Origin of the sequence: Caulobacter ginsengisoli (assembly GCF_030814835.1) — a bacterium.
GTDB lineage: Bacteria > Pseudomonadota > Alphaproteobacteria > Caulobacterales > Caulobacteraceae > Caulobacter > Caulobacter ginsengisoli.
In genome coordinates, this window is record NZ_JAUSVS010000009.1 from 1 (window position 1) to 105,589 (window position 105,589).

A 105,589-nucleotide genomic window follows, 5' to 3' on the forward strand; every position below is an offset into this window, starting at 1 on the left:
AGCTCGCCAAGCGCCTGCCGCCCCCGCTCGGCAAAGGCTAAGCCACCCTCTTACCAACCTTCCGCGGCCATCGGCGGCCTTATGCAAAGGTCTCCTCTGGGGGAAGTGGCCTGAAAGGCCGAAGGGGGCTGCATCCACGGGCGCCCGTGGATGCAGCCCCCTCGCCCCTCCGGGGCTGTTCCCCCAGAGGGGGAACAATGGTGAAGAACAGGTCACGAACCGTGGCGGCGATGCATCACTTTGCGCAAACCGCTCTCGGTTCTGTGAAGTCTTGGTCATAAAGGCCCCCGGCGCCTTTACGCCTGAAATGGGAAGCCCATATCAGGACTGAAGCGACGCGCTCAGCCGGATTCCAACGGGGACGGGGGGGGACGACGCACCGTTCCAACCCCTTGAGCCCACCGTCTTGACCTTCGCCATGTCCAGCCTCCGCCACCCGGTCGCCGATCTGCGCGCCAGCTATGCGCTGGCGCGGGCGGTGCGCTGGCTGCTGATCGGCCTGGGTCTGGTGCTGATCGTCGCCGGCTTCGTCATCGCCCCTCTGCCGGGGCCGCTGGGCGTGCCGCTGACGGTGGCCGGGCTGATGCTGGTGCTGCGCAACAGCTTCCGGGCCAAGCGGCAGTTCATCCGCTTCCAGCGCGCCCACCCCAAGATCATCTTCCCGCTGCGCCGCCTGCTGCGCCGCGATCCGGAGGTGATGGCCGTGGCCTGGCAGTCGATGCTGCGCACGGAAAAGCTGTTCCTCCGCAGGCCCGGCTCGCGGGTGCTCAAGCGCTGGCGCCGTTCGATCCGCAAGCGCTCGCCGCTTTAGGGCCGGCTTGACGCAGGTCAAGGCCGGCTGGCGGCGCCGGCGACAGTCTCGATCCGTAGGATGGAGACGGTCATGGACGAGGCCCTGCGGCGGAAGATTCTGTCGATCCTGGACGAGCACAAGATCATGTCGCTCGCCACGCTCAGGCCGGACGGCTGGCCGCAGGCCACGACCGTGGGCTATGCCAGCGAGGGCCTGACCCTCTATTTCCTCTGCGGTCCGGAAAGCCAGAAGGCCGCCAATCTGGCGCGGGACGACCGGGTGTCCCTGACCATCGATCATGACAGTCCCCAGGTGATGGAGATCACCGGCCTGTCGATGGCGGCCCGCGCCGAGGCGGTTTCCGATCCGGCCGAGGCCCGGCGGATAATGGGCCTGATCATGTCGCGCTATCCGCCCCAGCCGGGGCTGGACCTGCCGATGCCGGATCCCTCGCAGGTGCGCCTGTTTCGCCTGACCCCGAAGGTGATCTCGGTGCTCGACTATACCAAGGGCTTCGCTCACACCGATCTGGTGACGGTCTAGTCCCCTTACTGCCCGGCTTCCCGCGCCTCGCGCAGGGCGCGGCCCAGGCTGTAGGCGACCAACTGGGTGATGGCCTCGGGGCTCTGGATATTGAGGCTGTCGCGCATGGCGGCCACCCCGTCGTTGATCGGATTGTCGGCCACTTTGCGGCCGGCCATGATCTGCACGGCATAGAGCCGCATGCGGCCGCGGGTGTTGTCGGAAAGGCCGTTCCAGCTGCGGTCCAGGGCCCCGACGGGCAGGCCGAACCGCTCGGTCATCACCGCGCTGGCGCCCATTTCCAGCATGTAGGCGCCGATCATCTGGCTGGCCAGGTCGCTGTTGCCTTCGTCCAGGCCACAGGCCTTGGGCAGCATCGCCATGTCGGCTTCGGAGACGCTGACCGTGTTGAGGGCGTTGATGCCCTTGTCGCGATAGGCGGTCAGCATGGCCTTGCGGGTATAGGGCGGTAGGTTTTCCCACAGGCACTTGGCCTGCAGCGCGCTGGCCTCGCCCGCGGCGAACCCGGAAAGCGCCAGCGCCAGGGCGCCGGCAGTCAGCCATCGTTTCAGCATTGGAGCCTCACCCCGACGGAAACGTCCCGGTGAGGGGTCTAACCCTCAACCGAAGCAGGATTGCGGCAACTACTGGAGACGCTGAGCCAGCGTCTTGACCGCCGCGTCGATCAGCGGGTCGGACTTGGCCCCGGCGATACGGGCGGCCAGCACGGTCTCGGCGGCCTGGGTCGCCAGGTCGGCGGCCGCGGCCTTCACGTCCGCTTCGGCCTGGGCCTGGGCGGTGGCGATCTTGCGCTCGGCGAGAGCCGCGCGACGCTTGATCTGCTCGTCGAGCTTGACCTTGGCTTCGGCGCCCAGGCGGATGGCGTCTTCCTTGGCGGTTTCCAGCATCAGGGCGGCCTGCTTTTCGGCCGCCTCGCGCTGGGCCTTGATCTGCACCAGCAGGGCCTCGGCCTCGGCGCGCAGCTTGCCGGCCTCGTCGAGCTGGGCCTGGACCTTGAGGCCCCGCTCGCCCAGCAGCTTCCAGGCGATCTTATGCACCCCGGCATAGCCGAGGATGCCCAGGAAGATGACCAGGGCGACGCCGACCCAGAAGTGGGCGTCCTGCAAAAGTTCAATCATTACTATCCCCTGGCCGCGAGCGCGGCTTCGATCTCGGCGGCGCTGGCCGGCTTGCCGGTCAGCTTGCCGACGATGGCCTGGGCGGTGTCGATGGCGATCGCCCGCACCCCGCCCATGGCCTTGTCACGGGCCTCGGCGATGGACGCCTCGGCCTTGGCGGTGGATTCGGCCAGCTTGGCTTCCTCCTTGGCCAGGCCCGCGGCGATCTCGGCCTGGGCCTTGGCCCGGGCTTCGGACGCCAGCTTCTGCGACGAAGCCCGCGCGGCGGCGGTCTCGGCGGCGGCGGCCTGGACCTGGGCGTCAGCCTCGTCCTTCAGCTGCCGCGCCCTGGCGATGTCGCCTTCGATGGTCGCATCGCGGTTGGCGATGGTCCCCCCGATGCGCGGCACGAAGATGGTGCGCATCAGGATGAAGACGGCCAGGAAGATGATCAGGAACCAGGCGATCTGGCCCGGCCACCAGGCCGGGTCAAACTGAGGCAGGCCGCCGGCTTCGGCGTGCGCCGTGCCTTCGGTCGTTTCGGATGCGGACATGATCATCTCTAGGGCGCGGGCCTAAGGTTTAGGCGTAGCGGAGCAGCAGGGCGACGACGAGGGCGAAGATGCCCATCGATTCGGTCAGAGCCATGCCCAGGAACAGCCACACGCGCTCGCCACCGGCGGCCGAGGGGTTGCGGATGGCGGCTTGCAGGTAGTTGCCGAACAGGATGCCCAGGCCGGCGCCCGCGCCGATCATGCCCATGGTGGCGAGGCCAGCGCCGATAAGCTTGGCGGAAGTCGGATCCATAGTCTTCTAGTCCTTGGTTGGTAGAAACGGTTGCGGTTGGTGTCTTTTAGTGCCCGTGGCCGAGGTTGACGACCTCGTTCAGGTAGACGGTGGCCAGGGCGGCGAAAACGAAGGCCTGCAGGCCGGCGACGACCAGCTCCAGGCCGGTCAGCACCACGACCATGCTGAGCGAGAGAGCGGAGCCGACGAAGCCGAGCGTGGCGATCCCGCCGGTCAGGCCGATGGCCCCCAGCATGACCACGAAGCTGCCGAAGATATACATGACCACGTGACCGCCCAGCATGTTGCCGAACAGACGCATCGCCAGGGTCAGCGGCCGGGCCAGGAAACTGATCAGCTCGATCGGCACCATGACGATGACCATGGCCAGCGGCATGCCCGAGGGCACGAACAGCTTATAGATGCCAAAACCGTTCTTGATGATGCCGATGACGATCACCGAGAGGAAGGTCAGCAGGGCCAGGGTGGCGGTTACCGCCAGCTGGGCCGTGGGGGTGAAGGTCCATTCCTGGCCGCCCAGGCTGCCTACCGAGAGCAGCACGCCGCCCAGGTTCATGAACAGCACCAGCATGAAGATGGTGAAGACGAACGGGATGTAGGGCTTGCCGTTATGGCCGATGATCGGGGTGACCAGGGTGTTGTCGATCAGGTCGAACAGGATCTCGCCGACGGCCTGAACCCGGCCGGGAACCAGCGAGCCCCTGGAAGAGAAGGCCAGGAGGATGGAGATGAGGGTGGCGGCCACCAGCATCATCACCGTCGAGTTGGTGATCGACATGTCCAGCATGAAGCCGCCGATGTTGATCGGGGCGATGTCCACCACCTTGTGGACCATGAACTGTTCCATCGGTTCGATGGCGAATGACATTGTTAGCCCTTCAATCGTCTTCATCGTCGGCCGGGCCAGGCTCGGCCTGGGGGTCCACGGTCGCTTCGAACTTGCTGGCGTCCCGCATAGCCCCGCGGATCGCCACCCAGATGGATACCCCCGTGCCGATCAGCAGACCGCCGATCAGGCCCAGAGGGCTTGTGTGGGCGAATTTGTCGATGAGCCAGCCCAAGCCGGTCCCGACAAAAACACCCCCGACTACCTCGCCCAGGAAGCGGTAGCCGCTTCCCATTCCCCCCAGGCCATCCGATCCGGCCTGGACGGCGGGTTTGGCGCGTCCCGCTTCAAATGCGTCGAGCCGCTTGTCGAGGCGCTTGAGCGCCCCGTGGCTCGGGTCTTCCGGGTGCGGCATGACGGGTTCAATGGTTCGCGAACGACCACGACGTCCCGCCGCGGCCCGGTCAGGTCGCGGCGGAACCTATAGGCCTTGCTGCGGTGCGTCAAGGTTTGTCGGGAGGGGTGTAAGTTGCTGTAAATAAACGTGAAAACCCGCATGCGTCAATGGGTCGAAGGCTTGCCGCCGCGCCCGCCGGTCGAGTCGTGGCCGCCGTCGCGTCTTCCACCCCGCCGCTCAGCGCTTCTTGCCCAGCTCGGCGGCGATGTCCTTGACCAGCCGGCCGACCTTGCGGTGGGCGGCGGTCAGCTGGTCGCGGGTGACGCCCCAGCGCTTCATCCAGTATTCCACCGCCTGGCGCTCCGACAGGTCCAGGCGGTCCTTGTCGATGAAGCCGCGCTTGTCTTTCAGTCCGGCCATTTTCGACTCCCTGATGGACGCGACTGTCGTGCTAAAACGCCGGCATGACCAGCCTTCGCCGCCTGATCGACCTGCCCGGTGTGGACGCCCTGGAATACAAGGCGCTGATGAAGCCGGCCTATGCCGCGCCCGAGGGCCGCTACGAGTTTCCCGAGATCGACGAGTGCTCGCTGGCCATCTTCGGCATCACCGCCGAACAGGCTGAGGAGACACCGCGTCCCGCTGACTGGGACGGCATCGACCAGAAGCCGGTGGCCCTGCAGGTCATGGCCTTCGAGGACGCCGGCTGGGACGTCACCGACAACAAGCGCCGGCCCCTGCGGATGTTCGGCCAGTTCAACCAGCAGCTCTGGCTGGCCCTGCGTGGGGTGGCCGGCCACCTGCCGTTCCAGGCCGAGGACGACGAGCCCGACCCCTGGGGCGCCGGGATGGCCGCCGAGGCCAAGAAGTTCCGCAAGCGCTGAGTCATGGGTGAGGCGCACGCCTATCGCCGGATCAAGGTGGGGGTCGAGACCCTGCCGCCCGACCCCAGCCTGCCGCGCCACCGCCACGACGCCCCCTACGCCAACCTGGTCCTGGCCGGCGGCTTTATCGAGGCCAGCTTCGCCGGGCGCTTCACCGTTGCGCCCGGCCAGGTGCTGCTGCACGCCGCCTTCGACTGCCACGCCAACTGGGCGGAGGGGCGGCGGGACGTGCAGATCCTGCGCCTGCCCTGGTTCGACGACGGGCTGGAGGGGCGGTTCGAGGTCGCCGATCCGGACGCCCTGGCCCGGCTGGCCGAACGCGACCCACGCGAGGCCCGCGCCGTCCTGGCCGCCAGCCTGAAGCCCGTCGCGGCGGGGGAGGGGCACTGGACCGACCATCTGGCCGCCGACCTGACCGACGACCCCGCCGGCCGCTTGCGGACCTGGGCCGCCGATCACGCCCTGGCGCCGGAGACGGTGGCGCGCGGCTTTCACCGGGCGTTCGGCGCCTCGCCGCGCCTCTTTCGGCTGGAGGCCCGCGCCCGCCGGGCCTGGCAGGCGGTGCGGGCTGGTCGCGGCTCGCTGACCCGCATCGCCCATGAGCAGGGCTTCGCGGACCTGGCCCATATGAGCCGCAGCATCCGCGCCCTGACCGGCCACAGCCCGGCCGCCTGGCGGGTCAACTCCGTTCAAGTCGCCGCCGCCTCGGGGGGCTAGCCTGACCCCATGACCGCCAGCCGCCGCCAGCTTCTCGCCGCCGCCCTCGCCCTGGGCGCCGCCGCCGCCTTCGGTTCAGCCCAGGCCAGGCCCTCGCGCCTGAAATGGACCGAGCGCCGCGACCTCTATCCCGAGGGCGTCGCCTCCGGCGATCCGACCTCCGACGGGGTCATCCTATGGACCCGCCGCCCACAGCAGCCGGGCGAGGCCGCGCCCGCCGTCACTGTGGAGGTCGCCGAAGACGAGACCTTCAGGCGCGTGGTCGCCGCCGCCCAGGCCGTGCTGGACGCCGATACCGACTGGACCTGCCGGGTGCTGGTCGGGGGGCTGAGGGCCGCCCACACCTATTTCTACCGCTTCACCGACGCGGCGGGGAACGGCAGCCGCATTGGCCGCACCCGCACCGCCCCGACCCTGATCGACACCCGCCCGGTGAACTTCACCTTCGTCAGCTGCCAGAACGCCAACCAGGGCGCCCAGAACGCCTGGCGCAAGATGATCTGGGAGGACGAACAGGCCTCGCCCCTCGACCAGCTCGACTTCGTCCTGCACCTGGGCGACTTCATCTACGAGATCGTCTGGTATCCGGAGGACCGGCCCCAGGGCATGTACGACCGCCGCCTGCGCGACATCGTCCGCTACGAGAGCGGCGAGAAGGTCAGCGACTTCCACATCCCCACCACGCTGGCCGACTACCGCGCCGTCTACAAAGCCTATCTGCACGACCCCGACATCCAGGACGCCCGCGCCCGCTGGCCCTTCGTGGCCATGTGGGACAATCATGAATTCTCCTGGCGCGGCTACCAGAGCGTCCAGAAGTTCGGCGCCAGCGTCCGCCCCGCCCAGACCCGCAAGGTCGCCGCCAACCAGGCCTGGTTCGAGTTCCAGCCGGCCCGGGTCAGCCAGCCCGGGGCCTCAAAGTTGGACCGCTTCGTCGCGCCCGAGGTCGCCGACGCCCCCATCGGTCCCGTCGACGAACACGGCCTGATCCAGGAACCCAACAACCTGGCCGCCATCGCCAGCCTGAAGGCCTATCGGGCCCTGCGGTTCGGGGCCAATGTCGACCTGATCATCACCGACCAGCACAGCTACCGCACCGACGACCCGAGCGACGGGCCGGCCGCCGACCCGTTCGGCAGTCCCGACTTCCCGGACGTGATCCCCGAGGAGATTCTGGCGATCTTCGATGGGGGCCGCGACTATCCCGGCGGCGCGCCGGCGACCATCCCGTTCGGCGGCAAGGCCATTGCCAATCCCTGCAAGGACCGGCCCCAGGCGACCCTGCTGGGGGCCGAGCAGAAGGCCTGGTTCCTGGACCGGCTGGCCGGCTCCACGGCGACCTGGAAGATCTGGGGCAATTCCCAGGGCACGCTCGACATGCGGACCGATTTCCAGAACCTGCCGCCCGGCAAGGCCGCCAGCCCTTGGCCGGGCTCGGGCTATGCCAGCTTCGGCGGCGGCGACCCCAGCGGCTATGTCGGCGAGCGGGCCCAGATCTACGACTTCGTCCGTGACCGCGGCATCACCGGCTTCGCCACCGTCTCGGGCGACCGCCACAGCTTCTGGGCGGGCCTGGCCAGCAAGGCTCTGCCGCCCCAGCCGTTCGAACCGGTGGGCGTCGCCTTCATCACCGGCTCGATCTCTGCGCCGGGCCTGGTGGAAGCCTACAAGCACCGCCCCAAGACCCATCCGCTGCACAGCCTCTATTCCAACCCCAGGAACGACGCCGAGCCCGACCCCACCGTCAACATGCTGATCAGGCACGGGGTCAAATCGGTCCTGGAATACCTGGCCACCGGCGACGCCGAAGCCGCCCGCGCCAAGTCCAATCCGGACCTGTCGCCGCACCTCAGCTTCATCGACATGGGCGGCCACGGCTACGTGAAGGTGCGGGTGAGCCGCGAGGCGTTCGACACCGAGTTCGTCTGTATCCCGCGACCGCTGGAGCGGGCTCTGACACCGGATGGCGGGCCGGTCGCCTATCGAGTCCGGCACCACGCATCGCTGTGGGAAAAGGGTCAGCCGCCGAAACTGGAACAACAGATCGTTGAAGGCCAACTCGACCTGTCAATCTAACTAACAAGACCACTTCGGCCGGCGCCACCCTTCGCCTTTTCGAAATCGCAGAAGGATGTATGTTTTGACGCAACCAGGATTGGTTGTGATCGGGGGATGAATGACCACAGTTCGGCTTTGGACAATTCTTGGCGAAGCGCAGACTGGAAAATCTCGGACAGTTAGAGAGCTTGCGTCATTTCCGGCGAAGGGAGGGCGAGCTGGCTTCCAATATATCCTCCTTCGAGGAGGCGGATTTAATCGTGTGTATGCGAAGCGCATGGCTTGGCAGGAGGATCGAAAAACGCCCCAGGATTCGATCGCAGAGATACAGAAACAAATATCGCTTCTCACCGGCCGCCTTAAGGGCGCCCCCTTTTCTGTGAATGTTCTGAGTACACTGCGGTTCGATCCAATACTTCATAGAAATCCCACTTTGGTTTGCCCATCAGGTGAGGAATATCTGCAGGCATGGGCTGCGATGGGATGGTCTCTGGAATCCTTGGTTTTGATGTCGCCAGATAAGACTAGGGATTTTTATGGAGAGTTTGGTGTGCCAACGGCTTGGCTCTATGACTCCCGAGCCTCCTCAATCGGTGAAATGGTCGGGCAGGTCCGCAATCATTTCGGATGGGCTTGAGTAGCGGGTTTAACGCGCGCCGTTTCCGCTTAGGGCCTACTCCGCCGCCAGCGCCGCCGCCTGCTGCAGATCCACCGACACCAGCTGCGACACCCCCTGCTCGGCCATGGTCACTCCGAACAGGCGGTCCATCCGGCTCATGGTCACCGGGTTGTGGGTGATGGTGATGAAGCGGGTCTGGGTGCGCTGGCGCATCTCGTTGAGCATGTTGCAGAAGCGGTCGACATTGGCGTCGTCCAGCGGGGCGTCGACCTCGTCCAGCACGCAGATCGGGGCCGGGTTGGCCAGGAAGACGCCGAAGATCAGGGCCGAGGCGGTCAGGGCCTGCTCGCCGCCGCTCATCAGGCTCATGGTCGAGAGGCGCTTGCCGGGCGGGCAGGCGTAGATTTCCAGGCCGGCTTCCAGGGGGTCGTCGCTCTCGATCAGCCTCAGCTCGGCCTGGCCGCCGCCGAACAGGGCCTGGAACAGGGTCTGGAAGTGGCCATTGATCACGTCGAAGGCGGCCATCAGCCGCTGGCGGCCCTCGGCGTTCAGCTCCTCGATGCCCTCGCGCAGCTTGGTGATGGCGCCGTTGAGGTCGGCCCGCTCGGACTTCAGCAGCTTCACCCGCTCGCCCTGCTCGGCGCTCTCTTCCTCGGCGCGGAGGTTGACGAGACCGATCAGGTCCCGCTCGCGCTCCAGCGCATAGAGGTGGGCCTCGATGCCCTCGGCGTCTCTGGGAATGGCGATGGCGTCGTCGGCGATCTGGCGGCCCAGTTCCTCGGGCTCGATCTTGGCGGTCTCGCGGATGTTGGCGGCGATCTCGGCGAAGCGGTCGCGGGCGGCGTCGAGCCGGGCGGCGAGGCCGGCGCGTTGCTCGCGGGCCTCGGCGGCGGCGGCTTCGGCGGCTCTGGAGGCGCGGTCGGCGGCGGCGCGGGCGGTTTCGCCGGCGTCCAGGGCGTCGCTGGACTTGGCCCGGCGGGCCTCGGCCAGGGCGTAGTCGTCGAGCAGCTTGGAGCGGCGGGTCTCGATGGTGAGCGGGGCGTCCTTGGCGGCGTTCAGGGCCGCGTCGGCCTGGACCCGGGCCTGGGCCAGGGCCTCGATACGCTTGGCGGCGGCGGTGGAGCGGCGGGTCCAGTCGTCGCGGTCGCGGGTCAGGGCTTCCAGCCGGCGGGCGCGGCCGTCGCGTTCGCGGGTCTCGATCTCCACGGCGCTGCGGGCCTGGGCGGCGGCCTCGCGGGCGGCGCTGGCGGCGGCCCGGGCCTGGTCGAGCATCGGCGAGAGGCTTTCGCCCGAGCCGTCGTCGGAGGCGGCGGCCTCGGCGGCGGCCAGGCTGGTCTCGGCCTCGGCCCGTTCGGCCTCGAACCGGGCGATGGTCTCATCCAGCGACTGGGCGCGGGCGTCTCTACGGGCTGACTCGCGGTCGAAGCGTTCCAGGGCTTCGCGGGCCTGGGCGAGGTCGCGTTCGATGGTCTGCGGGGCGCGGCGGGCCTCGGCCAGCACGGTCTCGGCGGCGCGGACCCGGACGCCGGCGGCGCGGTGGTCGGCCTGGGCGAGCTCGGATTGCGGCGTCAGGCGCTCGATCTCGGCCTCGGCCTCGATCAGCCGCCGACGCTGTTCCAGGCGGATGGCGGCGGGCTTGGGCGCCTCGGCCCGGGCGGTGAAGCCGTCCCAGCGCCAGAGATCGCCTTCCTTGGAAACCAGCCGGGCGCCGGGGACCAGCAGCTTCTGCAGCCGCTCGCCGTCGGCGCGGTCGACCAGGGCGGTCAGGGCCAGGCGGGCGGCCAGTTCGGGTGGGGCCTGGACCAGCGGACCCAGCGGCTTGGCGCCCTTGGGCCAATCCGGAGCCTTGGCGTCGCCGCCGGACCAGTGAGCCGGGGCCTTGGCGTCGAGCGAGGCTTCCAGGTCCTCGCCCAGGGCGGCGGCCAGGGCGATTTCGAGGCCACGGTCCGGCCGAACCGAATCCAGGGCGGGGGCGAAGCCGCCACGGGTCTTGGGCGCAGAAATCTGCGCTAGGCCGCGGGCCTCGGTCTTCAGCCGGCCCAGCTGATCCTCGGCGGTGCGCATGGCGTCGCGGGCCAGGGTTTCGGCGCGGGCGGCCTCGGCCCGTTCGGCTTCAGCGATTTCCAGGGCGGCGCGGGCGGCGGTCAGGGCGGCTTCAGCGGTGTCAAACCGGGCCTTGGCCTCGGCGGCGGCGGGGTCGACGGCGGGGCCGATGGCGGCGCGCTCGACCTTGGCCTGGTCGAGGGCCCGGACGGTGCGGTTCAGCCGGCTGCGGGCGTCCTCGATGCGGGCCTCGGCGGCGCGGCGGCGGGCCTCGTCGGCGGCGACCGAGGCGGCCAGGGCCTCGACCTCGCCGTCGGCGCGGGCCCGGGCTTCCTCGGCCTCGCGGGCGGCGGTCTGCAGGCCGGGCAGGCGCTCGGGCGCGCCGGCGATCTGCGCCTCCACGGCGGCGATGTCGGCGGCCAGCCGTTCGAGCGCCTCGGCGGCGTCCTCGACGATGTGGTCCTCGCGGGCCCGGTCGGTCTCGATCCGCTCCAGCTCGGCGGTCAGGCGGGCGACCTCCGCGGCGGCGGCCTCGACCTCGCGCTCGATGCGGTCCTTCTCGATGGCCAGCTGGTGCAGCACGGCGGCGGCGATGGTCGCCTCTTCGCGCAGCGGCTTGATCGCCTCCTCGGCCTTCAGCGCCTCGGCCATGGCGGCGGACGCATCGCGGGCGGTGGTCTCGACCAGACGCAGGCTGTTGGAGGACTCGTCCTCGACCCTTTGCAGAGTGTCACGCGCCTCGCTCCAGCGGGTGAACAGCACCGCGCTCTGCACGGCGCGGATCTCGGCCGACAGCTTCTTGTATTTCTCGGCCGCCCGCGCCTCGCGCTTCAGCCGGGCCAGGGAGGCGTCCAGCTCGCGGATGACGTCGTCCAGCCGGGTCAGGTTGGTCTCGGCGGCCCGCAGCCGCAGCTCGGCCTCGTGGCGGCGGGTGTGCAGCCCGGAAACCCCGCCGGCCTCTTCCAGGATGCGGCGGCGGTTCTGCGGCTTGGCGGCGATCAGTTCGCTGATCTGGCCCTGGCGGACCAGGGCCGGGCTGTTGGCCCCGGTCGAGGCGTCGGCGAACAGTAGCTGCACATCTCGGGCGCGGACCTCGCGGCCGTTGATGCGATAGGTCGAGCCCTCGCCCCGGTCGATGCGCCGCACCACCTCCAGCACCGGATGGCTGTTGAAGGCGGCGGGGGCGGTGTGGTCGGAATTGTCGATGGTCAGGGCGACTTCGGCATGGTTGCGCCCGGGGCGGCTGCCGGCCCCGTTGAAGATCACCTCGTCCATGCCGCCGGCCCGCATGGCCTTGGCGGAATTGGCCCCCATCACCCAGCGCAGGGCTTCCAGAAGATTCGACTTGCCGCAGCCGTTCGGCCCGACCACCCCCGTCAGTCCCGGTTCGATCCGGAATTCGGTGGGGTCGACGAAGGACTTGAAGCCCGTCAGTCGAAGCCTCTGGAAGTGCACTTCTGTGTGGGCCTTACTTCTTGAGGTCGGCCATGGTGGCGGCGACGGCGGCGTCCATCTGGGCCATGGTCACCTCACCGTCGGCGACCTGCTTGCCGTTCATGAGGAAGGTCGGGGTGCCCTCGATCTTGTCGCGGGTCCCGTATTTCTGGTTGCGCTTGTTGAGCTCGTCCAGGGCCTTGGTGTCGTTGATGCATTTTTCGAACTGTTCGTCCGACAGGCCGGCCGAGTTGGCGATGCGTTGCAGCACGGCGCGGGCCCCCGAGACGGAGCGGTCGGCGAACATCTCCGGCTGGCTGTGATAGATCTGGTCGGTAACGGTGAAATACTTGTCCTTGCCGGCGCAGCGGGCGATCAGGAAGCCGGCGGCGGCGACCGAGGGCTCGCCGGTCAGCATCTCGCGCGAGACGTAATAGACCTTGCCGGTGTCGACATACTTCTTCTTGAACTCCGGCCAGACGTCGTTGTTGAAGGCCGCGCAGTGCGGGCAGGCCACCGAGGCGTATTCGATCATGGTGATCGGCGCCTTGGGATCGCCCAGGGTCATGTCCTCGGTCTCGACCTTGGTGGCGCTGGAGTTGCAGCCCGCCAGAGTCGCGGTCAGGCCCCCCGCCAGACCCAGGCCCAGCAGCATTGATCCAGCGGCGAAGCCGCGACGGTTCAGAAGCGTCATGATGGCTTCCCCTCCTTAAAGTTCGATCGTTCAGTTAAAGGCGATTCCCGCCCGAGTCTCAGATGGCGTGACAATCCGGCCTATCGATGGCGGAGAAGCGCGCCGGAAGGGCAGGTTGTCAACGGCCCCCTTGCCGCAGGATCTCGCGTCCGAGCCGTTCCAGAGCGGTCTTCAGCGGGCCGTCGGGTTGGTCGGCCAGCCCCTCGGCCAGCGCCTGCTCGGCGGCGGCGTCCAGGGGCGGCTTGGTCCGCTTGCGGCCGGCCATGGGCCGGGCGGCCAGGCCAGGGCCGCGGATGGGCCCCTGGACGATGCGCAGCTTGGTCACCTCGCCCTCGCCCAGCTTCATGGAGGCGCGGGCCAGGATATCGGGCGCCTGGTGCTGGACGATAGCTGCGGCCGGCCCGGCGACCCGCAACTCAAGGATCGAACCTGTCCGGGTCTTGACCAGCTTCACCGGCTCGGTGTGCCGGGCCAGGGTCTCGCCGACGATCTCGCGCCAATTGGTTTGAAGCGCCCCGGCCCCCTGGCCGAATTTGGCCTCCAGGCTCTTGAGCAGCGGGCCCAGCGAGCGGGCCGCGGCGGGCGGCGGGCGCGGGGTCGGCTTGGTCCGGCGGCGGGCCAGGATTTCGGCGACTTCGCTGGGGTCGGGCAGGGGACGGCGCATGGCGTTGAGTTGTATAGCCCAGCCGATGAGCGACGTCGCCGCCCTCCGCGCCCGGCTGCTGGCCTGGTACGACGAAAACGCCCGGGCCCTGCCCTGGCGGGTCCCGCCGCACAGCGGGCGGCGGGCCGACCCCTATTTCGTCTGGCTGTCGGAGGTGATGCTGCAGCAGACCACCGTGCCGCACGCCACGCCCTATTTCCTGACCTTCACCAGCCGCTGGCCGACGGTCAGCGCCCTGGCCGCCGCGCCCGACGCCGACGTCATGGCCGCCTGGGCGGGGCTGGGCTACTACGCCCGGGCCCGCAACCTGCTGGCCTGCGCCAGGGCGGTCGCGGCCGATCATGGCGGCGTCGTTCCCGACACGGAGGAGGGCCTGCGGGCATTGCCGGGGGTGGGCGCCTACACCGCCGCGGCCGTCGCCGCCATCGCCTTCGACCGACCGGCCAATGTGGTCGACGGCAATGTCGAGCGGGTCATGGCCCGGCTCTATGCGGTCGAAACGCCGCTCCCGGAGGCCAAGCCGGAGCTGAAGGCCCTGGCCGCCCGCCTGGTCGCCGACGACCGCCCCGGCGACTGGGCCCAGGCGCTGATGGACCTGGGCGCCACGGTCTGCCGGCCCAAGTCGCCGCTCTGCACGATCTGTCCGTTGCTGGCCGACTGCGCCGCCTGCTCGGACGCCTATCCCAAGAAGTCCCCCAAAGCCGACCGCCCCCGCCGCCACGGCGTCGCCTGGCTGCTGACGAAAGGCGGCAAGGTCGCCTTGGTTCGGCGCCCACCGAAGGGCTTGCTGGGCGGCATGCTGGCCCTACCCACGACCGACTGGCGCGCTATGCCCTGGACCGATGCCGAGGCGCTAGCGGTGGCGCCGGTGTCAGCCGCTTGGAAGGGCGCCGGCTCCATCGAGCACGTCTTCACCCACTTCGCCCTGACCTTGCGAGTCATGCGGGCGGAGAGTGATGCCCCAGATGTCGAATGGACGGATCGTTCGGGCCTAGAGGCAATGCCGAGCGTATTCCTGAAGGCCGCTCGGGTGGGTCTCGGCCTATAGGGAAGATTGTCCACGAACCACACGAACCACACGAACGGGCCCGCGCTGACCTGAGCCCCACCCCGAAGGGCTTGTTTCCAGGGGCCTTCGGCCAATTGGTCACGGGTTAGCGCCGCAGGTTCGTGTGGTTCGTGTGGTTCGTGGACAAATTCCTTCGGACTTGGCTGCGAACGACTAAGCCGCCATCTCCGCCCGCACCTTGGCCCGCAGCACATCGATCGGCGCCAGGCCCTTGTCGGTCTTGAAGTGCCAGTAGGTCCAGCCGTTGCAGGCCGGCTGGGACTGGACCATGGCGCCGATCTTGTGGATCGAGCCGGTCAGGTCGCCGACCACCAGGCTGCCGTCGGCCCGCACCTTGGCGGCGCGCTGGCCCTTGGGGTCGTAGAGCATGTCGCCGGGGGTCAGGAGGCCCGCCTCGACGATCTGGCCGAAGGGGACGCGCGGCTCCGAGCGCTTGGAGCCCATGACGTCCAGGTCGGCCAGCGGCACGGGGATGACCTTGGCGATGCGCTGGCGGGCCAGTTCGACATATTCCGCCTCGCGCTCGATGCCGATGAAGCGGCGGCCCAGCCGCTTGGCGGCCGCGCCGGTGGTGCCGACCCCGAAGAAGGGATCCAGGATCACGTCGCCCGGCCGGGTCGAGGAGAGGATCACCCGGTGCAGCAGCGCCTCGGGCTTCTGGGTCGGGTGGGCCTTGTCGCCGGACCCGTTCTTGATGCGCTCCTCGCCCGTGCACAGCGGCAGGGTCCAGTCCGAACGCATCTGCACCTCGTCATTGGCCATCTTCATGGCGTCGTAGTTGAAGGTGTAGCGGCGGGCGCCCCGACCCTTGCTGGCCCAGATCAGGGTCTCATGGGCGTTGGTGAAGCGGGTGCCCTTGAAGTTGGGCATGGGGTTGGCCTTGCGCCAGACCACGTCGTTGAGGATCCAGAAGCCCAGGTCCTGCAGGATGGTCCCGACCCGGAAGATGTTGTGATAGCTGCCGATCACCCACAGGGCGCCGTCGTCCTTGAGGACGCGCTGGCATTCGCTGAGCCATTCACGGCTGAACTTGTCGTAGGCCGCGAAGCTCTCGAACTGGTCCCAGTGGTCGTCGACCGCGTCGACCTTGGAATTGTCCGGCCGCAGCAGGTCGCCGCCCAACTGCAGATTATAGGGCGGGTCGGCGAAGACCAGGTCGACGGACTTGTCGGGCATGGCCCGCAGCGCCTCGATGCATTCGCCGTGAATGATGGTTTCCGCCGCACTCGACATCAAAAGCCCCTAACCTCAAATCGGTCCGGGATTCTGGAGTCTGCATGGTGAAGGGGCCGTTAGGAATCGTGGTTACGCAAAGCCTAACGCCCGTGCGGCTGGTGGCGGTCGCCCTGATCTGCCTGCTCACCGCTACGGCCGCCGCCCAGCCGCGGCCGCCGGTCTCGAAAGCCTATGACCCGGCGACCTGCTGGACCGGTCCCATCCCGGCCTCGTGGTCCGAGCGGCGCCGCATCGTCCATCTGGCGGTCTGCGAGTGGTCGAAGTTCAACTATCCCACCGTGCTGATCGCGCCGGCGGGGCAGGGCGCCGAGGCCCGCCTTCCCGGCGAACTGGGTCTGGACCCGGCGCTGGCGACGGCTGTTCCACCCGTCTATCCGCTGTTCAAGGGCGTGGCCCCGGCTGTCGAGCGCCAGATCCGCTTCGGCTATGCCGAGGACGACCCGGCCGTCTATGACCGCATCCGCGCCTATTGGGAGCTGACCGATCCGGACTATGCCGGCCGCATCGCCCAGGTCCGCCGCTTCGCCGACCGCCAGCTGCCGCTGGGCCGGGGCGAGAGCGCCGGCGGCTATTATCCGGGCTGGTGGACCGCCTGGTCGGGCGCCTTCATCTCCTGGACCCTGCGCAAGGCCGGCGCCGCCTGGTTCGAACCCAGCCCCTACCACACCGGCTACCTGCGCCGCGCCGCCCAACGCCGACCTGGGTCGTTGGTCCTGATCGACGCCTACCGCCCCGCCGCCGGCGACCTGATCTGTTTCCCCAGGCCCGGTGTCGCGGCGGCCAACGACATGCCCACGCCCAAAGCCTTCCGCGACCGGCTGCTGTCGACGACGACCGACTTCCCCGCCCATTGCGACATCGTCGTGCGGGTCGGCCGGCGCTACGTGACCTCGATCGGCGGCAACACCCGCAACGCCGTCACCGCCACCCTGACCCCGCTCGACCGCCAGGGCCGCCTGACCCGCAGCAACGTCCGGCCCTGGGCTTTGGCGTTGCGCGTCGAAGGCCCGCCGGACCCCTGCGCCAGGATCGAGGCCGTGCCGACGGCGGATTGGAAAGATCAGGCGGCCGCGCGGCGGCGGGGATTGGCCAGGACGGGTTGCCCGGGCTGACCCCGACCATCCCAGCGAGCCAATTTGTCGCGGCCGGGATTAGCGAACCTGTTACCCCAAATACCCACTGTTCGGCCTGCGATGGGGAAGAATTCCTTCTAATGACGCTGCCGGAAAAAGCCGTCGCCGCCGGTGGAGCGGGAGAGGGCGCGCGGGCAATCGGCGCGGGCCGCTGGGACGGCGCGCCGCGCGCCGTATCCTTCGCCCGGCGGATGGACGAGGCCGCCGCCGCCATCCATCCCGTCACCCCGGTCAAGATGGTCCTGGGCCTGCTGGGCGGGCTGATGGGCCTGTTTCTGCTGCCCTGGCAGGCCAGCGCGGCCTGGGTCGCCGGCAATCTGGGTCTGGAGGTGTGGGGTTGGTTCGCCACCCGCATCCAGGCTCGCAGACAGCCCATAGGCTGGCGAACGCGCGCGAACTTCCTGGCCAACTACGGCGCCACCAACCTGTGGTGGCTGACCCTCAGCCTGATGTTCTGGGCGACGGGAACCCCGGCGGGCGAGGCGACAGGCCTGGCCATGCTGATCGCCGTCGGCCTGGTCTGCGTGCTGCTCTACTACAACGCTCCGGTCGTCTTCCTGGCGGCGGGCATCCTGCCGGCCGGCGCCAGCCTCAGCCTGATGGTCATCGCCCAGGGCGGCGACTGGCGCCAGCTGGCGCCGGTGTGGATGGCCCTGGGTCTCAGCGCCATCTTCAACCTGGGCCGCGCGCTCGAGACCCCCTCGGTGCAGCAGGCGCAGCGGCGGCTGAACGCCAACCTGAACAGCTACCAGGTGCTGGCCGAGAACGTCACCGACATCATCGTCCGCTGCGACATGGAGGGCCGTCACCAGTATGTTTCGCCGGCCAGCCTGTCGGTGCTGGGCTACGATCCCGAAACCCTGATCGGCATGCAGCGGATGGACTTCATCCACCCCGACGATCACGCCCAGGTGGCGGCCGGAGTTGGCCGGATGCTGGCCGATCACCGCCGCTCCGAGGCCTTCACCCTGCGGGTCCGTCACCGCGAAGGCCACTGGCTCTGGCTGCAGTGCAACGCCAAGCTGGTCTGCGAGGACGGCGTCCCGGTCGGCGTCATCGACATCAGCCGCGACGTCACCGGCAAGGTGGCCGCCGACGCCGCCCTGCTGGAGGCCAAGGCCGAGGCGGAATCGGCCAACCAGGCCAAGGCCGAGTTCCTGGCCAATGTCAGCCACGAGATCCGCACCCCGATGAACGGCGTGCTGGGCGCCCTGACCCTGCTGGAGCGGGAGACCATCTCGCTGGAAGGGCGCGAACTGATGCGCCAGGCCCAGGACTGCGGCCGCATGCTCTCCCAGCTGCTCAACGACGTCCTCGACTTCTCCAAGATCGAGGCCGGCCAGCTAGACCTGGTCCCCGAGCCGACCGACCCCGCCGAGGCCCTGCGCGCCGTCGTCGGGCTGCTCGAGGGCCAGGCGCGGGCCAAGGGCGTGGCCCTCACCTGCGATATCCAGGGCGAGGGGCTGTGGATCGCGGTCGATCCGGTGCGCCTGCGCCAGGCGATGTTCAACCTGCTGGGCAACGCGGTGAAATTCACGTCCCGTGGCCATGTCGCCGCCCGGCTGGCCGTGTCGGATGAGAGCGGCCGCCGCCATGTCCGGCTGGAGGTCGAGGACACCGGCATCGGCATGAGCGCGCAGGCGCAGAGCCACCTCTTCGAGCGCTTCCGCCAGGGCGAGAGCGACACCGCCCGCCGGTTCGGCGGCGCGGGCCTGGGGCTTTCGATCACCCAGGCCTTGGCGCAAATGATGGGCGGCGAGATCGGTTTCACCAGCCGCGAAGGCCAGGGCTCGACCTTCTGGCTGGACTTCGACGCCCCGGCCGCCGACCAGGTCGCCGCCCCGGCGATGGGCGAGGACCTGCTGGAGGGGCTGACCCTGCTGCTGGTCGACGACAACGCCACCAACCGCCTGATGGCCCGGACCCTGCTGACCCGCCTGGGCGCCCGCATCCACGAGGCCGAGGACGGTGCGTCGGCCTTGGACGCCGCGCGAAACGGTGTCTTTGACCTGATCCTGATGGACATCCAGATGCCGCGCATGGACGGCGTCGAGGCCACCCGGGCCATCCGCGCCCTGCCGGGCGAGGCGGCCCGCACCCCGATCATCGGCCTGACCGCCAATGTCATGGTTCACCAGAAGGCCCAGTATCTGGCGGCCGGCATGGACGGCGTGGTCGCCAAGCCCATCGCCCCGGCCGCCCTGCTCGCCGAGATCGCCCGGCTCATCGCGGGTGAGGACGAGCGGCTGGCGGGGTGATCACCAGAGCCCGACCATGCTCCCCAGCTTCTCGACCGCCCGCCAGACGATGTGGCCGCTCAGCACCAGCACCCCGGCGCTGGTCGCCGCGATCAGATAGCCGATCAGGGTCAAGAGGCCATCGCGCTGGACCAGGCTGAGCGACAGCGCCGCCACCGCCGCGGCTGGCAGCATATTTCCCAATGGAATCGGCAGGATCAGCACCGCCGCCAGCAGAGTGCAGACCGCGCCGATGGCGATGTCGCCCGCCCGGCCGAACATGAATCCCAGCCTGGGTTCGGTCAGCCGCTCGACCCGCTCGATCCAGGGTATGGCCCGCCGGCAGGCGGACGCCAGCGTGCGGGCCTCGATGGTGCGCCGCGTCAGGAAGCGGGGAATCCAGGGCTTGCGCGAGCCCAGGGCCAGTTGCGGCGCGGCGATCAGCAGCGGCATCCCCAGCACCGTCGTGCTGCCCGGCGGCAGGGGCAGCAGGTTGGGGATGGCGAAGACGAACAGCACCGCTCCGAAGGCCCGCGGCCCGAAATGATCGATGATTTCGCCCAGGCTGATCGGTCCGTCGCGGTCCTCGGCCAGGTCGGCCAGCATGGCCGACAGATGCAGCGCCTCGGTCGGCATCAGGCCGGCGTCTCCAGCAGGGCGCGCAGGGGCGCCCAGCTCAGGCGATGAATTTCGCACGGACCCAGTTCGCGGACCGCCTTCAGATGACCAGGCACGCCATAGCCCTTGTGAATGGCGAAGCCATAACCCGGAAACTGGCCATCCAGTTCGACCATCACCCGGTCGCGCGCCACCTTGGCCAGGATCGAGGCCGCTGCGATCGAGGCGCAGACCCCGTCGCCCCCGACCACCGTCTTGACCTCGCAGGGCAGGGCGAAGCGGTAATTGCCGTCAACCAGCGCATAGACGGGCTGGACGCTAAGGGCCTCCACCGCCCGGCGCATGGCCAAGCCCGCCGCGTGCAGGATGTTGAGCTGGGCGATTTCCTCGACGCTGGCGAAGCCGACCGCGAAGGCTATGGCCCTGGCCTTGATCTCGAACTCCAGATCCTCGCGCTGGGCGGCGGTGAGCTTCTTGGAATCGTTGAGGCCCTTGGGCAGGCGCCGGTGCGGATCGAGGATGACAGCGGCGGCGCTGACCGGTCCGGCCATCGGCCCGCGCCCGGCCTCGTCCACTCCGCAGACCGGAGTCGGACAGGCGCGTTCGAGCAGCAGGTGGGGGCCGGATTTCGCCATCAGCGCGCGGCCTTTCGCACCGCCTCGTGACGGAAGCAATGAGTCAAATGGTCGTTGACCATGCCCACGGCCTGCATCCAGGCATAGACGATCACCGGCCCGACGAACTTGAAGCCCTTGGCCTTCAGCGATTTGGAGAGCTCGACCGCCTCCGGTGTCTGGGCCGGCACCTGGCCGATCTGCGTCCAGCGGTTCTGGATCGGCGCGCCGCCGACATGGTCCCAGCAGAATTTGCTGAAGTCCTCGCCGCGGTCGCGCATGGCCAGATAGATTTTCGCCCCGCCGATCGCCGCGTCGATCTTGGCGTTGGAGCGCACGATGCCGGCGTCGGCCATCAGCCGGGCGCGGTCGGCCTCGCCATAGAGGGCGATCTTCTCGGGGTCGAAACCCTCAAAGGCGGCCCGGAAGGCCTCGCGCTTTCTGAGGATGGTGATCCAGGCGAGGCCCGCCTGGAAGCCGTCCAGCACCAGCTTCTCCCAGAGCGCCCGGCTGTCGTACTCCGGAACGCCCCATTCGTTATCGTGATAGGCCTCGTAGAGCGGGTCGCCCGCCATGCCGCGCCAGCCGCAGCGATTCGGATCCTGGGTCATGCCCGATCATAGCCGGCAGGGCCGTCCGCCGGCTCTTCACAAATGCGGCCAGCGCCAACAACGCGAGCAGGGGCGCGGCGTAGCAGGCCGCGCAATGGGGCAAGACCGCCGGGTTCTCGCCGCAGATCGTTCCGCCCATCCGGGTCACATGCGCAATGGCCACGCCCATCGCCGCCACGGCGCCGCTCAGGGCCGAGGCGGACAGCGCCAGCCAGGCCTCGCGCACCGATTTGTCGTCCTGGAACATCCGCATCGCCGACCCTGTCCTTCCTAGGCTGCGACATCCTGCGTCATCGGTTTTTGGCCTGCCTTGATCTGGCGCAAGGCCCGCCCTCCCGCACTGCGGCATTGAGGCGGCCTGTTCGAGGCGTGGGCCGGAGAATCATGACGCAGCCAGCTATCAACCCGCCGGATAGCGCCCCCTGGGGCGCCCAGGCCCTCTATGTCTTCACCGGGATCGGGGCGTTCGTCGCCTTTCTGATGAGCGCCCTGACCCAGGACCCGCTGTTCCGGTTCTCCAGCCTCATCTTCCTGACCGCCTTCCTGCTGGCCGCCGGGGTAATGACCGTCGGCATCGCCAACGGCCGCTTCCGCTACGATCCAAACCGCTACGAGGACGGGGTGATCCGGGCCGGGGTGATCGCCACCCTGTTCTGGGCCATCGCCGGCCTGGCGGCGGGGGCGCTGATCGCCGCCCAGCTGGCCTGGCCGCGGCTGTTCTATTTCCCCGAGGCCGGCTGGCTGAATTTCGGACGCTTGCGGCCCCTCCACACCTCGGGGGTCATCTTCGCGTTCGGCGGCAACGCCCTGATCGCCACCTCGTTCTGGGTCGTCCAGCGCACCTGCAAGGCGCGGCTGTTCGGCGGCATCCTGCCCTGGTTCGTGTTCTGGGGTTACCAGCTGTTCCTGGTCCTGGCGGCCACCGGCTACCTGGCCGGCATCACCCAGTCCCGCGAATACGCCGAACCGGAATGGTATGTGGACCTGTGGCTGACCATCGTCTGGGTCGCCTACCTGCTGGTCTTCCTGGGCACGCTCTGGAAGCGCAAGGAACCCCACATCTACGTGGCCAACTGGTTCTACCTGGCCTTCATCGTCACCATCGCCGTCCTGCACCTGGTCAACAACGCGGCCCTGCCGGTCGGCCTGCTCAATCACCGCAGCTACTCGGCCTATGCCGGGGTCCAGGACGCCCTGGTGCAGTGGTGGTACGGCCACAACGCCGTCGGCTTCTTCCTGACCGCCGGCTTCCTGGGGATGATGTATTATTTCGTGCCCAAGCGGGTCGAACGGCCGGTCTACAGCTACCGCCTGTCGATCGTGCACTTCTGGTCGCTGATCTTCATCTACATCTGGGCCGGCCCGCACCACCTGCACTACACGGCCCTGCCGCAATGGGCCCAGACCCTGGGGGCCACCTTCTCGATCATGCTGTGGATGCCCAGCTGGGGCGGCATGATCAACGGCCTGATGACCCTGTCGGGGGCCTGGGACAAGCTGCGCACCGACGCGGTGGTCCGCATGATGGTCGTGGCGCTCGCCTTCTACGGCATGTCGACCTTCGAGGGTCCGCTGATGTCGATCCGCGAGGTCAACGCCCTTTCCCACTACACCGACTGGACCATCGGCCACGTGCATTCCGGCGCCCTGGGCTGGGTCGGCTTCATCAGCTTCGCGGCCGTCTACTGCATGGTCCCGTGGCTGTGGAAGAAGAAGGGCCTCTGGTCCGACCGCCTGGTCGAATGGCACTTCTGGATCGCGACCACCGGCATCCTGCTCTACATCGCCGCGATGTGGGTCTCCGGCATCATGGAGGGCCTGATGTGGCGCGAGTACACGCCGCAGGGCTTCCTGGCCAACAGCTTCGTCGAGACCGTCTCGGCCAAGCATATCGAGAACGTCATCCGCCTGGTCGGGGGTCTCATGTACCTCTCGGGCGCGGCGATCATGTCCTACAACATCTGGCGGACCATCCGCATGCCGAGCGCCCAGACGCTCGCCGCGCCGACCGCCCCCGTCCTGATCGCGGCCGAGTAGGGGGGCCGATCCATGTGGAAAAAACACAAGCTGCTGGAGCGCAACTCGCTCCTCCTGGTCCTGGGTATCGTCATCGTCGTCTCGATCGGCGGCCTGATCGAGATCTCGCCGCTATTCTATCTGGAGAGCACCATCGAGAAGGTGCAGGGCATGCGGCCCTACACCCCGCTCGAACTGGCCGGACGCGACGTCTACATCCGCGAGGGCTGCTATCTCTGCCACTCGCAGATGATCCGCCCACTGCGCGACGAGGCCGAACGCTACGGTCATTACAGCCTCGCCGCCGAGAGCATGTATGACCACCCCTTCCAGTGGGGTTCCAAGCGGACAGGCCCGGACCTGGCCCGGGTCGGCGGCAAGTATTCCGACAGCTGGCACAAGGATCACCTGGTCGATCCCCGCGCCGTGGTGCCGGAATCGGTGATGCCGCCCTACCGCTTCCTGGCGGAAAAGAACCTCGACACCCGCGACATCCAGGCCAAGCTGGCGGCGTTGACCCGGGTGGGGGTGCCCTACACCCAGGCCGATATCGATAACGCCCAGGCCGATCTGCGGGCCCAGGCCGATCCCTTCGACATGGGCGGCGGCGCTCTGAAGAAGCGCTACGGGGCCAAGGTCGCCCAGCGCGACTTCGACGGCGATCCCGAGCGGTTGACCGAGATGGACGCCCTGATCGCCTATCTCCAGATGCTGGGCACGCTGGTCGACTTCAAGACCTACCAGGCCCAGGACCCGGAGAACCAGCGATGAGCGGCCTCACCTACGAGACGGTCGCCCGCTTCGCCCAGCAGGGCGGGACCCTCTACTTCGGCGTCCTGTTCATGGGCGGCCTGATCTACGGCCTGTGGCCCCGCCACAAGGAAACCTTCAACCGCATGGCCTCGCTGCCGCTAGAGACCGACGAGGACGACCATGTCCAATCCTGAGAACAACGCTCCGGAACGCGACGAGCACACCGGCGTCGACACCACCGGCCACGTCTGGGACGGCATCAAGGAGCTGGACAATCCTCTGCCCCGCTGGTGGCTGTGGATCTTCTACGGCAGCATCGTCGTGGCCATCGTCTACTGGGTCCTGATGCCCGCCTGGCCCGGCCTGCACGGCTACACCAAGGGCCTGCTGGGCGCATCCGATCGGGTGAACGTCACCCGCCAGCTGGCCGAGCTCAACCAGGTCCGCGGCGCCGAGGCGGCCCGGCTCAAGTCGGTGTCGCTCGAACAGATCGAGCGCGATCCGACCCTGCAGGCCTACGCCCTGGCCCAGGGCCAGTCGATCTTCGGCGACAACTGCGCCACCTGCCACGGCGTCGGCGGGACCGGCTCCAAGGGCTATCCCAACCTGCGCGACGACGTGTGGCTGTGGGGCGGCACGCTGGAGGACATCCGCCACACCATCGAGGTGGGGGTGCGCTCCGAGAACCCGGCGGCCCGCTTGTCGCAAATGCCCGCCTTCGGCCGCGACGGCATGCTGACCTCGGCCCAGGTCGACGACCTGACCGAATACGTGGTCAGGATTTCCGGCCGGAAGGCCAACGCCGCCGCCGTCGCCCGCGGCGCCCAGACCTATGCCGAACAATGCGTCGCCTGCCACGGCCCGCAGGGGTTGGGCGACAAGGCGCTGGGCGCGCCCAACCTAACCGACCGCGACTGGCTGTACGGCTCCGAGCGGGCCGACATCCGCGGTCAGATCTGGAACGGCCGGGGCGGGGTCATGCCCACCTGGGGCAAGCGTTTCGACCCCGAAACCATCAAGGCCCTGGCGGTCTACATCCACGCCAACGCGGCCGGTCAGTAGAGGGTCCCATGACCGTCGTCATCAGTCGTCGCGAGGGCCCGCCGGTCTCCGCGGCGGCGCGCGCCAAGGGCAAGGGTGGGGGCGGCGGCGGCCTCTACAAGCCCCGCCTGCCCATCTATCCCAAGCTGGCCCATGGCCGCTGGCGGACGATCAAATGGGCGCTGCTGATCGTCACCCTGGGCATCTACTACGTCACCCCCTGGATCCGCTGGGAGCGCCCCGGCGCCCTGCCGGACCAGGCGGTGCTGGTCGATTTCGCGGGCGGCCGCTTCTACCTGTTCAGCCTGCAGCTCTGGCCGCAGGAGGTGTATTTCATCACCGGCCTCTTGGTCATGGCGGCCCTGGCCCTGTTCCTGGTCACCGCCCTGTTCGGCCGGCTGTGGTGCGGCTACGCCTGCCCGCAGACGGTGTGGACCGACCTCTTCATCCATATCGAGCGCCTGTTCGAAGGCGACCGCAACGCCCGTATGCGGCTGGACGCGGCGCCCTGGTCCTTCGACAAGGCCTGGCGGAAAGTCGGCAAGCATCTGACCTGGCTGGTCATCGGGTTTTCGACCGGCGGGGCCTGGATCTTCTATTTCCACGACGCCCCGACCCTGATCCGCAGCTTCTGGATCGGCCAGGCGCCGGCGACGGCCTATATCTTCTGCGTCCTCTTGACCTTCACCACCTACATCTTCGCCGGCACGATGCGCGAGCAGGTCTGCATCTACATGTGCCCCTGGCCGCGCATCCAGGGCGCCATGCTCGACAATCACAGCCTGCAGGTCACCTATCGCCGCGACCGGGGCGAGGCGCGCGGACCGCACAAGAAGGGCGAGAGCTGGGAGGGCCGGGGCGACTGCATCGACTGCAACCAGTGCGTCGTCGTCTGCCCCATGGGCATCGACATCCGCGACGGCTCCCAGCTGGAATGCATCAACTGCGGCCTGTGCATCGACGCCTGCGACGAGATCATGGTCAAGATGGATCGGCCCCAGGGCCTGATCGCCTATGACACCGACGCCGCGGTGCTGCAGCGCGAGGCCAAGGTGAGGTCGACCTATCACCCGGTGCGGCCACGCACCGTCTATTACGCCGTCGCCCTGGTCTTCGTGTCCGGCCTGATGCTCTACGGCCTGGCCCATCGCAAGTCGGTGGACCTGCATGTGCTGCGCGACCGCAATCCGCTGTTCGTCACCCTGCACGACGGGGCCATCCGCAATGGCTACACCCTGAAGATCGCCAACCGCGGCTTCACCGACGAGACGGTCCGCATCGGCTTCTCAGGACCCGCCGGCGCGCGGCTGAAGACGCCCGGCCAGCCGACCGCCAGCGACGCCCTGGTCGCCAGGATCCCGGCCAACCAGATCCGCGCCGTGCGGGTGTTCGTCACCGCCCCGCCGGCCGCGCTCGGCGCCCCCTCGACCCCGGCCCGCTTCACGGTCCAGATGGGCCAGGGCCGGGCCGAGGCCGTCACCAGCTTCCTCTCCGGAGCCTCGAACGCCCGATGACCCAGTCGCTGTCCCAACCTGGTTTCCGCATCAAGGGCTGGCATGTGCTGGCCGGCGTCGTCGCCTTTTTCATGGTGGTGATCGCGGTCGACGCCGGCTTCCTGGTCATGGCCTACAGGACCTATCCCGGCCAGGTGTCCCGCACGCCCTACGAGGACGGGACCGCCTACAACAACAAGCTCGCCCAGCTGGCGGCCCAGGCCAAGCTGGGCTGGACGGTGGCGGCGGGCGTGGCTCCTGACGGCCAGCTGCTGGTCCAGGTCCGCGACCGCGCCGGGGCCCCGGTCAGCGGCCTCACGGGCCAAGCAAGGTTGGAGCGGCCGGCCACCGAGGCGGGCCGCATCACGCCGCGCTTCCGCGAGGCGGCGCCGGGCGACTACCTGGCCAGTCCGGGCCGGCTGATCGGCGCCTGGGACCTCACCGTCGCCCTCACCGACAAGGCCGGCCACCGCTTCGAGGCCGAGCGGAGGCTGACTTGGCCCTGACCTATGACGCCGCCGCCGGCCTGGCGACCCAGGACCGCCCCGGCGGCCGGCTGGAACTGCTGGTCAAGGGCGCCCGCTGCGCCGCCTGCCTCGGCAAGATCGAGCGCGAGATCGCCGCCGTCCCCGGCGTCGAGGCCGCCCGCCTCAACCTGACCACCGGCAAGCTCACCGTCGCCACGGGCGTCCGGGCCCCGAGCCTGGCCGATCTGATCGAGCGCCTCGAGGCCCTCGGCTATCCGGCCGCCCCTTACGATCCGGGCGAGGCGGCCATCGCCGCCGACCGCGAGGGCCGGCGGCTGATCCTGGCCCTGGGCGTCGCCGCCTTCGGGGCCGGCAACGCCATGATGTTCTCGGTGCCGCTGTGGGCCGGCCTGTTCGGCCAGGAGCTGGGCGAGAGCACCCGCACCTTCATGCAGTGGGCCAGCGGCCTGATCGGCGCCCCCTGCGCCCTCTATGCCGGCATGCCCTTCTTCCAGTCGGCCTGGCGCTCGCTGCGCAAGGGCCGGGCGAACATGGACGTGCCGATCTCCATCGGCGTGCTGCTGACCCTGGCCATCAGCTTCTTCGAGGCCGCCATCCACGGCCGCGACACCTATTTCGACGCCGCCGTCTCGCTGCTGTTGCTGCTGCTGGTCGGCCGCTACCTCGACCATCGCCTGCGCAGCCGGGCCCGCGGCGCGGCCGCCGACCTGCTGGCCCTGCAATCTCCCCTGGCCACCTTGCTCGGCGCCGACGGTGAGCGCCGCGTGCCGGTCGGCGAGATCGGAGTCGGGGACGAACTGCTGGTGCGGCCGGGCGAACGCCTGCCCGTCGACGGCGTCGTCGAGAGCGGCGTGTCGAGCTTCGACAACGCCCTGCTGACGGGCGAGACCGCGCCCCAGCCGGTCAAGGCCGGCGATGTCGCCCATGCCGGCGCGTTGAACCTCACCGGCGCCCTGCGCCTGCGCGCCACGGCGGCCAGCGCCGATTCCGCCGTCGCCGCCATCGCCCGGCTGGTCGAGGCCGGCGCCCAGACCCGCTCGCGCTATGTCCGCCTCGCCGACAAGGCCGCGGCCCTCTATGTGCCCGTCGTCCACAGCCTGGCGGCGGCCACCTTCATCGGCGGCTGGATACTGGGCCTGGGGCCGCTGGAGGCCCTGCTGCGGGCGGTGGCGGTGCTGATCATCACCTGTCCCTGCGCCCTGGGCCTGGCCGTGCCGGCCGTGCAGATCACCGCCTCCTCGCGCCTGTTCCGCCAGGGCGTGCTGGTCAAGTCCGGCGCGGCGCTGGAGCGCCTGGCCGAGATCGACCATGTGGTGTTCGACAAGACCGGGGTGCTGACCCTGGGCCGTCCCAGCCTGGAGGGCGCCGATCCGCGGGACGTGGCCCTGGCCGCCCCTCTGGCCCGCGCCTCGTCCCATCCGCTGGCCCGCGCCCTGGCCGCCGCCGGCCCCGACCGCCCGATGGCCCAGGATACGGTCGAGACCGCCGGCCAGGGGATCGAGGGCCGCATCGACGGCCGCCGCGCCCGTCTGGGCCGGGCCGAGTTCGCCGGCGTCGAGGGCGTCGCCTCGGGCGAGACCGAACTGTGGTTCGCCCTGGAAGACCGCGAGCCCGTCCGCTTCACCTTCCGCGACAGCCTGCGTCCGGACGCCCGCCAGTCGCTCGAAGCCCTGTGGGCGCGGCGGATCACCGTCGAAATCCTCTCGGGTGACCTGCCCGGCCCCGTCGCCGAGGCCGCCGGCGCCCTGGGCCTGAAGGCCTGGGCCGCCGCCCTGACCCCGGCCGGCAAGGCCGCCGCCGTGCGCCAGCGCCAGGCGGGCGGGCGCAAGGTGCTGATGGTCGGGGACGGCCTCAACGACGCCGCCGCCCTGGCCGGGGCCCATGCCGCCATGGCCCCCGGCACGGCGCTCGACGCCAGCCAGAACGCCGCCGACCTGGTGTTCTCGGGCGAGAGCCTGGGCGCCGTGGTGCTGGCCATCGACGTCGCCCGCGCCGCCCGCCGCCGGGCCCTGGAGAATTTCGGCTTCTCGGCCCTCTACAACCTGGTCGCCGGGCCGATGGCCATGCTGGGCCTGGTCAATCCGTTCGTGGCGGCCCTGGCGATGTCGGGATCCTCGCTGATTGTCACCCTGAACGCCCTGCGGATGAACACGGCGGGAGGCCGCAAATGAACATCATCTTCCTGCTCGCGCCCTTCTCCATCCTGCTGGCCCTGATCGGCCTGGCCGGCTTCTGGTGGGCGGTGCGCAACGGCCAGTATGACGACCCCGCGGGCGACGCCAGCCGCATCCTGCTGGACGACGCGCAGGACGTTCCGGAGCCACCGTTGTGACCGCCCAACCTGCCCAGACCGCCGCTCCGTCCCCCGCCGAGCTCGTCGCCCGCTACGATGGCCGCGCGCCGCGCTACACCAGCTATCCGACGGCGGTGCAGTTCACCCCGGCGGTGACGCCGGCCGTCTATCGCGACTGGCTGGCGGCGCTGCCGGTCGATGAAGCCGTCTCGGTCTATGTGCACATCCCCTTCTGCACCCGGCTCTGCTGGTTCTGCGGCTGCAACACCCGGGCGGTGAACCGCCACGAGCCGGTCAGCGCCTATCTGGGCCGGCTGGTCGAGGAACTGGCTCTGCTGGAAGCGGCCCTGCCCGGCCGCATGACGCTGAACGGCCTGCACCTGGGCGGGGGCACGCCCAACACCCTGTCGCGCGACGACCTCAACGACCTGTTCCGGGCCCTGCGCCACGTCTTCCGCTTCACGCCAAATCCGCGCATCGCCGCCGAGCTGGATCCCGCCGGCCTGACCCGGGACTGGGTCCGCGCCGCCGCCTTTCATGGCCTCAACCGGGCCAGCCTGGGCGTGCAGAACCTCTCGCCGCAGGTGCAGGCGGCGGTCAATCGTCGCGAAAGCTTCGAGGAGATCGCCAACTGCGTCGCCTGGCTGCGCGAGGCCGAGGTCCAGTCGATCAACCTCGACCTGATGTATGGCCTGCCCCACCAGACCCTGGCCAACACCCTGGACACCGTGGGCCAGGTGGTCAGCCTGCGGCCCGAGCGGATAGCCCTGTTCGGCTATGCTCACGTGCCCTGGATGAAGTCCCACCAGCAGCTGATCGACACCGCGGCCCTGCCCGGTCCCGACGCGCGGCTGGAGCAGGCCGAGGTCGCCGCCGAGCGGCTGGTCGGCGAGGGTTATGTCCGCATCGGCCTCGACCATTTCGCCCTGCCGGGCGACGAACTGGCCCGGGCCCAGGCCGAGGGCCGGCTGCGGCGCAACTTCCAGGGCTATACCGACGATCCGCCCCAGACCCTGATTGGACTGGGCGCCTCGGCCATCGGCTCGCTGCCGCAGGGTTTCGTGCAGAACGCCCACCAGGAACTGGCCTGGACCAAGGCGGTGGGCCAGGGACAGCTGCCGGTGGCGCGCGGCGTCGCCCTCACAGACGATGACCGTTTCCGCTCCGACGTGATCAAGCGGCTGATGTGCGACCTCTTCGTCGACCTGGCCGCCGTCTGCGCCCGCCATGGCCGCGATCCGTCCGAGCTGTCCGCCGAGCGCGCCGCCCTGGCGCCCTTCGAGGCCGACGGCCTGGTCCGCCAGAGCGGCGACCGCATCGAGGTCACCGAGGCCGGCCGGCCGCTGATCCGCTCGGTCTGCGCCCTGTTCGACCGCTATTTCGAACCCGAGGGCGGGCGGCACTCCAAGGCGCTCTGATTGTTCTCAGGGGAAGGCGCGGGTCATCCGGATTCGGGAAGGATCGTCGCCGGCCGCGCGCTTGAAGCCCGCCGCTTCCGCCAGGCCCAGCATCCGGGCGTTGTCGCGGTCGGTATCGCCCCACATCTCCTTGAGGCCCCGGCCGGCGGCGTAGTCCAGCAGGGCGCCCAGCAGCTGGCTACCCAGACCCCGGCCGCTCCAGTCGCTGCGCACCATCAGGGCGAACTCGGCCCGCAGCGCTTCAGGGTCGGCGGCCAGCCTGGCGACGCCGGCGATGGCGCCGTCGGGCAGTTCGGCGACCAGGGCCATCTCGCGGTCGTAGTCGATATGGGCCAGCCGCTCGGCCCAGCTGTCCGGCAGGCCATGCAGCCCGGCGCGGAAGCGCAGCCGCACGTCTTCGGCCGAACTCTTCGCCACCATCTCGGTCAGGCGCGGCGCGTCCTGCGGGCGGATGGGGCGGACGGTCATCGCGATTCCCTGGACGACCATCTGGCGGTCCAGGCCCTCGGGATAGGGGCCGATGGCCGGCCGCGAAGCCGGTCCGGGTTTGGCGAGCCGCACGCGGGCGTCCAGGGCCAGCACCCCGTCCGCGTCGGCCAGCAGCGGGTTGATGTCCAGTTCGGCGACCTCGGGCAGGTCGATGGCCAGCTGGGAGAGGGCGGTCAGCACCCGGCCCAGGGCGGCGCGGTCGGCCGGCGGCCGGTCGCGATAGCCGGCCAGCCGTTTGGCGACCCGGGTGCGGCCGATCAGGTCGTCGGCCAGCACCTCGTCCAGCGGGGCCAGGCCCACGGCCCGGTCGGCCTCCAGCTCCACCGCGATACCGCCCCGGCCGAACAGCACCACCGGCCCGAACACCGCGTCCTGGGTCAGGCCGACGATCAGCTCCTCGGCCCTCGGCCGGACCGCCATGGCCTCGACGATGAAGCCTTCCAGGCGGGCTTCGGGCTTTTGAGCGCCAATGCTCTCCAGCATGTGCGCCGCCGCCGCCTCGACGGCCGCCGCGCCGGTCAGGCCCAGCATCACGCCGCCGATGTCCGACTTGTGGCTGATGTCGGGCGACAGGATCTTCAGCGCCACCGGCCCACCCAAGGCCTCGGCGACGGCGCCGGCGGCCTTGGGCGTCGGGGCCTCCCGGCTCTCGATGACCGGAATGGCGTAGGCGGCCAGCAGGGCCCGGGCCTCCGGGTCGGTCAGCCGGTCGCGGCCGGTGGCCATCGCCGCCTCGACCAGGGCCCGGGCGGCGGCCTTGTCGGCCTGAGGGGCCCCGGCGGAGGGCGCGCGCAGCAGCTGGCGCTGGCTGGCGCGGTGGGCGGCCAGGTGCTGGAAGGCCAGCACCGCCTCCTCCGGAGTCTCATGGGCCGGGATGCCGGCCGCGGCCAGCACCCGCCGGCCTTCCGCGGCCGAGGGATCGCCCAGCCAGCAGCTCAGCACCGGCCTGGAGCGGCCCGCCACGGTCTCGACCACCGCCCGGGCCGCGGCCGTGCTGTCGGCCACGGCGGTGGGGCAGTTCATCACCAGCACCGCGTCGGCCTCGGGTTCTTCCAGCAGCACTTCCAGCGCGGCGCGGTAGCGGTCCGGCTGGGCGTCGCCGATGATGTCGATGGGGTTGCCCAGCCCCGCCGTGGGCGGCAGCACCGCCGCCAGCCGCTTGCGGCCGGCCTCGGAAATCGTCGCCAGCCGACCCCCGGCCGCCTCCAGCGCGTCGGCGGCCATCACGCCCGCCCCGCCGCCGTTGGTCAGGATGGCCAGCCGCTCGCCCTCGATCCGCAGGCCGGCGGTCAGGGTGGCGACGGCGTCGAACAGCTCCCTCAGCCCGGTGACCCGCAGCATCCCCGCCCGGCGGAAGGCGGCGTCATAGACCGCGTCCGAACCGGCCAGGGCGCCAGTATGCGAGAAGGCCGCCCGCGCGCCCGCGGCCCCGCGCCCCGCCTTGATGACCACCACCGGCTTGCTGCGCGCGGCGATGCGGCCGGCGGTCATGAACTTGCGGGCGTCATGGATGCTCTCGACATAGAGCAGGATGGCGTGGGTCCGCGGGTCGAGGGCCAGATAGTCCAGCATGTCGCCGAAATCGACATCGGCCTGGTCGCCTAGGCTGACCACATGCGAGAAGCCGAAACCGCGCGGCGCCGCCCAGTCCAGGGCGGCCGTGGTGATCGCCCCCGACTGCGAGACCAGGGCCAGCCCGCCCGCCGCCGGGGTCAGCTGGGCGAAGCTGGCGTTGACGCCCCGCCCCGGCGAGATGAAGCCCAGGCAGTTGGGCCCGACGATGCGCAGCAGGTGTGGCCGGGCGGCGTCCAGCAGTTTTTGCCGCAAGCCATGCTCGCCGGCGTCGAACCCCGCCGAGATGACCACCGCCGCACGGCAGCCCCGCGCCCCGAGCTCGGCGATCAGGTCCGGGACTCCCGCCGCCGGGATGGCGATCACCGCCAGATCCGGGGCGATGGGCAGGTCCGCGATGGAGGGATAGGCCAGGGTCGAGCGGATCGAGGCCGCATGCGGATTGACCGCCATGACCGGGCCTTGGAAGCCGGTCTCCAGCAGATTACGCGCCAGCACGGCGCCGACCGAGCCTTCGTGATTGCTGGCCCCGATCAGGGCGATCGACCTGGGTTCGAACAGGGCGTCCAGGTTTCGGGTGGTCATGGTCTCAGATGGCCCATGCTCAAGAGAGGGGGGCGAACTTCTCGCGCAGGGCCTGGTCGACCTGGCCCAGCAGGGTCTCGCCGACCGCCTTGGTCATGCCCGGAACCACGCTGCCCAGATGCAGGTGGCCGCGCACGTCCAGGCCGGTGACGGCGGCGACGTGGCGGTCGAAGGTCTGCTCCAGCGAGCCCAGGGCGCCGGTCGCCTCGACCCAGTCTTCCGGCGCGCCGGAAGTCGAGACGCTCATCAGGCTGCGGCCGATCAGCAGGCCGGCCGTGCCGCCCAGCGCCGGTCGATAGCCGAAGCCCAGGCTGAACACCCGGTCGACATAGCCCTTGAGGATGGCCGGCGGGGCGTTGAACCAGAAGGGATAGATGAAGATGAAGCTGTCGCAGCGGGCCAGCTTGGCCCGCTCGGCGACGACATCGGCGCGGGGCGCGTGGCCGCGCGTGGTCGGAAGTTCTTCGGCGCGCAGGCAGGGGTCGAAGCCGATGGCGTAGAGGTCGCGAGTCACCACGCTGTGCCCCATCGATTTCAGGGTCTTGGCGCAGGTCCGGGCGACGGCGCCGCAGAAGCTGGCGCGGCGGGGATGGGCGAGAATGACGGCGTGCCGCATGGATCGAACTCCGCGTGGGCAGGGTGAGCGCCTTTCTACGCCAACCGGCGTTTTTGCGAATTGATCTCGATCACGGCCCCCGGAATGGGGAGGGGGCATCACTGCGTTCGATGACGCAGAACCCGACCTTCAGCCCCACCGCTCCCGGCGTGCTCCGGGCCCGGCCGCTCGCCTTCGACACCTTCCGCGAGAATGTCGTGGTCCTGGCCCGCGACAGTCAGGTTCTGCGGCCCGAACGCCTGCGCGGCGCGCGCAAGGTCGAACTGCGGGCCGGCGGCGTGACCCTGCAGGCCTCGACCATGATCGGCGATGCGGGCCTGGTGGCCGCCGACGAGGTCGGCCTGCCACAGCCCCTGTTCCGCCGCCTGGGCGTGGCGGCCGGTGATGTGGTCCAGCTCAGCCCGGCCCGGCCGCCGGAAAGCCTGGCCGCCATCCGGGCCAAGCTGTCGGGCGCCAGCCTGGGCGCGACCGAGTTCGCCGCCGTGGCCCGCGATCTCGCCGCCCATCGCTGGTCGGACATGGAGGTCGCCGCCTTCCTGGTCGCCTGCGCGGCCTTCATGTCGCCGGAGGAGACCCTGGACCTGACCCGAGGGATGATCGCGGCGGGATCGCGCCTCGACTGGGGCGCCAGAAAAGAGGGGGGCGACCGCCTGGTCGTCGACAAGCACTGCATCGGCGGCATCCCGGGCAACCGCACCTCGCTGATCGTCGTGCCCATCGTCGCCGCCCACGGCCTGACCATGCCCAAGACCTCCTCGCGCGCCATCACCTCGCCGGCCGGCACGGCCGACACCATGGAGGTCCTGGCCCGGGTCGACCTGACCGAGGCCGAGATGCGCCGGGTGGTCGATAGCTGCGGCGGCTGTGTCGTCTGGGGCGGCCGGGTCAACCTGTCGCCGGCCGACGATGTGCTGATCTCGGTCGAGCGCCCGCTGTCGATCGACACGCCCGAGCAGATGGTCGCCTCCATCCTTTCCAAGAAGGTCGCCGCCGGGGTCGGCCGGCTGGTCATCGACCTGCCGATCGGCCCCTCCGCCAAGGTCCGCGACGAGCGCGCCGCCCTGCGGCTGCGCAAGCTGTTCGAATTCGTCGCAGCCCGGCTGGGCCTTGCCATCGAGGTGGTGACCACCGACGGCGCTCAGCCGATCGGCCGGGGCGTTGGCCCAGTGCTCGAGGCCCGCGACGTGCGGGCGGTGCTGGCCGGCGACCCGGCGGCGCCGGCCGACCTGCGCGAGAAGGCCATCCGGCTGGCCGGCCGGGTGCTGGAGGCCGACCCGGCCCTGCCGGGCGGGCGGGGCGAGGCCCGGGCCCGCGAGCTGCTGGCCGGCGGCGCGGCCAGGGCCCGGATGGAGGCCATCATCGAGGCGCAAGGGCCCTCGCCGATCCCCGGCCGGCTGGGCGACCGGGCCCACGAGGTCTGCGCCGAGCGCGACGGGCCGGTCACCGCCATCGACTGCCTGCGCATCGCCAACATCGCCCGCCTGGCCGGCGCGCCGACCGATGCGGGGGCGGGCGTCGACCTGCTCAAGCGGGTGGGCGAGACCGCGCGGCGCGGCGAGCCGCTCTATCGCATCCACGGCTCGGACGCCTGCGACTTCGGCTTCGCCGTCGAGGCCGCCGGGGTCGACAGCGGCTATCGGGTGGCGAAATGAGCGGCCTTTCCGTCCTGGCCTTCCCGGAAGACCGCGCCGCCGCCCAAAGGCTGGCCGACGCCCTGTCGGCCCCGCTCGCCGTGCTGGACGTCCATGTCTTTCCCGATGGGGAAACCCTGCCGACCGTCCCGGCCGGGCTGGCGTCCACCGTCATCCTCTATCGCCGCCTGGACCATCCAGACCGCCGGCTGATCCCGTTGCTGCTGGCCGCGGACGCCGCGCGCCGGGCCGGGGCCCGGCGCCTGGTGCTGGTCGCGCCCTATCTTCCCTATCTGCGCCAGGACACGGTCTTCGCGCCCGGCCAGCCGGTCAGCCGCGACGCGATCGGCCAGGTGCTGGGCGGCGCCTTCGACCGCATCGTCACGGTGAACGCCCATCTGCACCGCACCCGCGACCTGGCCGAGGTGTTCGGCCACCCGGTCGACAATCTCGACGTCGCCAGCCCGCTGGCCCGGCGGCTGGCCGGCGGCGCCGCGCCGCTGGTCGTCGGCCCGGACATCGAGTCGGCGCCCTGGGTCCAGAGCGCGGCCAGGGCCGTCGGCGGCGAAGCGATGACCTTCCTCAAGACGCGCGAAGGCGATCGTGAGGTGACGCTCACCCTGGCCGAGCCGGAGCGGGTGCGCGGCTGCCGCGTGCTGCTGCTCGACGATATCTGCTCCACCGGGGCCACCCTGGAGGCCGCCATCCGCCAGCTGCTCGCCGCCGGCGCCGCCCGGGTCGATGTCGGCGTCATCCACGCCCTGTTCACCGGCCCGACCCTCGACCGGCTGGCCGCCGCCGGCGCGGCGCGCATCGCCTCCTCAGACTCCATTCCCCACCCTACCAACGCCCTGGAACTGGCCCCCAGCCTGGCCCTGGCGCTGCAAGACGAGGCCGCCCGATGATTCCCACCATCACCTTCCACGGCGCCGCCGGCTGCGTCACCGGCTTCTGCGCCGAGATCCGCACCGAGCGGTCGCGCGTCCTGGTCGACTGCGGCATGTTCCAGGGCTCCAAGACCCTCAAGGCGCTGAACTACCAGCCGTTTCCCTTCGACGCGTCGGAGATCGACGCGGTCCTGCTGACCCACGCCCATATCGACCATTCGGGCCTGCTGCCCAAGCTGATGCGGGCCGGCTTCACCGGACCGATCTACGCCACCGCCGCCACCAAGGCGCTGTGCGAGGTGATGCTGGAGGACGCCGGCGGCATCCAGGAGGGCGAGGTCCGCGAGCTCAATCGCCGCAACCAGCGGCGCGGCCGGCCGCTGGTCGAACCCATCTACACCGCCCGCGACGCCAAGCGCCTGATGCCACAGTTCCAGACCGTCAAGTTCGGCGAGGCCGCGACCATCGCGCCGGACCTGACCGCGATCTGGTGGCCCGCCGGCCATATCCTGGGCGCGGCCTCCATCGCCCTGGATATCGAGGGCGAGGAGGGACTGCTCAAGACCCTGTTCTCCGGCGACCTGGGCCCCGGCGGCACCGAGTTCGTCACCGAGCCCGAGAGCCCCTCCGGGCTGGACCATCTGATCATCGAATCCACCTACGGCGACCGCGACCGGATGGTGGTCGACCCCGCCGCCCGCCGCCGGGCCCTGGCGGCCGAGATGCGCGACGCCCATGCCGCCGGCGGGCCGCTGCTGATGCCGGCCTTCGCCGTCGAACGCAGCCAGGAACTGCTCAGCGACATCCTGGCGGTGATGGAAAGCGGCGAGGCGCCGGCCGGCGACGTCTTCCTCGACTCGCCCCTGGCCATCCGCGCCACCGAGGTGTTCCTCGACCGGGGCTGGAACAAGTCGTCGGGCCGCAACCCCTTCGAGGCGCTGCACCAGGCCGGCCGCCTGCGCTTCCTGGGCAAGCCGGCCGAGAGCGACGGCCTGGAGCGGCTGAAGGGCTGGCATGTGATCATGGCGGCCAGCGGCATGTGCGACGCCGGCCGTATCCGCAAACACCTCAAGCGGCTGCTCTGGCGGCGGGAGGCGACGGTGCTGCTGACCGGCTTCCAGGCGGTCGGAACCCTGGGCCGTCTGCTGGCCGAGGGCGCCGAGCGGGTCAGCATCCAGGGCGACGAGGTGCGGGTGCGCGCCCGCATCCGGATGCTGGATACGTATTCGGGCCATGCCGACGCCGGCGGCCTGGTCCGCTGGGCCCAGGCGCGCGAGCCGGTGGCCGGGACCGTCTTTATCGCCCATGGCGAGCCGAACGCCGCCCAGGGTCTGTCCGCCCGGCTGACGGCGGCGGGCTTCGCGCCGGACCGCCTGGCCATTCCGCGCCTGGACGAGACCTTCAAGCTGCGCCGCGCCGGCGCCGAGACCCAGCCCGCCGGACCGGCCCGCATCGACCCCGCGGCCACGGCCAGGCTGGACTGGCACAACGACCGCGCCCGCCTGCTGCTGGCCCTGAACGCGGCCCTGGACAGCGCGGCCGATGACGCGGCCCGCGAGGCGCTGCTTCAGCGGCTCCTGGAGGATCTGAAAAAATCTGCGCCCGTTGATCGAGATCAATCCGCTCCGGCCGGCGCCCAGGCATCCTGATCCTGCACCTTCCAAAGGGGAACCGTCATGGGAAAGTCCGTCGCCAGGCAGATCGCTCACAGCGTCGATGACGTGTTCGATGACGTCGTGCATCATCTGGGCCGGTTGACCCGCCATCTCGGCGAGAACACCGGTGATGCGATGTCGTCCACGGCCGTCACCATGGCCCGTTCAGCGATGGAGCTGGTCGAGGCCGCCAGGACCGAGAGCAAGGCCCTGACCGAGCGCACCGGCAAGGAAATTCGCGAGCATCCCGCCGCCACGGCCGCCATCGCCGCCGCCGCGGTCGCGGTGATCGGCCTGGCCATCGCCCAGCGGTCCCGGGCCGCCTGAAAGAGTTGTCGCCGGCCATCCCCCCGCACGCGGCCGGTGATACGCCCCGAGAAGCCCCCGCTTCTCGGGGCTTTTTCGTTCCAGAAGCCGCTTGCGCGAAATCAAGGCGGAGGGCGGCAGGTACGGTCAGGCTGATCCCGTCGCCTTCCGGAGCCCGCCATGCGCATCGTGATCACCCATATCGAACGGTTCGCCGTCTCGCCGCGCGATCACCGCCACCCGGCCGGCATGGTCGCCCTGGGGGCGCTGGTCGCCCTGGCCCTGTTCGCCCTGGTCGCGCCGTTCATCGAGACGCGGGGGCCCAGCGTGCTGGCGATGAGCCTGCTGGCGGGATCGGTCGCGGCCTTCATCTACGCGCTGGAAGGCGGGGTGTTCTGGAGCGCCCTGGTGTGGAGCCTGGCCACGGGGCTGGTCAGCGCCCGGCTGATCTTTGTCGACTTCTATGCCGCGCCCGATCCGGTCACGGTCATGCTGTTCGCCGCCACGGTGCAGGCCGGGGCCCTGCTGGTGCTGACCGCGCCGGTCTGGCTGGCCTCCTGGCGAGCCCGGCTGCCGGCCCTGGTCACCCTGCTGTCGCCGGCCGTGGTGATCTTCCTGATCTTCACCACCTTCACGGTCGAGCATCCGCGGGACTCGGCCATCCTGGTCGCCGTCGATCTGCTGGCCCTGCCGCTGGCGGTCCTGGCCCGCCGGATCGCCTTCCGCGAACGGCTGGCGGCGGCATGACCAGCCTGCACGCCATCCTGCCGCTCGTGGCGCTCGGCGCAATCCTGGCCTTCGTCGCGGCCTATGTGGGCGCAGCGATCTACCTGCGGCCCCGCCGCCGCCCGCGGCCCGGCCGGGCCGAGGACTGAGCCGTGGGCGGCCGCCGGATCCTGGTGCTCAACGGCCATCCCGACCCGGACCCGGCCCGTTTCGCCGCGGCCCTGGCGGGCGCCTATGTTCGCGGGGCCAGCGCGGCGGGCCGGCAGATCCGCCGCATCGATGTCGGCAAACTGGCCCCGCCCCCGGTCCGCACCCGGGCCGAGTTCGAGGGCGGCCAGCCGCCGGAGGAGATTCTCCAGGCCCAGGAGGCCATCGCCTGGGCCGATCATCTGGTGATCATCTTCCCGCTGTGGCTGGGAACGATGCCGGCGGCCCTGAAGGCCTTTTTCGAACAGACCTTCCGCTATGGCTTCGCCATCAGCCGGCCCGGAGAGCCCGTCCGCCGGCTGCTCAAGGGGCGCACGGCCCGGATCATCGTCACCATGGGCATGCCCAGGCCCATCTTCCGCTGGGTGTTCGGCGCCCACGGGCTGAAATGCCTGGAGCGCGGCATCCTGTGGATGGCCGGCGTCTCGCCGGCGCGCAGCCTGATCCTGGGCGGCGTCGAGCAATCGGCCGAACGCCGCGCCGATTGGCTGGACCAGGTCGAGGCGCTGGGCGAGGCGGGGGCCTAGCTCTCCACCGCCAGGGCGGCGCGGATTTCGGCCAGCAGCCCATCGCCCAGCAGCGGCTTTTCGACCACCACCGCCCCCAGCGAGGCGGCCTCGTCCCGCATCAGCGGCGGCGCGCGGCTGGTGATCAGCAGGGCCGGCAGGGTCGCTCCCCGCTCGCGGAGCCGACGTAGCGCGTCCAGCCCGCTGAGGCCTTCGAAATGCTGGTCCAGAACCAGGCAGGCCGGGGCGGGCGGCAACGGGTGGTCCAGCAAGGCCTCGGCGCTGTCCAGGGTCTCGACCGCCAGCCCCTCGAGCTCGAGCATGAAACGCATCGAGGCCAGCAGCGCGGCGTCGTCGTCGACGAGAACCACGGTCTGGGGAGTGGGGGAACGCTTCAGCATATCCCCACAATGGCTCATGCGCGCCGGAGCGGCCTTGATGCAGCGCAAGCTAGCCGAGATCAGGCGAGGCCGGCGGTCATCGCCATGCGGACCAGTTCGGCCAGGCTGCCGGCGCCCGTCTTGGTCATCACATTGGCCCGGTAGACCTCGACCGTTCGCGGACTGATCCCCAGGTCGAAGGCGATGACCTTGTTGGCCTTGCCCTCGATCATGCCCGCCAGGACGTCCCGCTCGCGCGGCGAGAGGGCGTCGAACGGCGTGGAGGCTCCGGCGGACGGCGCGGGCCTGGCGGCAACCGCCATCGCCGAGCGGATGGCCCGCAAAAGCGCCTCGTCATCGAAGGGTTTTTCCAGGAAATCGGCCACGCCGGCCTTCATTGATTCCACCGCCATGGGCACGTCGCCGTGGCCGGTGATCATCACGATCGGCAGGCCGACGCCCATGGCCTTGAGTTTCAGGGTCATTTCCAGGCCGTTCATGCCGGGCATGCGCACATCGGTGACGATGCAGCCGCCGGCCAGGTCCTGGGCCGCCTCGAGGAAGCCCAGGGCCGAGTCGTAGGTCCGGGCCTCGAAGCCGGCGCTGTCCAGCAGGAAACCCAGGGATTCGCGCATCGCCTCGTCGTCGTCGATGACGTGGATGAGGGCTTCAGGCGGCATCGTCGACCATCTCAGGCTGGCCCGTCCGCAGGGTGAAGGAAAACACCGTGCCGCCGCCCTCGGCCGGCTCGGCCCAGATCTTCCCTCCATGCGCCTCGATAATGGTGCGTGAGATCGACAGCCCTACGCCCATGCCCTGGTCCTTGCTGGTTACAAACGGCTGGAACAGCCGCTCCAGGATGGCCGGCTGGATGCCATGTCCGGTGTCGGTGACCGTGATGACTGCCATGTCCTTCCCCGCCGGCCTGGAAACGATGGTCAGGTCGCGTCGGGGACAATCCTGCATGGCTTCGGTGGCGTTGCGCAACAGGTTGAGCAGCACCTGCTGGATCTGCACCTTGTCGGCCAGCACGAAGGGGACCTTGGGCGAAAGGTTCATGCGCACCCGCACGCCGGTATCGGCCGCCCCGATCATCGCCAGGGCGGCGGCCTCCTCGATCAGCTTGGGCAACGGCTCGATCCGACGCTCGGTTTCCCCCTTGCTGACGAAGTCGCGCAGGCGGCGGATGATCTCGCCGGCCCGCAGCGCCTGCTCGCCGGCCTGGCCCAGGGCGTGGCGGATCCTGTCCTTGTCCGGCTCGGCCTGGTCGAGGATGCGGACCGAGCCCTTCACATAGTTGGCGATGGCCGACAGCGGCTGGTTCAGCTCATGGGCCAGGGCCGAGGCCATCTCGCCCAGCGCGGTCAGGCGCGAGACATGGACCAGCTCGGCCTGCATGTCCTGCAGTCGCCGCTCGGTCTCCTGCCGCTCCGACAGGTCGCGGACGAAGCCGGTGAAGAAGCGCTGCGGACCCGAGCGCATCTCGCCCACCGCCAGCTCCATCGGGAAGGTCGAGCCGTCGCTGCGCTCGCCCACCACCACGCGGCCGATGCCGATGATCCGCCGCTCGCCCGTGGTCAGGTAACGGAGCAGATAGCCGTCATGGGCGTCGCGATAGGGCTGGGGCATCAGCATGCTGACATTGCGGCCGATCACCTCGCCCGCCTTCCACCCAAACAGCCGCTCGGCGGTGGCGCTGAACGACTGCATGATCCCCTGCTCGTCGATCACCACCATGGCGTCGGGCACGGTGTCGAGGATCGACTGCAGATGGGCCTCGCGTTCGGCCAGGTGGTTCAGGGCGTTGTTGGCGCGGGTGGACTGGCCCTGCAGCCGCCAGCCGCCGTAGGCGATCAACGGTCCCAGCACCAGGAAGATGACGCCGTTCAGCAGATCGCCCGGACGCTCGAACAACGTCCAGCCGGTGATGGCCACGCAGCCCACAAAGGTCAGCAGGGTGGTGGTGAGGGCGGCCCCCGGCCCGCAGAAGGCGGCCGCCAGCAGCACCGCCGGGACATAGATCAGGAAGGCCGGGCGGTTCTCGAGGACCGGCATCAGCAGCCACCGCGCCCCCAGCGCCAGGGTCGACAGCACAAGCGCCGCGCCCTGGCTGATCCAGGGGCGGCGCAGGCGCTGGATGCGCGAGTCCAGTGAAATGAACGGCATACCGATGGCTAGGATCGATTGGCCCTCCTTGCAACCCCGGGGACGGTTCGTCGCGGGGTCAGGCGGCCATGCGCGAGAGGGCGCCCAGGTCGTTGACCCGGAACTGGCGCAGGCCGGCGAACTCGACGACCAGGCGGTTCTGGAGCTGGGTCAGGGTGCGCGAGACCGTCTCGATGGTCAGGCCCAGATAGTCGGCCATGTCCTGGCGACCCATGGGCAGAACCACCGCCTCGGCCCGGCCGCGTTCGGCCATGTCCATCAGGAAGCTGGCCACCCGCTCGCTGGCGGTCTTGCGGCCCAGCAACAGCACATGCTCCTGCGCCCGGTCCAGTTCGCGGCTGGTGGCCCGCCAGACCATGCGGTCGAACGCCGCCTCGCCGACGGCCGCCTTCAGGGCCGAGGCCTTCACCGCCACGACTTCGCAGTCGCAGAGGGCTTCGGCCGAGAAGCGATGGCTTTGGCCAGGTTCGATGCCGAACACCTCGCCCGCATAGTAGAACTCACCGATCTGCCGGCGCCCGTCGCGCAGCAGGCTGGTGGTGCGCACCGCGCCCGAGACGACCCGGTAGATCAGGTCGGCGTCCTCGTCCTGGCCGTAGATTTCCTCGTCCTTGGCGATGCGCAGGCGAAGGCCCATGCGCGACAGGGCTTCGGTGGCGTCGCAATGGCCGGTCAGGCCAAAGGCGGTGGCGGGGAACTGGCTGTCGTAGGTGAGCGACATGATCGGATCTCCGTGGTGTTGACCAAGGAGTAGGGGCGATCCGCGCACCGCGAAATTTGGGAGCTTCCACTAAGGGTTTCTACGGAGCCCGGCGGCGTTCCGCCTTGAAACGGCCGGCCGGCGGCTGTCTTGTGCCGGGCGGTCAACCGAGCGAGGCCTACCGTGCTCACAGCCGACATGAAGCGGATCGTCGAGGAACAGCGGCTGGGATTTGTCGCCACCGTCGGCCTCGACGGCGCCCCAAGCCTCTCGCCCAAGGGCTCCTTCGCCGTGCTGGACGATCAGACCCTGGCCTTCGGCGACATCCGCTCGCCCGGCACGGTCGGCAACCTGGCCGCCGAGCCCAGGGTCGAGGTCAATTTCGTCGATCCCTTCTCGCGCCGGGGCTACCGGTTCGCCGGAACGGCGGCGGTGGTCCGGCGCGGTGAGGCCGGCTTTGATAACCTGCTGGAGCGGCTGAAGAGCTCATTGGCGGCCCGCGTCCGCGCCGTGGTGGTGATCACCGTGACCCGCGCCGCGCCCCTGACCTCGCCGGCCTATGACGATGGTCAGAGCGAGGATCAGCTTCGGCGGACCTGGACCGCCCGTTTCCGCGCCCAGCAGCCGGGCGGACGGTTCGACGAGGGCGCTTGACGAATCGAATAAGCCGTTGCTTATATGACTGCATGCTCGAAGCCGCCGTCTTCAAGGCCCTGGCCGATCCCACCCGCCGCGCGGTGTTCGAACGGCTGACGGCCGCCGAGCTGAGCGTCTCCGATCTCGCCGCCGGCATGCCGGTGTCGCAGCCGGCGGTCTCCCAGCACCTGGCCGCCCTGCGCCAGGCGGGGCTGGTTGCCGAGCGTCGCGAGGGCCGCTTCGCCTATTACCGGGCCGCGCCCGACGCCCTGGCCGGGCTGCAGGCCTGGGTCGAGCGCTACCGCACCTTCTGGCCCGACCGGGTCGAGCGCCTGAAAACCGTGCTCAAGGAGATGGACGAATGAGCGATCAGATCGATCTGGAGTTCGACCTGGACGAGCCGGCCGACAAGGTCTGGCGGGCCATCAGCGAGCCGGAGCTGCGCGAGCGCTGGCTGGGCGCCAACGACAACGGCGTCGACTGCGAGGTGCTGGAGGCCCAGCCGGACCGCCTGCTGCGGCTGGGCTGGCGGGAGACCTCGCCACAGGGCGAGCGGATCGCCAGCACCGTCACCTTCGTGATCGGCGCCAACGCCGAGGGCGGGGTTCGGCTGCGGATCATCCACGACGACTTCATGACCCTCGCGCCCGAACCGGCCCTGTTGGCCAACGACCCGCCGAACGGCCAATGGGGGATGCAATGGGCGGCCTGATGAACCTGGTGCCGATGGTTATCGAGGAGTCGAGCCGCGGCGAGCGGGCCTTCGACATCTTCTCCCGGCTGCTGCGGGAACGGATCATTTTCGTCAACGGCCCGGTCGAGGACGGCATGGCCGCCCTGATCTGCGCCCAGATGCTGTTCCTGGAAGCCGAGAGTCCGAAAAAGGAGATCGGCCTCTACATCAACTCACCCGGCGGGGTGGTGACGGCCGGCCTGGCGATCTATGACACCATGCAGTACATCAAGTGCCCGGTGGCCACCCTGTGCATGGGCTTCGCCGCCTCGATGGGCAGCCTGCTCTTGATGGCGGGCGAACCGGGCTCGCGGGTCTGCATGCCCAACGCCCGCATCGTGCTGCACCAGCCCAGCGGCGGCTACCAGGGCCAGGCCTCCGACATGGCCCGCCACGCCGAGGACATCATCAAGATGCGCCAGCGCATCTACGAGCTGTATTCGGAGCACTGCGGCCGCTCGATGGACGAGGTCGCCGAAACCCTGGACCGCGACAACTTCATGAACGCCCAGGAGGCCAAGGCCTGGGGGCTGGTCGACCACGTCTACAAGACCAGGGACGAGCAGGAGGCGGCTTAGCCTATCTGAGGGGCGCGATGCCCTTGACCAGAGTCACGGTGATGGCTTCCCCCGTCACCGCCTTGGCCTTCCAGGTGGCCCCGACGCCGCCGGTGGGCGCCGTCGTGCAGTAGGTGAAGGGTATGGCCTTCGGCCGGCTCTGCCTGAGGCAGACCTTGTCGCCCTTGATATGCCAGCGGCCGCTCGACGGCGTGTTGCGCCGGCCGCGGTAGTCGTAGCTGCCGTCAGCCTTCAGCCAGAGGCGGCCGTGGCGGCCGTCAGGATAGGTGGAGAAGATGGTGTTGCCGAAGGCGGCGCTGACGTTGGGCGCGGCGGCGGCCATCGCGACGCCAGGCGCGAGGGTCAGGGCCAGGAGGAGGGCGATGGGTTTCCACATCGCCCCTCAACGCCCGGCCCATCCGGCGGTTGCGGCGCGCGGAAAGATGGTTGCCCGGATGGCCGGCCGGTGATCTGGTGGCGCCGCATCACAGGGGGACCTCATGCTCGTCTTCACCCTCGCCATGGCCCTGCTCGGCCAGCCGCCGCTGCAACCGGCGCCCGCCTGCGCCGCGCCAGTCGCCTGCCTGACCCCGATCGCCCAGCCGCATCCCTCCGTTCAGGACGGCGCCGTGCTGATCGGCATGAACGAGGTCATCGTCATCTCGCTCGATGAGGCCGGCGCCAACCCGACCCTGGTCGCCACCGGGGACGAGGCCGCCAAGCGCGCGCTGCAGCCCGGCGAACTGCGCTTCAGGATGGAGGGCATGGGCGGGACCATGCTCAGCGTCGAGAGCAAACACGGTCGCTGGCTGAACTACCGCGCCCGCATGGGCCTGGGCGGCGGGCGACCGACCAGCGTCTGCACCCTGGGCTCGGGCCTCAGCGCCTTCGAGAGCTGGCAGCAGGCCATCCCCTATCTGACCCTCGATAAATTCACCCCGACCCAGGAAGGCCAGATGGTCTGCCGTTAGGCCGAGGCCCTGACCTCTGTCGCCTGATCGGCCAGGGCCGCCTCGATCCCGGCGATCAGGCCCTCGGGCGTGATCGGCTTGGCGATGTGATGGTCGGCGCCGGCCTCGGCGGCCTGGAGGCGGTGTTCCTCCATGGCGTTGGCGGTGAACATGGCGATGGGGGTCGGCGCATGGCCGGCCGCGCGCTCGCGGCGGCGGATCTCGCGGATGGCGGCCAGGCCGTCCATCACCGGCATCTGCATGTCCATCAGGATCAGGTCGAAGGCGCCGGCTGCGAAGGCCTCGACCGCCTGGGCCCCGTCCTCGACCTGGGTCAGCTCGACGCCCAGCGGCAACAGGATCAGCTCGGCGACCTTGCGGTTGGTCGGATGGTCCTCGGCCAGCAGGATCCGCAGGCGCCGCGGCAGGCTGGCGGCCTCGACATCGTCGCCCGGCTCGGCGGTTTCCCGCTCGGAAACCCGGGGGAACGGCAGGCGCACGATGAACTCGCTGCCCTGGCCGGGCGTGGAGCGGACGCTGATCTGGCCGTCCATCAGTTCACTGAGGGTCTTGCAGATGGCCAGGCCCAGGCCGGTGCCGCCGAACCGCCGCGAGGTGGAATCCTCGGCCTGGACGAAGCGGCTGAACAGCCGCTGGGCCGCAGCCTCGTCGAAGCCGATGCCGGTGTCGGCGACGGTGATGGCCACGATGGCCGGCTGGCCGCCGCCCAATCCCTCGTCTTTGGGCTCCTCGATGTCGACCGCGACCCGCACCTCGCCGCGCGGAGTGAACTTGATGGCGTTGTTGGCCAGGTTGGAGACGATCTGCTTGAGCCGCACGGCGTCGCCGACGAACTGACCCTCGGCGGCGGGCGCATAGGAGAGCTGGAAGGAGAGGCCCTTGTCCTCGGCCCGGCTGCGCATCAGCTCGGCCGCGTCGTCGATCTCGCGGCGCAGGTCGAAGGGCGCCGCCTGCAGGGCGAACTCGCCGGACTCGATCTTGGCCTGGTCGAGGATGTCGGACAGCAGGCGGTTGAGCACCAGGCCCGAGGCCTGGACCAGATTGACCATCTCGCGCTGGGCCGGGGTCAGCTCGGTGCGGGCCAGCGCCCCGGTGACCCCGATCACCCCGTTCAGCGGGGTGCGGATCTCGTGGCTCATATTGGCGACGAAGACGCTCTTGGCCTTGTTGGCGCTTTCGGCCAGGTCGCGGGCGGCCTCCAGGTCACGCTCGAGCAGCTTGCGGGCGGTCGTGTCGATGGTGGTGCCGACGATCCGCCAGGGCTGGCCCTCGGGCGTGTGGGCGATCACCCGGGCGCGCGACAGCACCCATTTGTATTCGCCGTTCTTGCAGCGCATGCGGGTTTCCGCCGCCACCATCGGCGTGTCGCCGCGGAAATGCTCGGCATAGGCCGCCTGGATGGAGGGCAGGTCGTCGGGATGGATGAAGGGGCGCCAGTCGGCGATCGGGTCGGGCAGTTCGCCCTGGGCATAGCCCAGCATGGCCGCCCAGCTGGCGCTGACCTGGGCCGTCTCGGCGATCAGATCCATCTCGAAGAAGCCGTCGCCTGAGGCCTCGACCGCCACCGCCAGCTTGCGCTCCAGGTCGATCTGCCGATTGGCCAGTTGCTCGACCACCGCCCGGCGATCCAGGGCGTAGCTCCGCGCCGCCAGCAGAGCGGCCAGGATGAAGGCGCTGGTCGCCGAACTCTCGACGCCAAATCCATGGCCCAGGATCGGGCCGAGAATGGCCACGCCGATGCCGGGGGCGAGACAGCCCCACAGCATCCGCCGGTTCGAACCGAAATAGACGAAGTTGTTGGTGAACGAGCCGCCCAGCCAGGTCGCCGCCAGGGCCACGCCGACCGCCGATCCCTTGGCCAGGCACATCAGGCTGAGGGCGTGGTAGACGCAGGCCCCGCAGAAATTCATCACCGCATAGAGGTTGGTCCCGGCCTCCTGGGCCAGCCGGGGCAGGGCGCGGTTGAGCAGGGCGGTGCTGAAGACTTCCCAGACGGCGACAACCGCCATCCAGCCGAAGGCGGCCGGCCAGGGCAGAATGGTCAGGGCGAGCAGGCCGAAGACCAGGGTGAAGATCAGCCGGCCGGGCAGGCTGTGGCGGCCCAGGTTGCGGGAGGTGCCGACATCGAAGGTCAGTTCATCGGCCGCTGGCTTGGCGTCGGTCATGCGCTTTTCCGGACGGTACCCGTCTCGCCCGCCATTATCGCTGACCTTGCGGAAGGCCCGGTTAACGGCGGCTGCGGACAAATCGTCACGCTTTTTCGGTGGCTTGCCGGGACTTGCGGTCGATGGTCTTGTTCCCCCGGCGAGGCTGCGGGGAGAGGGCGACACCATGATTTTGACGGTTCTGGCGCTGATGAGCGCGGCCCTCACCAACCCGATGCCGCCGCCCGCTCCCAAGGCCGACCCCTGCGCGGTCGCCGGCGCCTGCCGGCATGTCGGCGAGTTCAACCTGACCCTGGAGCCTGGCCAGGTGGACAGGGTGAAGGTCGACGACGACATTCCCTGGATCGACGAGGACGGCGACATCCTGCTGTTTCCGGGCGAGATGCTGGTGATCCGGCTGGAGACGGTCGACGGCGAGGTCAGACCCGTCATGGTCCGCGCCGGCCGGGCCTCGGACGTCGACATGGCCAGCGCCGAGTCCGATCTGCTCAAGCAGTTCGCCAAGCCGCTCGATCCCGGTGACCAGGATCTGTTCTTCATGGGCGAGGGCAGCAAGGTTCCCCCCAGCGAACCGGGGGTGATCAAGCTGGTGTTCAAGCAGGCCGCTGGCCAGCGGGACACCATGCTGCTGATGCTGAACGGCTATGATCGCTGGGTGGACTATCAGGCGGTGATGGTGACGCCCGATGGCCGTCAGCAGTCGACCACCGTGTGCCAGGTGATGGATCGCCGCGCCGGCTTCGAGCACTGGCCCCACCCGATCGTCATGATCCGGCTCAGTCGCTTCGAACTGGTCAAGGCGCCCAGCTCGGTGGCCTGTGACTAGCCTGCCATCCAGCCCGGGCGCTCGGCGACCACCGGCCGGTCGCCGACGGTCAGGGACGCGCCCTCGATCCGGTCCAGTCTGACCAGGGCCATCGCCCGCCCTGGCGTTCCCGACAGCACTTCGCCGGCGCGCAAGGTTCCCGCCAGGATTTCGCTGCCCGCGGCCGGCGGCGGTCCCTCGAAGGTCAGGGGCAGCATGCGGCTCTTGATCTGGCCGCGCCGTTTCATGCGCGAGGTGGTCTCCTGGCCGACATAGCAGCCCTTGTGGAAATCGATGCCGTTCAGCAGGTCGAAATTGGCCTCGATGGGATAGGTGGTCTCGCCGGCCCAGTCGGCCGGGCCGGGCACGCCCAGGGCCAGGCAATGGGCCCGGTAGGCCGCCTCGTCGGCCAGGGCCGCCTTGGGTGGCGCCAGGCCATAGCCCCGCCAGCCCAGGCCCGGCGCGCGGGGGTCGGTCAGCCAGCCGGCCAGGCCGGGGCCCTGCCAGAGCGCGGCGACGCTGGTGTCGTCAGCAGTGATCTCGACCTTGGCCCTGAGGCGATAGAGTTTCAGCCGGCCGATCAGCGCCTCGCGATGGGCCGCCTCGACGTCCAGCCAGGCGCCGTCATCCCGTCCGACCACGAACAGATCGTAGAGCAGCCGGCCCTGGGGACTGAGCAGGGCCCCGAACCGCAGCTCGCCCGGCTTGAGGGTTTCGACGTCCTGGGTGATCAGCCCCTGCAGGAAGCTGCGCCATTCGGGACCGCCAAGGGCGATCAGGGCGCGGCCGGGCAGGGGGGCGTATTGGGACTGGGCGATCATTGCGACAACATGTGGCCCTTGATTGGGTGGAGCGCCACCCCGGGCGGGCCTATGGTCGGCGGATGGCGGCCAAGCCCTTCCCGATTCTCTTCATCGGTCCCGGACGGATCGGTGACGCCGTTCTGTCCTCGGGCCTCATCAAGCGTCTGGCCGATGAGATGCCGAACGCCCGTTTCACCATCGCCGTCGGGCCGGCGGCCGCGCCGCTGTTCGAGCAGGTTCCGAACCTCGACGCCCTGATCGTCATGGAAAAGCGCAAGCGCTCGGGCCACTGGTTCGCGCTCTGGAACCAGGTGCGCGGCACGGCCTGGGAGCTGATCGTCGACCAGCGGGGTTCGGCCATCACCAGTTTTCTGCGCCGCAAGCGCCGGGCCGTGCACCGCAAGAAGAGCGGCGAGCCGGTTCACAAGGTGATCGAGGCGGCGAACCTGCTGACCCTCGGGGACGATCCGCCGCCGCCCTATCTTTTCACCTCGCCGGAAATCGAGGCGCGGGCCGAGGAACTGCTGCCGCCCGGCGGCCCGATCCTGGCCATGGGCCCAGCCTCCAACTGGCTGGGCAAGACCTGGCCCATCGAGCGCTTCGCCCAGGTCGCCAACCGCCTGCTGGCCCCCGACGGCCCGATGCCGGACGGCCGGCTGGCCATCTTCGGCGGTCCCGAGGACTCCCGCTATGTCGAGGGCCTGCGCAAGTCCTCGACCAAGGAGCGCTGCATAGACCTGACCGGCCAGGTCGACCTGCTGACCGCCTATGCCTGCCTCAAGCGCGCGCGCCTCTTCATCGGCAACGACTCGGGCCTGATGCATCTGGCCGCCGCCGCCGGGACGCCGACCATCGGCCTGTTCGGCCCGTCCGACGACCGGCTCTATGCGCCCTGGGGCCCTCACACCCGGGTCGTGCGCGGCCCGCGCACCTTCGAGCAGTTCCAGGCCATCGACCCGCAGCTCAACCAGACCATCGGCCATATGATGGACCTGCCCGTCGATCTGGTATGTGACGCCGCGTTGGAGCTGCTGGCGGAGACCTCGGATGGCTGAAACCTATGACCTGGTCGTCCGGGGCGGCGAGGTGGTCAATCACGCCGGACGGGGCCTCGCCGATGTCGGGGTGCGGGGCGGCAAGGTCATCGCGGTCGGGGATCTGGGCCGGGCCTCGGCCGGCGAGGTGTTCGACGCCACGGGCCTGACCGTTCTGCCGGGCGTCATCGACAGCCAGGTCCACTTCCGCGAGCCCGGCCTGGAGTGGAAGGAAGACCTGCAGACCGGCGGCCGCTCGGCGGTGCTGGGCGGGGTCACCGCCGTCTTCGAGATGCCCAACACCGAGCCCACCACCACCGACGCCGAGGCCCTGGCCGACAAGCTGGCGCGGGCGGCCGGGCGAATGGACTGCGACCACGCCTTCTATGTCGGCGGCACCCATGAGAACGCCCGCTTCCTGGGCGAGCTGGAGCGGCTGCCCGGCTGCTGCGGGATCAAGGTGTTCATGGGCGCCTCGACCGGCACCCTGCTGGTCGCCGACGACGAGGGGGTCGAGCAGGTTCTGCTGCACGTCAACCGTAGAGCCGCCTTCCACAGCGAGGACGAATACCGCCTGGCCGAGCGCCGGGCCCTGGCCCGCACCGGCGACTGGACCAGCCATGAGGAGGTCCGCGACGCCGAGAGCGCCATCCGCTCGACCCGGCGCCTGGTGCGCCTGGCCCGCAAGGTCGGCAAGCGCATCCACGTGCTGCACGTCACCACCGCCCAGGAGATCGACTTCCTGGCCGCCAACAAGGACGTGGCCAGCGTCGAACTGACCCCCCAGCACCTGACCCTGACCGCGCCGGAAGCCTATGAGCGCCTCAAGGGCTTCGCCCAGATGAACCCGCCGATCCGGGGGATCGAACACCAGACGGCCCTGTGGCGCGGCATCGAGATGGGCGTCGCCGACGTCATGGGCTCCGACCACGCCCCCCACACCCGCGAGGAAAAGGCCCGGCCCTATCCGGCCTCGCCGTCCGGCATGCCGGGGGTGCAGACCTTGGTGCCGGTGATGCTGAACCACATCGCCAATGGCCGCCTGACCCTGGAGCGCTTCGTCGACCTGACCAGCCATGGTCCCAACCGCGTCTTCGGCCTGGCCGACAAGGGTCGCATGGCCGAGGGCTACGACGCCGACCTGACCATCGTCGACCTCAAGGCCCGCCGCACCATCCGCCACGAAGACATGGCCAACCGCGCCGGCTGGACGCCGTTCGACGGCATGGAGGTCACCGGCTGGCCGATGGCGACCATCATCCGGGGCCGGGTGGTGATGCGCGAGGACGAGGTCGTGGCGCCGGCGCTGGGCAACCCGGTGCGGTTTTTGGAGACGCTGGCGAGCTAGGCCCTACACCCCGCTCATCCCCGCGAAAGCGGGGACCCAGGCTTTTTACTGTTGAGAGCGTTCTGACAGGTCCCGGCGGCTGAAAGGCTGAAACGAAAAACACCTGGGTCCCCCCTTTCGCGGGGATGAGCGGAATTAAAATGCGGGTCAAAGGGCATCGGGCCTGTCGAATCCGTCTCCCCTCATCCGTCTCTGGGTCGTACGAACGCGATGGCGCGGTCGTCAGGCCAATGGAGGGCGCGATGCAGTACATGCTTTTGATCTATGAACCCGAGGGCGTGTTCGAGGGCGAGGCCGGCAAGGCCCGGCTGATGGACGTGGTGGGTAAGCACATGGCGCTCGCCAAGGAGATGCGTGAAGCCGGCGCGATGCAGAGCGGGTCGGGGCTCCAGCCTGTGACCACGGCCACCACCATCATCACCAACGGCGGCTCCCAGACCCTGCATGACGGCCCCTTCGCCGAGACCCGTGAGCAGCTGGGCGGCTACTATCTGATCGACGTCGCCGATCTCGACACGGCGCTGGCCTATGCCCGCCGCATCCCCGTGGTCGACGGCGGCAAGGTCGAGGTCCGTCCCCTGGCGACCTACTGAGCCGATGATCGGGGCCGGCGAAGCCATGGCGGCGGCCCAGCCGCGCGTCGTGGCGGCGCTGGCCGCCCGGTTCCGCGACCTGGATCTGGCCGAAGAGGCCTTTGCGGAAGCCTGCGCGGCGGCGCTGCCGGTCTGGCGCGCAGAACCGCCGCGCGACGCGACCGCCTGGCTGTGGCGGGCGGCGTTCCGCAAGGCGCTGGACATGCGGCGGCGCGAGCAGACCCGGCGGTCCGCCGTGCTGGACGCCCCGGCCCCGGAGCCCACGCCCGAGGACGAGCTGATGGCGCTGGACGAGCCCATTCCCGACGAGCGGCTGCGACTGATCTTCGTCTGCTGCCACCCGGCCATCGCGCCGGAATCGCGGGCGGCCCTGACCCTGAAGGTGGTCTGCGGCCTGTCGACCGAGCGGCTGGCCCGCGCCTTCCTGATGGCCGAGCCGGCCATGCTGCAGCGGATCACAAGAGCCAAGCGCAAGATTCGCGACGCTGGCGTCCCCTTCGAGGTCCCCGGCCGCGCCGCCTGGCCCGAGCGGCTTTCGGCCGTGCTGGCGACGCTGGAGATCGCCTACGCCCAGGCCTATGAGGACGCCGCCCTGGCCGGCGAGACAGCCGGGTTCGCGGACGAGGTGCTGCGGCTGTCGGGCCTGCTGGCCGAGCTGACGCCCGATGAGCCGGAGGTCCTGGCCCTGGCCGCCCTGGTCCGCTACGCCGAGGCCCGGCGGCCGGCCCGGCTGGACGATCACGGGGCCATGGTTCCGATCGGCCGGCAGGACATGAGCCAGTGGCGCCGGCCCATGATCTACGAGGGCCTGGAGCTGCTGAACCGCGCCGCCAGCTTCGGCCGCACGGGCCCCTGCCAGCTTCTCGCCGCCATCCATGGCGCGCACCTCTCCCGGCTGGAGACGGGGACGACCCCCTGGCCGGCTATCGTTGACCTCTACGACACACTGGTCCTGCTGCGGCCCGGCCCGGTCACCGCCGTCAATCGCGCGGTGGCGGTCGGGGAGGCGCAGGGGCCCGAGGCTGGCCTGGCCGCCCTGCCGCCGCCGATGGACTGGCTGCCCTGGCATGCCGCTCGCGCCCACCTGCTCGAACAGGCCGGCCACGTTCCGGAGGCCCTCGAAGCCCTGCGCGCCGCCCTGGCCATGGAACCGCCGCCAGCCGAGCGGCTGTTCCTGCAACGGGCCGCCGAACGCCTGGCGGGTTGAACCCTGGCCGGGGGCGCCCGATAAGGCGCCATGGATGGCAGCCAGATCGACGCCCCTTTCCGCGACGCCCGCTATGCGCCCCGCCGGCTGGAGGTCGAGCGCCGACCGGACGGCGCGGTAGTGCTCTCCAATCCCACGCCGTTTTCCGAGCGCTTCCTGACCACGCTGGGCGCCCTGGAACACTGGGCCGCCGTCGCGCCGGACCGCCAGTGGCTGGCTGAGCGTTCCGGCGAGGGCTGGCGCACCATCACCTATGCTGAGGGCCTGCAACGGGTCGCCAACCTGGCCGGCGGGCTGGCGGGCCTGGGGCTTGGCCCCGGCCGCTGTCTGCTGATCCTGGCCCGCAACGGCATCGACCACGCGCTGGTCAGCTACGGGGCCATGGCCATCGGCTGCCCGATCGCGCCGGTCTCGCCGCAGTATGGGCTGAAGGGCGCCGACCTCTCGCGACTGGCCTATGCCTGTTCGGTGCTGCAACCGGCGGCCGTCTATGCCGACGATCTGGTTGCGTTCGAAGACGCTCTGACCGCGCCCTTCCTGGCCGGCCTGCCCATCGTCAATGTCGAGGCGCTCTCGAAGTCCGCTCCGGGCGCCTTCACCGCCAGGCCGGACGACACCGCCAAGCTGCTGCTGACCTCCGGCTCGACCGGCCGGCCCAAGGCGGTGATCGGCCTGCATCGCAACATCGCCATCAACGCCGCCCAGATCACCGCCTGCTTCGACGATCCCGAGCCGCCGGTGGTGGTCAACGCCGCGCCCTGGAGCCACAGTCTTGGGGCCAACGCCATCCTGCACATGGTGACCCACCGGGGGGGCAGCCTCTATATCGACGCCGGCCAGCCGACTCCCGCCCGGTTCGGCGAGACGGTGCGCAATCTCAAAGAGGTTTCGACCACCTATCACAACATGGTCCCGGCCGGCTGGGGCCTGATGGCCGGCGAGCTAGAGCGCGATCCGGACCTGGCCCGGACCTTCTTCTCGCGGGTGCGGGTGCTGCAGTATGGCGGCGCCTCGATGGCCCAGAGCATTCTCGACCGCGTCCAGGCCGTGGCCGTGGCGACGGTCGGCGAGCGGATCAGTTTCGCCACCGGCTATGGCTCCACCGAGACCGGGCCGACCGCCTGCAACATCCACTGGCTGAACGCCCGCTCCGGGATGATGGGCCTGCCGGTGCCTGGGACCTCGGCCAAGCTCGCGCCCGCGGGCGAGAAGTTCGAGATGCGGGTCAAGGGCCCGCAGATCTCGCCGGGCTATCTGGGCGAGCCGGAGCTGTCGGCCGCCGCCTATGACGAGGAAGGCTTCTATCGCCTGGGCGACGCCGGCCGTTTCGTCGATCCGGCCGATCCGGGCGCGGGGCTGATTTTCGACGGCCGCCTGGTCGAGAACTTCAAGCTGGCCAGCGGCACCTTCGTCGCCGCCGGGGCGCTGCGGGTCGCGGCGGTCTCGGCCATCGGCGGAGCGGCTGCCGACGCGGTGGTCTGCGGCGAGGGCCAGGAGGGGGTCGGGCTGATGCTGTTCCTCGACCACAGGTTCGACAGCCGGCTCGACGATGCCCGCGCGCTCATCCGCGCCGGCCTGGCGAAGATGAACGCGGCGGCCAAGGGCGGCGGCGGCCGGGTGGCCCGGGCCCTGATCCTGCCGGGTTCGCCCGACGTCGCCAGCGGCGAGATCACCGACAAGGGCTATATCAACCAGGCCATGGCCCGCGACCGCCGGCCTCGTGAACTGGCCGAGCTGTTCGCCGACCCTCCGGGAAGCCACGTACTCGTCTTCGACTGAGCGCGGTTCTAGGCTGCCGCCAGCGGAGGCGACGGCCATGACCGATCTGATCGAGACGCTGAAGGGGGCTTTAAGTCCCGGCGGGGTGCTGACGGGCGAGGACGCCCAGGCCCAGGCCCAGAGCCGCTGGACCCGGCTGGGGACGCCACTGGCGGTGCTGCGGCCCGTCTCCACCGCCGAGGTCTCGACCATCCTGAAGCTGGCCCATGCGGCCGGCCAGCCGGTCGTCCCCTGGGGCGGCAAGACCGGACTGGTCGATGGCGCCCAGGCCGACGGCGCCCTGGCCCTGTCGCTGGAGCGGATGAACGCCATCGAGGACCTGGATACGGCGGCCGGCCTGATGACCGTGCAGGCCGGCTGCGTGCTGCAGACCGCCTGCGAGGCGGCCGAGGCGCTGGGCTGGTTGCTCCCGCTGGACCTGGGTTCGCGCGGCTCGGCCACCATCGGCGGCAACATCTCGACCAACGCCGGCGGCAACCGCGTGCTGCGCTGGGGCATGATGCGGGACATGGTGCTGGGACTGGAGGCGGTGCTGGCCGACGGGACGGTGGTCTCCTCGATGAACCGGCTGGTCAAGAACAACGCCGGCTATGATCTCAAGGCGCTGTTCGTCGGCACGGAGGGCACCCTGGGCGTGGTGACCCGCGCCGTCCTGCGGCTGCGGGCCCGGCCGGCCAGCCAGGACACCGCCTTCGTCGGGGTCGAGGCCTTCGACGACCTGCCGCGCCTGCTGCGGCGGCTGGAGCGCGGCCTGGGCGGCGCGCTTTCGGCCTTCGAGGTGATGTGGGCCGACTTCCATGCGCTGGTCACCACCCCGCCGGCCCGGGGTCGGCCGCCCCTGGAGGGCCGCTATCCCTACTATGTCCTGGTCGAGTCGATGGGCGGCGAGCCGGCCGAGGACCAGGCTCGCTTCGAGCGGGTGCTGATGGGCGCGCTGGAGGACGGCGAGATCGCCGACGCCGCCATCGCCAAGTCGAAGGCCGAGCGCGAAGCGATGTGGGCCCTGCGCGACGACGTGGCCCAGACCGGCCGCAACGCCCCGATCATCGCCTTCGATGTCAGCCTCGGCATCGGCGACATGGAGGCCTATGTCGACGGCGTCCGCGCCGCCATGGCCGCCCGCTGGCCGGGCGAGGCCAGCCTGGTGGTGTTCGGCCATATGGGCGACGGCAACCTTCACCTGATCGCCGGCATGGGCAGCCGTGAGTCGGCCGACCTGCATGCGCTGGAAGACATCGTCTATCGCCCGCTGCGGGCGATCGGCGGTTCGGTCTCCGCCGAGCATGGCATCGGGCTGCAGAAGCGCGAGTATCTCGCCTGGTCGCGTTCGGGGCCTGAGATCGCCCTGATGCGCACCCTCAAGGCCAGCCTCGACCCCAGGGGCATTCTCAATCCCGGCAAGGTGTTCGCCGCCTGACCATTGGCGGCGGTTGGGAATTGCGGCATGACCATCGCCAACCAGACGGGAGAAACCAGGCCATGAACGGCGCCGACGCCTTGATCGAGACCCTGTGCGACAACGGCGTCACCGCCTGCTTCGCCAATCCGGGCACCAGCGAGATGCAGTTCGTCGCCGCCCTGGACCGCGAGCCGCGCATGCGGCCGGTTCTGTGCCTGTTCGAGGGCGTGGCGACCGGGGCGGCCGACGGCTGGGGCCGGATGACCGGAACGCCCGCCTGCACCCTGCTGCACCTGGGGGCCGGCTACGCCAACGGCGGGGCCAACCTGCACAACGCCCGCCGGGCCGGCACGCCGCTGGTCAATGTCATCGGCGACCACGCCACCTATCACCGCCAGTTCGACGCGCCGCTGAACAGCGACATCGCCGGCTGGGCCGCGCCCAACAGCCTGTGGGTCAAGTCGGCCGAGACCGCCGACGAGGTCGGCCCCCTGGCGGCCGAGGCGGTCCAGGCCAGCTTCGGCGCGCCGGGCGGCTGCGCCAGCCTGATCCTGCCGGCCGACTCGGCCTGGAACGAGGCCAGCGCCAAGGGTCCGGTTCTGTCCCGGCCTGTGCGCGCCAAGGTCTCCGACGCGGACATCCAGGCGATGGCCAGGCGCCTGAAGGCCGCCGCCAAGCCGGTGATCCTGATGGGCGGGAGCTGCTGCGGCGAGGCCGGGGTGCAGGCCGCCGGCCGGCTGAAGGCCGCCGGCTTCCGGGTGATGACCGACACCTTCGTCGCCCGGCTGGCGCGCGGGGCGGGGCGGTTCGCCCCCGACCGCATGCTGTATTTCGGCGAGATGGCCATGGAGGACCTCAAGGGGGTCGACCTGATGGTGCTGGTCGAGACCGTCGAGCCGGCCGCCTTCTTCGCCTATCCCAGCCGGCCCAGCCTGCTGGTCCCCGAGGGCTGCGAGGCCGTCAGCCTTGGCGACAAGTCCATCGATGGGCCGGCCGCCCTGGTGGCGCTGGCCGATGCGCTGGGCGCTTCCGAGGCCGCCCCGGTCGAACCGCTCGACCTGCCGGCCGCGCCGACCGGGGGGCTGGACCCTTATAAGATCGGGGCGGCCATCGCCCGGCATATGCCCGACAACGCCATCATCTCCGACGACGCGGTGACCGCCGGCCTGCCCATCTTCCAGTCGACCAGGAACGCCCGGCCGCACGACTGGCTGATGCTGACCGGCGGGGCCATCGGCCAGGGCATCCCGCTGGCCGTCGGCGCCGCCGTGGCTTGCCCGGACCGCAAGGTGCTGAGCCTCAACGGCGACGGGGCGGCGATGTATACGGTCCAGGGCCTGTGGACGATCGCCCGCGAGAAGCTGGACGTCACCACCGTGGTGTTTGCCAACCACGTCTACCGCATCCTGGGCATCGAGATGGGCCGCACGGGCGCGGCCAATCCCGGCCCGGCCGCCAAGCGGTTGCTGGACCTGGGCGATCCGCGCATCGACTGGGTGTCGCTGGTCGGCGGCCTGGGCGTCGAGGCCGTGCGCTGCGCCACCGCTGAGGAATTCGACACGGCCATGGCCCATGCGATGACCACGCCGGGGCCGCACTTCATCGAGGCGGTCCTCGGTTAGGCGATGCATCCCTCCGAGCTGCAGCTGGCCCACATCCGCCATGAACCGGGATACGAAGGCGGCCTGTGCTATCAGGTTTCGGCGGACAGAGATCGGTTTCCCAGCCTGATCTGGGGCGACCCGTTCGTCCTGCTTCTATCCGGAGCTCTGAGCCTCGCGCATCCCCGGTTCGACCTCTATGGGGTCTGCGAGATGCCTGCGCAGGCATGGATCGGTGTCGCCCGCGCCGCCGAGGAGACGGAGGATCGGCTGCGGGCCGAACGCTCCATTCCAGCCGACCTCCTCTATCGGAGCGGTGAACTGCTCGCCGACGGCGAAATCAGCCGATTGCTCAGGAGCGCGGCGGGCCGAGGGCGGGTCTTCGACGCCCTGCAACTGACCTCGTTCTGGCTGCGCGAGGCTGCAGGACAGCATCCAACGCTCACCTTCTTTGGAGCCTGAGCCAGCCGTCAACGAAAAGGCCCCGGAGTCGCCTCCGGGGCCTCGTCTCAGTCTTGAAGTTCAGGCCTAGACGCCGGTCTTGGGCAGGATGCAGCCCTTGATCTCACCACAGCCCAGGATGGCCGTGGGGGTCGGCGAGCCGGCCTTGAAGTTGATGACCAGCGTGCCTTCGCCGGCCCCGCAGCTGACCTCGACGAAGCGGTCGGTTTCGCTGCGCAGGGTCGCGCCGACCTTGTCGACATTGCAGTTGTAGGACTTGGCCGGGAAGTTCTTCAGCAGGGCGGTCAGGCCCGGATAGGCCGTCTCGATCTTGGTGAAGGTGCAGCGATAGCCCTCGGCCAGCGACAGGGCGCAGTTGTAGATCTTGCTGCCGTTGCGGTCGGAAATCATGATCGCGCCGTCCTGACGGTCCGAGCACTGCAGTTCGACGACTTCCGTCGCGCCGCTGGAGGGCAGGATGCCGTATTGCGAGACGTTGCACTTGAAGCCGGCCTTCACGGCCAGGGTCGAGTAGAACGACGCCTTCTCGGTCTTGGCCGCGACGGTGTCGGTCAGGGTGCAGCCGCCGGGGATCATGGTGGCTTCGACGCAGTCGACGATCTTGCCCGCCGCGCCGGCCTGGGTTTCCTGGATGACGTAGCCCTTCTTGTTGGCGCAGGCGACTTCGAAATAGGTCGAGCCGTCGGTGGCCGACAGCACGTAGCGGCGGTCGGTGACCGTGCAGCCGTTGGCGCCGTTCAACAGCTTGTCGGCCACGCCCAGTTGCGAGGCGCGGTCGGTCAGTTCGCAGAACAGGTTGCCGCCGGGCTCATAGGCCAGGCAGGTGTTCATCTTCACGGGCTTGGCGGCGTCCGGCGGCACCGAGGCGGCCAGGATGTAGCCGGCGCCGTCGGCGCAGGCGACTTCCATGAAGCTGTTGGAGGCGTTGGCGCCGATGTAGCGGACCTTGGTCACCGGGCAGGCCATGCCGCCCTTCTGGGCCAGGGCCTGAACGTAGGGCATCTGGTCGGCGTTGCCGGGCAGGATGCAGGCCAGCTGGCTGGGCTTGCCGTCGGCGGCGGGCTTGTTGGCTTCCAGGCAGGGGAAGACGCCGATCTTGTCCGGGGTCGCCGCGTCGGTGACCAGCACCAGGCCCATGGCGTTCTGGCAGGCCACTTCATAATAGGCCTTGATCACCGCCTTGGTCTTCTTGTCGGCCTCGTTGCCGATCATGCGGGCGTCGGCCATGGTGCAGGACACGCCGGCCTTGAGCAGCAGGGCCGGAACGTCGTCCTGACCCTTCTTGTGCATGGCCGGGTCGATGGCGCCGGCGACCGGAGCCTTGGGCTTTGCCGCCATCGCGACGTTGGGGGCCGATACGCCGATCGCCAGGGCGACGGCCAAGCCGATCCCGATGAGCCTCATGTCTTAACTCCTGGAGTGAATCCTCTTAGCGGCGAGATAAACGCACGCTTTTCCAAGGGGTCAAGATGCATCGCCCCATGGGCTGAATTGCGGCGCGGGGCTGAACGCGGGATGATGGCGCTGTTCACCCGCGGGAGAGGTTTGAAAACTTGGCTGACGGCGTTGAGGATGTGGCGGAGGCTCTGGCCCGCCCGAAACTGGTCTATCCGTTCGAGACAGTCCCCACGCCGGGGACCGGCGAGACCGTCGAGGTCGCGCCCGGCGTGCGCTGGCTGCGCATGCCGCTGCATGGGTCGCTGGGCTTCATCAATGTCTGGGCGCTGGAGGACGGCGAGGGCTGGACGGTGGTCGACACCGGCATGCAGACCCGCGAGACCTCGCAGGCCTGGCGCACCGCCTTCAAGGAAGGGCTGGAGGGCAAGCCCATTGTCCGGGTCATCGTCACCCACCTGCATCCCGACCATATCGGCCTGGCCGGCTGGATGACCCGCAAGTTCGGCTGCCGGCTGTGGATGACCCGGCTGGAATACTTCCAGTGCCGGCTGCTGGTCGCCGACACCGGCCGCGAGGCGCCCGAGGACGGCCTGCGCTTCTACAAGGCCGCCGGCTGGGACGAGGACGCCATCGAGACCTACCGCGCCCGCTTCGGCGGCTTCGGCAAGGCCATCTACCAGCTCCCCGACAGCTTCCGGCGCATCGACGACGGCGAGGAGATCGAGATCGGCGGGCGGCTCTGGCGCGTCGTGACCGGCAACGGCCACAGCCCCGACCATGCCTGCCTCTGGCAGCCGGAGCTCAAGCTGCTGATCAGCGGCGACCAGGTGCTGCCGCGCATCTCCTCCAACGTCTCGGTCTTTCCGACCGAGCCGGACGCCGATCCGCTGTCGGACTGGATGTCGAGCTGCGCCAAGCTCAAGCGCGAGGTGCCGGACGAGGTGCTGGTCCTGCCCGCCCACAACGATCCGTTCCACGGCCTGCACGCCCGGCTGGACCACCTGATCGCCGGGCATGAGCGCTCCCTGAAGCGGCTGGAACGCACCCTGGCGCAGCCCAAGCGCGCCATCGACGTGTTCGCCAGCCTGTTCGCGCGGCCGATCGGGCCGGAACTGGTCGGCATGGCGACGGGCGAGAGCCTGGCTCACCTCAACTGTCTGATCGAACGGGGCCGGGCGGTGACCGAGACCGACGCCGAAGGGGTGGTCTGGTACCGGGCGGCGTAACTTTCCTCCCCGCGTAGCGGGGGAGGATAAAAATATTTCACATGCGAACTTGATGTTTCGCATGTGAAGTATATATCGGAGGTCGATGACCTCGCCCCTCTACCTCCTTCTCAAGACCGCCCAGAAGCGGGTCGAGCGCTGGATCGAGACTGAGGCGGCGGCCGAGGGGGTCAGCGCGGCTCAGGCGGCGCTGGTGCTGGTGCTGGGCCGCAATGACGGGGCGCTGATCGGCGATGTCGCCATCGCCCTGGACGTCGCCCCCTCGGCGATGACCAGCATGGCCGACCGTATGGTCCGGGCCGGCTTTATCGAGCGGCGGGCCGATCCCAGGGACGGGCGGTCCAGCCGTCTGTTCCTCACCGACAAGGGCTGGGCGATCCGCGAGAAGGCGGTCGGCCTGTTGGATGAACTCGAAAAGCAGATGAACCAAGACCTGCCGCCGGCCGACGAGGCCGCCGTCAGGAATTGGTTGGGAAATATGGCCGGGAAATTCGGCCGGGAGGACGGAACATGAGCGATCGCATCACCTCGCCCTTCGGGGCCTTCACCCCCGCCCGCGATGTCGTCAAGGGCGTCGACCTGACCGGCAAGACCGCCATCGTCACCGGCGCGGCCACCGGCATCGGCATCGAGACGGCGCGGGCCCTGGTCGAGGCCGGCGCGGAAGTCGTGATCGCCGCCCGCAAGCCGGACCTGGGGGCAGAGGCCTGCAAGGACATCAACAAGACGGCCAAGGGCGCCACCGCCCAGGCCCGGTTCGAGATGCTGGACCTGTCGGACTTCGCCTCGATCCGCGCCTTCGCCCAGCGCTGGGGAAACAAACCCCTGCACATCCTGATCAACAACGCCGCCGTCATGGCCTGTCCGCTGGACCGGACCAAGGACGGACTGGAGATGCAGATCGGCACCAACCATTTCGGCCATTTCCTGCTGGGGACCCTGCTGGCCCCGGCCCTGGAGGCCGGCGCCAAGCAGGCCGGCAAGCCCTCGCGACTGGTCAGCCTGTCGTCGATCGGCCACCGCCGGTCCGACATCAACTGGGAAGATCCCAACTACAACAGCCGCCCCTACGACAAATGGGAGAGCTACGGCCAGGCCAAGACCGCCAACGCCCTGTTCGCCGTGGGCTTCCACAAGCGCTTCAAGGACCGTGGGATCACCGCCAATGCCGTCATGCCGGGCGGCATCATGACCCCGCTGCAGCGGCACATGACCCAGGAAGAGATGCAGGCCATGGGTTGGATGGACGAGACCGGCAAGATCCGCGACGGTTTCAAGACCCCCGAACAGGGCGCTTCCACCAGCGTCTGGGCGGCGGTCGGACCAGAGCTGGAGGGCGTCGGCGGCCTCTATCTGGAGAACTGCGCCCAGGCCGTCCGGTGGAAGGCCGAGGTTCCGTGGGAAGGCGTCATGCCCCATGCCCTTAACCCCGAGAGCGCCGACCGGCTGTGGGCGCTCTCGGAGAAGGCGGTCGCGGCTTAGGCCGCGATGCCCCGGGCCGGCAGGAACTGACGGAAGCGCAGCAGGCCGGCGGTGACGAGCGAGACCAGCACCCCGACCGGCAGGATCTCGACCAGGGTCCAGGGCCAGCGGGCGAGGGGGTTCATGTAGGTGGTCTTGAATTCGGCCGCCTGCCTGGCCGCCTCGGCCGGGGTCGCGCCCTTGGCGAGGGCGCCCTTGACGATGACCGGCGCGTATTCGTCGACGAAGGCGAAGTGGCTGATGTTCAGGTAGATGTCCCAGACCGCCACATAGACGATGCCGGCGACCAGGCTGATCCCCAGGCCGATGCCCAGGGCCGGCAGGAACTTGATGACGCCGCCCAGGTTGCGGTCGCGGTGGCGCTTCACCGCCACGAAGATCAGGCTGAAGGCCACCAGCATGGTCAGATAGCCGACCACGACCGAACCGGAATGGGCCGAGCCGTTGGTCAGGATCAGGTAGACAAAGGGCGAAACGGAAATCAGGCCGGCGATGGCGCCGAAGATCAGGATGGATCGCAGCATGGGTTTTGCTCCCCCAGGTGTTTAGGACGCCGCCATCAGGCCGCGCCCCGCCCCGGTGAAACAATCGCCCGAAAGGGTGATTTGCGCAAAATCACCCGCCTTTCTCACGGAATGAGGTGCAGCTCCCGCGCCCTCAACACCGCCTCGGTCCGCCGCTGGGCCTCCAGCTTCTCGTAGAGCCGCGCGACATGGGTCTTGACCGTATTGGGCGAGAGGTCGAGCCGCCGGGCGATGTCCTTGTTCGAGCAGCCGGCGGCCAGCAGGCCCAGCACCTCGAACTCCCGGCTGGTGATGCCCAGCGAGGCCTGGGCCTTCAGATTGGGCTCGAAGACGCCGGTGATCTTGGGCCGGAAGACCTGCGCCCCCACCCAGACCCCCAGCGCCAGCATCGCCGCGCCGCCGAGCGTCAGATAGATGGCGCCGGGGTGTGCGCGGGCGAAAGTCTGGTATTCCAGCCACTGCAGCCCCACCGCCCCCAGAGCCAGGATCAGGCCATAGATCGCCACCGTTCGCCACATGGCGGGGAGTGTAGGGGAGCGGGAGCAGCCGGACTACTCCCCCTCGATTTGCCTGAGGTGTAGAGGAAGGCATGACCCTCGCCGTCCGCCCCGCCGTTCCCGCCGACGCCGCCCTGATCCTGGGCTTCATCCGGGATCTCGCCGAGTACGAGCGGCTGGCCCATGAGGCGGTGGCCAGCGAGGCGGACATCGCCGCGGCCCTGTTCGGCGAACATCCCCGCGCCTTCTGCGACATCGCCGAGGCCGACGGCGTCCCGGTCGGCATCGCCCTGTGGTTCTACAACTTTTCCACCTTCACCGGCCGGCATGGCATCTGGCTGGAGGATCTGTTCGTTCAGCCGGCGGCGCGCGGCAAGGGCGCCGGCAAGGCGCTGCTGGCCGGCCTGGCGCGCCGGTGTGTCGATGAGGGGCTGACCCGGCTGGAATGGTCGGTGCTGGACTGGAACGCGCCATCCATCGCCTTCTATGATTCGCTCGGCGCGGCGACCATGGATGAGTGGACCACGCGGCGGCTCAGCGGCGAAGCGCTGGCCAGGCTGGCCGGATGAGCGCCCCGCCGGACACGGTGCTGGAGGTTGACGAGGCTGAAGCCGAGGCCATCCGCAACGCCGTCCGCACGGCCGATCCGCTGACCCTGGGCTATGGTCGGATGCTGGCCCGACCCGAGCATGCGGCGGCCCTGGCGCATTTCTTCGCCGACCCGCGCGTCTCCGGCGCCATCTATGACCTGCCCCGTCCGTTCACGGCCGAGGTCATGAATACCTGGATCCTCGAGAGCGAGGCCCTGCGCCAGGAAGGCCGCCGCCTCCTGATCCTGACCTTCGACGAGACCGCCCAGCTGGTCGGCTACAGCTGCATCACCGTCTGGCCGGAACGTTCCGCCGCCGAGCTGGCCGGGGCCATCCGCGCCGACCGCCAGAACGAGGGCCAGGGCGGGGCCGGCGCCATCCACAGCTTCGGCTGGGTGTTCGATACCCTGGGGGTGCGGATGATGGGATTGACCGCGGCCGTCGACAACGTCCGCTCGGCCCGGCTGATCGACGCCGCCGGCTTCACCCGCATGGGCGAGCGCGACAGCGTCCGACCCGACGGGACGGTGCGGCGGTCGCTCTACTGGGAGATGATGGCCGAGGACTGGAAGGCGCGCTGGGGGTAGCGCTTCTGGAACCCTTCCTCCTCGATGGAGGAAGGGCAGGGTTGGTGGTGTGCGCTCGGAGCCTGGGTGAAAAGCTCAGGGTGGCGTGGTCGCCTCCCCGAGTGCTTCCGGAAACGCACTGCCACCACCACCATCCCCGCCCTTCCTCAGCCTGCCCTCGGGCGGGCCGGGCGAGGCCCGACCCGGGGGAGGAGGAAGGGAGAAGCAAGGTGGGTTCAGGCCCGCTCGAACACCGCCGCGATGCCCTGGCCGCCGCCGATGCACATGGTCTCCAGGCCGTAGCGAACCTCGCGCCGCCGCATCTCATGCAGCAGGTTGGCCAGGATCCGGCCGCCGGTGGCGCCGATGGGGTGGCCCAGGCTGATGCCGCCGCCATTGACGTTGAGCTTGTCGCGGTCGTCCCAGTTCCAGCCCTTGAGCACGGCCAGCACCTGCGGCGCGAAGGCCTCGTTCAGCTCGACCAGGTCGATGTCGCTCCAGGAGAGGCCATTGCGCTTGAACAGGCGCTCGACGGCCGGCACCGGGCCGATACCCATGCGCGAGGGCTCGCAGCCGGCGGCGGCCCAGCTGTGAAACCAGCCGATGGGTTCCAGGCCCAGCTCCTCCAGCTTGTCCTCGGCGACGACCAGGCAGGCGGCGCCGGCGTCGTTCTGCTGGCTGGCGTTGCCGGCGGTGACGACGCCGTCCTTCTCGAGGGCGCGCAGCTTGCCCAGGGTCTCCATCGAGGCGTCGGCGCGGTAGCCTTCGTCATGGTCGAAAACGATGGGGTCGCCCTTCTTCTGCTTGACCGAGACCGGGACCAGTTCGTCGGCGAAGCGGTTCTCGGCCCACGCCTTGGCCGCCCGCTGGTGGCTCATGACCGCGTACTCGTCGGCCTCTTCCCGGCTGATCTGGTAGTCGCGGGCCAGGTTGTCGGCGGTCTCGATCATGCCGCTGATGACGCCGAAGCGCTCGATGGGCTGGCTCATCACCCGGCCGCGGGCGAGGCGGTCGTGCATGACGACCGACCCGGCGCGGGCGCCGTTACGCATGTCGGTCGAGTAGTATTCGACATTGCTCATGCTCTCGCAGCCGCCGGCGATGACCACGTCGGCCGCCCCCGTCTGGATGCGCATGGCCGCGTCGATCACCGCCTGCAGGCCCGAGCCGCAGCGGCGGTCCATCGACACCCCGGGGATGCCGATGGGCAGGCCCGCCTGCAGCAGCGACCAGCGGGCGATGCAGGGCGCCTCGCCGTTGGGATAGCCATGGGCGAAGGTGACGTCATCGATCCGTTCCGGGTCGATCTTCGTCCGCTCGACCAGTTCCTTGATGATGACGCCGCCGATCTCGCCGGCCGTCATGCTGCTGAGCGCCCCCTGGAACTTGCCGACGGCGGTTCGGAGGGGGCTGACAATGGCGGCGCGGCGCATGCTTTAGTCCTTAGACCGGATCGTAGGGGAAGACCGAGGCGCTGGCCCCGGCGTCGAAGAAGCTGTTCTTCATGGCCGGCAGGGCCACGTCGAGCAGGCTGCGCGGGGTCCAGCCTGAAGTGTTGGCCATCGAGCGGATCGGGCGGGGCTGGTCGAACAGCACCACCTCGTTGCCGCGCACGGCGAAGATCTGGCCGGTGACGTCCTTGGACTCCGAGGAGGCCAGGGCGACGGCCAGCTGGGCCACCTGGTCGGCGCGCATGGCGTTCTTCATGCGGTCGACGCGCTGGGCCGAGGCCTCGTCCTTGACCGGGATGGTGGCGATCATCCGCGTCCAGGCGAACGGGGCGATGATGTTGGAGCGCACGCCCTTGGCGACGCCCTCCATGGCCAGGATGCGCGAGAGGCCCATGACCCCCAGCTTGGCGGCGGCGTAGTTGGCCTGGCCGATATTGCCGATCAGGCCCGAGGTCGAGGTGAAGTGGACGTAGCTGCCTTCGCCCTGGTTGCGGAAATGCTCCACCGAGGCTCTGGAGACATTGTAGGCGCCGCGCAGGTGCACCTCGATGACCTTGTCCCAGTCCTCGTCCGCCATCTTGTGGAACATGCCGTCGCGCAGGATGCCGGCCGGATTGATGATGGCGTGCAGCCCGCCGAACTTGTCGATGGCCTGGGCGATCATCGCCTTGACGGCGTCCATGTTGGTGACGCTGTCGCTGTTGGAGAGGGCCTCGCCGCCGGCGGCGCGGATTTCCTGGGCCGTCTGCTCGGCCGGGCCCGCATCGCCCTCGTCGCCGCCACGCACCGCGCCGCCCAGGTCGTTGACCACCACCTTGGCGCCCTCGCGCGCCGCCAGCAGGGCGCACTCCTTGCCGATGCCGCCGGCCGCGCCGGTCACGATCACCACCTTGCCGTCCAGCACGCCCATGGTCTTCTCCCTGCGTCTCGCGCGTCTTCGTTGGCTGGTGTCCTAAGCCGTGGACGCAGGGTCAGGCAAGCCGCCCGTCCGGGATGGCCGCGATCAATGTCGCACCCCTCATCACCCGGTTGCCTCCACTCGGGTCTTCGGGCTAGCTTTCGCCAGACGGCCAAGGGGGCCAAGTCGGGGGACCGGATTATGATTAAGTTGCTGGGTTCGATCGAGCGGCGCGCGCTGCGCCTGTTCATGGCCCTAATGGTGGCGGCGGGCCTGGCCTGCAGCCCGGTGGCGGCCATGGCGGCCACCTATGTCAGCGCCGAACTGGGCGATGTGAAGCCCGAGGACAAAGCCAAGGTCGAGAGTCCTCAGCCGGTCCAGCTGCTGTTCCAGTTCAAGACCAAGGGCTCGCCCAACGCTGCGGCGACCAAGTTCCTGAAGGCCAAGGTGACCGAGATCGTCACCAACAGCGGCCTGTTCTCCAGCGTCAGCGAGGCTCCCGTGGCCAACGGCGCGGTGCTGAGCGTGGTCATCGACAACGTCATCACCCCGGAAGAAATGTCCAAGGCCACCGGCCAGGGCGTCAAGACCGGCGCCACCCTGTTCATCGCCGGCAGCAACATCACCGACCACTATGTCAGCACCCTGGAATATGTCAGCGGCCCCGGCGCTCCCAAGATCACCCGCTCGGCCAAGCATGCCCTGATCACCCAGATGGGCCTGATCAACAGCGCGCCTGAGGGCGCGGTGAAGATCGGCAGCATGAAGGATGGCGTCTTCACGATGGCCAGCCAGATCATCCTCAACCCGCTGAACGACATCGCCAAGGACCCGGCCTTCGCTGGCGGAACGCCGGGTCCGGCGGACGCTCCGGCCGCGCCCGCTGACGCCGTCCCGGCCACGCCCGCTGCGCCTCCGGCGCCCGAGCCCGCGCCGGCCGCCGCTCCGGCGGAGCCCACCCCGACGCCGCAGGGCTGAGGCCGATGAACCGCCGCCTCGTCGCCGCCGCCCTGCTTGGGGCGGCGGGGCTGGTCCTGTCGGGCTGCGCCACGCCGCCCATGGCCCCGCCCCAGGCTACTCTGGACAACATCCAGGCCCTGCGCGCCGCCAACCTGACGTCGATGAAGGTCGGCGCCTTCACCGCCGGCCCCGGACGTCCTCAGGAGATGGACAAGCGGATCGTGGTGCGGGCCGGCGCCCAGGCGGCGCCCAACGGCTCCTACGCCCGCTACCTGGCCGACACGATCAGGGCCGAGCTCGATGGCGGAGGACGGTTCGACGCCAATTCCGCGACGATGCTCTCGGGAGTGATCACCGACAGCCATGTCGACAGCGGCATGCCGGTCGGCCATGCGTCCCTGGCCGTCCGCTTCACGCTCACCCGTGACGGCAAGGTGGTGTTCGAAAAGACCCTGTCGGTCGACACGGCCTGGGAGTCGGCCTTCATGGGCGTGGTGGCGATTCCGGACGCCTTCAACCACTACACCGGCCTGTTCAACGAGATCACCACCAAGCTGTTCGCCGATCCCGACTTCCGGGCGGCGGCGAAGGCCGGCTGAGGCGGTCAGGCCAGGCGGTCGGCCTTGCGCAGGTCGGGGAACAGCCTGGCCCAGAGGCCGGTGACCACCAGCGCCCCGACCCCGCCGAAGATTCCCGCCCCGACCACGCCCAGGAAGCGGGCGACAATGCCGCTCTCGAACTCGCCCAGCTCGTTCGAGGCGCCGATGAACAGCCCCGACACCGTCGCCACCCGGCCGCGCATGTGGTCGGGGGTGACCAGCTGCACCAAGGTCTGGCGGACATAGACGCTGACCATGTCGCCGGCCCCCAGCAAGGCCAGGGCGAGCAGCGACAGCGGCAGCCATTTCGACACCGCAAACACCAGCGTCGCCAGCCCATAGACCGCCACCCCGGCGAACATCGCCCGCCCGGCATGGCGGTGGATCGGCCGCGCCGCCAGCCACAGCGCCACCGCCGCCGCCCCGACCCCCGGCGCGGCCCGCAGCATGCCGAACCCGTGCGGCCCGATCTGCAGCACATCCTTGGCGAAGGCCGGCAGCAGCAGGGTCACCCCACCCAGGATGACCGCCGCCAGGTCCAGCGAGATCGAGCCGAAGACGATCTTGGTCCGCCAGACATAGGCCAGCCCCTCCTTCATCAGAGCCCAGCGCGAGCCCGCCTGCACGACGGGCGAGGTGTTGGCGTTGATGAAGAACATCGTCGAGACGGCGACGATGTAGAGCGCCAGCGAGCCCGAATAGGCGACGGTCGGCGACACCGCGACCAGGAAGCCGCCGATCAGCGGCCCCACGACCGATCCGGTCTGCCAGGCCAGGGAACTGGCCGCGATGGCCCTGGGCAGCAGGCACCGCGGCACCAGCATCGGCGCCATGGCCGAACTGGCCGGCCCAAAGAAGGCCCGCGCCGCCCCGAACGCCGCGGCGATGGCCAGCAGCACCGGCACATTGGCCAGCCCCCGCCAGGTCACCGCCAGCAGCACGCCGGCCACCGCGATCTCGACCAGATAGCAGACGATCAGAATCCGCCGCCGATTGCGCCGGTCGGCATTCTCCCCGGCCGGCAGGAACAGCAGCAGCACCGGCAGGAAGGTCACCAGCCCCAGCAGGCTGACCATCAGCGCGGCCGGCTTCACATCCATGGTCCGCCGGGCGATCTCGTAGACCTGCCAGTTCAGCGTGACGGCCTCGATCTGGACGGCGAGCACGGCGGTCCAGCGGGAGAGCCAGTAGAGGACGAAGTTGCGGTGGGTGAGGAGTTCGCGGGTGGTCGAAGGCTGTTCGGGCGAGTCGAGGGTGGGGGAGGTCATGAGATGGGCAAGATCGCGCGATCTCAACGACCGGAGCAAGTGCATCTGGGGGCGACTGGAACGATGCATGGGAGATCGGCAAGACCGAAAGCCCAAACGCAGCCCTCTCTTGCCGGCCTAAATCTCGTCTGCCGCTTCTTCAGCTTCGGCTTGTTGCTCGGCCTGCGCCTTTTCAACAGATTTCGGCAACTTCGTGAGCGGGCGTTCAGCGAAATGATCCTCGATCCGGCGCAGCAAGAGTTCGACAGTCAGCTCAGGATTGGGAGTCGTATTTATTGCAGCCTTACGGCCAGGGTGAAGTACATCCCACGGCGAGGTTATCTGGGTTTTGCGCCGTTTTCCGGGATCTTTGTTGCCGAAGCCATCGATGGCTCGATTCCATACTGGCTTGAACCTCTCGATAAGCATGTTCTCGCCGAGCGGAATCCAAATGTCATCAACCACGAGATAGCGGACGTGGAAATCCGCCAGGTCGAGATTCTGGCACTCGTCAATCGAGGCGGCGTGATCTCGGAGGCGGGAGGCGAGTGCGGATCCCAGAGCCGACACGTCCGTCGAAAGACCGCCTTTGCGCCCACCCTTAGGGATTGCCTTCCCAATATAGATGGGACGCGCCACGGGGTCGGTCGGGCCAGGCGTGGTCGTAGGGGCGTAGGGCCCGAACGAGCCAGTGTAATAGATCACATAGACTCCGGCGCCCTTGATGGTGCTGGTTTCGGCAAGCGGAATGGCGCTACGGCGAAGAAGCTCCAGTTCGATAGAGCGAGCGAGATTGATCTTGTCGAGCGGATTGTAGACCACGCTCATTTCACGTTCCAAATCTTGAAGAGCCTTTGTGTGTGCCCGGCGGGCAGTCCTGTTCTGTACGTTACTTTAGAGGCGATGCACCGGGTTAGTTCAAGTGGTTTGGATCGACGGGCCACTAAGCCGCGAAGCGAAGCTTCAGCGCCACGCCGCGTCCGATGACCTCTGCCAGTCGCACCGGAACCGCATTTCCGAGCTGGCGCATGGTCTCGGTCCAGGAGCCGTGAAAGATGTAGTTGTCTGGAAAGGTCTGAAGCCGCGCGCTCTCACGTACCGTGAAATAGCGGACGGAGCCGTCGTGACGAGCCAACATGTTCTCACCGCCTGGGACACCATGGACCCCAGCTTTCAGGGTCTTAGCGGGTTCATCCAGAGGACTGCCAGTATGCCCGGGATATGAGCGCGCGCCGCCTTGGAATCGATGGTTGGGGATTTTGCGCGACTTATCCTTTTCGAATTCCGGGTCAGGAAGACCAGCGATGGCGTCTCGAACGGTGTTCCACGCGCAATCAACCGGTCGCTCGGACATCCGATCGGCTCGCTGTGAATAGACGGCCTCCGAAGGTCGATCCTTGATCGCGACCTTGTGCCTCTCCCAGTAGGACCCGTCGCGATGCTGATCCCAGATCAGCCGATCAAGACCATGAGTAGCCCGCGGAAAGTGCCATTCGACATCGAGATCATCGCGGAAGCCGACAAACACCACCCGCTCGCGTTTCTGTGGAACACCGTAGTCAGCGGCGTTCAGGACCCGCGCGACTACCCTGTAGTGCAAGCCATCTCGCGAACCTAGCAGGTGGTGGTTTTCTAACCGCCCTAAGTGATCCGTCCAGTCCTCGTCGGGCCTCGCCACGACTCCGGGATGCTCCAGTTGGAGTTTGATATATTCGAAGTAGTTGCGGAATGCCGCGCGGGTGAGTCCCTTGACGTTCTCAAAGACAAACGCCCTAGGCCGGGTTTCACGAACGGCCCGAATGGCTTGCGGGAACATATCCCGGGTGTCGTTGTAGGCTTGGTGTCGTCCGCCGAGTGAAAACGGCTGACACGGCGGACCACCCGACACGAGATCGATCGTATCCTCGAGGGGACTAAAATCGACGGCCCGTACATCGCCTTCGGTGAGGGGCCAGTGCTTGACGGGTGAATAGTCGATGCCTTGATTCTCGCGAATGGTGTCGCAGGCGTAGCGGTCCCATTCGACGACCTTGACAGGTTCGAAGCCGGCTCTGTGCAGGCCCATTCCCAGGCCGCCGGCTCCCGCGAAAAGTTCGATCGATTTCATGAGTCCAAAAATGTTCTAATTTCGTTCTCAAGGGAAGGCAGATCGTGCAGTTTGCATTCCCAAAGCTCTAGGGTTCGCCATCCCATGCTTTCCAGGGCAGCGAGGTTCCGGAGATCGCGGGCTCGATTCCCTTCCAGTTTGGGCAGCCAGAATTCGTGCCGTGATTTGGGGAGGCGCGCTAGTCGGCAGTCTGGGTCGGGATGGCGGTGCCAAAAGCAGCCATGGACGAAGATAGCCTTTCGGCGGACCGGAAAAACGAGATCGGGCGTGCCGGGTAGCTTTTTTGCGTGCAGGCGAAAGCGATAGCCCAACCTGTGAACGGTCGATCTGACTAGGCGCTCAGCGCGGCTGCCCGACGACTTGACGCGAGACATTCGTTCGCTGCGCTGCTGAGGAGTAAGCGTGTCCATCTACCTAGAACGGCTAGCTAGAGAAGGAAGCCACTCACTTGAAGCCAAACTCTCGTCCCAGAATCTCCCAGAGGCGATGCGCGCCTTCCTCGTCGAACTGAATGGTCTGACTTAGCTTACCGGGGACTTCGCGCTGTTCCGAGCCGCGGGTGTCAAGCTGGATCAGCCGTTTCCCCGCGCTCAACGTGTCGACCGCATAGGTGCAGACTACCTGAGTTCGATGAACCCTCAGCGTTCGTTCGGAACGCTCCAATGCCTTGATGAACGCCACGGCCGACTCTCCTCCAACCAATTCGGAAGGTAGAGCTTAGGATCGTCCGGCGCCTCAGTATTTCGAAGGGACGTCAAATCGGTTAGGCCAGAACGGTGCCATATCGCCGTCTAAAGCGCCCCAAACTCCACCTTCCCTGCGGCTGCCACCTCCGCCACCCGCCCCGGCCCCGTCTGGAACCGCCAGGACAGGTTCGTATGCGCGATCACCTGCTCCGTCGGCGGCGCACCCCATTGGCTGAGGTCCTTCGTCGGTGGGCGTCGCTGGCTCGGGTCACATCGTAGCCTCGGGCGAAGGCGCGGGGGTGGACGGAAACGGACGGCGTTTGGGCCGTTAAACGGGTTTCCCTGGGAGACCTTCGAGATGAAAGCCAAGGCCACCCCTCCCGGCTACCACACGCTCAACCCGATCCTGCGGGTCCCCAACGCCGCCGTCGCGGTGGACTTCTACAAGGCCGCCTTCGGGGCGACCGAGGATTTCCGGCGCGAGATGCATGGCAGACTGCTGGTCGCGGTGATCCTGATCGGCGACTCGCGCCTGATGATCTCCGATGGACGGAACGACCCCGCCAAGGTTAGCGGCGGCAATCCTCGCGGCAACGGCCTGGACCTCAAGATCTATGTCGATGACCTCGACACGGTGTTTCGCCGGGCCATCGAGAACGGCGCGACTCAGGAGGAGGCCCTCGAGGCGAAGTATTTCGGGGAACGGAGCGGGTCGCTGGTCGACCCGTTCGGCTTCACCTGGCGCCTGGCCGAGTTCCTGGAGGAAGTGCCGCACGCGGAGATCGAGCGTCGGATGCGCGAGGCGGCCAGCCGCGCCTGACGATTTGGCGTTGCATCAGCGCGGCGACGCCGGACCAAGTATCCGGTCGAACGCCCCGCGAAGGTCCTGATCCGGCGCGCCCGAAGCATCGACCGCCCGCCAGCCGATGAAACCGTCGGGCCGCACCAGCACCGCTCCGTCCGGCGACACGCCGTACTTCTCCCGCCAGGCGTCTCGCGAATCCCCGTGGGGGCTGTAGGTGGCGATCGTGACGCCGCGCCGGTCCGCCGCCACGCCGGCCGCCTCGATCCAGGCCGGCGAGTCCGACACCAGCAGGAAGCCGTCGCCGATCGCGTCGTGCAGCGCGCGCCGATCATCGGCCAGCCAGATGTGCGGCGCCCGCTCGCCTGGCGCGCCGGTGGGTTCAAAGGGGTTGCTGAAACCCGATGGCGGCGGGTCGGCCCCCTGGGCCAGGGCGCCGCGCGGGTAGTGCTGGCCGAAGATGACGTTGGCGTCCGGGGCGATGGGCTCGGGCGGGGGCAGCCGGGCCGACAGGTCCTTGAACCAGGCCGCGAGACGCGCCAGGGCCTGGGCCAGGGTGCGCGCGGCGACATGGCGGCGTTCTACATCGTAGGTGTCGAGCAGGGCGGGGTCGGCGCGGCCGTTCAGGACATGGGCCAGTTTCCAGGCCAGATTGTGCGCGTCGTGGATGCCGGTATTGCCGCCGAATCCGCCGGTCGGGGGCATCGAGTGGGCGGCGTCGCCCAGCAGGAACACCCTTCCATGGCTGAACCGATCGGCGATGAAGCCGGCCGCCGCCCATTCGCGGGCGTCGAAGAGGTCGACGCGGACGTCCTGGCGTCCGGCCGCCTGGCGCACCAGATCGCGCACCCGGTCGGCGTCGAAATCCTCGGGGCTTTCGCCCTGGTCAGGCCGGTACTGCAGGCTCAGCAACCATCGGCGCGGGCGCGGCGTGACCGAGGCGTTGATGTCGGAGACGAAGCAGGAGGTGAAGCGGCGGCCCTGCAGGAAGGGTTCCAGATCGGTCTCGAAGATGAGGTTCATCCAGTGCTGCAGCACGCCCGGGCCGCTCCGGCCGATGCCGAGCCGCTCGCGTGTCGCTCCGCCGACTCCGTCGGCCGCGATCATCCACTGCGCAAAGACCCGGCTGGCCTCGCCCGATTCGAGGTCGCGGATCGTCGCCTGAACGCCGTCCTCGTTCTGGGTGAAGTCGACCAGTTCGGTGTGGAAGCGGATGTCGGCGCCGCCGGCGGCGGCGTGACGACGCAGGATCGGCTCCAGCACATCCTGGTCGCAGGTCTCGGCCGTGGCGACGCTCAGCGTGTCCATGTCGCTCCAGGGCCGGCCCATGAACTGCAGGTCGGGATCGGCGAGATTGCGGGCCCTGGCGATCTCGCCGGCCTTCTGGTCGCCGGTCCGGCTGGCGTGGATCTCCTGTTCGATTCCGGCCCAGCGGAAGATTTCCATCGAACGGGGCGAGATGCCGGCGAACTTGTACTGCACCGTGGTGTCGGGGTGGCGTTCGACGACGATGCAGCGCACGCCGTGGCGGGCCAGGAGCAGGGCGGTGGTCAGGCCGTTGAGACTGCCGCCGACGATCAGGACGTCCGTATCATGAGTCATGCCGCACCAGATGGGAGTTAGTTGAATGACTTCAAGTATGTCAAAACCCATCGCCGTTCGCTGGGTTCCGGCGCGGCGGCCCAAAGGCGCGCCTCACCTTTCCGTCGTCGCGCCAGGCGCTACAGTCGGGCGATGGCCAGGACAAACACTGCCGGGACCGACGCCGCCGCGCGGGCGTGGCGCCTGATGTTCTCCTATTTCCTCTCGACCAGTCCGGCCCGGGAACGGAGCCTCGAGAGTCGCGGCCTCACCCCCAACGATGCCCGGGCGCTGTGGGCGCTCGATGAGACCCAGGGCCGGGCGATGGGCGCGCTGGCCCGGCAGTGGGGCTGCGATCCCTCCAACGCCACCTTCATCGTCAAGCGCCTGGAGCGCCTGGGGCTGGCCGAGCGCCACAGGAGCCCGCAGGACAGCCGGGTCAAGCTTGTCCGGCTCACGCCGCTGGGCGCGCGCCTGAAGGCCGAATTGCTGGCGGAGTACCATCTGCCGCCGCCCGGGCTGGAGGCGCTGGCGCCGGCCGATCTGGCGGCGCTGGAGGCGATATTCCAGAAACTGGCGCCGTCGTCGGCGTAACGGCGGGTCAGGCGCTGGCCGGGAACGCCACCTTCTCACTCTCCGCCACCTCCGCCACCCGCCCCGGCCCCGTCTGGAACCGCCAGTACAGGTTCGTATGCGCGATCACCTGCTCCGGCGGCGGCGCGCCCCACTGACTGAGGTCCTCCGTCGAGTGCGCATCGCTGGCCAGGGTCACATCGTAGCCTCGGGCGAAGGCCCCGTGGATGGTGGCGCGGATGCAGGCGTCGGTCTGGGCGCCGGCGACGATCAGGCGGCCGACGGCGAGGGCGGCGAGGCGGGCTTCGAGGTCGGTGTCCTCGAAGGCGTCGCCGTAGCGCTTGGAGATGTTCGGTTCGGTTGGCGCCGGGGTCAGTTCGGGCACGATCCGCCAGGGGTCGGCGTCCTTCACCAGATTGTCGTTGATGTGCTGGACCCAGATGACCGGCGCCCCGGCCTCGCGGGCCCGGTCGACCAGGCGGGCTAGGTTGCCGACGACGGCGTCCCGGTTATGGGCCCTCGCCATGACGCCGTTCTGGACGTCGACGACGAGGACGGCGGTGTTGGGACGGTTCTGGAGCGTGGTCATGGTCTCTCCCTTAAGCCAGCCGCAACCCAATCCTGGCATCATGCCGCGCCATGAAGAAGCTCTCCACCCTCTTCTGGGGCCTGACCCTGGCCGCCCTGGTCGGCTTCAGCCTGGTCCAGGTGTTGATCCAGCCGTCGGCGGCGAACGCCCCCGATGGAGCCGGTGGGCGAACCGAGGCCGTGGTGTTCGGCCGGCTGGTCAGCAACGCGCCGCAGTATGTGACACAGCAGCAGGTCTGGCTGATGAGCGCCGCCGGGCTGGCGCTGTTCGGCTGCGTCATCGCGTGGCTGGCGATCGCCTGGTTCGAGCGCCGCCGGGGCGGCGCTTAGCGGCCAGCAGGCTTTCGCGGCCCTGGGCCAGCAGCTCGGCGAGGTCGGCCTCGTCGATAGCGTCCAGCCGGACCACCACCGCGCCGTAGTCCGCGTAGTGCGGGTCCTGGACGAAGGCCTCGGGGTTGGCGAACTGCAGCGGGCCCTTCTCGTCCTTGGGACAGCGGACGGCCAGGATGTCGAGGCGGGGGACGCGCGGCTTCTTGGGATGCACCCGCTCGTTCCAGCTCCAGGCGAAGCCCTTGCCGTCGATCTGGAAATTCAGGGCCCGGTCGCTGGAGGCGTCGACGACGTCCGGCAGGGCGGCGGCGAGGCGGCGGGCGTCGGCGGGCGAGACTGGCATGGGGGCAGTTTTGCCCAGGACGGCTCACCGCGCCAGCAGCTGTGCCGCGATGACGTTGCGCTGGGTCTCGCTGGAGCCGGAATAGATGGTGGCGGCCCGCACGGCGAGGTGCTTGGCCGCGGCATGGGCCCCGGCGTCCAGCCAGGGATCGTCGGCAGCCACGCTGCTGAGCGCCGCCAGGCCCGCCGGGCCGGCGGCCTGCAGGGCCAGTTCGCAGACCCGCTGGTTCAGCTCGGTCCCGATCAGCTTGAGCATCGAGGGCGCGGTGTCGTCGCCCGGCCTGGGCCGGCCGGCGGGGAGCGAGGCCAGCTCCAGCTGCTCGAAGCTGAGAAGCTCGATCTCCAGCCCGGCCAGGGCGGTGCGCACGGCGGGTTCGAGGTCTGGCCCGGCGGCCTCGGCCAGGGCCTGGGCCCGGCGCAGCGAGCGGCGGACCAGGGCGGCGGGGGTGTTGTTGGAGCGGGCCAGCTGCATCAGCCGCTTGGCCATGGTCCAGCCGTCGTTCTCGGCGCCCACCCGGTTTTCGACCGGCACGGCGACATCGTCGAAGAAGACCTGGTTGAACTCGTGCTCGCCGCTCAGGCCCAGGATCGGCTGGACGGTCAGGCCGGGGCTGGCCATGTCGATCAGCAGGAAGGTCAGGCCCTGCTGCTTCTTCTCCAGGATGGCGGTGCGGACGATGGCGAACATATGGTTGGAATGGTGGGCGCCGGTGGTCCAGATTTTCGAGCCGTTGACGACATAGGCCTCGCCACGCCGCTCGGCCCGGGTGGCGATGGCGGCCAGGTCCGAGCCGGCGCCGGGTTCGGAGAAGCCCTGGCACCACAGGTCGCGGCCGTCGAGGATGGCCGGCAGGTAGCGGGCGCGCTGGGCCGGCGTTCCCTGCTCGATCAGCAGCGGGCCCAGGCTGCGGATGCCGCCGGCGAACAGGGGCGGGGCGTCGTTGGCCGCGCATTCGCGATCGAAGAGATAGCGTTGGCGGGCCCTCCAGCCCGTCCCGCCCCACTCGGCTGGCCAGGTCGGGGCGATCCAGCCCTGGTCGTAGAGGCGCCGGTGCCAGAGGCGGCAGGCGGCGATGTCGGCATGCACGCCCAGGGTCTCACGCCCGGCCCGGCGCAGGTCCGGGGTCAGGGCGCGGCCGAGGAAGGCCCGGACCTCGTCCAGGAAGGCGTCGTCGTCCACCGGCTGTGGAAGCGTGGCGGCGGCGATGGCCGGGGCGGGCATGGCGGGTCTCCGGCGCCGGGGACGGCGCACGGCTCCAGCCTGCCCGCCATTGGCGGTCCAGGCCCTTGATTCAGGTCAAGTCAGTCCAGAGGGGTCAGCCCCCGGCCTGCTGCTTGGCCCAGACGCCGGCGGCCACCACGGCCATCAGCACCAGGCTGGCCCACAGCGGCACGTTGCGGGGCGAGAAGAAGGACTGGCGGGGCTCGACGGCCGGGGTCTGGAAGGCCGAGACGTAAGGAGCCGGGGCGGGCGCGGCGGCCACGGGGGCGGGCGCCGCCGGGATCGGAGCGGCGGGCGGCTTGGCGGGCTTGGGGGATTTGGCCATGCTCAGGCGATCCGCGCGGCGGTCATGTCGGCCCAGGCCTTGGGATCGGGAACGGGCTGCGATTCACCCACCAGCAGGGCGGCGCCGGGCGAGCCGGCCACGCGGCCGATGCGGTAGAGGTCGAAGCCGGCGATGCTGCGGGTGTCGCCGCACAGGCGGCTGGCGATGGCCTTGGCCCCACCCAGGTTGGCGGCATGGCAGACATGCTGATGGCCGACCTTGGTTCCGGCGTGCATGACCAGTTGGATCGTCCAATAGCCGGCGGCGTCCGCGATGGCGGACGGCTGGGCGGTAGCGGGTTTCATGGCGGGTCCCCTTTCCGGGGATTTGCGGGGCGCCGCGCGGTGCGAAGCTTGGCCCTGCGCGCCAGGGCGACTGGGCCGAGACGCGCCTCTGTCAGGAGGCAGACACATCTCTAGCAGATCGGGCGCTGGAAAGCCCGCGCCGAATGGAACGGATTCTTAGAGATAAGCCTGTCCGGGCGGCGGAACCGGAGTCCACTTCCGCCTGACAGGCTTCAGCCGGCCAGCCATTTGAAGCCGGCGCGCAGCACGACGATGGCCTGCATGCTCACGGCCAGCAGCAGAAGCAGGCCGGGAATATAGGCGGCCATGCCGGTCAGATGGGTCCAGCCGACCGCCTGGGCGCCCATGGCGGCGGCGCCGGTGAGGGCGAACAGGACCAGCAGCACGGCCCAAAGCGAGGGGCCGCTCCTGTGACGATTGCGGCGTCCCTGCCAGCGGATCATGGGTTTCCTTGGGGGCTCCGGCCGGAGGGCGGGAGACTCATCCATTGGAACAGAAAGCGGGGGCTGTGGATACGGCCCGCGCCGTCTGCGTTGACGCAGGCTCCGCATGGCCTTATCGGCCCGCCCCTCATGTCCGCCCTGCCGCCCCTCCGCTCCGAGCGACCCGACGACGCCCCCGCCGTGGCGGCGCTGATCGCGGCCGCCTTCGGCCCGGGCCGATTCGCCAAGGCGGCCGAGCGGCTGCGCGAGGGGCGGGGGCCGGAGCTGGCCCTGAGTTTCGTGGCCTGGGACGGCGGCCGGCTGGCCGGGTCGGTGCGGCTGTGGCCGGTGAGCGTTGGCGGGGCCGCCTGCATCTTCCTGGGGCCGATCGCGGTGGACATGGCCTGGCGCGGCCGGGGCCTGGGCGAGGCCCTGGTCGAGACGGCCTGCGCGGCGGCGGCCCAGGCCGGCTGGCGGGCGGTGCTGCTGGTCGGGGATGCGCCGTATTTTGGGCGGATGGGCTTTGAAATCGCGCCGGGCGTGGAGATGCCGGGGCCGGTGGATCGGCGGCGGGTGCTGGCGCGGGCGCTGGTCGAGGGCGGGACCGAGGCGCTGGTTGGCGCGGTTCTGGCCTAAAGATTTTCACCACGAACAACACGAACAACACGAACCGACGGCGCCGAACGCGCCCTTCCGGCCGAAGGCCTGTTCCAGCAACAGACCCTTCGGGTCGGTCTCGGGCTTGCGCGATCCCGTTCGTGTTGTTCGTGTTGTTCGTGGTGAAATCCTTCCTTCCGCGCGCAGTGCTCCCTAGATTGAGCCCATGACCGACCCCAAACCCGGACTGGACGGCGTCATCGCCGCGGCCAAGCAGGCCCCGGGGCGGGGGCTGCCGCCGGTGCATCTGTGGAATCCGGCCCATTGCGGCGAGATCGATATCCGCATCCGCAAGGACGGCGTCTGGTTCCATGAGGGCACGCCGATCGGCCGCGAGGCGCTGGTCCGGCTGTTCTCCACCGTGCTGCGCAAGGATCCCGACGGCTTCCACCTGGTGACCCCGGTCGAGAAGATGAAGATCGTCGTCGAGGACGCCCCCTTCATCGCCACCCGGGTCGACCGGCTGGAGAGCGGGGCGCTGCGGTTCCTCACCAATGTCGGCGACGAGGTCGAGGCCGGGCCCGAGCACGAGATCCGCGTCGACCTCGACCCGGCCAGCGGCGAGCCGCGGCCCTATCTGCACGTGCGGCGCGGGCTGGAGGCGCTGATCGCCCGGCCGGTCTTCTATGAGCTGGTCGAGATGGCCGCCGAGCGCGACACGGCCGAGGGGCCCCGCCTGGGCGTCGAGTCGAACGGGGCCTGGTTCCCGGTCGGGCCGGCCGGAGCGCACTGTCTGTGACGCGGCCGGGACCTGAACTGCGCGACTGGATTTCCCGACATCTCGATCCGCTGGACGACCAGGCGCTGGGCGACCGCGAGATTCGTTCGGACTTCGACCTCAACCCCGACATGCCAGGGACGGGCGGGGTCCTGACTCCAGCGGCGGTGCTGGTCGGGCTGGTCGAGCGCGAGGCGGGGCTGAGCGTGATCCTGACCCGGCGGTCCGAGACGCTACGGCGGCATACAGGGCAAGTGGCCTTTCCCGGCGGCCGCTGCGATCCGGGCGAGACCCCTTCGCAGACCGCCCTGCGCGAGGCCAATGAGGAAATCGGGCTGGACCCGGCGGCGGTCAGCCTGGCGGGGATGTCGACGCCCTACCGCACCGGCACCGGCTATCTGATCGCCCCGGTGGTCGGCTTCGTGCGGCCCGACATCGTGCTGACCCCCAGCCCGGACGAGGTGGCCCACATCTTCGAGACGCCCTTTGGCTTCCTGATGGACCCGGCCAACCACGAAAAGCGCTTCTACGACATGCCCGACGGCGGTCGGCGGCACTTCTATGCGATGAGCTGGGAGGACCAGCTGATCTGGGGCGCGACGGCGGGCATGCTGCGGGCCCTCTATGACCGCCTCTACGGAGCGGCGATGGGTTAGCTCCTTTCCTCCCCGCGAAGCGGGGGAGGGGGACCATGCGCAGCATGGTGGAGGGGGCGAGGGCCGTGCTGGGCTTTTCCGGGTCCGCTCCCTGCCAACCTCTCACCGCCGTGAGCGCGGTCGCCCCCTCCACCACGCCTTCGGCGCGGTCCCCCTCCCCCGCTTCGCGGGGAGGAGAAGATAAGTTCGGGGTTGAATCTTGGGACCCGACCGCTAAGCCCTCATCCCGCATGACCACGCTCCCCACCAAGCTCTCGCCCCAGCCCTGGATGACCGCCCCCGCCACCCAGGCGGTGATGGAGGCCCTGGAGGCGCGCGGCTTTTCCGGCTGCGCCCGGTTCGTGGGCGGCTGCGTGCGCAACGCCCTGCTCAAGACGCCCATCGACGACGTCGACATCGCCACCACCCTGACCCCCGACCAGGTCACCGAGGCGCTGGAGGCGGCGGGGCTGTCGGCCCATCCGACCGGCGTGGAGCACGGCACCATCACCGCCGTGGCCATGGGTCAGCCCTTCGAGGTCACCACCCTGCGCCGCGACGTCTCCACGGACGGGCGCCGCGCGGTGGTCGCCTTCACCAACAGCTGGGAGGAGGACGCCCAGCGGCGCGACTTCCGCCTCAACGCCATCTATGCCGAGCGCGACGGGACCCTGCACGACCCGACAGGGCAGGGGGTGGCCGACGCCCTGGCCGGGCGGATCGTCTTCGTGGGCGATGCGATGACCCGCATCCGCGAGGATTACCTGCGCATCCTGCGCTTCTTCCGCTTCCAGGCCTGGTACGGCCAGGGCGAGCCCGACAGCGCCGCCCTGGAGGCCTGCAAGGCGCTGAAGGGCATGCTGAGCGGCCGGGCGGCCGAGCGGACGGCGAAAGAGGTGCTCAAGCTGCTGGAAGCGGAGGACCCGCGTTCGGCCCTCCGATTGATGGCGGCGACCAGCGTGCTGTCGGCGGTGCTGCCGATGGTCAAGGCCATGGGCCGGTTCGAGGCCCTGGTGGAAATCCAGACCAGCCAGCTGTTCGAAACCGACGGCGAACTGCGGCTGGCCGCCCTGATCCCCGACGACGCCAAGGTGGCCCGCGACCTGGCCGAGCGCCTGCGGCTTTCCAACGCCACCAAGGACCGGCTGATCGCCGCAGCCGGCAAGGAGCCGCGCATCGTCTCCTGGATGAGCCCGCGCGAGGCGCGGCGGGCGGTCTATCGCCTGGGGGTGCGCACCTTCCAGGACCGCATCAAGCTGGCCTGGGCGGCCAGCGAACGCAGCGCGGCGGCCACCCAATGGCGCGGCCTGCTGGCCCTGGCCGAAAGCTGGACCCCGCCGCCCTTCCCGCTGACCGGCGAAGAGGTCATCGCCGCCGGCGCCCCGCGCGGGCCGATGGTCGGCCAGGTGATGCGAGAGGTCGAGGACTGGTGGATCGACCAGGACTTCATCGACGACAGGCTGGCCGCGGTGGAGCGGCTGAAGGCGGTCGTGCAGGGGATGGTTTACTGAGGTTATTCCTCGCCCCTTGGGCGAGGTGGCGGCGAAGCCGACGGAGTGGGCCGAGGCGCACACGGTGCGTCCGGATTGAGCACTGCCGGAGTGGGCGTGCCTGAAACGCCGTGTGCTCCCCAGAGCCCACTCCACCACTTCGTGGTCCCCCTCGCCCAAGGGGCGAGGAATAACTATCCCTTCGGCCGGTACAGCGTATTCGCCGGCACATAGACCAGCGAACACAGCGCCGCCTCGCCCGTGCCGACCTGTGAGAGCCTCATGTCGTTGCCCTCGGGGGTGGCGAACCACTGGTCGATGCGCAGCACCGCCTTGTTGCTGCTGGACTGCGGATCGCCGTAGCGGCCGATCAGCCAGAGCCGCAGCCGCGCGCACAGGGCCTCGCCCCGGGGCGGGGTCAGCTTGACCATCCGCAGGGCGTCCTTGTCGATGTCGAAATAGAAGACCGCGCGGAAGGGCAGGCCGCCCTGCAGCCAGGCCGGCGCCACCGCCCCGATCGGGAAGGCCTCGACCGTGTCGTCATCCGTGCCGCTGGTCGAGGCGCGCACCTGGCCGCCCGACGCGGCGATGACCTGGCCGGGGTTGTCGCCCCAGCGGGCGAACCCCCAGTCGGCGAAGGCCGGGCTGGCGGTGAGTGTGAAAAGCGCGATGACGGCGAGAACGATACGCATACAACCCCCTATAGCCTGTCCCGTGTGACCCTGAAATCGGGCGCGATTGGGGCTTGCCGGATCGCCGCCGCCGCGCCACCTGTTGCGCATGAAGATCGGCATCCTGGAAACCGGCGCGCCGCCGCCCGGCCTGGTCGAGCGGTTCGGCGACTATGGCGCCATGTTCCGCGACCTGCTGGGCCCCGGCTACGACTATGTCAGCTATGACGTGGCGGCCGGAAAGCTGCCGGGCGCGGCCGACGAAGCCCAGGCCTTTCTGATCACCGGCTCGTCGGCGGGCGTCTATGACGACCTGCCCTGGATCGCGCCGCTGGGCGACTTTCTGAAGAGCGTGCGGGGCCGGGTTCCCCTGGTCGGGGTCTGTTTCGGTCATCAGATGATGGCCGAGGCGTTCGGCGGCAAGGTCATCAAGTCACCCAAGGGCTGGGGCGTGGGCCTCAACCGCTACATGGTCGAGAAGCATGCCGACTGGATGGACGGCGGCGACACCCTGGCCGTCCCGGGCTCACACCAGGACCAGGTGGTCGAGCTGCCGCCGGGCGTGGAGGTGCTGGCCGGCAGCGACTTCTGTCCCTACGGCCTGCTGGACTATCCGGGCGACAAGGCCATGTCGGTCCAGCTGCATCCCGAGTTCAAGCCGCCCTACGCCCAGGCGCTGATCGAGGCGCGGCGCGGCAGCCGCTACACCGAGGCCCAGGCCGACACCGCCATCGCCAGCCTGCAGCTTCCCAACGACAATGCCCGGCTTGGGGGCTGGATCGGGGATTTCCTGGCCCGCTCGGTAGGGTAGGATCGCCACGAAACCGGCCCAGTCCGTGTCTATCGGGACGCGGGGCTGGCAGTTTGAGATCGAAGTCCATGGCCGACGACCCGCGACGCAATCCCTATGCCCGCCCGACCGCCTACCGCTATTCGGGCCAGGCGCCGCTGCGGCCGGGCGCCGAACCCGAGGCTCCCCCGCCGACTCAGCGCGGGCCTTCGCGGCCCAGCTACGAATCGGCCCGCAGCGTCGTGACGGGCTCGCCCCTGGCCGCGCCGGGGCAGGCCTCGGTCATTCCCAGCCTGCCGACCCGCCCCAACCCGGAGGCGCAGCGACAGGCGCCGCTGCGCCCTACGCCGCCGGCCATGCGCCCGCCCTCCTCGCCGGTGATGGGGCCTCGGCCCGAGCCGATGGAGACCTTGTCGCCGGCGGCCCGCGCGCCGCTGCCGAACGCCATTCCCGAGCCGGTCATCGTGCCGGCGCCCGTGGCGGTGGAGGACGCGCCCCTGACCGCGCCGATTCCCGGCGCGCCCGCGACCCGCAAAGCGTCGAGCGGATGGCTATCCGGCCGCATGCTGGCCCTGGGTCTGGTGGTCCTGGCCCTGGTCGGCCTGGCGGCGGCGGTGTTCATGATGATGCGGGCCAGGCCGGCCCCGGTGGTTCCGCCGGCCCAGGAAGCCCCGGCGCTGACCACAACGCCGGCCGCGCCGCCGGCGCCAACCCTGCCGGCGCCGACCGCGGGGCCGGAAGTTGCGCCGCCGCCGGTCGAACCGCCCGCGACGACGCCGGCGCCGAGCCTGCGCGGCTCGCAGCCCAAGCCGGCCTCGACCCAGCCCGCGGCGCCCAAGCCCGCCGCCGCCGCGCCCGTGGCCGCGCCGGTCCCGGACCTCGCGCCGGCGCCGCTGGACCTGCCGCCCGCCCCGCCGCCGGCCGCCGTCAAGCCGCCGCCGCCCAGGCTGACCCCGATCCCGGCCCCGCCGCCCAGCAACCCGGACGAACCGATCTCGACCCGGCGGCCCAACTAGCGACCCAGGTCAGCCGTTCAGGGCCACTTCACCGCCGGGGGCATGGAGCTGAGGATCGATTCGACATTGCCGCCGGTCTTCAGGCCGAAGGTGGTGCCGCGGTCGTAGAGCAGGTTGAACTCGACATAGCGCCCGCGCCGGACCAGCTGCTCTTCGCGCTCCTCCGCCGTCCAGGCCTCGTGCATCCGACGACGCACGATCGCCGGATAGATGTCCAGGAAGGCCTTGCCGACATCCTGGGTGAAGGCGAAGTCGCGGTCGTAGTCGCCGCTGTCGTGGTGGTCGTAGAAGATGCCGCCGATGCCGCGCGGTTCATTGCGGTGGGGCAGGAAGAAATACTCGTCGCACCAGGCCTTGTATTTGGCATGCCAGGCCGGATCGTGGGCGTCGCAGGCGGTCTTCATCGCGGCGTGGAAGTCGACGGCGTCCGGGAAGGCCTGGTCGCGCTGATAGCCGAGCAGGGGGGTCAGGTCGGCGCCGCCGCCGAACCAGGCCTTGGTGGTGCAGATGAAGCGGGTGTTCATATGAACCGCCGGCACGCGCGGGCTGGCCATGTGGGCGATCAGGCTGACCCCGGTGGCGAAGAAGCGCGGGTCCTGGTCGGCGCCCGGCATGGTCTTGGCCATTTCCGGGGTGAAGGTTCCATGCACCAGCGAGGTATGGACCCCGACCTTTTCGAACAGTCGCCCATGCATCATCGACATCACGCCGCCGCCGCCGGCTTCGCGAATCCACGGCTTGCGCTCAAATCGGCCCGGAGCGCCCGGATACAGCCCATCGGGGGCCTCATCCTCCAGGGCCTCGAAGGCGGCGATCAGGCGATCACGGAGGGTTTCGAACCAGGCCTGGGCGGCGGCCTTGCGGGTTTCAAGAAGGGCGTCTTGGGTCATGGCGGTTGTGGGTTAACCCGTCTTGGGGCCACGGAAAACGTCATAAGCGTCGGAATTGCCGATTGGCTGGTTGAAAATCCCCCCCGCGCATTCTAAGCGAACCGCCACGGGACCTTGCTGGGGTGGCGGTCGAATCGCGCATGTGCGATTTGAACCGGACTGGCCCAGGCCGCGCCCGCGACCATTGCCGGCCGCGTTCTTCAAAAAACGCGGCGCCGTTCGAAGGGTATCACCAGGTGGCCGACACCGCCCAAGAGACACACGCTCCCGTGCAGGACGATCCGTCCCGGCGCGATTTTATCTACATCGCCGCCATCGCGGCGGCCGCCGGCGGCGCCGTCGCCACCGTCTGGCCGTTCGTCGACCAGATGAACCCCTCGGCCGACACCCTGGCCCTGGCTTCGGTGGAATACGACCTGACCAAGGTCGAGCCGGGCCAGCAGGTGGTCATCCTGTGGCGCAAGCAACCGCTGTTCATCCGCAACCGCACGCCCGAACAGATCGCCGCGGCGATCAAGGACGACAATGCGGCGATGAAGGATCCGCAGAAGGACGAGGCCCGCCACAAGCCGGGCAAGGCCCAGTGGCTGATCCTGCTGGGCAGCTGCACGCACCTGGGCTGCGTGCCCACGGTCGGCGGCGGCGAGTATGGCGGCTGGTTCTGCCCCTGCCACGGCTCGGTCTACGACACCTCGGGCCGCATCCGTAAGGGCCCCGCGCCGCTGAACCTGGCCGTGCCAGAGTACAGCTTCCTTTCCGACACCAAGGTCAAGATCGGCTAAGCGCAATGAGCGGACACTCGACCTACGAACCCAAGAACGCCTTCTCCAAGTGGCTTGACGCCCGCCTGCCGGTCACGCGCCTGGTCTGGGACAGCTTCGTCGATTACCCGACGCCGCGGAACCTGAACTACTGGTGGACCTTCGGCGGCATCCTGACGCTGTGTCTGGGCATCCAGATTCTCACCGGCATCGTGCTGGCCATGCACTACCAGGTCGGGGGCGCGACCGCCTTCAACTCGGTCGAGCACATCATGCGCGACGTGCGCCACGGCTGGCTGATCCGCAACATCCACGCCACCGGGGCCTCGATGTTCTTCATCGCGGTCTACATCCACATGCTGCGCGGCCTCTACTACGGCTCGTTCAAGCCGCCGCGCGAAGTGCTCTGGCTGCTGGGCTGCCTGATCTACGGGATCATGATGGCCACCGCCTTCATGGGCTACGTCCTGCCCTGGGGTCAGATGAGCTTCTGGGGCGCCAAGGTGATCACCAACCTGCTGGGCGTGTTCCCGGGGGTGGGCCAGTCGATCACCACCTGGCTGTGGGGCGGCTATGGCGTCGACGATCCGACCCTGAACCGCTTCTTCTCGCTGCACTACCTGCTGCCCTTCGTCATCGCCGGCGTGGTGGTGCTGCATATCTGGGCCCTGCACGTGGTCGGCCAGAACAACCCGACCGGGGTCGATCCCAAGTCCAAGGCCGACACCCTGCCCTTCACGCCCTACGCGACCGCCAAGGACGCGTTCGCGATGAGCCTGTTCCTGATCGTCTTCGCGGTGTTCGTCTTCTTCCTGCCCGACGCCATGGGCCATGCGGACAACAACATCCCCGCCAACCCGCTGCAGACCCCGCCGCACATCGTGCCGGAATGGTATTTCCTGCCCTTCTACGCGATCCTGCGGGCCATTCCGGACAAGCTGATGGGGGCGCTGGCGATGTTCGGCGCCATCGGCTGCCTGTTCGCCCTGCCCTGGCTGGACACCTCCAAGGTGCGCTCGATGCGCTACCGCCCGACGGCCAAGATCTGCTTCGTCATCTTCATGGTGGTGTGCATCATCTTGGGCTTCTGCGGCGCCAACAAGCCTGACGACCAGGTCATCCCGGGCCTCGCCGGCTTCATGCTGCTGGACGCCAACGCCAACAGCTGGGTCTGGCTGTCGCGGATCGGGACCTTCTACTACTTCCTGTATTTCCTGGTGATCACGCCGATGCTGGGCCTGACCGAGACCCCCCTGCCGGTCCCGGAAACCATCGCCTCGCCGGTGGTCGCCAACGCCGAAAAGAAGGGCTGAGCCGAACATGCTGCGCAAGATCACCCTTCTGGCGGCGACGCTCGGCCTGTTGCTCGGCGCCGCCGCGGCTCCGGCCCTGGCCAACACTGCGGAAGAGCCCGCGAACGTCCACTGGGACTTCGAGGGCCCCTTCGGCCGCTATGGCAAGGCCGAGAACCAGGCCCAGCTGCAACGCGGCTACAAGGTCTATCGCGAGGTCTGCTCGTCGTGCCACTCGATGAAGCTGGTCTCGTTCCGGAACCTTGGCGACCCGGGCGGTCCGTTCTGGAACCCGAAATACAAGAACCCCAACGACAACCCCGTCGTGAAGGCGATCGCCGCCGACTATCAGGTCGACGACATCGACACCGACACCGGCGACACCACCAAGCGTCCGGGCATTCCGGCCGACCGCTTCCCCTCGCCGTTCGCCAACGACTATGCCGCCAAGGCCAGCAACGGTGGGGCTAACCCGCCGGACATGTCGCTGCTGGCGCGGGCCCGCGAGGGTCAGGGGCGCTATATCTTCTCGATCCTGATGGGCTATGAGAACCCGCCGGCCGGCGTGACGCTGAACCCGGGCCAGCACTACAACAAGTATATGGCCGGCGGCGTGATCGCCATGCCGCCGCCGCTCAAGGCCGGCCAGGTGACCTATGACGACGGCACGCCCTCGAGCCTCGAGCAGGAAGCCATGGACGTCTCGGCCTTCCTGATGTGGGCCGCCGATCCGCACGCCGACGACCGCAAGAACACCGGCATCGCCGTGCTGATCTACCTGCTGCTGTTCTCGGGCCTGCTCTATCTGGCCTACCGCCAGGTCTGGAAGAACGAGTCCCACTAAGGGTCTCACGCCTCCAATCTGAGCCTTTCAGGGCCGGGCAAGCGAAAGCTTCGCCCGGCCCAAGTCTATGCGCAGCCGGTATCGCGACCAGACGCCGTTGCCGATGGCGCCGGCCAGGGCGGGGTCGAGGTCGGGGGCCAGGCTGACGCTGGGCTGCTCGACCAGCCGGTCGGCGAAGGAGAGGGCGCGGATGCGGCCCTTGCCGACATTGCGGGCGGCGAGGTCGATCTTGGTCGGCAGCGCCGGCCCCGCCTGAGACAGCCGCAGGGCCGCGCCGGCGCTGAGGTCCAGGGCAAAACGTCCGACCCGCACGCGCCGGCCATCGGTGACGGCGGCGGGCAGGGTCAGGGCGCCGTCGGTGAGGCTGAGCGGCAGGGCGAAGGCGGCCGTGAAGCGCGGCGCCTGGCCGGGCAGGCTGAGCCGGATGCGGCAGGGCGAGAAATCCAGGTCAACCACATAGCGGCCCAGCACATCGGCCCCGATCACCCCGGCGATGGGGGTAAAGAATCCCGCCGAGCGGGCGTCGAGATCGACCACCTGCACCGGCAGGGCCTCCAGCGTGCGGCCGGCCAGGCGGACCTGGGCGGTCAGGCTGGTCGCCTCGAAGCCGGCCCCCTGGGCGCGGGTGTCGTGCAGCAGAGTCACCGGGGCGGAAGGGTCGATCAGATAATCGCCGGCCACGCCCGCCACGACGGCCGGCACGACGACGGCGCCATTCTCGAACCAGCAGGGTTGGGCGGGCGGAATCGCCATGGCCCACTTTACGCCGAAGGGACCCGTTGCGGAACGCCTTGACGCCAAGAACTTTGTAATGCAAAGTAACTCCATCAACCCTGGAGGTTTTCGCCATGCGCTCGCGCACCCTGCTTGCCCTGATCCTGTCCACCGGCCTGATGACGGCGCTCTCGGCCCAGGCCCAACCCTATGACCCGCCCTCGCGCCTGAAGGCCGAGAAGGAAGCCATGCAGCCGCTCGCCTGGATGAACGGCGTCTGGCGCGGCCCATCCTGGAACATCCTGCCCAACGGCCAGAAGCATGAGGGGACCCAGACCGAACGGATCGGCCCCTTCCTGGACGGGTCGATCAAGTTTCTCGAGGGGCGCGGCTACAACGCCGACGGCACGGTGAGTTTCAACGCCTTCGGCTTCATCGCCTATGAGCCGGGCAGCAAGAGCTACACCCTGCGCAGTTGCGCCATGAGCTATTGCGGCGAGTTCCCGCTGAAGGTCACCGCCGACGGCTACGTCTGGGAAGTCCCCGCCGGCCCCGGCGCCATCGTCCGCTACACGGCGGTGTTCAAGGACGGCCTGTGGGTCGAGACCGGTGAACGGATCGTCGGCGACCAGCCGGGGGTGAAGGTGTTCGAGATGGACCTGCGCCGCGTCGGCGATACCGACTGGCCAGCGGCTGGCGCCGTGCCGAAGCAGTAGGACGCTCAAACTCCTCCCCCGTAGGGGGAGGACGACCGCGCCAGAGCGCGGTCCGGTGGGGGTCTTCGGGCAGGAGCGCACCCGTTCAGGTTGGGCTAGGGGGTGATGCCAAGCGCCCCTGCGCAGACCGTCGCCGGTCGCCGCCCTTGGCCAAACACCCCCACCTGGCCGGCCACGGGCGCGCTCGCGGCGCGCCTCGGGCGGGCCGTCCGCCCCCTACGTGGGCGGAGCTTGGGGCTAGACCTCCCCTTTAGCCCCGCCAGCGCGGTGGAACAGGGCCAGCGTCCTTAGCCGGGCCAGCCTGGCGCTGTCGGCGTCATAGTCCTTGCGGCGGTCGGAATTGAAGCCGTGGCCGGCGTCGTAGCGGTAGATGGCCAGGTCCGGATGCAGCTCAGCCAGCGCGTCGACCGTCTCCATCGGGATCGAGGCGTCGGTCTTGCCGTAGTGCAGGATGGTCGGGCAGCGCGGGACCAGGGCCTGCATCTCGCTGATCCGCCGGCCATAGTAGCAGGAGGCGGCCGTAACGCCGCTACAGAGGCAGGCGGCCAGCCAGGCGGCGGTTCCACCCCAGCAGTAGCCGACAACGAAGACGGGTCCTTGCAGGGCGTCTACGGCCGTCTGCAGGTCACCGGCGACCTGGTCCCAGGGCGTGGCCTGGGAATACTCCACCCCCTTGGCGACGGAGGCCTGGCTGTAGTCGCACTCGAACCCCGGCTCGAGCCGGTCGTAGAAGCTGGGGGCGATCACCTCGTAGCCGTCGGCGGCAAAGCCGGCGGCCAGTTCGCGGATATGGTCGGTGACCCCGAAGATCTCCTGGCACAGCACCAGGCCGCCGCGGCGGGCGTCCTGGACCGGTTCATGCCAGGCGCCGATGACGGCGTCGTCGAACCGGCCGGTGAGGCTGATCCGGGCCATCAGCCCGCGCCGTTCGCCTCGAACAGTTTCAGCGTCCGCTGGCGGGCCAGTTTCGCATCGTCCAAGTCGGAATCGGGCCGGCCATCGTTGTTGAAGCCGTGGCCGCTGTTCTCATAGATGAAGACCTGGACCTCCGGATGGGCGGCCTGGACCTTGGCCTTCACCTCGTCGGCGGGGATATGGCCGTCCTTGCGGCCCAGATGGAGCTCCACGGGGCAGGAGAGGGGCAGGCCAGCCATCCCGGCCACCTGGCCGCCGTAATAGCTGGACCCCGCTGAGAGGCCCTTACAGCGCGACGCCGCCAGCCAGACCATGGTGCCGCCGTAGCAGTAGCCGACGATGAACACCGGCCCGCTGGGCTTGAGATGGTCGATACAGGCCTGGATGTCGCCCATGGCGTTGTCGGGGCCGTTGGCCATGGCGTATTTCACCGCCGCCTGGACACCCTCGTCGCTGTGCTCTGCGGTGAAGCCGCGCTCCTGGCGGTCGTACATCGACGGCGCCAGCACCTCGAACCCCAGCCCCGCCCAGCGCTCGACGTCGGCGCGGACATATTGGTCGAGGCCGAAAATCTCCTGGATGACGATGACACCGCCGCGCCGCCGGCCGGCTGGCTGGGCGTGCAGGGCGTCGAACGCGAAGCCGTCATGGGCGGCGGTCAGCTGGATCAACTCGGCCATCTCAGGTGTCCCTAGACGTTGAAGCGGAAGTGCATGACGTCGCCGTCCTTGACGACGTATTCCTTGCCCTCGGAGCGCATCTTGCCCGCCTCCTTGGCGCCGGCCTCACCGTTCAGCCGCACGAAGTCGTCGTAGGCGATGGTCTCGGCGCGGATGAAGCCCTTCTCGAAGTCGGTGTGGATGACGCCGGCCGACTGCGGGGCGGTGTCGCCGACATGGATGGTCCAGGCGCGGGCTTCCTTGGGCCCGACGGTGAAATAGGTCTGCAGGCCCAGCAGCTTGTAGGCCTCGTGGATCAGGCGGTTGAGGCCGGGCTCTTCCAGGCCCAGGGCGGCCAGGAACTCCTCGCGCTCGTCAGGGGCCAGCATGGCCACCTCGCTCTCGATCTGGGCCGAGATGATCACCGCCTTGGCGCCGTCCTTGGCCGCGCGTTCGGCCACCAGGTCGGAGAATTTGTTGCCCTTGTCGGCGCTGGCTTCGTCGACATTGCAGACATAGAGGGCCGGCAGCGAGGTCAGCAGCTGGAGCATGTGCCAGGCCTTCTCGTCGTCGTCGGAGATCTTGGCCATGCGGGCCGGGCGGCCGGCGTTCAGCTGCTCCAGGGCCAGGTTGCAGAGGCGCAGGGTGTTGGCGCTCTCCTTGTCCTGGCGGGCGCGTTTTTCGAGGTTGGGGACGCGCTTTTCCAGGCTTTCGAGATCGGCCAGCATCAGCTCGGTCTCGATGATGTCGAGGTCCGAGAGCGGGTCGATCCGGCCCTCGACATGGGTGATGTCGTCGTCCTCGAAACAGCGGGAGACGAAGGCCACCGCGTCGCAGTCGCGGATATTGGCCAGGAACTGGTTGCCCAGGCCCTCGCCCTTGGAGGCGCCGCGCACCAGGCCGGCGACGTCGACGAAGTTGATGCGGGCCGGGATGATCTCCTTGGACCCGGCGATCCTGGCCAGGGCGTCCAGGCGCGGCTCGGGCACGGCCACGTCGCCGACATTGGGCTCGATGGTGCAGAACGGATAGTTGGCGGCCTGGGCGGCGGCCGTCTGGGTCAGGGCGTTGAACAGGGTCGACTTGCCCACGTTGGGCAGGCCGACGATCGCGACTTTCAGGGCCATAAGGTCTTTCGGGAGATCAGAAATGCGGAACGGCGCGACCTAGCACGACTAGGCCTGTTGGCGAAACCGATTGCCCGCTGTCAGGCTCCAGCCATCCCCGCCACGGCGAAATCCCGCCAGGCCCGCGCCTCCTTGCGGAAATGGGCGGTGGCCTTGGCGCAGCGCTTGTCGATCTCGACCAGGGCCTCTTGCGCCTCGGCCTTGCGGCCGGTCTGGGCCAGGAAGACGGCGTAGCGGGCGATGCCCTCCAGACCGGGCAGGCGGCCGGCGGCCCATTGCAGGGCGGTGTCGGCCTCGGCGTTGCGGCCCAGCGCCTGGTAGGCGCGGCCCATGGCCAGGGCGGCCTGCGGGGTGCGGCCGGCCTCGCCCAGTCCGCCCAGCTTTTCCAGCACGGGCAGGGCTTCCTCGGCGCGGTTCAATTCGAGCAGGGCCTTGGCGCGGCCGAGCAGCAGCGAGGGGTCCTCCGCGTGGATGCCCTGGGCCGCCTCGCGGTACATTTCCTCGGCCTCGGCGTGCCGGCCCAGCGAGGCGGCCGCGGCGGCCAGGCGCATGCGGTTGCCGACGGTGGGGCTGTCGTCGACCATGGCCCGGGCCTGGCGGTATTCGCGGTCGGGATCGAGCCTGTCGCGGGCCGCCTGGCCCAGGCGCCGCGCCGTCGAGCCGCCCATCAGCTCGGGCAGCACGATGGCGACGAAATAGACGATGCCGCCGATCGGCGGCGCGGCCACCAGGATGATGAACAGCCAGTACATCTGCTGATGGGTGCGCACCACGTGCACGCACATGGCGATGGAGAACAGCAGGACGAGGCCGAAACCGGGGATCATGCGCGCAGTCTGCCCTGGATGTTCATGGCGTCAATCGTTCTCGCGGGCCAGCTTGCGCGGATCGGCCTTGACGGCCGGGGCCAGGCGCAGGACCTCGGCCTGGAAGCGCTCGTCGTCGCCGGCGGCGGCGAAGGGCAGGCAGTCGGCGATGGTCTCCAGCATCGGGTCCAGCCAGACCTTGTCGGCCTTGTGGAAGTCGCTGAGCACATGGCTCATGACCAGGGCCTTGTCGCCGGGATGGCCGGTGCCGATGCGGCCGCGGCGGAAGTCGGGGCCGATATGGGCGACGGTCGAGCGCACGCCGTTGTTGCCGGCCGCCCCGCCGCCGGTCTTCATCCGGAAACGGCCGGGGGCCAGGTCGATCTCGTCATAGAAGAGGATGACGTCGGCGGGCGTAGCCTTGAAGAACCGCATGGCCGCCCCGACCGCCAGGCCGCTGTCGTTGTAGTAGGTCTGGGGCTTGAGCAGGATGGCCTTGATGTCGCCGATGGCGCCCTCGGCCGCGAAGCTCTGGAACCGCCCCTTCCAGGGCCCGAAGTTCCAGCGGCGCGCGATCTCGTCGACGGCCATGAAGCCGACGTTGTGGCGGTTCTTCGCGTATTTGGGACCCGGATTGCCCAGGCCGGCCAGGATCAGCATCGATCGGACCTTAGAGATAAGGCCCTCCCGGGCCTACTCGGCTTCGGCTTCGCCTTCGGCGGCGATGTCGGACATGCCGGCCGACGACACCTTCAGGGTGGCGACCACGAAGTCGCGATCCATGGTCAGGGTGACGCCCTTGGGCAGCTGCAGGTCGGCGGCGCGGATGGTGTCGCCCAGGACCTTCTCGGCCAGGTCGACGACCAGCTCTTCCGGAATGGCGTTGGCCGGGGCGTTGACCTCGACGTCGTGCCGCACGACTTCCAGCGAACCGCCGGCCTTCAGGCCCGGGCAGGTTTCCTGGTTCTTGAAGTGAACCGCGATGGAGATACGGACCGAGGCGTTGGCGTCGACGCGATACAGGTCGAAGTGCATCGGCACGTCGGTGACCGGGTGGAACTGCACGTCCTTGGCGATGACCGGCTGGCTTTCGTCGCCATACTTCAGGGTCACCAGGTGGCCCAGCAGCTTGCCGGTGTAGAGCGCCTTGCGGAACTCGTTTTCCTTGACGGCGATGGCGACGGGGTCGAGCGAGCCGCCATACAGGATGCCGGGCACCATGTTGGCGCGGCGGGCGGCGCGGGCGCCGCCGGTGCCGGTGTTGCTGCGGACTTCGACGTTCAGGACGATATCGGCCATGGCCATGCTCTCAAAACGAATACGCCGCGCGAGAGTCTCCGCGCGGCGACGGTCGGTGAATTCAGGGTGCAGCCGATTACACGCTTTCCCCCAGGAGTGCAACGGGCCCGGCGCAACAGTCTGTGCGCCGGGCCGCTGCGGGGCGGCTATTTCTTTTTAGGCTTGGGCCGGGGCTTGTCCTGGATCGAGGTCTTGGCCACCGGGACCGGCTTGGCCGGCGGGAGGTAGATCGGCTCGACCGGCATGGCGGCGCCGGCGGTCTTGATCATGCACTGGCCGGTGTCCATCAGGACGTGCTGGCCCAGGCAGAAGACGTCCTCATAGTGCGGCTTGGCCACCGCCAGGCACTGGTAGAGGTTCAGCTTGGCCATGCTCAGGCAGTAGCCGGTGTTGGGGTCCTCCAGCAGGGTTTGCAGGCGCGGCATGTTCTCATCGCCCGCCGCGCCCAAGGCAGCGAGCGCCGCCAGGGCCACCGAACGGGTCACCACCGGCGTCCACGGATTGGCCGGGGTCTGGGGGGTGAGGCCCAGCGAGGCCTGGCCCAGGCTGGCCTGGGTCAGGGTGGCGATCTCGGCCATGTCGCCCTGCAGGGGCTGGGTCGACAGGCTCTTGGCCAGGGCCAGGCGGCCGTCACGGTCGGGAATCGTTTCCTTGGACCACTTCTGGTACTGGACCGTGTAGGCGGCCTGCTTCACCGCCTTGCCGTTCTGATAGACCTTCAGGCCCGCATCGCCGATGGCGGCGACGACCTGGTTGGCGGCGCTGTCGGCCCCGTCCAGGGTGCGGACATAGTTGGGGTCGGCGATGATCTGCTCGACCATGGCGTTGCGCTGGGTCGGATCGCCGACGAACTTGCGCACTCCGGCCACAAAGGTCGGGTCCTGCAGCGCCACCACCGTGCCATAGGCGACGGCGCCGCCCAGGAACTGCTTGGGTTCATAGGATTCCCCGACCCGAAGCGACTGGGCGATCGAGGGGCCGTCAGGGAAGGCCGGCGAGATGGAGGCGGCCCGCAGCATATAGCTGTGCCAGGCGCTGGCCTGCTCGATGACCCGGCTGGACAGGGTGACCGGCGGGGGCGGCGGCGGGATGACAGCGACCGGCGGTGGCGGCGGCGGCGGGGTGTCGGTGGAACAGGCGGCGAGGGCGGCCATGGCAATCGCCAGGGCGACCGGCGCCAGGCGCGCGGGTTTGAACAGGTTCATGAGAGAAAGCTTTCCCCGTCGGACTCTTTGACGTCAATAGTCTCGGTCTGCGGGCGACAATGTGACAGAGGCGCTTAACGGGTCCCTTACCTTCCCCGAACGGGCGAAGATTGAGGTTAATCGAACAACTTGGAGACGGATTCTTCGTTGGCGATGCGGCGGATGGCCTCGCCGATCAGGGCCGCGCAGCTCATCACCCGGATCTTCTCGCAGCCCTTGACCAGGTCGGGAGCCTCGATGGAGTCGGTGACCACCAGCTCGCGCAGCACCGAGGCGGCGACCCGCTCGGTGGCCGGGGCCGACAGCACCCCGTGGCTGACATAGGCCGAGACCTCCGTCGCCCCGTGCTCGCTCAGCGCCTTGGCGGCGTTGCACAGGGTGCCGGCGCTATCGACGATGTCGTCGAACAGGATGCAGCGGCGGCCCTGCACGTCGCCGATGATATTCATCACCTCGCTCTTGCCGGGGCCCGAGCGGCGCTTGTCGACAATGGCCAGGTCGGCCCCCAGCCGGTTGGCCAGGGCCCGGGCCCGCACCACCCCGCCGACGTCGGGCGAGACGATCATCAGCTCGCCCGGCTTCTGATAGTTCTGGCGAATGTCGTCGGCGATGCGCGGCACCGGCAGCAGGTTGTCGGTGGGGATGTCGAAGAATCCCTGAATCTGGCCCGCATGCAGGTCCATGGTCAGCACCCGGTCGGCCCCCGAGCGGGTGATCAGATTGGCGACCAGCTTGGCGGAGATGGGCGTGCGGCCGCCGGTCTTCCGGTCCTGCCGGGCGTAGCCGAAATAGGGGATGACGGCGGTGATCCGCTTGGCCGAGGCGCGTTTGAGCGCATCGATGCAGATCAACAGTTCCATCAGGTTGTCGTTGGCCGGGTAGCTGGTCGACTGGATGACGAAGACATCCTCGCCCCGCACATTCTCGTCGACGATGACGAACACCTCGTTGTCGGCGAACCGGCGGACCTGGGCCTTGGTCAGCGGCAGGTCCAGGTAGTCGGCTATGGCGCCCGCCAGGGTTCGGTTGGAGTTGCCGGACAGCAGCTTCATCGACGGGACTCACTGGGCGGTGGGTGTTGCGCGGCTTCTAGGAGGGGCGAGGCGCAGGGGCAAGGCGGGAATCGCGAACGCTGGTCTTAGTCCGGGAACTGGGGAGTTCGGCGGCAGGCCCTAGCCCAGCATGATCCCGCTCATCATCCGCCCGAAGTCCGGCTCGCCGGCCCGGAAGGCGCGGCGGTTGGAGAAGAACAGGGCCTCATCGGCGCAGGTGTCATGGCCGGTCCATTCGGCCTGGCGCACGCCGGCCTCGGCCAGGCGTTCCAACACGAAGCCCGGCAGGTCGAACATCCGCTTGTCGGCGACGGCGCCGGGGCTGAAGAAGCGGGCCGAGCCGGGGCGTTCGGCCTCGAAGCGTTCGAAGAACTCCAGCCCGACCTCGTAGCTCTTCGGGCCGATGCAGGGGCCGATGGCGGCGACGATGCGCTCGCGCTGGGCGCCGATGCGCTCCATGGCCGCCACGGCCGCCTCGACGATGCCGGTGAGGGCGCCCTGCCAGCCGGCGTGGGCCGAGGCGACCACATGGCCCTGCGCATCGGCCAGCAGGACCGGGGCGCAGTCGGCGGTCAGCACGCCCAGCGCGATCGAGGGCTGGTCGGTGGCCAGGGCATCGCCTTGCGGGCGGTAGGCGCCCCAGGGGGCCTCGACGACGTGCGCCTTGGCCGAGTGGATCTGGTAGCAGGTGTTCAGCGCGTCGGGGGTGACGCCGAACCAGTCGCCGATGCGCTTGCGATTCTCGGTGACGTCGGCGGGGGCGTCGCTGGAGCCGATGCCGACATTGAGGCTGTCATAGAGGCCGCTCGAGACGCCGCCCTGGCGGGTGAAGAAGGCGTGGCGCACGCCCTTCAGCCCGGCCAGCAGCGGTGACTGGATGACGGGGACCATCAGTCCTCGAACCCCGGCGGGAAGAACCCCGACTGGTGGATGCAGGCGGCGCGGAACAGCTCGCCCATCTGGTCGGGGGCGGCCAGGCGGGCCAGTTGGCGGTCGATGACCTCGGCGCGGTCGGGGCGGGCGGCTTTCAGCGCCTCGGCCCGGTGCTGGATGCCCAGCCGGCCGAGGAAGAGGCCCTGGGGGATGGCGTTGGTGGTTTCCGCGCCGGCCTTCTCGGCGGCGGCCAGCACGGTCGGGAAGTCGGCATAGACGGTCAGGTCCGACTCGCCCGGCGCGGCCAGGGGGTCGAGCTTCTGGTGGCCCTTGAGGGCCTGCAGGGTGTCGCCGAAGCCGGGCTCGGGGCGGCCATAGTCGATCAGCAGGGCCGCGCCGCCGTCGGCGACGATCCGTTCGGCCAGCCGCTGGCCGAAGGCTTCCTGGGCCGGCGAGACCTCGAGCACCGGGGCGTTGGGCAGCACCGGGGTCTGGCTGGGGGCGAGGCCAAAGGCCAGGCCGCCGTCGGGGCCCAGGCCCACCAGCCGCTCGATCCAGCCGCCGGGGGTGTGCAGGAACTGGCGGGCCGGCAGGCAGTCGAGCAGTTCGTTGGCGACCAGCAGGATCGGCGCGCCGGGCGGGATATCGTCCAGCTCGGCGGCCCAGCGCGGGGTCAGCGGGGCTGCGCTGAGGGTCTGGCGCTGGCGTTCGGCCAGGGGTTTGGAAGTTTCGATCAGCCAGAGGTCGGCGGCTTCGAGAAAGTCGGGGGCCAGGCGGACGGCGCGCAGCAGATCGCTCATCAGCGTGCCATCGCCCGGGCCGATCTCGACCAGGCGGAAGAGGCTGGGCTTGCCCAGGCGCGACCAGGACTCCACGGCCCACAGGCCGATCAGTTCGCCGAACATCTGGCTGACCAGCGGGGCGGTGATGAAGTCGCCGCCTTCGCCCAGCGCCGGGCGGGTGGCGTAATAGCCGTCCTGCGGGTCGTGCAGGCAGCGGTTCATGTAGTCGGCGACCGAGATCGGCCCGGCGGCGGCGATCTCGGCCCGCAGACGCTCGAGCAGACTCATTTGGCGGTGCGGGGCTTACGTGGGCGGGCGGGCTTCTTCGAAGCCGATTGGGCGGCCGGCGCGGGTTCGGGTTCCGGCACGGTCTCGACGGCGGCGGCCAGGATGGCCGGCGGCGAGGCGCGGAAGCTGTTCCACAGCATCCACAGGCCAAACGCCAGCATGGGCAGCGACAGGATCATCCCCATGGTCAGGCCGAAGGGGAATTCCGGCATGCCCTGGTCGGGCTCGCGGGTGTTCTCCAGCACGATGCGGCAGAGGCCATAGCCGGTGAAGAACAGGCCGACCAGGGCGCCGCGCTTCTGCAACCAGAGCTGGCGATGGGTCGCAACGCGCAGGACGACGAACAGCAGCAGGCCCTCGAGCAGGGCCTCGTAGATCTGGCTGGGATGGCGCGGGGCGCCGCCGGGGGCGTCGGGGAAGATGATGCCCCAGGGCAGGCTGGTTTCCCGGCCCCACAGCTCGCCGTTCACGAAGTTGGCGATGCGGCCGAAGAAGAGGCCAATGGGGGCGGCCGGGGCGATCAGGTCGCCCAGCTTGAAGAGGTCGATCTTGTTGGCCAGGGCAAAGCCGATGACCGCCACGACCACGCCCAGCAGGCCGCCGTGGAAACTCATCCCGCCCTTCCAGATCTCGAAGACCATCATCGGGTTGTCGAAGAGGGCCGACCGCTGCTCGGGCTGCACCAGCATGTAGAAGAGGATGTAGCCGATCCGGCCGCCGGCGATGACGCCGAGCGTCACCCACAGCACCAGGTCGTCGATCTGCGGCACGGTGATGACCGGGGTCTGGCCGCCCCAGAGCCTGTCCTGGCGCACCAGGTTAACGACATAGCGCCAGCCCAGCAGGATGCCGGCCACATAGGCCAGGGCGTACCAGCGCAGACCGATCTCACCCCACTGGGTGGTCCAGTGCAGGAACGGCACGAAGGGGGTGATGGGCGGGAAATCCAAGGGTGACCTCGATGCCGAAGAAGCGGGTGCGCTGAGATGTAGCCGCAATCCTCTTCGCTTTCATCCCCGGTTTCCCATATGAAGGGGCCAGGGCGCGCGTAGGGCGCCCCAAGCTGCAAGAGCCTTTGATGCAAACCCAGAATCCCTTCCTCGACGAGATCGCCAAGCTGACCACCGCCGCCATGGGGCTGGCGCAGTCGGCCGGCGAGGAGGCCAAGACCGCCTTCCGCGCCCAGGCCGACAAGTTCGCCGCCGAGATGGATTTGATTCGACGCGACGAATTCGAGGCGCTGAAAGCCGAGATCGCCGCGCTGAGGGCGGAAGTGGCCGCCCTCAAGGGTGGCGCCCCGCCTAAAGCGAAGGCGTCCACAGTTAAAACCGCCAAAAAGGGCGAGTAGGGCTCGCGCCGCGAAAGAAGCGGTTGTCACGCGGCCCACGAAGCAGATTAGGGTCTGTTCCAGTCGGATCGGGCCGGGCGGCGACGCCCCTTTAAAATAAGGTTCCTTCATGGACACGCCCTTTGCGGAAGAAGACGAAACCCTGGTGGCGCTCGACCCCCTGGATGTCGTCGAACATGTCCTGGCCGCCGAGAACCTGGCTTTCGACCGCACTGACGACGGCGACCTGGCCTTCACCCTGGCCGGCGACTGGAAGGACCACGAGCTGTGGTTCGCCTGGCGGCCCGAGGCTGACTGCCTGCAGCTCTGCCTGTCGCTGGACCTGAAGACGCCCAAGGCCCTGCGCGCCGCCGGCTTCGAGCTGCTCAGCCTGGTCAACCAGCGCGTCTGGCTGGGCCATTTCGAGATCTGGGCCGAGGACGGCGAGATCATTTTCCGCCATGCGTTGAGCCTGCCGGGCTCCGAACGCCCGACCCTGGCCTCGGCGGCCTCGATGATCGACGCGGCCATGGAGGCGGCGGACCGCTTCTACCCGGCCTTCGACTTCCTGATGCAGGGCAGAACCCCGGATGACGCCATGGCGGCTTGCATGTTCGAGACCGTCGGCCAGGCCTGATCTAAATACCGCTCATCCCCGCGAAAGCGGGGACCCAGGCTTTTTTCCTGTTGCTGAGCTGCCGCGCCCACTGGAAACAGTGTCGGAGGCGCCGAGCCTGCGCTCAAAACACCTGGGTCCCCGCTTTCGCGGGGATGAGCGGATAAAAGGAAAGCCTATGGCCAGCCTGACTCCCATCCTGCTGCTGGGCGCGGGTCGCATGGGCGGGGCGCTGATTTCTGGCTGGCGGAGCGCGGGAACCTTCAAAGACGCTGACCTGATGGTCCGCGATCCCCATCCCGGACCGGAAGCGGCTGTATTGGCTCAGCCTGATGACGCGGGCCTCGCCCAGGCCAAAACCGTGCTGCTGGCCGTCAAGCCGCAGCTCTGGCGCGCCGCCGCCGCCATCGCTCCGCATCTCGCCCCCGACGCCGTCATCGTCTCCATCGCCGCCGGGGTGGGTCTGAACGATATCGCCCAGGCCTTCGGCGGCCGGCGGGTGGCGCGGGTGATGCCCAACACCGCCGTGGCCATCAACCAGGGCGTGGCCAGCCTCTACGCCCCCGATCCCGAGGCCCGCGCCCGGGCCGAGGCGATGTTCGCGCCGGTGGCCAAGGTCGTGCCGCTGGAAAGCGAGGACCTGATGCATGCGGCGACGGCGGTCGCCGGCTCGGGCCCGGCCTATCTCTACGCCTTCGTCGAGGCCCTGGCCGCCGCCGGCCTTGAGGCCGGACTGACGGCGGAAGCGGCCAGCGACATGGCCCGTTCGATGGTGATCGGCTCGGCGGCCCTGATGGCCCGGAGCGACGAGGACCCCGCCGAACTGCGCCGCCAGGTCACCTCGCCGGGCGGCACCACCCAGGCGGCGCTGGAGGTGCTGACCCCACCGCTGGGGCCCTTGATGACGGATGCGGTGGCGGCGGCGGTGAGGCGGTCGAGGGAGCTGGGCTAGCCCGGCAACCGGATGATCGCGCGCAGCCCGCCCAGCGGCGCCCGGTCCAGCGTCAAATCCCCGCCATGCCCCCGCGCCACGTCTCGCGCGATGGCCAAGCCAAGGCCGACGCCCTTTTCGTTCTGGTTGCGCGACTCATCCAGCCGGTTGAACGGCTTGAAGGCGTCCTCATAGTGCTCGGGCGCGATGCCTGGGCCGTCGTCGTCGATGAGGATCTCGACGCCGCCGGCCGGGGTGGTGCGGACGCTGACCTCGACATGCTCGCCATGCACGGCGGCGTTCATCACCAGGTTGGCCAGGGCGCGTTTCAGGGCATTGGGCCGCACGCTGACCGACAGCGAGGGGTCGGCGGTCAGGGTGACCTTGCCGCCGGCGCGGACGGCGCCCTCGACCACCTCCTCGATCAGTCCGGCCAACCGCACCAGCTCGACCGCCTCGCCGCCCTCGCCGCGGGCGAAGGCGAGGTATTCGTCGATCATGTGCTCCATTTCGGAGAGGTCGCGTTTCATGTCCTCGATGCGGCGCGAGGGCTCGGCCAGGGCCAGTTCGAGCTTCAGACGGGTCAGGGGGGTGCGCAGGTCGTGGCTGACCGAGGCCAGCAGGGCGGTGCGCTGGTCGATATGGCGCTGGATGCGGGACTTCATGGCCAGGAAGGCCTGGGCCGCCTGCCGCACCTCGCGCGCGCCATAGGGCTTGAAGTCGGGCTGGTCGTCGCCCCGCCCGAAGGCGTCGGCGGCGCTGGCCAGGCGCTCGATGGCCCGGACCTGGTTGCGGATGAACAGCACGGCGATGGCGGTCAGCAGGAAGGTGGCGATGGCCAGCCACAGCACGAAGATGTGGCCCTGGGTGGCGTAGGCGCGCTCGCGGTTGGCGATGATCCGCAGCAGCGCGCCGTCCTTCATCTGCACCCGGATGTCGACATAGGCCGGGTAGCGGGTGGTGCTGAACCAGTAGGGGTTGTCGAGATGCTCGCCCAGCGCCTTGTCCAGGGTGCGGTCGACCCGGGCGAACAGCGAGGGGTGACGGTTGGCCGGCAAGGCCTTGCGCCAGACGTCGATGGAAAGGCCCAGCGAATCCTCGGCCCGCTTGGCCAGGCGCGCGACCGCCGGTTTGCTGGGATCGGCCTGATACTCGTCGGCGACCCAGGCGATGTCGCCGGCCAGGCCGTCGGAGAGGCGGCTGGTGACGGTCTGCCAATGGGCGTCGAAGAACACCCAGGTCACCGCCACCTGCATGATGGCCACCGGCAGGATGATGATCAGCAGCGAGCGGCCGAACAGCGAGGTGGGCAGCCACCGCTTGATCTGGCGGGGGATGAAGATTTTCAATCGTCGCGGCAGCGACATCTGTGGCGCCAAGTCCTAGTCCGGCGCCAGACGGTAGCCGACGCCCCGGACGGTCTGAAGATAGCGCGGATTTTTCGGATCGTCCTCGATCTTCCGCCTCAGGCGGGTGACCTGGACATCGACGGCCCGGCCGCTGGCGTCGGCGGTGTCCCGGGCCAGCTCCCAGCGGTCGACCGGGGCGTTGGCGGCCCGGGCCAGGGTGCGCAGCAGTTCGACCTCGGCCTCGGTCAGCCGGATGGGGGCGCCATCGCGCGTGAGCTCGCCCCGGCCGGAGTCGAACGCGCAGCGGCCCATGGTCAGCACCTGGGGGCCGGTGTCGCGGGGACCGGCCCTGCGCAGGATGGCCTCGATGCGCAGCAGCAGTTCCTGCGGCTCGAAGGGCTTGGGCAGATAGTCGTCGGCGCCGGCGGTCAGGCCCTCGATGCGGTCGCCGCCCTCGCCCTTGGCGGTCAGCATCAGGATGGGGGTGCGGCCGGCCTCGCCGGCCTGGCTGCGGACTCTGCGGGTGAAGGCGAAACCGTCCTCGCCGGGCATCATCACGTCCAGCACCAGCAGGTCGAAGTCCAGGGTCTGCATCAGCCGCCCGGCCGCCTCGCCATGCGGGGCGACGGTGACGCGGAAGCCGGCGCGGGTCAGGAATTCCTTCAGCAGGTTCCTGATGCGGTCGTCGTCGTCGACGACCAGCAGGTGGCGGTCGGGCTTGGCGTTCATTCAGCTGTCCTCCCGACGCTGGCCGACGGTGAGGCGCGGGCCGGCCAGCGAGGCCAGGATGCGCCGCGCCGCCCCGACCCCGTCAAGGCCGCCGTCGCGATAGGCCCGGGCCAGCAGGATGCGCAGCCGCTCGCTGACCCGGTTCTCGAAGGCCTCGCCCTCGGCGGTTAGGCTGGCCGGCCGGCGGCGGGCGTCCAGTTCCGCGGCGGTCTTGGCGACCAGGCCGGCCTTTTCGAGCTCGGCCAGGGTGCGGCTGGCGGCCTGCTTGGAGTAGCCGGTGAGCTTCGCCAGCTCGCGCACCCCCACCCCCGGCCGGCGGCGCAGCAGGAAGGCGGCGCGCCAGTGCGGCCGGCCCAACCCCTTGGCCTCGGCCTCCAAGGCGGTGTCCACCGCCGCCCACAGCGCCGCCTCGGCCAGGAGCAGAAGCTCCAATCCGAGGTCCAATTCGTCTTCGCGCAGGATCAGGCGAGGATCGGCGGTGGTATTCATGCTAGAGCGGCAATTCGTTTGACCGGGCCCCAGGAGGGGGCCATTGAGGGGTTGAACGTAGCTAGGAGAAATAAACCCGATGTCTCTGGTTCCCTTCGACGATCGTGACGGC

The 105,589-nt window shown here is 69.4% G+C and carries 119 protein-coding genes and 1 pseudogene (1 of these 120 cut by a window edge); 62 read left to right on the forward strand and 58 right to left on the reverse strand.

Features of this window, described 5'->3' with window-relative positions:
- Nucleotides 1-418 precede the first annotated feature (418 nt).
- Nucleotides 419-811 (forward strand): hypothetical protein, encoded by a 393-nt coding sequence (locus QO010_RS18605; RefSeq protein WP_307351660.1) that lies wholly within the window; start codon nucleotides 419-421, stop codon nucleotides 809-811.
- A gap of 72 nt (nucleotides 812-883) precedes the next feature.
- Nucleotides 884-1,336, forward strand: a complete 453-nt coding sequence (locus QO010_RS18610; protein ID WP_307351663.1) for a pyridoxamine 5'-phosphate oxidase family protein — start codon at nucleotides 884-886, stop codon at nucleotides 1,334-1,336.
- A 5-nt stretch (nucleotides 1,337-1,341) separates the two neighbouring features.
- On the opposite strand, the gene QO010_RS18615 is transcribed toward QO010_RS18610, so the two are convergent.
- The 7 genes from QO010_RS18615 to QO010_RS18645 form a co-directional block, all read right to left on the reverse strand.
- Nucleotides 1,342-1,890 (reverse strand): hypothetical protein, encoded by a 549-nt coding sequence (locus QO010_RS18615; protein WP_307351666.1) that lies wholly within the window; start codon nucleotides 1,888-1,890, stop codon nucleotides 1,342-1,344.
- A gap of 69 nt (nucleotides 1,891-1,959) precedes the next feature.
- On the reverse strand, nucleotides 1,960-2,454 hold the full coding sequence (locus tag QO010_RS18620; RefSeq protein WP_307351668.1) for a F0F1 ATP synthase subunit B family protein: 495 nt from the start codon (nucleotides 2,452-2,454) through the stop codon (nucleotides 1,960-1,962).
- Between the two features lie 2 nt (nucleotides 2,455-2,456).
- Nucleotides 2,457-2,987 carry a F0F1 ATP synthase subunit B family protein gene (locus QO010_RS18625; protein ID WP_307351670.1) on the reverse strand — a complete coding sequence of 177 codons (531 nt, stop codon included), beginning with the start codon at nucleotides 2,985-2,987 and terminating at the stop codon, nucleotides 2,457-2,459.
- A gap of 28 nt (nucleotides 2,988-3,015) precedes the next feature.
- Nucleotides 3,016-3,240 carry a F0F1 ATP synthase subunit C gene (locus tag QO010_RS18630; protein ID WP_307351671.1) on the reverse strand — a complete coding sequence of 75 codons (225 nt, stop codon included), beginning with the start codon at nucleotides 3,238-3,240 and terminating at the stop codon, nucleotides 3,016-3,018.
- 46 nt (nucleotides 3,241-3,286) lie between these two features.
- Complete coding sequence (locus QO010_RS18635) at nucleotides 3,287-4,108, reverse strand: F0F1 ATP synthase subunit A (RefSeq protein ID WP_307351674.1); 822 nt, start codon at nucleotides 4,106-4,108, stop codon at nucleotides 3,287-3,289.
- Nucleotides 4,109-4,118: 10 nt separating this feature from the next.
- Nucleotides 4,119-4,481, reverse strand: a complete 363-nt coding sequence (locus QO010_RS18640; protein ID WP_307351677.1) for an AtpZ/AtpI family protein — start codon at nucleotides 4,479-4,481, stop codon at nucleotides 4,119-4,121.
- Nucleotides 4,482-4,700: 219 nt separating this feature from the next.
- Nucleotides 4,701-4,883 (reverse strand): DUF3606 domain-containing protein, encoded by a 183-nt coding sequence (locus QO010_RS18645; RefSeq protein WP_307351680.1) that lies wholly within the window; start codon nucleotides 4,881-4,883, stop codon nucleotides 4,701-4,703.
- A gap of 44 nt (nucleotides 4,884-4,927) precedes the next feature.
- Between QO010_RS18645 and QO010_RS18650 the strand changes: the two genes are divergently transcribed.
- From QO010_RS18650 to QO010_RS18660, 3 genes are read left to right on the forward strand one after another with little or no spacing between them, the layout of a single operon-like run.
- Nucleotides 4,928-5,347, forward strand: a complete 420-nt coding sequence (locus tag QO010_RS18650) for a P-loop NTPase family protein (protein WP_307351682.1) — start codon at nucleotides 4,928-4,930, stop codon at nucleotides 5,345-5,347.
- A gap of 3 nt (nucleotides 5,348-5,350) precedes the next feature.
- The gene (locus QO010_RS18655) at nucleotides 5,351-6,064 is read left to right on the forward strand and encodes a helix-turn-helix domain-containing protein (RefSeq protein WP_307351685.1); all 714 of its coding nucleotides are present in this window, start codon (nucleotides 5,351-5,353) and stop codon (nucleotides 6,062-6,064) included.
- A 9-nt stretch (nucleotides 6,065-6,073) separates the two neighbouring features.
- Nucleotides 6,074-8,140: an alkaline phosphatase D family protein gene (locus QO010_RS18660; protein WP_307351687.1), complete on the forward strand. Its 2,067-nt coding sequence runs from the start codon at nucleotides 6,074-6,076 to the stop codon at nucleotides 8,138-8,140.
- Between the two features lie 655 nt (nucleotides 8,141-8,795).
- On the opposite strand, the gene QO010_RS18665 is transcribed toward QO010_RS18660, so the two are convergent.
- The 3 genes from QO010_RS18665 to QO010_RS18675 form a co-directional block, all read right to left on the reverse strand.
- Entirely contained in the window at nucleotides 8,796-12,239 is a 3,444-nt protein-coding gene (locus QO010_RS18665) for an AAA family ATPase (protein ID WP_307351690.1), read from the reverse strand.
- A 13-nt stretch (nucleotides 12,240-12,252) separates the two neighbouring features.
- Nucleotides 12,253-12,912 (reverse strand): DsbA family protein, encoded by a 660-nt coding sequence (locus QO010_RS18670; RefSeq protein ID WP_307351692.1) that lies wholly within the window; start codon nucleotides 12,910-12,912, stop codon nucleotides 12,253-12,255.
- A 118-nt stretch (nucleotides 12,913-13,030) separates the two neighbouring features.
- Nucleotides 13,031-13,576 (reverse strand): DUF721 domain-containing protein, encoded by a 546-nt coding sequence (locus QO010_RS18675; RefSeq protein ID WP_307351695.1) that lies wholly within the window; start codon nucleotides 13,574-13,576, stop codon nucleotides 13,031-13,033.
- 25 nt (nucleotides 13,577-13,601) lie between these two features.
- Between QO010_RS18675 and mutY the strand changes: the two genes are divergently transcribed.
- Nucleotides 13,602-14,624 (forward strand): A/G-specific adenine glycosylase, encoded by a 1,023-nt coding sequence (gene mutY, locus QO010_RS18680; protein ID WP_307351696.1) that lies wholly within the window; start codon nucleotides 13,602-13,604, stop codon nucleotides 14,622-14,624.
- Nucleotides 14,625-14,798: 174 nt separating this feature from the next.
- Here mutY and QO010_RS18685 read toward each other — a convergent pair whose 3' ends face one another.
- Nucleotides 14,799-15,878: a site-specific DNA-methyltransferase gene (locus QO010_RS18685; protein ID WP_307351698.1), complete on the reverse strand. Its 1,080-nt coding sequence runs from the start codon at nucleotides 15,876-15,878 to the stop codon at nucleotides 14,799-14,801.
- 92 nt (nucleotides 15,879-15,970) lie between these two features.
- Between QO010_RS18685 and QO010_RS18690 the strand changes: the two genes are divergently transcribed.
- Entirely contained in the window at nucleotides 15,971-16,993 is a 1,023-nt protein-coding gene (locus tag QO010_RS18690) for a DUF2272 domain-containing protein (RefSeq protein WP_307351700.1), read from the forward strand.
- A 101-nt stretch (nucleotides 16,994-17,094) separates the two neighbouring features.
- The gene (locus QO010_RS18695) at nucleotides 17,095-19,272 is read left to right on the forward strand and encodes a hybrid sensor histidine kinase/response regulator (RefSeq protein WP_307351702.1); all 2,178 of its coding nucleotides are present in this window, start codon (nucleotides 17,095-17,097) and stop codon (nucleotides 19,270-19,272) included.
- On the opposite strand, the gene QO010_RS18700 is transcribed toward QO010_RS18695, so the two are convergent.
- From QO010_RS18700 to QO010_RS18715, 4 genes are read right to left on the reverse strand one after another with little or no spacing between them, the layout of a single operon-like run.
- Complete coding sequence (locus QO010_RS18700) at nucleotides 19,273-19,887, reverse strand: exopolysaccharide biosynthesis protein (RefSeq protein ID WP_307351704.1); 615 nt, start codon at nucleotides 19,885-19,887, stop codon at nucleotides 19,273-19,275.
- Nucleotides 19,887-20,504, reverse strand: coding sequence for a ribonuclease HII (rnhB, locus tag QO010_RS18705; protein WP_307351707.1), 618 nt, complete (start codon nucleotides 20,502-20,504; stop codon nucleotides 19,887-19,889). The genes QO010_RS18700 and rnhB overlap by 1 nt, the downstream gene beginning before the upstream one ends.
- A complete protein-coding gene (locus QO010_RS18710) occupies nucleotides 20,504-21,094 on the reverse strand; it encodes a DNA-3-methyladenine glycosylase I (RefSeq protein ID WP_307351709.1) in 591 nt (196 codons plus the stop codon). The genes rnhB and QO010_RS18710 overlap by 1 nt, the downstream gene beginning before the upstream one ends.
- Nucleotides 21,021-21,341, reverse strand: coding sequence for a hypothetical protein (locus QO010_RS18715; RefSeq protein ID WP_307351711.1), 321 nt, complete (start codon nucleotides 21,339-21,341; stop codon nucleotides 21,021-21,023). Before QO010_RS18715 ends, QO010_RS18710 begins: the two co-directional genes overlap by 74 nt.
- 137 nt (nucleotides 21,342-21,478) lie before the next feature.
- Here QO010_RS18715 and ccoN point away from each other — a divergent pair, with 137 nt between their 5' ends.
- Genes ccoN through hemN form a run of 9 tightly spaced genes read left to right on the forward strand, consistent with a single transcriptional unit; the run spans nucleotide 21,479 to nucleotide 30,596 of the window.
- Nucleotides 21,479-23,131 carry a cytochrome-c oxidase, cbb3-type subunit I gene (gene ccoN, locus QO010_RS18720; RefSeq protein ID WP_307351712.1) on the forward strand — a complete coding sequence of 551 codons (1,653 nt, stop codon included), beginning with the start codon at nucleotides 21,479-21,481 and terminating at the stop codon, nucleotides 23,129-23,131.
- A 12-nt stretch (nucleotides 23,132-23,143) separates the two neighbouring features.
- On the forward strand, nucleotides 23,144-23,881 hold the full coding sequence (ccoO, locus tag QO010_RS18725) for a cytochrome-c oxidase, cbb3-type subunit II (RefSeq protein WP_307351713.1): 738 nt from the start codon (nucleotides 23,144-23,146) through the stop codon (nucleotides 23,879-23,881).
- Entirely contained in the window at nucleotides 23,878-24,057 is a 180-nt protein-coding gene (locus QO010_RS18730; protein WP_307351714.1) for a cbb3-type cytochrome c oxidase subunit 3, read from the forward strand. Before ccoO ends, QO010_RS18730 begins: the two co-directional genes overlap by 4 nt.
- Nucleotides 24,044-24,925: a cytochrome-c oxidase, cbb3-type subunit III gene (gene ccoP / locus QO010_RS18735; protein ID WP_307351715.1), complete on the forward strand. Its 882-nt coding sequence runs from the start codon at nucleotides 24,044-24,046 to the stop codon at nucleotides 24,923-24,925. The genes QO010_RS18730 and ccoP overlap by 14 nt, the downstream gene beginning before the upstream one ends.
- Before the next feature lie 8 nt (nucleotides 24,926-24,933).
- Nucleotides 24,934-26,418, forward strand: coding sequence for a cytochrome c oxidase accessory protein CcoG (ccoG, locus tag QO010_RS18740; RefSeq protein ID WP_307351716.1), 1,485 nt, complete (start codon nucleotides 24,934-24,936; stop codon nucleotides 26,416-26,418).
- Nucleotides 26,415-26,903, forward strand: coding sequence for a FixH family protein (locus QO010_RS18745; RefSeq protein WP_307351717.1), 489 nt, complete (start codon nucleotides 26,415-26,417; stop codon nucleotides 26,901-26,903). The genes ccoG and QO010_RS18745 overlap by 4 nt, the downstream gene beginning before the upstream one ends.
- Nucleotides 26,894-29,056 (forward strand): heavy metal translocating P-type ATPase, encoded by a 2,163-nt coding sequence (locus QO010_RS18750; protein ID WP_307351718.1) that lies wholly within the window; start codon nucleotides 26,894-26,896, stop codon nucleotides 29,054-29,056. Before QO010_RS18745 ends, QO010_RS18750 begins: the two co-directional genes overlap by 10 nt.
- Nucleotides 29,053-29,217: a cbb3-type cytochrome oxidase assembly protein CcoS gene (gene ccoS, locus QO010_RS18755; protein ID WP_307351719.1), complete on the forward strand. Its 165-nt coding sequence runs from the start codon at nucleotides 29,053-29,055 to the stop codon at nucleotides 29,215-29,217. The genes QO010_RS18750 and ccoS overlap by 4 nt, the downstream gene beginning before the upstream one ends.
- Entirely contained in the window at nucleotides 29,214-30,596 is a 1,383-nt protein-coding gene (gene hemN, locus QO010_RS18760; RefSeq protein WP_307351720.1) for an oxygen-independent coproporphyrinogen III oxidase, read from the forward strand. The genes ccoS and hemN overlap by 4 nt, the downstream gene beginning before the upstream one ends.
- Nucleotides 30,597-30,602: 6 nt before the next feature.
- Here hemN and QO010_RS18765 read toward each other — a convergent pair whose 3' ends face one another.
- Entirely contained in the window at nucleotides 30,603-33,242 is a 2,640-nt protein-coding gene (locus QO010_RS18765) for a bifunctional acetate--CoA ligase family protein/GNAT family N-acetyltransferase (RefSeq protein WP_307351722.1), read from the reverse strand.
- A 19-nt stretch (nucleotides 33,243-33,261) separates the two neighbouring features.
- On the reverse strand, nucleotides 33,262-33,858 hold the full coding sequence (locus QO010_RS18770) for an NAD(P)H-dependent oxidoreductase (protein ID WP_307351723.1): 597 nt from the start codon (nucleotides 33,856-33,858) through the stop codon (nucleotides 33,262-33,264).
- 110 nt (nucleotides 33,859-33,968) lie between these two features.
- Here QO010_RS18770 and QO010_RS18775 point away from each other — a divergent pair, with 110 nt between their 5' ends.
- The 7 genes from QO010_RS18775 (at nucleotide 33,969) to QO010_RS18805 (ending at nucleotide 39,797) form a co-directional block, all read left to right on the forward strand.
- Nucleotides 33,969-35,510: a thymidine phosphorylase family protein gene (locus tag QO010_RS18775; protein WP_307351724.1), complete on the forward strand. Its 1,542-nt coding sequence runs from the start codon at nucleotides 33,969-33,971 to the stop codon at nucleotides 35,508-35,510.
- Nucleotides 35,507-36,394, forward strand: coding sequence for a ribose-phosphate diphosphokinase (gene prs, locus QO010_RS18780; RefSeq protein ID WP_307351725.1), 888 nt, complete (start codon nucleotides 35,507-35,509; stop codon nucleotides 36,392-36,394). The genes QO010_RS18775 and prs overlap by 4 nt, the downstream gene beginning before the upstream one ends.
- Nucleotides 36,391-38,025, forward strand: coding sequence for an MBL fold metallo-hydrolase (locus tag QO010_RS18785; protein ID WP_307351726.1), 1,635 nt, complete (start codon nucleotides 36,391-36,393; stop codon nucleotides 38,023-38,025). The genes prs and QO010_RS18785 overlap by 4 nt, the downstream gene beginning before the upstream one ends.
- A 27-nt stretch (nucleotides 38,026-38,052) precedes the next feature.
- A complete protein-coding gene (locus QO010_RS18790) occupies nucleotides 38,053-38,358 on the forward strand; it encodes a hypothetical protein (protein WP_307351727.1) in 306 nt (101 codons plus the stop codon).
- 159 nt (nucleotides 38,359-38,517) lie between these two features.
- Entirely contained in the window at nucleotides 38,518-39,084 is a 567-nt protein-coding gene (locus tag QO010_RS18795) for a hypothetical protein (protein ID WP_307351728.1), read from the forward strand.
- Entirely contained in the window at nucleotides 39,081-39,212 is a 132-nt protein-coding gene (locus QO010_RS18800) for a hypothetical protein (RefSeq protein ID WP_307351729.1), read from the forward strand. Before QO010_RS18795 ends, QO010_RS18800 begins: the two co-directional genes overlap by 4 nt.
- A 3-nt stretch (nucleotides 39,213-39,215) precedes the next feature.
- A complete protein-coding gene (locus tag QO010_RS18805; protein ID WP_307351731.1) occupies nucleotides 39,216-39,797 on the forward strand; it encodes an NAD(P)H-dependent oxidoreductase in 582 nt (193 codons plus the stop codon).
- Here the strand turns inward: QO010_RS18805 and QO010_RS18810 are convergent.
- Genes QO010_RS18810 through QO010_RS18825 form a run of 4 tightly spaced genes read right to left on the reverse strand, consistent with a single transcriptional unit; the run spans nucleotide 39,794 to nucleotide 43,043 of the window.
- On the reverse strand, nucleotides 39,794-40,177 hold the full coding sequence (locus QO010_RS18810; RefSeq protein WP_307351733.1) for a response regulator transcription factor: 384 nt from the start codon (nucleotides 40,175-40,177) through the stop codon (nucleotides 39,794-39,796). The genes QO010_RS18805 and QO010_RS18810 overlap by 4 nt on opposite strands.
- 59 nt (nucleotides 40,178-40,236) lie before the next feature.
- Nucleotides 40,237-40,836, reverse strand: a complete 600-nt coding sequence (gene fixJ, locus QO010_RS18815; RefSeq protein WP_307351734.1) for a response regulator FixJ — start codon at nucleotides 40,834-40,836, stop codon at nucleotides 40,237-40,239.
- The gene (locus QO010_RS18820) at nucleotides 40,826-42,322 is read right to left on the reverse strand and encodes a PAS domain S-box protein (RefSeq protein WP_307351737.1); all 1,497 of its coding nucleotides are present in this window, start codon (nucleotides 42,320-42,322) and stop codon (nucleotides 40,826-40,828) included. Before QO010_RS18820 ends, fixJ begins: the two co-directional genes overlap by 11 nt.
- Before the next feature lie 58 nt (nucleotides 42,323-42,380).
- The gene (locus QO010_RS18825) at nucleotides 42,381-43,043 is read right to left on the reverse strand and encodes a helix-turn-helix domain-containing protein (RefSeq protein WP_307351738.1); all 663 of its coding nucleotides are present in this window, start codon (nucleotides 43,041-43,043) and stop codon (nucleotides 42,381-42,383) included.
- Nucleotides 43,044-43,205: 162 nt separating this feature from the next.
- On the opposite strand from QO010_RS18825, the gene QO010_RS18830 reads away from it, so the two are divergent.
- Genes QO010_RS18830 through QO010_RS18845 form a run of 4 tightly spaced genes read left to right on the forward strand, consistent with a single transcriptional unit; the run spans nucleotide 43,206 to nucleotide 44,969 of the window.
- Nucleotides 43,206-43,676, forward strand: coding sequence for a pyridoxamine 5'-phosphate oxidase family protein (locus tag QO010_RS18830; protein WP_307351740.1), 471 nt, complete (start codon nucleotides 43,206-43,208; stop codon nucleotides 43,674-43,676).
- 32 nt (nucleotides 43,677-43,708) lie between these two features.
- On the forward strand, nucleotides 43,709-44,023 hold the full coding sequence (locus tag QO010_RS18835; protein WP_307351742.1) for an ArsR/SmtB family transcription factor: 315 nt from the start codon (nucleotides 43,709-43,711) through the stop codon (nucleotides 44,021-44,023).
- Entirely contained in the window at nucleotides 44,020-44,370 is a 351-nt protein-coding gene (locus tag QO010_RS18840; protein ID WP_307351745.1) for an SRPBCC family protein, read from the forward strand. Before QO010_RS18835 ends, QO010_RS18840 begins: the two co-directional genes overlap by 4 nt.
- Nucleotides 44,346-44,969: an ATP-dependent Clp protease proteolytic subunit gene (locus QO010_RS18845; RefSeq protein ID WP_370873790.1), complete on the forward strand. Its 624-nt coding sequence runs from the start codon at nucleotides 44,346-44,348 to the stop codon at nucleotides 44,967-44,969. The genes QO010_RS18840 and QO010_RS18845 overlap by 25 nt, the downstream gene beginning before the upstream one ends.
- A gap of 1 nt (nucleotide 44,970) precedes the next feature.
- Here QO010_RS18845 and QO010_RS18850 read toward each other — a convergent pair whose 3' ends face one another.
- A complete protein-coding gene (locus QO010_RS18850; RefSeq protein WP_307351749.1) occupies nucleotides 44,971-45,345 on the reverse strand; it encodes a hypothetical protein in 375 nt (124 codons plus the stop codon).
- Between the two features lie 103 nt (nucleotides 45,346-45,448).
- Here QO010_RS18850 and QO010_RS18855 point away from each other — a divergent pair, with 103 nt between their 5' ends.
- Nucleotides 45,449-45,919 (forward strand): hypothetical protein, encoded by a 471-nt coding sequence (locus QO010_RS18855; RefSeq protein WP_307351752.1) that lies wholly within the window; start codon nucleotides 45,449-45,451, stop codon nucleotides 45,917-45,919.
- Here the strand turns inward: QO010_RS18855 and QO010_RS18860 are convergent.
- Nucleotides 45,916-48,084, reverse strand: coding sequence for a PAS domain-containing hybrid sensor histidine kinase/response regulator family protein (locus QO010_RS18860; protein ID WP_307351754.1), 2,169 nt, complete (start codon nucleotides 48,082-48,084; stop codon nucleotides 45,916-45,918). The genes QO010_RS18855 and QO010_RS18860 overlap by 4 nt on opposite strands.
- A 166-nt stretch (nucleotides 48,085-48,250) precedes the next feature.
- On the opposite strand from QO010_RS18860, the gene QO010_RS18865 reads away from it, so the two are divergent.
- Nucleotides 48,251-48,910, forward strand: a complete 660-nt coding sequence (locus QO010_RS18865; protein WP_307351757.1) for a hypothetical protein — start codon at nucleotides 48,251-48,253, stop codon at nucleotides 48,908-48,910.
- On the opposite strand, the gene ygfZ is transcribed toward QO010_RS18865, so the two are convergent.
- Nucleotides 48,907-49,710, reverse strand: a complete 804-nt coding sequence (ygfZ, locus tag QO010_RS18870; RefSeq protein ID WP_307351759.1) for a CAF17-like 4Fe-4S cluster assembly/insertion protein YgfZ — start codon at nucleotides 49,708-49,710, stop codon at nucleotides 48,907-48,909. The genes QO010_RS18865 and ygfZ overlap by 4 nt on opposite strands.
- Before the next feature lie 62 nt (nucleotides 49,711-49,772).
- Here ygfZ and QO010_RS18875 point away from each other — a divergent pair, with 62 nt between their 5' ends.
- The 8 genes from QO010_RS18875 (at nucleotide 49,773) to QO010_RS18910 (ending at nucleotide 59,115) form a co-directional block, all read left to right on the forward strand.
- The gene (locus QO010_RS18875) at nucleotides 49,773-50,747 is read left to right on the forward strand and encodes a glycosyltransferase family 9 protein (protein ID WP_307351761.1); all 975 of its coding nucleotides are present in this window, start codon (nucleotides 49,773-49,775) and stop codon (nucleotides 50,745-50,747) included.
- Entirely contained in the window at nucleotides 50,740-52,074 is a 1,335-nt protein-coding gene (locus QO010_RS18880) for a dihydroorotase (protein ID WP_307351763.1), read from the forward strand. The genes QO010_RS18875 and QO010_RS18880 overlap by 8 nt, the downstream gene beginning before the upstream one ends.
- Nucleotides 52,075-52,316: 242 nt before the next feature.
- A complete protein-coding gene (locus tag QO010_RS18885) occupies nucleotides 52,317-52,667 on the forward strand; it encodes a YciI family protein (protein ID WP_307351767.1) in 351 nt (116 codons plus the stop codon).
- Nucleotides 52,668-52,671: 4 nt separating this feature from the next.
- Nucleotides 52,672-53,874, forward strand: a complete 1,203-nt coding sequence (locus tag QO010_RS18890) for an RNA polymerase sigma factor (protein WP_307351768.1) — start codon at nucleotides 52,672-52,674, stop codon at nucleotides 53,872-53,874.
- Between the two features lie 30 nt (nucleotides 53,875-53,904).
- Nucleotides 53,905-55,653 carry a feruloyl-CoA synthase gene (locus QO010_RS18895; protein WP_307351770.1) on the forward strand — a complete coding sequence of 583 codons (1,749 nt, stop codon included), beginning with the start codon at nucleotides 53,905-53,907 and terminating at the stop codon, nucleotides 55,651-55,653.
- A gap of 37 nt (nucleotides 55,654-55,690) precedes the next feature.
- Nucleotides 55,691-57,070, forward strand: a complete 1,380-nt coding sequence (locus tag QO010_RS18900) for an FAD-binding oxidoreductase (RefSeq protein ID WP_307351772.1) — start codon at nucleotides 55,691-55,693, stop codon at nucleotides 57,068-57,070.
- A gap of 62 nt (nucleotides 57,071-57,132) precedes the next feature.
- On the forward strand, nucleotides 57,133-58,674 hold the full coding sequence (locus QO010_RS18905; protein ID WP_307351774.1) for an acetolactate synthase large subunit: 1,542 nt from the start codon (nucleotides 57,133-57,135) through the stop codon (nucleotides 58,672-58,674).
- 3 nt (nucleotides 58,675-58,677) lie between these two features.
- Entirely contained in the window at nucleotides 58,678-59,115 is a 438-nt protein-coding gene (locus tag QO010_RS18910) for a hypothetical protein (protein WP_307351776.1), read from the forward strand.
- 66 nt (nucleotides 59,116-59,181) lie between these two features.
- Here the strand turns inward: QO010_RS18910 and QO010_RS18915 are convergent, their stop codons facing one another.
- Nucleotides 59,182-60,519 carry a hypothetical protein gene (locus tag QO010_RS18915; protein ID WP_307351778.1) on the reverse strand — a complete coding sequence of 446 codons (1,338 nt, stop codon included), beginning with the start codon at nucleotides 60,517-60,519 and terminating at the stop codon, nucleotides 59,182-59,184.
- A gap of 149 nt (nucleotides 60,520-60,668) precedes the next feature.
- Between QO010_RS18915 and QO010_RS18920 the strand changes: the two genes are divergently transcribed.
- The 3 genes from QO010_RS18920 (at nucleotide 60,669) to QO010_RS18930 (ending at nucleotide 63,221) form a co-directional block, all read left to right on the forward strand.
- Nucleotides 60,669-61,739 (forward strand): MBL fold metallo-hydrolase, encoded by a 1,071-nt coding sequence (locus tag QO010_RS18920; protein WP_307351780.1) that lies wholly within the window; start codon nucleotides 60,669-60,671, stop codon nucleotides 61,737-61,739.
- Nucleotides 61,740-61,824: 85 nt separating this feature from the next.
- The gene (locus tag QO010_RS18925; RefSeq protein WP_307351782.1) at nucleotides 61,825-62,253 is read left to right on the forward strand and encodes a MarR family winged helix-turn-helix transcriptional regulator; all 429 of its coding nucleotides are present in this window, start codon (nucleotides 61,825-61,827) and stop codon (nucleotides 62,251-62,253) included.
- Nucleotides 62,250-63,221, forward strand: coding sequence for an SDR family NAD(P)-dependent oxidoreductase (locus QO010_RS18930; protein ID WP_307351784.1), 972 nt, complete (start codon nucleotides 62,250-62,252; stop codon nucleotides 63,219-63,221). The genes QO010_RS18925 and QO010_RS18930 overlap by 4 nt, the downstream gene beginning before the upstream one ends.
- Here the strand turns inward: QO010_RS18930 and QO010_RS18935 are convergent.
- Both QO010_RS18935 and QO010_RS18940 read right to left on the reverse strand, forming a co-directional pair.
- Nucleotides 63,218-63,745, reverse strand: a complete 528-nt coding sequence (locus QO010_RS18935; protein WP_307351786.1) for a DUF4199 domain-containing protein — start codon at nucleotides 63,743-63,745, stop codon at nucleotides 63,218-63,220. The genes QO010_RS18930 and QO010_RS18935 overlap by 4 nt on opposite strands.
- A 104-nt stretch (nucleotides 63,746-63,849) precedes the next feature.
- Nucleotides 63,850-64,263, reverse strand: a complete 414-nt coding sequence (locus tag QO010_RS18940) for a LuxR C-terminal-related transcriptional regulator (protein ID WP_307351788.1) — start codon at nucleotides 64,261-64,263, stop codon at nucleotides 63,850-63,852.
- Between the two features lie 71 nt (nucleotides 64,264-64,334).
- Between QO010_RS18940 and QO010_RS18945 the strand changes: the two genes are divergently transcribed.
- Together QO010_RS18945 and QO010_RS18950 are read left to right on the forward strand one after the other, a co-directional pair.
- Complete coding sequence (locus QO010_RS18945) at nucleotides 64,335-64,811, forward strand: GNAT family N-acetyltransferase (RefSeq protein ID WP_307351789.1); 477 nt, start codon at nucleotides 64,335-64,337, stop codon at nucleotides 64,809-64,811.
- Nucleotides 64,808-65,419 (forward strand): GNAT family N-acetyltransferase, encoded by a 612-nt coding sequence (locus QO010_RS18950; protein ID WP_307351790.1) that lies wholly within the window; start codon nucleotides 64,808-64,810, stop codon nucleotides 65,417-65,419. Before QO010_RS18945 ends, QO010_RS18950 begins: the two co-directional genes overlap by 4 nt.
- 215 nt (nucleotides 65,420-65,634) lie before the next feature.
- Here the strand turns inward: QO010_RS18950 and QO010_RS18955 are convergent, their stop codons facing one another.
- Nucleotides 65,635-66,831 (reverse strand): acetyl-CoA C-acetyltransferase, encoded by a 1,197-nt coding sequence (locus QO010_RS18955; protein ID WP_307351791.1) that lies wholly within the window; start codon nucleotides 66,829-66,831, stop codon nucleotides 65,635-65,637.
- 10 nt (nucleotides 66,832-66,841) lie between these two features.
- A complete protein-coding gene (locus QO010_RS18960; RefSeq protein WP_307351792.1) occupies nucleotides 66,842-67,759 on the reverse strand; it encodes an SDR family NAD(P)-dependent oxidoreductase in 918 nt (305 codons plus the stop codon).
- 189 nt (nucleotides 67,760-67,948) lie between these two features.
- Between QO010_RS18960 and QO010_RS18965 the strand changes: the two genes are divergently transcribed.
- Both QO010_RS18965 and QO010_RS18970 read left to right on the forward strand, forming a co-directional pair.
- Nucleotides 67,949-68,725, forward strand: a complete 777-nt coding sequence (locus tag QO010_RS18965) for a hypothetical protein (protein ID WP_307351793.1) — start codon at nucleotides 67,949-67,951, stop codon at nucleotides 68,723-68,725.
- Between the two features lie 5 nt (nucleotides 68,726-68,730).
- A complete protein-coding gene (locus QO010_RS18970) occupies nucleotides 68,731-69,306 on the forward strand; it encodes a hypothetical protein (protein ID WP_307351794.1) in 576 nt (191 codons plus the stop codon).
- Between the two features lie 5 nt (nucleotides 69,307-69,311).
- Here the strand turns inward: QO010_RS18970 and QO010_RS18975 are convergent, their stop codons facing one another.
- The 5 genes from QO010_RS18975 to QO010_RS18995 form a co-directional block, all read right to left on the reverse strand.
- Nucleotides 69,312-70,574 (reverse strand): MFS transporter, encoded by a 1,263-nt coding sequence (locus QO010_RS18975; RefSeq protein ID WP_307351795.1) that lies wholly within the window; start codon nucleotides 70,572-70,574, stop codon nucleotides 69,312-69,314.
- A 117-nt stretch (nucleotides 70,575-70,691) separates the two neighbouring features.
- Nucleotides 70,692-71,381 carry an Eco29kI family restriction endonuclease gene (locus QO010_RS18980; RefSeq protein WP_307351796.1) on the reverse strand — a complete coding sequence of 230 codons (690 nt, stop codon included), beginning with the start codon at nucleotides 71,379-71,381 and terminating at the stop codon, nucleotides 70,692-70,694.
- A gap of 115 nt (nucleotides 71,382-71,496) precedes the next feature.
- Entirely contained in the window at nucleotides 71,497-72,660 is a 1,164-nt protein-coding gene (locus QO010_RS18985) for a DNA cytosine methyltransferase (RefSeq protein WP_307351797.1), read from the reverse strand.
- On the reverse strand, nucleotides 72,657-73,070 hold the full coding sequence (locus QO010_RS18990; protein ID WP_307351798.1) for a very short patch repair endonuclease: 414 nt from the start codon (nucleotides 73,068-73,070) through the stop codon (nucleotides 72,657-72,659). Before QO010_RS18990 ends, QO010_RS18985 begins: the two co-directional genes overlap by 4 nt.
- Nucleotides 73,071-73,104: 34 nt before the next feature.
- Nucleotides 73,105-73,341, reverse strand: coding sequence for a hypothetical protein (locus QO010_RS18995; RefSeq protein WP_307351800.1), 237 nt, complete (start codon nucleotides 73,339-73,341; stop codon nucleotides 73,105-73,107).
- Nucleotides 73,342-73,704: 363 nt separating this feature from the next.
- Between QO010_RS18995 and QO010_RS19000 the strand changes: the two genes are divergently transcribed.
- On the forward strand, nucleotides 73,705-74,166 hold the full coding sequence (locus QO010_RS19000) for a VOC family protein (RefSeq protein WP_307351801.1): 462 nt from the start codon (nucleotides 73,705-73,707) through the stop codon (nucleotides 74,164-74,166).
- A gap of 15 nt (nucleotides 74,167-74,181) precedes the next feature.
- Here the strand turns inward: QO010_RS19000 and QO010_RS19005 are convergent, their stop codons facing one another.
- Nucleotides 74,182-75,750, reverse strand: a complete 1,569-nt coding sequence (locus tag QO010_RS19005; RefSeq protein ID WP_307351803.1) for an FAD-dependent monooxygenase — start codon at nucleotides 75,748-75,750, stop codon at nucleotides 74,182-74,184.
- A gap of 132 nt (nucleotides 75,751-75,882) precedes the next feature.
- On the opposite strand from QO010_RS19005, the gene QO010_RS19010 reads away from it, so the two are divergent.
- Nucleotides 75,883-76,323, forward strand: coding sequence for a MarR family winged helix-turn-helix transcriptional regulator (locus QO010_RS19010; protein ID WP_307351805.1), 441 nt, complete (start codon nucleotides 75,883-75,885; stop codon nucleotides 76,321-76,323).
- A gap of 7 nt (nucleotides 76,324-76,330) precedes the next feature.
- Here QO010_RS19010 and QO010_RS19015 read toward each other — a convergent pair whose 3' ends face one another.
- Complete coding sequence (locus tag QO010_RS19015) at nucleotides 76,331-76,891, reverse strand: cysteine hydrolase family protein (RefSeq protein ID WP_307351807.1); 561 nt, start codon at nucleotides 76,889-76,891, stop codon at nucleotides 76,331-76,333.
- A gap of 50 nt (nucleotides 76,892-76,941) precedes the next feature.
- On the opposite strand from QO010_RS19015, the gene QO010_RS19020 reads away from it, so the two are divergent.
- The gene (locus tag QO010_RS19020; protein WP_307351808.1) at nucleotides 76,942-77,220 is read left to right on the forward strand and encodes a hypothetical protein; all 279 of its coding nucleotides are present in this window, start codon (nucleotides 76,942-76,944) and stop codon (nucleotides 77,218-77,220) included.
- On the opposite strand, the gene QO010_RS19025 is transcribed toward QO010_RS19020, so the two are convergent.
- The 5 genes from QO010_RS19025 to QO010_RS19045 form a co-directional block, all read right to left on the reverse strand.
- Nucleotides 77,168-77,563: an MmcQ/YjbR family DNA-binding protein gene (locus tag QO010_RS19025; RefSeq protein ID WP_307351810.1), complete on the reverse strand. Its 396-nt coding sequence runs from the start codon at nucleotides 77,561-77,563 to the stop codon at nucleotides 77,168-77,170. The two genes, QO010_RS19020 and QO010_RS19025, sit on opposite strands and share 53 nt — an antisense overlap.
- A 24-nt stretch (nucleotides 77,564-77,587) precedes the next feature.
- Nucleotides 77,588-78,784 carry an acyl-CoA dehydrogenase family protein gene (locus QO010_RS19030; RefSeq protein ID WP_307351812.1) on the reverse strand — a complete coding sequence of 399 codons (1,197 nt, stop codon included), beginning with the start codon at nucleotides 78,782-78,784 and terminating at the stop codon, nucleotides 77,588-77,590.
- 94 nt (nucleotides 78,785-78,878) lie between these two features.
- Nucleotides 78,879-79,109 (reverse strand): hypothetical protein, encoded by a 231-nt coding sequence (locus tag QO010_RS19035; protein WP_307351814.1) that lies wholly within the window; start codon nucleotides 79,107-79,109, stop codon nucleotides 78,879-78,881.
- A 2-nt stretch (nucleotides 79,110-79,111) separates the two neighbouring features.
- Nucleotides 79,112-79,414, reverse strand: a complete 303-nt coding sequence (locus QO010_RS19040) for a hypothetical protein (RefSeq protein WP_307351816.1) — start codon at nucleotides 79,412-79,414, stop codon at nucleotides 79,112-79,114.
- Nucleotides 79,415-79,626: 212 nt separating this feature from the next.
- Entirely contained in the window at nucleotides 79,627-79,857 is a 231-nt protein-coding gene (locus QO010_RS19045; protein ID WP_307351817.1) for a hypothetical protein, read from the reverse strand.
- 129 nt (nucleotides 79,858-79,986) lie between these two features.
- On the opposite strand from QO010_RS19045, the gene QO010_RS19050 reads away from it, so the two are divergent.
- The 4 genes from QO010_RS19050 to QO010_RS19065 all read left to right on the forward strand — a co-directional run bounded on the left by QO010_RS19050 (nucleotide 79,987) and on the right by QO010_RS19065 (nucleotide 83,357).
- Complete coding sequence (locus QO010_RS19050; RefSeq protein WP_307351819.1) at nucleotides 79,987-80,472, forward strand: GNAT family N-acetyltransferase; 486 nt, start codon at nucleotides 79,987-79,989, stop codon at nucleotides 80,470-80,472.
- Between the two features lie 187 nt (nucleotides 80,473-80,659).
- Nucleotides 80,660-81,232, forward strand: coding sequence for a DUF1285 domain-containing protein (locus QO010_RS19055; protein WP_307351821.1), 573 nt, complete (start codon nucleotides 80,660-80,662; stop codon nucleotides 81,230-81,232).
- Nucleotides 81,229-81,867 carry an NUDIX hydrolase gene (locus QO010_RS19060; RefSeq protein WP_307351823.1) on the forward strand — a complete coding sequence of 213 codons (639 nt, stop codon included), beginning with the start codon at nucleotides 81,229-81,231 and terminating at the stop codon, nucleotides 81,865-81,867. The genes QO010_RS19055 and QO010_RS19060 overlap by 4 nt, the downstream gene beginning before the upstream one ends.
- 230 nt (nucleotides 81,868-82,097) lie before the next feature.
- Complete coding sequence (locus QO010_RS19065; RefSeq protein WP_307351824.1) at nucleotides 82,098-83,357, forward strand: CCA tRNA nucleotidyltransferase; 1,260 nt, start codon at nucleotides 82,098-82,100, stop codon at nucleotides 83,355-83,357.
- Between the two features lie 173 nt (nucleotides 83,358-83,530).
- Here the strand turns inward: QO010_RS19065 and QO010_RS19070 are convergent, their stop codons facing one another.
- The gene (locus QO010_RS19070) at nucleotides 83,531-84,028 is read right to left on the reverse strand and encodes a hypothetical protein (RefSeq protein ID WP_307351826.1); all 498 of its coding nucleotides are present in this window, start codon (nucleotides 84,026-84,028) and stop codon (nucleotides 83,531-83,533) included.
- 88 nt (nucleotides 84,029-84,116) lie between these two features.
- On the opposite strand from QO010_RS19070, the gene QO010_RS19075 reads away from it, so the two are divergent.
- Nucleotides 84,117-84,818 carry a glutamine amidotransferase-related protein gene (locus tag QO010_RS19075; protein ID WP_307351827.1) on the forward strand — a complete coding sequence of 234 codons (702 nt, stop codon included), beginning with the start codon at nucleotides 84,117-84,119 and terminating at the stop codon, nucleotides 84,816-84,818.
- Between the two features lie 68 nt (nucleotides 84,819-84,886).
- Nucleotides 84,887-85,813 (forward strand): hypothetical protein, encoded by a 927-nt coding sequence (locus QO010_RS19080; RefSeq protein ID WP_307351828.1) that lies wholly within the window; start codon nucleotides 84,887-84,889, stop codon nucleotides 85,811-85,813.
- Nucleotides 85,814-85,830: 17 nt separating this feature from the next.
- On the opposite strand, the gene hemF is transcribed toward QO010_RS19080, so the two are convergent.
- Nucleotides 85,831-86,703 carry an oxygen-dependent coproporphyrinogen oxidase gene (gene hemF / locus QO010_RS19085; RefSeq protein ID WP_307351829.1) on the reverse strand — a complete coding sequence of 291 codons (873 nt, stop codon included), beginning with the start codon at nucleotides 86,701-86,703 and terminating at the stop codon, nucleotides 85,831-85,833.
- 236 nt (nucleotides 86,704-86,939) lie between these two features.
- On the opposite strand from hemF, the gene petA reads away from it, so the two are divergent.
- Genes petA through QO010_RS19100 form a run of 3 tightly spaced genes read left to right on the forward strand, consistent with a single transcriptional unit; the run spans nucleotide 86,940 to nucleotide 89,600 of the window.
- Entirely contained in the window at nucleotides 86,940-87,485 is a 546-nt protein-coding gene (petA, locus tag QO010_RS19090) for a ubiquinol-cytochrome c reductase iron-sulfur subunit (protein ID WP_307351831.1), read from the forward strand.
- Nucleotides 87,486-87,490: 5 nt separating this feature from the next.
- Complete coding sequence (locus tag QO010_RS19095) at nucleotides 87,491-88,777, forward strand: cytochrome b (RefSeq protein ID WP_307351832.1); 1,287 nt, start codon at nucleotides 87,491-87,493, stop codon at nucleotides 88,775-88,777.
- A 7-nt stretch (nucleotides 88,778-88,784) separates the two neighbouring features.
- The gene (locus tag QO010_RS19100; protein WP_307351834.1) at nucleotides 88,785-89,600 is read left to right on the forward strand and encodes a cytochrome c1; all 816 of its coding nucleotides are present in this window, start codon (nucleotides 88,785-88,787) and stop codon (nucleotides 89,598-89,600) included.
- Between the two features lie 27 nt (nucleotides 89,601-89,627).
- Here the strand turns inward: QO010_RS19100 and QO010_RS19105 are convergent, their stop codons facing one another.
- On the reverse strand, nucleotides 89,628-90,353 hold the full coding sequence (locus QO010_RS19105) for a hypothetical protein (protein WP_307351836.1): 726 nt from the start codon (nucleotides 90,351-90,353) through the stop codon (nucleotides 89,628-89,630).
- Nucleotides 90,354-90,448: 95 nt separating this feature from the next.
- Here QO010_RS19105 and QO010_RS19110 point away from each other — a divergent pair, with 95 nt between their 5' ends.
- A complete protein-coding gene (locus QO010_RS19110; RefSeq protein ID WP_307351838.1) occupies nucleotides 90,449-91,030 on the forward strand; it encodes a DUF1579 domain-containing protein in 582 nt (193 codons plus the stop codon).
- A 237-nt stretch (nucleotides 91,031-91,267) separates the two neighbouring features.
- Here QO010_RS19110 and QO010_RS19115 read toward each other — a convergent pair whose 3' ends face one another.
- The 11 genes and pseudogenes from QO010_RS19115 to lgt all read right to left on the reverse strand — a co-directional run.
- Nucleotides 91,268-91,945 (reverse strand): dienelactone hydrolase family protein, encoded by a 678-nt coding sequence (locus QO010_RS19115; protein WP_307351840.1) that lies wholly within the window; start codon nucleotides 91,943-91,945, stop codon nucleotides 91,268-91,270.
- Nucleotides 91,945-92,625, reverse strand: coding sequence for a dienelactone hydrolase family protein (locus QO010_RS19120; RefSeq protein ID WP_307351841.1), 681 nt, complete (start codon nucleotides 92,623-92,625; stop codon nucleotides 91,945-91,947). Before QO010_RS19120 ends, QO010_RS19115 begins: the two co-directional genes overlap by 1 nt.
- 11 nt (nucleotides 92,626-92,636) lie before the next feature.
- Nucleotides 92,637-93,731: a redox-regulated ATPase YchF gene (gene ychF / locus QO010_RS19125; RefSeq protein ID WP_307351843.1), complete on the reverse strand. Its 1,095-nt coding sequence runs from the start codon at nucleotides 93,729-93,731 to the stop codon at nucleotides 92,637-92,639.
- Nucleotides 93,732-93,811: 80 nt separating this feature from the next.
- Nucleotides 93,812-94,558 carry a hypothetical protein gene (locus QO010_RS19130; RefSeq protein ID WP_307351845.1) on the reverse strand — a complete coding sequence of 249 codons (747 nt, stop codon included), beginning with the start codon at nucleotides 94,556-94,558 and terminating at the stop codon, nucleotides 93,812-93,814.
- 30 nt (nucleotides 94,559-94,588) lie between these two features.
- Nucleotides 94,589-95,197, reverse strand: a complete 609-nt coding sequence (gene pth, locus QO010_RS19135; protein ID WP_307351847.1) for an aminoacyl-tRNA hydrolase — start codon at nucleotides 95,195-95,197, stop codon at nucleotides 94,589-94,591.
- Between the two features lie 33 nt (nucleotides 95,198-95,230).
- On the reverse strand, nucleotides 95,231-95,836 hold the full coding sequence (locus QO010_RS19140; protein WP_307351849.1) for a 50S ribosomal protein L25/general stress protein Ctc: 606 nt from the start codon (nucleotides 95,834-95,836) through the stop codon (nucleotides 95,231-95,233).
- 146 nt (nucleotides 95,837-95,982) lie between these two features.
- On the reverse strand, nucleotides 95,983-97,041 hold the full coding sequence (locus tag QO010_RS19145) for a hypothetical protein (RefSeq protein WP_307351851.1): 1,059 nt from the start codon (nucleotides 97,039-97,041) through the stop codon (nucleotides 95,983-95,985).
- 116 nt (nucleotides 97,042-97,157) lie between these two features.
- Complete coding sequence (locus QO010_RS19150) at nucleotides 97,158-98,093, reverse strand: ribose-phosphate pyrophosphokinase (RefSeq protein WP_307351853.1); 936 nt, start codon at nucleotides 98,091-98,093, stop codon at nucleotides 97,158-97,160.
- Nucleotides 98,094-98,213: 120 nt separating this feature from the next.
- The gene (gene pgeF / locus QO010_RS19155; protein ID WP_307351854.1) at nucleotides 98,214-98,984 is read right to left on the reverse strand and encodes a peptidoglycan editing factor PgeF; all 771 of its coding nucleotides are present in this window, start codon (nucleotides 98,982-98,984) and stop codon (nucleotides 98,214-98,216) included.
- Nucleotides 98,984-100,036 (reverse strand): class I SAM-dependent methyltransferase, encoded by a 1,053-nt coding sequence (locus QO010_RS19160; RefSeq protein ID WP_307351855.1) that lies wholly within the window; start codon nucleotides 100,034-100,036, stop codon nucleotides 98,984-98,986. Before QO010_RS19160 ends, pgeF begins: the two co-directional genes overlap by 1 nt.
- A 110-nt stretch (nucleotides 100,037-100,146) precedes the next feature.
- Nucleotides 100,147-100,986 (reverse strand): annotated as a pseudogene (gene lgt, locus QO010_RS19165) (prolipoprotein diacylglyceryl transferase); the annotation flags it as partial.
- A gap of 128 nt (nucleotides 100,987-101,114) precedes the next feature.
- Between lgt and QO010_RS19170 the strand changes: the two are divergent.
- The 3 genes from QO010_RS19170 (at nucleotide 101,115) to proC (ending at nucleotide 102,931) form a co-directional block, all read left to right on the forward strand.
- Nucleotides 101,115-101,384 (forward strand): accessory factor UbiK family protein, encoded by a 270-nt coding sequence (locus QO010_RS19170; protein ID WP_307351857.1) that lies wholly within the window; start codon nucleotides 101,115-101,117, stop codon nucleotides 101,382-101,384.
- Between the two features lie 109 nt (nucleotides 101,385-101,493).
- Nucleotides 101,494-102,000, forward strand: coding sequence for a type III secretion system chaperone family protein (locus tag QO010_RS19175; protein WP_307351860.1), 507 nt, complete (start codon nucleotides 101,494-101,496; stop codon nucleotides 101,998-102,000).
- A 166-nt stretch (nucleotides 102,001-102,166) separates the two neighbouring features.
- Nucleotides 102,167-102,931, forward strand: a complete 765-nt coding sequence (gene proC, locus QO010_RS19180) for a pyrroline-5-carboxylate reductase (RefSeq protein WP_307352068.1) — start codon at nucleotides 102,167-102,169, stop codon at nucleotides 102,929-102,931.
- On the opposite strand, the gene QO010_RS19185 is transcribed toward proC, so the two are convergent.
- The 3 genes from QO010_RS19185 to QO010_RS19195 are packed head-to-tail and all read right to left on the reverse strand — an operon-like array spanning nucleotide 102,928 to nucleotide 105,477.
- Nucleotides 102,928-104,277, reverse strand: coding sequence for an ATP-binding protein (locus QO010_RS19185; RefSeq protein WP_307351862.1), 1,350 nt, complete (start codon nucleotides 104,275-104,277; stop codon nucleotides 102,928-102,930). The genes proC and QO010_RS19185 overlap by 4 nt on opposite strands.
- A gap of 15 nt (nucleotides 104,278-104,292) precedes the next feature.
- On the reverse strand, nucleotides 104,293-104,988 hold the full coding sequence (locus QO010_RS19190) for a response regulator (RefSeq protein WP_307351863.1): 696 nt from the start codon (nucleotides 104,986-104,988) through the stop codon (nucleotides 104,293-104,295).
- The gene (locus QO010_RS19195) at nucleotides 104,989-105,477 is read right to left on the reverse strand and encodes a MarR family winged helix-turn-helix transcriptional regulator (RefSeq protein WP_307351865.1); all 489 of its coding nucleotides are present in this window, start codon (nucleotides 105,475-105,477) and stop codon (nucleotides 104,989-104,991) included. It lies immediately after the preceding gene.
- 79 nt (nucleotides 105,478-105,556) lie between these two features.
- On the opposite strand from QO010_RS19195, the gene QO010_RS19200 reads away from it, so the two are divergent.
- Nucleotides 105,557-105,589 carry the beginning of a branched-chain amino acid aminotransferase gene (locus QO010_RS19200; protein WP_307351867.1) on the forward strand. It continues 855 nt past the right edge of the window, so 33 of the gene's 888 nt are visible here — the first part of the coding sequence; it begins with the start codon at nucleotides 105,557-105,559; its stop codon lies beyond the right edge, outside the window.

What these genes read in the sequence shown, in the direction of transcription:
- QO010_RS18605 (WP_307351660.1), top strand. Translation starts at nt 419, where the DNA reads ATGTCCAGCCTCCGCCACCCGGTCGCCGATCTGCGCGCCAGCTATGCG.
- QO010_RS18610 (WP_307351663.1), top strand. Translation starts at nt 884, where the DNA reads ATGGACGAGGCCCTGCGGCGGAAGATTCTGTCGATCCTGGACGAGCAC.
- QO010_RS18615 (WP_307351666.1), bottom strand. Translation starts at nt 1,890, where the DNA reads ATGCTGAAACGATGGCTGACTGCCGGCGCCCTGGCGCTGGCGCTTTCC.
- QO010_RS18620 (WP_307351668.1), bottom strand. Translation starts at nt 2,454, where the DNA reads ATGATTGAACTTTTGCAGGACGCCCACTTCTGGGTCGGCGTCGCCCTG.
- QO010_RS18625 (WP_307351670.1), bottom strand. Translation starts at nt 2,987, where the DNA reads ATGTCCGCATCCGAAACGACCGAAGGCACGGCGCACGCCGAAGCCGGC.
- QO010_RS18630 (WP_307351671.1), bottom strand. Translation starts at nt 3,240, where the DNA reads ATGGATCCGACTTCCGCCAAGCTTATCGGCGCTGGCCTCGCCACCATG.
- QO010_RS18635 (WP_307351674.1), bottom strand. Translation starts at nt 4,108, where the DNA reads ATGTCATTCGCCATCGAACCGATGGAACAGTTCATGGTCCACAAGGTG.
- QO010_RS18640 (WP_307351677.1), bottom strand. Translation starts at nt 4,481, where the DNA reads ATGCCGCACCCGGAAGACCCGAGCCACGGGGCGCTCAAGCGCCTCGAC.
- QO010_RS18645 (WP_307351680.1), bottom strand. Translation starts at nt 4,883, where the DNA reads ATGGCCGGACTGAAAGACAAGCGCGGCTTCATCGACAAGGACCGCCTG.
- QO010_RS18650 (WP_307351682.1), top strand. Translation starts at nt 4,928, where the DNA reads ATGACCAGCCTTCGCCGCCTGATCGACCTGCCCGGTGTGGACGCCCTG.
- QO010_RS18655 (WP_307351685.1), top strand. Translation starts at nt 5,351, where the DNA reads ATGGGTGAGGCGCACGCCTATCGCCGGATCAAGGTGGGGGTCGAGACC.
- QO010_RS18660 (WP_307351687.1), top strand. Translation starts at nt 6,074, where the DNA reads ATGACCGCCAGCCGCCGCCAGCTTCTCGCCGCCGCCCTCGCCCTGGGC.
- QO010_RS18670 (WP_307351692.1), bottom strand. Translation starts at nt 12,912, where the DNA reads ATGACGCTTCTGAACCGTCGCGGCTTCGCCGCTGGATCAATGCTGCTG.
- QO010_RS18675 (WP_307351695.1), bottom strand. Translation starts at nt 13,576, where the DNA reads ATGCGCCGTCCCCTGCCCGACCCCAGCGAAGTCGCCGAAATCCTGGCC.
- mutY (WP_307351696.1), top strand. Translation starts at nt 13,602, where the DNA reads ATGAGCGACGTCGCCGCCCTCCGCGCCCGGCTGCTGGCCTGGTACGAC.
- QO010_RS18685 (WP_307351698.1), bottom strand. Translation starts at nt 15,878, where the DNA reads ATGTCGAGTGCGGCGGAAACCATCATTCACGGCGAATGCATCGAGGCG.
- QO010_RS18695 (WP_307351702.1), top strand. Translation starts at nt 17,095, where the DNA reads ATGACGCTGCCGGAAAAAGCCGTCGCCGCCGGTGGAGCGGGAGAGGGC.
- QO010_RS18700 (WP_307351704.1), bottom strand. Translation starts at nt 19,887, where the DNA reads ATGCCGACCGAGGCGCTGCATCTGTCGGCCATGCTGGCCGACCTGGCC.
- rnhB (WP_307351707.1), bottom strand. Translation starts at nt 20,504, where the DNA reads ATGGCGAAATCCGGCCCCCACCTGCTGCTCGAACGCGCCTGTCCGACT.
- QO010_RS18710 (WP_307351709.1), bottom strand. Translation starts at nt 21,094, where the DNA reads ATGACCCAGGATCCGAATCGCTGCGGCTGGCGCGGCATGGCGGGCGAC.
- QO010_RS18715 (WP_307351711.1), bottom strand. Translation starts at nt 21,341, where the DNA reads ATGTTCCAGGACGACAAATCGGTGCGCGAGGCCTGGCTGGCGCTGTCC.
- ccoN (WP_307351712.1), top strand. Translation starts at nt 21,479, where the DNA reads ATGACGCAGCCAGCTATCAACCCGCCGGATAGCGCCCCCTGGGGCGCC.
- ccoO (WP_307351713.1), top strand. Translation starts at nt 23,144, where the DNA reads ATGTGGAAAAAACACAAGCTGCTGGAGCGCAACTCGCTCCTCCTGGTC.
- QO010_RS18730 (WP_307351714.1), top strand. Translation starts at nt 23,878, where the DNA reads ATGAGCGGCCTCACCTACGAGACGGTCGCCCGCTTCGCCCAGCAGGGC.
- ccoP (WP_307351715.1), top strand. Translation starts at nt 24,044, where the DNA reads ATGTCCAATCCTGAGAACAACGCTCCGGAACGCGACGAGCACACCGGC.
- ccoG (WP_307351716.1), top strand. Translation starts at nt 24,934, where the DNA reads ATGACCGTCGTCATCAGTCGTCGCGAGGGCCCGCCGGTCTCCGCGGCG.
- QO010_RS18745 (WP_307351717.1), top strand. Translation starts at nt 26,415, where the DNA reads ATGACCCAGTCGCTGTCCCAACCTGGTTTCCGCATCAAGGGCTGGCAT.
- ccoS (WP_307351719.1), top strand. Translation starts at nt 29,053, where the DNA reads ATGAACATCATCTTCCTGCTCGCGCCCTTCTCCATCCTGCTGGCCCTG.
- QO010_RS18765 (WP_307351722.1), bottom strand. Translation starts at nt 33,242, where the DNA reads ATGACCACCCGAAACCTGGACGCCCTGTTCGAACCCAGGTCGATCGCC.
- QO010_RS18770 (WP_307351723.1), bottom strand. Translation starts at nt 33,858, where the DNA reads ATGCGGCACGCCGTCATTCTCGCCCATCCCCGCCGCGCCAGCTTCTGC.
- QO010_RS18775 (WP_307351724.1), top strand. Translation starts at nt 33,969, where the DNA reads ATGACGCAGAACCCGACCTTCAGCCCCACCGCTCCCGGCGTGCTCCGG.
- prs (WP_307351725.1), top strand. Translation starts at nt 35,507, where the DNA reads ATGAGCGGCCTTTCCGTCCTGGCCTTCCCGGAAGACCGCGCCGCCGCC.
- QO010_RS18785 (WP_307351726.1), top strand. Translation starts at nt 36,391, where the DNA reads ATGATTCCCACCATCACCTTCCACGGCGCCGCCGGCTGCGTCACCGGC.
- QO010_RS18790 (WP_307351727.1), top strand. Translation starts at nt 38,053, where the DNA reads ATGGGAAAGTCCGTCGCCAGGCAGATCGCTCACAGCGTCGATGACGTG.
- QO010_RS18795 (WP_307351728.1), top strand. Translation starts at nt 38,518, where the DNA reads ATGCGCATCGTGATCACCCATATCGAACGGTTCGCCGTCTCGCCGCGC.
- QO010_RS18800 (WP_307351729.1), top strand. Translation starts at nt 39,081, where the DNA reads ATGACCAGCCTGCACGCCATCCTGCCGCTCGTGGCGCTCGGCGCAATC.
- QO010_RS18810 (WP_307351733.1), bottom strand. Translation starts at nt 40,177, where the DNA reads ATGCTGAAGCGTTCCCCCACTCCCCAGACCGTGGTTCTCGTCGACGAC.
- fixJ (WP_307351734.1), bottom strand. Translation starts at nt 40,836, where the DNA reads ATGCCGCCTGAAGCCCTCATCCACGTCATCGACGACGACGAGGCGATG.
- QO010_RS18820 (WP_307351737.1), bottom strand. Translation starts at nt 42,322, where the DNA reads ATGCCGTTCATTTCACTGGACTCGCGCATCCAGCGCCTGCGCCGCCCC.
- QO010_RS18825 (WP_307351738.1), bottom strand. Translation starts at nt 43,043, where the DNA reads ATGTCGCTCACCTACGACAGCCAGTTCCCCGCCACCGCCTTTGGCCTG.
- QO010_RS18835 (WP_307351742.1), top strand. Translation starts at nt 43,709, where the DNA reads ATGCTCGAAGCCGCCGTCTTCAAGGCCCTGGCCGATCCCACCCGCCGC.
- QO010_RS18840 (WP_307351745.1), top strand. Translation starts at nt 44,020, where the DNA reads ATGAGCGATCAGATCGATCTGGAGTTCGACCTGGACGAGCCGGCCGAC.
- QO010_RS18845 (WP_370873790.1), top strand. Translation starts at nt 44,346, where the DNA reads ATGGGGGATGCAATGGGCGGCCTGATGAACCTGGTGCCGATGGTTATC.
- QO010_RS18850 (WP_307351749.1), bottom strand. Translation starts at nt 45,345, where the DNA reads ATGTGGAAACCCATCGCCCTCCTCCTGGCCCTGACCCTCGCGCCTGGC.
- QO010_RS18855 (WP_307351752.1), top strand. Translation starts at nt 45,449, where the DNA reads ATGCTCGTCTTCACCCTCGCCATGGCCCTGCTCGGCCAGCCGCCGCTG.
- QO010_RS18860 (WP_307351754.1), bottom strand. Translation starts at nt 48,084, where the DNA reads ATGACCGACGCCAAGCCAGCGGCCGATGAACTGACCTTCGATGTCGGC.
- QO010_RS18865 (WP_307351757.1), top strand. Translation starts at nt 48,251, where the DNA reads ATGATTTTGACGGTTCTGGCGCTGATGAGCGCGGCCCTCACCAACCCG.
- ygfZ (WP_307351759.1), bottom strand. Translation starts at nt 49,710, where the DNA reads ATGATCGCCCAGTCCCAATACGCCCCCCTGCCCGGCCGCGCCCTGATC.
- QO010_RS18875 (WP_307351761.1), top strand. Translation starts at nt 49,773, where the DNA reads ATGGCGGCCAAGCCCTTCCCGATTCTCTTCATCGGTCCCGGACGGATC.
- QO010_RS18880 (WP_307351763.1), top strand. Translation starts at nt 50,740, where the DNA reads ATGGCTGAAACCTATGACCTGGTCGTCCGGGGCGGCGAGGTGGTCAAT.
- QO010_RS18885 (WP_307351767.1), top strand. Translation starts at nt 52,317, where the DNA reads ATGCAGTACATGCTTTTGATCTATGAACCCGAGGGCGTGTTCGAGGGC.
- QO010_RS18890 (WP_307351768.1), top strand. Translation starts at nt 52,672, where the DNA reads ATGATCGGGGCCGGCGAAGCCATGGCGGCGGCCCAGCCGCGCGTCGTG.
- QO010_RS18895 (WP_307351770.1), top strand. Translation starts at nt 53,905, where the DNA reads ATGGATGGCAGCCAGATCGACGCCCCTTTCCGCGACGCCCGCTATGCG.
- QO010_RS18900 (WP_307351772.1), top strand. Translation starts at nt 55,691, where the DNA reads ATGACCGATCTGATCGAGACGCTGAAGGGGGCTTTAAGTCCCGGCGGG.
- QO010_RS18905 (WP_307351774.1), top strand. Translation starts at nt 57,133, where the DNA reads ATGAACGGCGCCGACGCCTTGATCGAGACCCTGTGCGACAACGGCGTC.
- QO010_RS18910 (WP_307351776.1), top strand. Translation starts at nt 58,678, where the DNA reads ATGCATCCCTCCGAGCTGCAGCTGGCCCACATCCGCCATGAACCGGGA.
- QO010_RS18915 (WP_307351778.1), bottom strand. Translation starts at nt 60,519, where the DNA reads ATGAGGCTCATCGGGATCGGCTTGGCCGTCGCCCTGGCGATCGGCGTA.
- QO010_RS18925 (WP_307351782.1), top strand. Translation starts at nt 61,825, where the DNA reads ATGACCTCGCCCCTCTACCTCCTTCTCAAGACCGCCCAGAAGCGGGTC.
- QO010_RS18930 (WP_307351784.1), top strand. Translation starts at nt 62,250, where the DNA reads ATGAGCGATCGCATCACCTCGCCCTTCGGGGCCTTCACCCCCGCCCGC.
- QO010_RS18935 (WP_307351786.1), bottom strand. Translation starts at nt 63,745, where the DNA reads ATGCTGCGATCCATCCTGATCTTCGGCGCCATCGCCGGCCTGATTTCC.
- QO010_RS18940 (WP_307351788.1), bottom strand. Translation starts at nt 64,263, where the DNA reads ATGTGGCGAACGGTGGCGATCTATGGCCTGATCCTGGCTCTGGGGGCG.
- QO010_RS18945 (WP_307351789.1), top strand. Translation starts at nt 64,335, where the DNA reads ATGACCCTCGCCGTCCGCCCCGCCGTTCCCGCCGACGCCGCCCTGATC.
- QO010_RS18950 (WP_307351790.1), top strand. Translation starts at nt 64,808, where the DNA reads ATGAGCGCCCCGCCGGACACGGTGCTGGAGGTTGACGAGGCTGAAGCC.
- QO010_RS18955 (WP_307351791.1), bottom strand. Translation starts at nt 66,831, where the DNA reads ATGCGCCGCGCCGCCATTGTCAGCCCCCTCCGAACCGCCGTCGGCAAG.
- QO010_RS18960 (WP_307351792.1), bottom strand. Translation starts at nt 67,759, where the DNA reads ATGGGCGTGCTGGACGGCAAGGTGGTGATCGTGACCGGCGCGGCCGGC.
- QO010_RS18965 (WP_307351793.1), top strand. Translation starts at nt 67,949, where the DNA reads ATGATTAAGTTGCTGGGTTCGATCGAGCGGCGCGCGCTGCGCCTGTTC.
- QO010_RS18970 (WP_307351794.1), top strand. Translation starts at nt 68,731, where the DNA reads ATGAACCGCCGCCTCGTCGCCGCCGCCCTGCTTGGGGCGGCGGGGCTG.
- QO010_RS18975 (WP_307351795.1), bottom strand. Translation starts at nt 70,574, where the DNA reads ATGACCTCCCCCACCCTCGACTCGCCCGAACAGCCTTCGACCACCCGC.
- QO010_RS18980 (WP_307351796.1), bottom strand. Translation starts at nt 71,381, where the DNA reads ATGAGCGTGGTCTACAATCCGCTCGACAAGATCAATCTCGCTCGCTCT.
- QO010_RS18985 (WP_307351797.1), bottom strand. Translation starts at nt 72,660, where the DNA reads ATGAAATCGATCGAACTTTTCGCGGGAGCCGGCGGCCTGGGAATGGGC.
- QO010_RS18990 (WP_307351798.1), bottom strand. Translation starts at nt 73,070, where the DNA reads ATGGACACGCTTACTCCTCAGCAGCGCAGCGAACGAATGTCTCGCGTC.
- QO010_RS19000 (WP_307351801.1), top strand. Translation starts at nt 73,705, where the DNA reads ATGAAAGCCAAGGCCACCCCTCCCGGCTACCACACGCTCAACCCGATC.
- QO010_RS19005 (WP_307351803.1), bottom strand. Translation starts at nt 75,750, where the DNA reads ATGACTCATGATACGGACGTCCTGATCGTCGGCGGCAGTCTCAACGGC.
- QO010_RS19010 (WP_307351805.1), top strand. Translation starts at nt 75,883, where the DNA reads ATGGCCAGGACAAACACTGCCGGGACCGACGCCGCCGCGCGGGCGTGG.
- QO010_RS19015 (WP_307351807.1), bottom strand. Translation starts at nt 76,891, where the DNA reads ATGACCACGCTCCAGAACCGTCCCAACACCGCCGTCCTCGTCGTCGAC.
- QO010_RS19020 (WP_307351808.1), top strand. Translation starts at nt 76,942, where the DNA reads ATGAAGAAGCTCTCCACCCTCTTCTGGGGCCTGACCCTGGCCGCCCTG.
- QO010_RS19025 (WP_307351810.1), bottom strand. Translation starts at nt 77,563, where the DNA reads ATGCCAGTCTCGCCCGCCGACGCCCGCCGCCTCGCCGCCGCCCTGCCG.
- QO010_RS19030 (WP_307351812.1), bottom strand. Translation starts at nt 78,784, where the DNA reads ATGCCCGCCCCGGCCATCGCCGCCGCCACGCTTCCACAGCCGGTGGAC.
- QO010_RS19035 (WP_307351814.1), bottom strand. Translation starts at nt 79,109, where the DNA reads ATGGCCAAATCCCCCAAGCCCGCCAAGCCGCCCGCCGCTCCGATCCCG.
- QO010_RS19040 (WP_307351816.1), bottom strand. Translation starts at nt 79,414, where the DNA reads ATGAAACCCGCTACCGCCCAGCCGTCCGCCATCGCGGACGCCGCCGGC.
- QO010_RS19045 (WP_307351817.1), bottom strand. Translation starts at nt 79,857, where the DNA reads ATGATCCGCTGGCAGGGACGCCGCAATCGTCACAGGAGCGGCCCCTCG.
- QO010_RS19050 (WP_307351819.1), top strand. Translation starts at nt 79,987, where the DNA reads ATGTCCGCCCTGCCGCCCCTCCGCTCCGAGCGACCCGACGACGCCCCC.
- QO010_RS19055 (WP_307351821.1), top strand. Translation starts at nt 80,660, where the DNA reads ATGACCGACCCCAAACCCGGACTGGACGGCGTCATCGCCGCGGCCAAG.
- QO010_RS19065 (WP_307351824.1), top strand. Translation starts at nt 82,098, where the DNA reads ATGACCACGCTCCCCACCAAGCTCTCGCCCCAGCCCTGGATGACCGCC.
- QO010_RS19070 (WP_307351826.1), bottom strand. Translation starts at nt 84,028, where the DNA reads ATGCGTATCGTTCTCGCCGTCATCGCGCTTTTCACACTCACCGCCAGC.
- QO010_RS19075 (WP_307351827.1), top strand. Translation starts at nt 84,117, where the DNA reads ATGAAGATCGGCATCCTGGAAACCGGCGCGCCGCCGCCCGGCCTGGTC.
- QO010_RS19080 (WP_307351828.1), top strand. Translation starts at nt 84,887, where the DNA reads ATGGCCGACGACCCGCGACGCAATCCCTATGCCCGCCCGACCGCCTAC.
- hemF (WP_307351829.1), bottom strand. Translation starts at nt 86,703, where the DNA reads ATGACCCAAGACGCCCTTCTTGAAACCCGCAAGGCCGCCGCCCAGGCC.
- QO010_RS19095 (WP_307351832.1), top strand. Translation starts at nt 87,491, where the DNA reads ATGAGCGGACACTCGACCTACGAACCCAAGAACGCCTTCTCCAAGTGG.
- QO010_RS19100 (WP_307351834.1), top strand. Translation starts at nt 88,785, where the DNA reads ATGCTGCGCAAGATCACCCTTCTGGCGGCGACGCTCGGCCTGTTGCTC.
- QO010_RS19105 (WP_307351836.1), bottom strand. Translation starts at nt 90,353, where the DNA reads ATGGCGATTCCGCCCGCCCAACCCTGCTGGTTCGAGAATGGCGCCGTC.
- QO010_RS19110 (WP_307351838.1), top strand. Translation starts at nt 90,449, where the DNA reads ATGCGCTCGCGCACCCTGCTTGCCCTGATCCTGTCCACCGGCCTGATG.
- QO010_RS19115 (WP_307351840.1), bottom strand. Translation starts at nt 91,945, where the DNA reads ATGGCCCGGATCAGCCTCACCGGCCGGTTCGACGACGCCGTCATCGGC.
- QO010_RS19120 (WP_307351841.1), bottom strand. Translation starts at nt 92,625, where the DNA reads ATGGCCGAGTTGATCCAGCTGACCGCCGCCCATGACGGCTTCGCGTTC.
- ychF (WP_307351843.1), bottom strand. Translation starts at nt 93,731, where the DNA reads ATGGCCCTGAAAGTCGCGATCGTCGGCCTGCCCAACGTGGGCAAGTCG.
- QO010_RS19130 (WP_307351845.1), bottom strand. Translation starts at nt 94,558, where the DNA reads ATGATCCCCGGTTTCGGCCTCGTCCTGCTGTTCTCCATCGCCATGTGC.
- pth (WP_307351847.1), bottom strand. Translation starts at nt 95,197, where the DNA reads ATGCTGATCCTGGCCGGCCTGGGCAATCCGGGTCCCAAATACGCGAAG.
- QO010_RS19140 (WP_307351849.1), bottom strand. Translation starts at nt 95,836, where the DNA reads ATGGCCGATATCGTCCTGAACGTCGAAGTCCGCAGCAACACCGGCACC.
- QO010_RS19145 (WP_307351851.1), bottom strand. Translation starts at nt 97,041, where the DNA reads ATGAACCTGTTCAAACCCGCGCGCCTGGCGCCGGTCGCCCTGGCGATT.
- QO010_RS19150 (WP_307351853.1), bottom strand. Translation starts at nt 98,093, where the DNA reads ATGAAGCTGCTGTCCGGCAACTCCAACCGAACCCTGGCGGGCGCCATA.
- pgeF (WP_307351854.1), bottom strand. Translation starts at nt 98,984, where the DNA reads ATGGTCCCCGTCATCCAGTCACCGCTGCTGGCCGGGCTGAAGGGCGTG.
- QO010_RS19160 (WP_307351855.1), bottom strand. Translation starts at nt 100,036, where the DNA reads ATGAGTCTGCTCGAGCGTCTGCGGGCCGAGATCGCCGCCGCCGGGCCG.
- QO010_RS19170 (WP_307351857.1), top strand. Translation starts at nt 101,115, where the DNA reads ATGCAAACCCAGAATCCCTTCCTCGACGAGATCGCCAAGCTGACCACC.
- QO010_RS19175 (WP_307351860.1), top strand. Translation starts at nt 101,494, where the DNA reads ATGGACACGCCCTTTGCGGAAGAAGACGAAACCCTGGTGGCGCTCGAC.
- QO010_RS19185 (WP_307351862.1), bottom strand. Translation starts at nt 104,277, where the DNA reads ATGTCGCTGCCGCGACGATTGAAAATCTTCATCCCCCGCCAGATCAAG.
- QO010_RS19190 (WP_307351863.1), bottom strand. Translation starts at nt 104,988, where the DNA reads ATGAACGCCAAGCCCGACCGCCACCTGCTGGTCGTCGACGACGACGAC.
- QO010_RS19195 (WP_307351865.1), bottom strand. Translation starts at nt 105,477, where the DNA reads ATGAATACCACCGCCGATCCTCGCCTGATCCTGCGCGAAGACGAATTG.